Source organism: Lacinutrix chionoecetis (assembly GCF_053604665.1).
This window is the reverse complement of sequence record NZ_JBSHNQ010000087.1, coordinates 288,357-400,187: the sequence shown is the minus strand read 5'-3', so window position 1 is coordinate 400,187 and position 111,831 is coordinate 288,357. Positions and strand designations below refer to the sequence as shown.

General features: G+C 32.3%; 102 protein-coding genes (1 of these 102 cut by a window edge). 62 read left to right on the top strand and 40 right to left on the bottom strand.

Features of this window, described 5'->3' with window-relative positions; all coding sequences use genetic code 11:
* The 4 genes from ACVC43_RS16710 to ACVC43_RS16695 form a co-directional block, all read right to left on the bottom strand.
* Window positions 1–1,119 (bottom strand): fibronectin type III domain-containing protein (locus ACVC43_RS16710; protein ID WP_452225687.1); only part of this gene is annotated, 1,119 nt, incomplete at its 3' end.
* 175 nt (window positions 1,120–1,294) lie between these two features.
* Complete coding sequence (locus ACVC43_RS16705) at window positions 1,295–2,332, bottom strand: aldo/keto reductase (protein ID WP_452225686.1); 1,038 nt, start codon at window positions 2,330–2,332, stop codon at window positions 1,295–1,297.
* Window positions 2,333–2,415: 83 nt separating this feature from the next.
* Window positions 2,416–3,375, bottom strand: coding sequence for an OmpA family protein (locus tag ACVC43_RS16700; protein ID WP_452225685.1), 960 nt, complete (start codon window positions 3,373–3,375; stop codon window positions 2,416–2,418).
* Between the two features lie 55 nt (window positions 3,376–3,430).
* On the bottom strand, window positions 3,431–4,192 hold the full coding sequence (locus ACVC43_RS16695) for an exodeoxyribonuclease III (RefSeq protein WP_452225684.1): 762 nt from the start codon (window positions 4,190–4,192) through the stop codon (window positions 3,431–3,433).
* A 122-nt stretch (window positions 4,193–4,314) separates the two neighbouring features.
* On the opposite strand from ACVC43_RS16695, the gene ACVC43_RS16690 reads away from it, so the two are divergent.
* Both ACVC43_RS16690 and ACVC43_RS16685 read left to right on the top strand, forming a co-directional pair.
* Window positions 4,315–7,752, top strand: coding sequence for a hypothetical protein (locus ACVC43_RS16690; RefSeq protein ID WP_452225683.1), 3,438 nt, complete (start codon window positions 4,315–4,317; stop codon window positions 7,750–7,752).
* A gap of 159 nt (window positions 7,753–7,911) precedes the next feature.
* Window positions 7,912–8,475, top strand: coding sequence for a DUF3575 domain-containing protein (locus ACVC43_RS16685; protein WP_452225682.1), 564 nt, complete (start codon window positions 7,912–7,914; stop codon window positions 8,473–8,475).
* Window positions 8,476–8,560: 85 nt separating this feature from the next.
* Here the strand turns inward: ACVC43_RS16685 and ACVC43_RS16680 are convergent, their stop codons facing one another.
* The 4 genes from ACVC43_RS16680 to ACVC43_RS16665 form a co-directional block, all read right to left on the bottom strand.
* Window positions 8,561–10,105: a glycine--tRNA ligase gene (locus tag ACVC43_RS16680; RefSeq protein WP_452225693.1), complete on the bottom strand. Its 1,545-nt coding sequence runs from the start codon at window positions 10,103–10,105 to the stop codon at window positions 8,561–8,563.
* Between the two features lie 63 nt (window positions 10,106–10,168).
* Entirely contained in the window at window positions 10,169–11,077 is a 909-nt protein-coding gene (locus ACVC43_RS16675; RefSeq protein ID WP_452225681.1) for a hypothetical protein, read from the bottom strand.
* A gap of 142 nt (window positions 11,078–11,219) precedes the next feature.
* A complete protein-coding gene (locus ACVC43_RS16670) occupies window positions 11,220–12,125 on the bottom strand; it encodes a hypothetical protein (protein ID WP_452225680.1) in 906 nt (301 codons plus the stop codon).
* Between the two features lie 162 nt (window positions 12,126–12,287).
* Window positions 12,288–13,220, bottom strand: coding sequence for a hypothetical protein (locus ACVC43_RS16665; protein ID WP_452225679.1), 933 nt, complete (start codon window positions 13,218–13,220; stop codon window positions 12,288–12,290).
* Window positions 13,221–13,335: 115 nt separating this feature from the next.
* On the opposite strand from ACVC43_RS16665, the gene ACVC43_RS16660 reads away from it, so the two are divergent.
* Window positions 13,336–14,013 (top strand): ComF family protein, encoded by a 678-nt coding sequence (locus ACVC43_RS16660; RefSeq protein ID WP_452225678.1) that lies wholly within the window; start codon window positions 13,336–13,338, stop codon window positions 14,011–14,013.
* A 116-nt stretch (window positions 14,014–14,129) separates the two neighbouring features.
* Complete coding sequence (locus ACVC43_RS16655; RefSeq protein ID WP_452225677.1) at window positions 14,130–15,743, top strand: Ig-like domain-containing protein; 1,614 nt, start codon at window positions 14,130–14,132, stop codon at window positions 15,741–15,743.
* On the opposite strand, the gene ACVC43_RS16650 is transcribed toward ACVC43_RS16655, so the two are convergent.
* From ACVC43_RS16650 to ACVC43_RS16640, 3 genes are read right to left on the bottom strand one after another with little or no spacing between them, the layout of a single operon-like run.
* Entirely contained in the window at window positions 15,727–16,509 is a 783-nt protein-coding gene (locus tag ACVC43_RS16650) for an amidohydrolase (RefSeq protein ID WP_452225676.1), read from the bottom strand. The two genes, ACVC43_RS16655 and ACVC43_RS16650, sit on opposite strands and share 17 nt — an antisense overlap.
* 1 nt (window position 16,510) lies before the next feature.
* On the bottom strand, window positions 16,511–16,993 hold the full coding sequence (locus ACVC43_RS16645; RefSeq protein WP_452225675.1) for a hypothetical protein: 483 nt from the start codon (window positions 16,991–16,993) through the stop codon (window positions 16,511–16,513).
* A gap of 40 nt (window positions 16,994–17,033) precedes the next feature.
* Entirely contained in the window at window positions 17,034–18,188 is a 1,155-nt protein-coding gene (locus ACVC43_RS16640) for a methionine aminotransferase (RefSeq protein ID WP_452225674.1), read from the bottom strand.
* A gap of 86 nt (window positions 18,189–18,274) precedes the next feature.
* On the opposite strand from ACVC43_RS16640, the gene ACVC43_RS16635 reads away from it, so the two are divergent.
* Window positions 18,275–20,362: a S46 family peptidase gene (locus tag ACVC43_RS16635; protein ID WP_452225673.1), complete on the top strand. Its 2,088-nt coding sequence runs from the start codon at window positions 18,275–18,277 to the stop codon at window positions 20,360–20,362.
* Window positions 20,363–20,720: 358 nt separating this feature from the next.
* Here the strand turns inward: ACVC43_RS16635 and ACVC43_RS16630 are convergent, their stop codons facing one another.
* From ACVC43_RS16630 to ACVC43_RS16620, 3 genes are all read right to left on the bottom strand, one after another.
* Window positions 20,721–21,014 (bottom strand): GIY-YIG nuclease family protein, encoded by a 294-nt coding sequence (locus ACVC43_RS16630; RefSeq protein ID WP_452225672.1) that lies wholly within the window; start codon window positions 21,012–21,014, stop codon window positions 20,721–20,723.
* A 442-nt stretch (window positions 21,015–21,456) separates the two neighbouring features.
* On the bottom strand, window positions 21,457–22,152 hold the full coding sequence (locus tag ACVC43_RS16625) for a LytR/AlgR family response regulator transcription factor (RefSeq protein WP_452225671.1): 696 nt from the start codon (window positions 22,150–22,152) through the stop codon (window positions 21,457–21,459).
* Window positions 22,153–22,238: 86 nt separating this feature from the next.
* Window positions 22,239–23,216 (bottom strand): sensor histidine kinase, encoded by a 978-nt coding sequence (locus ACVC43_RS16620; RefSeq protein WP_452225670.1) that lies wholly within the window; start codon window positions 23,214–23,216, stop codon window positions 22,239–22,241.
* Between the two features lie 179 nt (window positions 23,217–23,395).
* Between ACVC43_RS16620 and ACVC43_RS16615 the strand changes: the two genes are divergently transcribed.
* Window positions 23,396–24,286, top strand: a complete 891-nt coding sequence (locus tag ACVC43_RS16615) for a hypothetical protein (RefSeq protein WP_452225669.1) — start codon at window positions 23,396–23,398, stop codon at window positions 24,284–24,286.
* Between the two features lie 167 nt (window positions 24,287–24,453).
* Here ACVC43_RS16615 and ACVC43_RS16610 read toward each other — a convergent pair whose 3' ends face one another.
* From ACVC43_RS16610 to ACVC43_RS16570, 9 genes are all read right to left on the bottom strand, one after another.
* Window positions 24,454–26,226, bottom strand: coding sequence for a MutS-related protein (locus ACVC43_RS16610; protein WP_452225668.1), 1,773 nt, complete (start codon window positions 26,224–26,226; stop codon window positions 24,454–24,456).
* A gap of 5 nt (window positions 26,227–26,231) precedes the next feature.
* On the bottom strand, window positions 26,232–27,155 hold the full coding sequence (locus ACVC43_RS16605; protein ID WP_452225667.1) for a M28 family peptidase: 924 nt from the start codon (window positions 27,153–27,155) through the stop codon (window positions 26,232–26,234).
* 85 nt (window positions 27,156–27,240) lie between these two features.
* Window positions 27,241–27,987, bottom strand: a complete 747-nt coding sequence (locus ACVC43_RS16600; protein ID WP_452225666.1) for a succinate dehydrogenase/fumarate reductase iron-sulfur subunit — start codon at window positions 27,985–27,987, stop codon at window positions 27,241–27,243.
* A 9-nt stretch (window positions 27,988–27,996) separates the two neighbouring features.
* Window positions 27,997–29,994, bottom strand: coding sequence for a fumarate reductase/succinate dehydrogenase flavoprotein subunit (locus ACVC43_RS16595; protein WP_452225665.1), 1,998 nt, complete (start codon window positions 29,992–29,994; stop codon window positions 27,997–27,999).
* A 16-nt stretch (window positions 29,995–30,010) separates the two neighbouring features.
* Window positions 30,011–30,697, bottom strand: a complete 687-nt coding sequence (locus tag ACVC43_RS16590) for a succinate dehydrogenase cytochrome b subunit (RefSeq protein ID WP_452225664.1) — start codon at window positions 30,695–30,697, stop codon at window positions 30,011–30,013.
* 298 nt (window positions 30,698–30,995) lie between these two features.
* Complete coding sequence (locus ACVC43_RS16585; RefSeq protein WP_452225663.1) at window positions 30,996–32,975, bottom strand: serine hydrolase; 1,980 nt, start codon at window positions 32,973–32,975, stop codon at window positions 30,996–30,998.
* An 84-nt stretch (window positions 32,976–33,059) separates the two neighbouring features.
* Complete coding sequence (locus ACVC43_RS16580; protein WP_452225662.1) at window positions 33,060–34,091, bottom strand: helix-turn-helix domain-containing protein; 1,032 nt, start codon at window positions 34,089–34,091, stop codon at window positions 33,060–33,062.
* Window positions 34,092–34,207: 116 nt separating this feature from the next.
* Entirely contained in the window at window positions 34,208–35,080 is an 873-nt protein-coding gene (locus ACVC43_RS16575; protein ID WP_452225661.1) for a hypothetical protein, read from the bottom strand.
* A 48-nt stretch (window positions 35,081–35,128) separates the two neighbouring features.
* Window positions 35,129–37,969 (bottom strand): WD40/YVTN/BNR-like repeat-containing protein, encoded by a 2,841-nt coding sequence (locus tag ACVC43_RS16570; RefSeq protein WP_452225660.1) that lies wholly within the window; start codon window positions 37,967–37,969, stop codon window positions 35,129–35,131.
* A gap of 177 nt (window positions 37,970–38,146) precedes the next feature.
* On the opposite strand from ACVC43_RS16570, the gene ACVC43_RS16565 reads away from it, so the two are divergent.
* Together ACVC43_RS16565 and ACVC43_RS16560 are read left to right on the top strand one after the other, a co-directional pair.
* Window positions 38,147–39,439 (top strand): aminopeptidase P family protein, encoded by a 1,293-nt coding sequence (locus ACVC43_RS16565; protein WP_452225659.1) that lies wholly within the window; start codon window positions 38,147–38,149, stop codon window positions 39,437–39,439.
* A gap of 137 nt (window positions 39,440–39,576) precedes the next feature.
* The gene (locus ACVC43_RS16560) at window positions 39,577–40,080 is read left to right on the top strand and encodes a hypothetical protein (RefSeq protein WP_452225658.1); all 504 of its coding nucleotides are present in this window, start codon (window positions 39,577–39,579) and stop codon (window positions 40,078–40,080) included.
* A 128-nt stretch (window positions 40,081–40,208) separates the two neighbouring features.
* Here the strand turns inward: ACVC43_RS16560 and brnQ are convergent, their stop codons facing one another.
* Window positions 40,209–41,507, bottom strand: a complete 1,299-nt coding sequence (brnQ, locus tag ACVC43_RS16555; protein WP_452225657.1) for a branched-chain amino acid transport system II carrier protein — start codon at window positions 41,505–41,507, stop codon at window positions 40,209–40,211.
* 36 nt (window positions 41,508–41,543) lie between these two features.
* Here brnQ and ACVC43_RS16550 point away from each other — a divergent pair, with 36 nt between their 5' ends.
* Complete coding sequence (locus ACVC43_RS16550) at window positions 41,544–42,323, top strand: alpha/beta fold hydrolase (protein WP_452225656.1); 780 nt, start codon at window positions 41,544–41,546, stop codon at window positions 42,321–42,323.
* Window positions 42,324–42,391: 68 nt separating this feature from the next.
* Window positions 42,392–42,667, top strand: coding sequence for a hypothetical protein (locus tag ACVC43_RS16545; protein ID WP_452225655.1), 276 nt, complete (start codon window positions 42,392–42,394; stop codon window positions 42,665–42,667).
* A 6-nt stretch (window positions 42,668–42,673) separates the two neighbouring features.
* Here ACVC43_RS16545 and thiL read toward each other — a convergent pair whose 3' ends face one another.
* The gene (gene thiL / locus ACVC43_RS16540) at window positions 42,674–43,720 is read right to left on the bottom strand and encodes a thiamine-phosphate kinase (protein WP_452225654.1); all 1,047 of its coding nucleotides are present in this window, start codon (window positions 43,718–43,720) and stop codon (window positions 42,674–42,676) included.
* Window positions 43,721–43,894: 174 nt separating this feature from the next.
* Here thiL and ACVC43_RS16535 point away from each other — a divergent pair, with 174 nt between their 5' ends.
* The 20 genes from ACVC43_RS16535 (at window position 43,895) to ACVC43_RS16440 (ending at window position 64,535) form a co-directional block, all read left to right on the top strand.
* Window positions 43,895–45,403: a choice-of-anchor B family protein gene (locus ACVC43_RS16535; RefSeq protein ID WP_452225653.1), complete on the top strand. Its 1,509-nt coding sequence runs from the start codon at window positions 43,895–43,897 to the stop codon at window positions 45,401–45,403.
* Between the two features lie 10 nt (window positions 45,404–45,413).
* Window positions 45,414–47,093: a choice-of-anchor B family protein gene (locus tag ACVC43_RS16530; RefSeq protein ID WP_452225652.1), complete on the top strand. Its 1,680-nt coding sequence runs from the start codon at window positions 45,414–45,416 to the stop codon at window positions 47,091–47,093.
* A gap of 1 nt (window position 47,094) precedes the next feature.
* Window positions 47,095–48,435 (top strand): hypothetical protein, encoded by a 1,341-nt coding sequence (locus ACVC43_RS16525; protein ID WP_452225651.1) that lies wholly within the window; start codon window positions 47,095–47,097, stop codon window positions 48,433–48,435.
* A gap of 7 nt (window positions 48,436–48,442) precedes the next feature.
* Window positions 48,443–49,195 (top strand): MbnP family protein, encoded by a 753-nt coding sequence (locus tag ACVC43_RS16520; protein WP_452225650.1) that lies wholly within the window; start codon window positions 48,443–48,445, stop codon window positions 49,193–49,195.
* A gap of 17 nt (window positions 49,196–49,212) precedes the next feature.
* Window positions 49,213–50,280 carry a cytochrome-c peroxidase gene (locus tag ACVC43_RS16515; protein WP_452225649.1) on the top strand — a complete coding sequence of 356 codons (1,068 nt, stop codon included), beginning with the start codon at window positions 49,213–49,215 and terminating at the stop codon, window positions 50,278–50,280.
* A 128-nt stretch (window positions 50,281–50,408) separates the two neighbouring features.
* Window positions 50,409–50,738: a HesB/IscA family protein gene (locus tag ACVC43_RS16510; protein WP_452225648.1), complete on the top strand. Its 330-nt coding sequence runs from the start codon at window positions 50,409–50,411 to the stop codon at window positions 50,736–50,738.
* A gap of 17 nt (window positions 50,739–50,755) precedes the next feature.
* Complete coding sequence (gene sufB, locus ACVC43_RS16505; protein WP_452225647.1) at window positions 50,756–52,204, top strand: Fe-S cluster assembly protein SufB; 1,449 nt, start codon at window positions 50,756–50,758, stop codon at window positions 52,202–52,204.
* 78 nt (window positions 52,205–52,282) lie between these two features.
* A complete protein-coding gene (locus ACVC43_RS16500) occupies window positions 52,283–52,702 on the top strand; it encodes a hypothetical protein (protein ID WP_452225646.1) in 420 nt (139 codons plus the stop codon).
* A gap of 4 nt (window positions 52,703–52,706) precedes the next feature.
* Entirely contained in the window at window positions 52,707–53,459 is a 753-nt protein-coding gene (gene sufC, locus ACVC43_RS16495) for a Fe-S cluster assembly ATPase SufC (RefSeq protein WP_452225645.1), read from the top strand.
* Window positions 53,460–53,612: 153 nt separating this feature from the next.
* Entirely contained in the window at window positions 53,613–54,926 is a 1,314-nt protein-coding gene (gene sufD / locus ACVC43_RS16490; protein WP_452225644.1) for a Fe-S cluster assembly protein SufD, read from the top strand.
* Between the two features lie 163 nt (window positions 54,927–55,089).
* Window positions 55,090–56,328 (top strand): hypothetical protein, encoded by a 1,239-nt coding sequence (locus ACVC43_RS16485; protein WP_452225643.1) that lies wholly within the window; start codon window positions 55,090–55,092, stop codon window positions 56,326–56,328.
* Between the two features lie 3 nt (window positions 56,329–56,331).
* A complete protein-coding gene (locus tag ACVC43_RS16480; protein ID WP_452225642.1) occupies window positions 56,332–57,546 on the top strand; it encodes an aminotransferase class V-fold PLP-dependent enzyme in 1,215 nt (404 codons plus the stop codon).
* Between the two features lie 150 nt (window positions 57,547–57,696).
* Window positions 57,697–58,758: a zinc metalloprotease gene (locus ACVC43_RS16475; RefSeq protein ID WP_452225641.1), complete on the top strand. Its 1,062-nt coding sequence runs from the start codon at window positions 57,697–57,699 to the stop codon at window positions 58,756–58,758.
* Between the two features lie 79 nt (window positions 58,759–58,837).
* The gene (locus tag ACVC43_RS16470) at window positions 58,838–59,650 is read left to right on the top strand and encodes an META domain-containing protein (RefSeq protein WP_452225640.1); all 813 of its coding nucleotides are present in this window, start codon (window positions 58,838–58,840) and stop codon (window positions 59,648–59,650) included.
* A 50-nt stretch (window positions 59,651–59,700) separates the two neighbouring features.
* Window positions 59,701–60,126, top strand: coding sequence for a SufE family protein (locus ACVC43_RS16465; protein ID WP_452225639.1), 426 nt, complete (start codon window positions 59,701–59,703; stop codon window positions 60,124–60,126).
* 40 nt (window positions 60,127–60,166) lie between these two features.
* Window positions 60,167–60,493 (top strand): DUF59 domain-containing protein, encoded by a 327-nt coding sequence (locus tag ACVC43_RS16460; RefSeq protein WP_452225638.1) that lies wholly within the window; start codon window positions 60,167–60,169, stop codon window positions 60,491–60,493.
* Window positions 60,494–60,503: 10 nt separating this feature from the next.
* On the top strand, window positions 60,504–62,342 hold the full coding sequence (locus tag ACVC43_RS16455) for an ABC transporter ATP-binding protein (RefSeq protein WP_452225637.1): 1,839 nt from the start codon (window positions 60,504–60,506) through the stop codon (window positions 62,340–62,342).
* 18 nt (window positions 62,343–62,360) lie between these two features.
* On the top strand, window positions 62,361–62,864 hold the full coding sequence (locus ACVC43_RS16450; RefSeq protein ID WP_452225636.1) for a DUF2480 family protein: 504 nt from the start codon (window positions 62,361–62,363) through the stop codon (window positions 62,862–62,864).
* 131 nt (window positions 62,865–62,995) lie between these two features.
* Window positions 62,996–63,940 (top strand): DUF3078 domain-containing protein, encoded by a 945-nt coding sequence (locus tag ACVC43_RS16445; RefSeq protein ID WP_452225635.1) that lies wholly within the window; start codon window positions 62,996–62,998, stop codon window positions 63,938–63,940.
* Between the two features lie 100 nt (window positions 63,941–64,040).
* Window positions 64,041–64,535, top strand: coding sequence for a DUF6265 family protein (locus ACVC43_RS16440; RefSeq protein WP_452225634.1), 495 nt, complete (start codon window positions 64,041–64,043; stop codon window positions 64,533–64,535).
* Window positions 64,536–64,556: 21 nt separating this feature from the next.
* On the opposite strand, the gene ACVC43_RS16435 is transcribed toward ACVC43_RS16440, so the two are convergent.
* Window positions 64,557–66,818, bottom strand: coding sequence for a transglycosylase domain-containing protein (locus ACVC43_RS16435; RefSeq protein WP_452225633.1), 2,262 nt, complete (start codon window positions 66,816–66,818; stop codon window positions 64,557–64,559).
* Between the two features lie 56 nt (window positions 66,819–66,874).
* A complete protein-coding gene (gene hflX, locus ACVC43_RS16430; RefSeq protein WP_452225632.1) occupies window positions 66,875–68,104 on the bottom strand; it encodes a GTPase HflX in 1,230 nt (409 codons plus the stop codon).
* A 78-nt stretch (window positions 68,105–68,182) separates the two neighbouring features.
* Here hflX and ACVC43_RS16425 point away from each other — a divergent pair, with 78 nt between their 5' ends.
* The 3 genes from ACVC43_RS16425 to ACVC43_RS16415 all read left to right on the top strand — a co-directional run bounded on the left by ACVC43_RS16425 (window position 68,183) and on the right by ACVC43_RS16415 (window position 73,227).
* Window positions 68,183–69,145: an endonuclease/exonuclease/phosphatase family protein gene (locus tag ACVC43_RS16425; RefSeq protein ID WP_452225631.1), complete on the top strand. Its 963-nt coding sequence runs from the start codon at window positions 68,183–68,185 to the stop codon at window positions 69,143–69,145.
* A 116-nt stretch (window positions 69,146–69,261) separates the two neighbouring features.
* Window positions 69,262–72,411 (top strand): histidine kinase, encoded by a 3,150-nt coding sequence (locus tag ACVC43_RS16420; RefSeq protein WP_452225630.1) that lies wholly within the window; start codon window positions 69,262–69,264, stop codon window positions 72,409–72,411.
* A 54-nt stretch (window positions 72,412–72,465) separates the two neighbouring features.
* Window positions 72,466–73,227: a LytR/AlgR family response regulator transcription factor gene (locus tag ACVC43_RS16415; RefSeq protein ID WP_452225629.1), complete on the top strand. Its 762-nt coding sequence runs from the start codon at window positions 72,466–72,468 to the stop codon at window positions 73,225–73,227.
* A gap of 338 nt (window positions 73,228–73,565) precedes the next feature.
* Here ACVC43_RS16415 and ACVC43_RS16410 read toward each other — a convergent pair whose 3' ends face one another.
* Complete coding sequence (locus ACVC43_RS16410) at window positions 73,566–73,901, bottom strand: single-stranded DNA-binding protein (RefSeq protein WP_452225628.1); 336 nt, start codon at window positions 73,899–73,901, stop codon at window positions 73,566–73,568.
* A 148-nt stretch (window positions 73,902–74,049) separates the two neighbouring features.
* Between ACVC43_RS16410 and ACVC43_RS16405 the strand changes: the two genes are divergently transcribed.
* The 3 genes from ACVC43_RS16405 to ACVC43_RS16395 are packed head-to-tail and all read left to right on the top strand — an operon-like array spanning window position 74,050 to window position 76,102.
* Window positions 74,050–75,210, top strand: coding sequence for a serine hydrolase domain-containing protein (locus ACVC43_RS16405; RefSeq protein ID WP_452225627.1), 1,161 nt, complete (start codon window positions 74,050–74,052; stop codon window positions 75,208–75,210).
* Window positions 75,211–75,221: 11 nt separating this feature from the next.
* Window positions 75,222–75,758 (top strand): GNAT family N-acetyltransferase, encoded by a 537-nt coding sequence (locus tag ACVC43_RS16400; protein ID WP_452225626.1) that lies wholly within the window; start codon window positions 75,222–75,224, stop codon window positions 75,756–75,758.
* Complete coding sequence (locus ACVC43_RS16395) at window positions 75,755–76,102, top strand: hypothetical protein (protein WP_452225625.1); 348 nt, start codon at window positions 75,755–75,757, stop codon at window positions 76,100–76,102. The genes ACVC43_RS16400 and ACVC43_RS16395 overlap by 4 nt, the downstream gene beginning before the upstream one ends.
* A gap of 5 nt (window positions 76,103–76,107) precedes the next feature.
* On the opposite strand, the gene ACVC43_RS16390 is transcribed toward ACVC43_RS16395, so the two are convergent.
* The 5 genes from ACVC43_RS16390 to ACVC43_RS16370 all read right to left on the bottom strand — a co-directional run bounded on the left by ACVC43_RS16390 (window position 76,108) and on the right by ACVC43_RS16370 (window position 83,536).
* Window positions 76,108–76,581 (bottom strand): CBS domain-containing protein, encoded by a 474-nt coding sequence (locus tag ACVC43_RS16390; RefSeq protein ID WP_452225624.1) that lies wholly within the window; start codon window positions 76,579–76,581, stop codon window positions 76,108–76,110.
* A 178-nt stretch (window positions 76,582–76,759) separates the two neighbouring features.
* The gene (locus ACVC43_RS16385) at window positions 76,760–78,853 is read right to left on the bottom strand and encodes a M13 family metallopeptidase (protein WP_452225623.1); all 2,094 of its coding nucleotides are present in this window, start codon (window positions 78,851–78,853) and stop codon (window positions 76,760–76,762) included.
* 127 nt (window positions 78,854–78,980) lie between these two features.
* The gene (locus ACVC43_RS16380) at window positions 78,981–82,397 is read right to left on the bottom strand and encodes a VPS10 domain-containing protein (RefSeq protein WP_452225622.1); all 3,417 of its coding nucleotides are present in this window, start codon (window positions 82,395–82,397) and stop codon (window positions 78,981–78,983) included.
* A gap of 78 nt (window positions 82,398–82,475) precedes the next feature.
* Entirely contained in the window at window positions 82,476–83,018 is a 543-nt protein-coding gene (locus ACVC43_RS16375; RefSeq protein WP_452225621.1) for a nuclear transport factor 2 family protein, read from the bottom strand.
* A complete protein-coding gene (locus ACVC43_RS16370; protein WP_452225620.1) occupies window positions 83,015–83,536 on the bottom strand; it encodes a hypothetical protein in 522 nt (173 codons plus the stop codon). Before ACVC43_RS16370 ends, ACVC43_RS16375 begins: the two co-directional genes overlap by 4 nt.
* Window positions 83,537–83,691: 155 nt before the next feature.
* On the opposite strand from ACVC43_RS16370, the gene ACVC43_RS16365 reads away from it, so the two are divergent.
* Both ACVC43_RS16365 and ACVC43_RS16360 read left to right on the top strand, forming a co-directional pair.
* On the top strand, window positions 83,692–84,636 hold the full coding sequence (locus ACVC43_RS16365) for an NAD-dependent epimerase/dehydratase family protein (protein WP_452225619.1): 945 nt from the start codon (window positions 83,692–83,694) through the stop codon (window positions 84,634–84,636).
* A gap of 445 nt (window positions 84,637–85,081) precedes the next feature.
* A complete protein-coding gene (locus ACVC43_RS16360; RefSeq protein ID WP_452225618.1) occupies window positions 85,082–85,366 on the top strand; it encodes a hypothetical protein in 285 nt (94 codons plus the stop codon).
* 100 nt (window positions 85,367–85,466) lie between these two features.
* Here ACVC43_RS16360 and ACVC43_RS16355 read toward each other — a convergent pair whose 3' ends face one another.
* From ACVC43_RS16355 to ACVC43_RS16345, 3 genes are all read right to left on the bottom strand, one after another.
* The gene (locus ACVC43_RS16355) at window positions 85,467–85,922 is read right to left on the bottom strand and encodes a hypothetical protein (RefSeq protein WP_452225617.1); all 456 of its coding nucleotides are present in this window, start codon (window positions 85,920–85,922) and stop codon (window positions 85,467–85,469) included.
* A gap of 496 nt (window positions 85,923–86,418) precedes the next feature.
* Window positions 86,419–87,000, bottom strand: coding sequence for a hypothetical protein (locus tag ACVC43_RS16350; RefSeq protein WP_452225616.1), 582 nt, complete (start codon window positions 86,998–87,000; stop codon window positions 86,419–86,421).
* 81 nt (window positions 87,001–87,081) lie between these two features.
* Entirely contained in the window at window positions 87,082–89,535 is a 2,454-nt protein-coding gene (locus tag ACVC43_RS16345) for an outer membrane beta-barrel protein (RefSeq protein ID WP_452225615.1), read from the bottom strand.
* A gap of 440 nt (window positions 89,536–89,975) precedes the next feature.
* Between ACVC43_RS16345 and ACVC43_RS16340 the strand changes: the two genes are divergently transcribed.
* The 10 genes from ACVC43_RS16340 (at window position 89,976) to ACVC43_RS16295 (ending at window position 96,687) form a co-directional block, all read left to right on the top strand.
* Window positions 89,976–90,185 carry a hypothetical protein gene (locus ACVC43_RS16340; RefSeq protein WP_452225614.1) on the top strand — a complete coding sequence of 70 codons (210 nt, stop codon included), beginning with the start codon at window positions 89,976–89,978 and terminating at the stop codon, window positions 90,183–90,185.
* A 100-nt stretch (window positions 90,186–90,285) separates the two neighbouring features.
* On the top strand, window positions 90,286–90,513 hold the full coding sequence (locus ACVC43_RS16335; protein ID WP_452225613.1) for a hypothetical protein: 228 nt from the start codon (window positions 90,286–90,288) through the stop codon (window positions 90,511–90,513).
* A gap of 71 nt (window positions 90,514–90,584) precedes the next feature.
* Entirely contained in the window at window positions 90,585–90,815 is a 231-nt protein-coding gene (locus ACVC43_RS16330) for a hypothetical protein (protein ID WP_452225612.1), read from the top strand.
* Window positions 90,816–90,873: 58 nt separating this feature from the next.
* Window positions 90,874–91,101, top strand: a complete 228-nt coding sequence (locus ACVC43_RS16325) for a hypothetical protein (RefSeq protein WP_452225611.1) — start codon at window positions 90,874–90,876, stop codon at window positions 91,099–91,101.
* Between the two features lie 44 nt (window positions 91,102–91,145).
* The gene (locus ACVC43_RS16320) at window positions 91,146–91,376 is read left to right on the top strand and encodes a hypothetical protein (RefSeq protein WP_452225610.1); all 231 of its coding nucleotides are present in this window, start codon (window positions 91,146–91,148) and stop codon (window positions 91,374–91,376) included.
* Window positions 91,377–91,404: 28 nt separating this feature from the next.
* Window positions 91,405–91,641: a hypothetical protein gene (locus tag ACVC43_RS16315; RefSeq protein WP_452225609.1), complete on the top strand. Its 237-nt coding sequence runs from the start codon at window positions 91,405–91,407 to the stop codon at window positions 91,639–91,641.
* A gap of 22 nt (window positions 91,642–91,663) precedes the next feature.
* Window positions 91,664–91,903, top strand: coding sequence for a hypothetical protein (locus tag ACVC43_RS16310; RefSeq protein ID WP_452225608.1), 240 nt, complete (start codon window positions 91,664–91,666; stop codon window positions 91,901–91,903).
* Window positions 91,904–92,406: 503 nt separating this feature from the next.
* Window positions 92,407–93,735 (top strand): radical SAM protein, encoded by a 1,329-nt coding sequence (locus ACVC43_RS16305; RefSeq protein ID WP_452225607.1) that lies wholly within the window; start codon window positions 92,407–92,409, stop codon window positions 93,733–93,735.
* Window positions 93,725–95,926, top strand: coding sequence for a peptidase domain-containing ABC transporter (locus ACVC43_RS16300; RefSeq protein WP_452225606.1), 2,202 nt, complete (start codon window positions 93,725–93,727; stop codon window positions 95,924–95,926). Before ACVC43_RS16305 ends, ACVC43_RS16300 begins: the two co-directional genes overlap by 11 nt.
* Before the next feature lie 56 nt (window positions 95,927–95,982).
* Window positions 95,983–96,687 (top strand): hypothetical protein, encoded by a 705-nt coding sequence (locus ACVC43_RS16295; protein ID WP_452225605.1) that lies wholly within the window; start codon window positions 95,983–95,985, stop codon window positions 96,685–96,687.
* Window positions 96,688–96,766: 79 nt separating this feature from the next.
* On the opposite strand, the gene ACVC43_RS16290 is transcribed toward ACVC43_RS16295, so the two are convergent.
* The 3 genes from ACVC43_RS16290 to ACVC43_RS16280 form a co-directional block, all read right to left on the bottom strand.
* Window positions 96,767–97,831 carry a ComEC/Rec2 family competence protein gene (locus ACVC43_RS16290; protein WP_452225604.1) on the bottom strand — a complete coding sequence of 355 codons (1,065 nt, stop codon included), beginning with the start codon at window positions 97,829–97,831 and terminating at the stop codon, window positions 96,767–96,769.
* Window positions 97,832–98,173: 342 nt separating this feature from the next.
* Window positions 98,174–98,605, bottom strand: coding sequence for a hypothetical protein (locus ACVC43_RS16285; protein ID WP_452225603.1), 432 nt, complete (start codon window positions 98,603–98,605; stop codon window positions 98,174–98,176).
* A gap of 3 nt (window positions 98,606–98,608) precedes the next feature.
* The gene (locus ACVC43_RS16280) at window positions 98,609–98,851 is read right to left on the bottom strand and encodes a hypothetical protein (RefSeq protein WP_452225602.1); all 243 of its coding nucleotides are present in this window, start codon (window positions 98,849–98,851) and stop codon (window positions 98,609–98,611) included.
* Window positions 98,852–99,168: 317 nt separating this feature from the next.
* Here ACVC43_RS16280 and ACVC43_RS16275 point away from each other — a divergent pair, with 317 nt between their 5' ends.
* The 11 genes from ACVC43_RS16275 (at window position 99,169) to ACVC43_RS16225 (ending at window position 107,229) form a co-directional block, all read left to right on the top strand.
* Window positions 99,169–99,696, top strand: a complete 528-nt coding sequence (locus ACVC43_RS16275) for a hypothetical protein (protein WP_452225601.1) — start codon at window positions 99,169–99,171, stop codon at window positions 99,694–99,696.
* 27 nt (window positions 99,697–99,723) lie between these two features.
* Complete coding sequence (locus ACVC43_RS16270; protein WP_452225600.1) at window positions 99,724–100,866, top strand: hypothetical protein; 1,143 nt, start codon at window positions 99,724–99,726, stop codon at window positions 100,864–100,866.
* Window positions 100,848–101,552 carry a hypothetical protein gene (locus tag ACVC43_RS16265; protein WP_452225599.1) on the top strand — a complete coding sequence of 235 codons (705 nt, stop codon included), beginning with the start codon at window positions 100,848–100,850 and terminating at the stop codon, window positions 101,550–101,552. The genes ACVC43_RS16270 and ACVC43_RS16265 overlap by 19 nt, the downstream gene beginning before the upstream one ends.
* The gene (locus ACVC43_RS16260; protein WP_452225598.1) at window positions 101,549–101,698 is read left to right on the top strand and encodes a hypothetical protein; all 150 of its coding nucleotides are present in this window, start codon (window positions 101,549–101,551) and stop codon (window positions 101,696–101,698) included. Before ACVC43_RS16265 ends, ACVC43_RS16260 begins: the two co-directional genes overlap by 4 nt.
* 19 nt (window positions 101,699–101,717) lie before the next feature.
* The gene (locus ACVC43_RS16255) at window positions 101,718–103,154 is read left to right on the top strand and encodes a type IV secretory system conjugative DNA transfer family protein (RefSeq protein ID WP_452225597.1); all 1,437 of its coding nucleotides are present in this window, start codon (window positions 101,718–101,720) and stop codon (window positions 103,152–103,154) included.
* A 10-nt stretch (window positions 103,155–103,164) separates the two neighbouring features.
* On the top strand, window positions 103,165–103,623 hold the full coding sequence (locus ACVC43_RS16250) for a hypothetical protein (protein WP_452225596.1): 459 nt from the start codon (window positions 103,165–103,167) through the stop codon (window positions 103,621–103,623).
* A 5-nt stretch (window positions 103,624–103,628) separates the two neighbouring features.
* A complete protein-coding gene (locus ACVC43_RS16245) occupies window positions 103,629–104,066 on the top strand; it encodes a hypothetical protein (RefSeq protein ID WP_452225595.1) in 438 nt (145 codons plus the stop codon).
* An 8-nt stretch (window positions 104,067–104,074) separates the two neighbouring features.
* Window positions 104,075–104,671, top strand: coding sequence for a relaxase/mobilization nuclease domain-containing protein (locus ACVC43_RS16240; RefSeq protein WP_452225594.1), 597 nt, complete (start codon window positions 104,075–104,077; stop codon window positions 104,669–104,671).
* 95 nt (window positions 104,672–104,766) lie between these two features.
* Window positions 104,767–104,955 (top strand): hypothetical protein, encoded by a 189-nt coding sequence (locus ACVC43_RS16235; RefSeq protein WP_452225593.1) that lies wholly within the window; start codon window positions 104,767–104,769, stop codon window positions 104,953–104,955.
* 355 nt (window positions 104,956–105,310) lie between these two features.
* Complete coding sequence (locus tag ACVC43_RS16230) at window positions 105,311–105,838, top strand: hypothetical protein (RefSeq protein ID WP_452225592.1); 528 nt, start codon at window positions 105,311–105,313, stop codon at window positions 105,836–105,838.
* 5 nt (window positions 105,839–105,843) lie between these two features.
* The gene (locus tag ACVC43_RS16225; RefSeq protein ID WP_452225591.1) at window positions 105,844–107,229 is read left to right on the top strand and encodes a hypothetical protein; all 1,386 of its coding nucleotides are present in this window, start codon (window positions 105,844–105,846) and stop codon (window positions 107,227–107,229) included.
* A gap of 66 nt (window positions 107,230–107,295) precedes the next feature.
* Here ACVC43_RS16225 and ACVC43_RS16220 read toward each other — a convergent pair whose 3' ends face one another.
* Entirely contained in the window at window positions 107,296–107,820 is a 525-nt protein-coding gene (locus tag ACVC43_RS16220) for a hypothetical protein (protein ID WP_452225590.1), read from the bottom strand.
* 125 nt (window positions 107,821–107,945) lie between these two features.
* On the opposite strand from ACVC43_RS16220, the gene ACVC43_RS16215 reads away from it, so the two are divergent.
* From ACVC43_RS16215 to ACVC43_RS16205, 3 genes are all read left to right on the top strand, one after another.
* Window positions 107,946–108,206, top strand: coding sequence for a hypothetical protein (locus ACVC43_RS16215; protein WP_452225589.1), 261 nt, complete (start codon window positions 107,946–107,948; stop codon window positions 108,204–108,206).
* A gap of 1,236 nt (window positions 108,207–109,442) precedes the next feature.
* Window positions 109,443–109,616: a hypothetical protein gene (locus ACVC43_RS16210; protein ID WP_452225588.1), complete on the top strand. Its 174-nt coding sequence runs from the start codon at window positions 109,443–109,445 to the stop codon at window positions 109,614–109,616.
* Window positions 109,617–109,629: 13 nt separating this feature from the next.
* On the top strand, window positions 109,630–111,831 hold the 5' portion of the coding sequence (locus tag ACVC43_RS16205; RefSeq protein ID WP_452225587.1) for a sensor histidine kinase. 135 nt of this gene lie beyond the right edge of the window; only the first 2,202 of its 2,337 coding nucleotides appear in the window; it begins with the start codon at window positions 109,630–109,632; the stop codon falls past the right edge of the window.

The following is a 111,831-nucleotide window of genomic DNA, read 5'->3' as shown; positions in this document are numbered from 1 at the left end:
AGAATTGGCTGGTCCTGTGCCTGTAGAATTGGCTGCTGGGTTTGTAATACGCCAGTTACCATTAGCACCTCCAAAACCTGTACCTGTCCATCCTGTTGGAGCAACACCTGGAGTGTCTCCAAAACCTTCTGTAAATATGGTAGTAGAATTTCCTGTAGCACATGTAACGCCTACTGGTGTTGGTGGTGGTGTATTAAATGTTGTAAAGTTTACAGGGCCTGTCCAGATGCTATTACCATCTGCTCCACCACAATTTGCTCTAATATAAACTTCGTAAGCTGTACTTGGTGTTAATCCTGTTGCTGGATAAGGCATATTACTCATTGTTGAAACGCCTGTATCTGTATCTGCTGGAGCTCCTGTTCCTGCTGTTTGTACTATAATTTCCCATGTGGTTTCTGCGCCACCTGCAGTCCAGTTTATATCGGCTGCAGATTCACTTAACGTCGTTGCTGTAATCCCTGTTGGACTCGGACAGCTTACATTAAAGATAGAGATATCATCGAAAGCAACGCCTTCGTCTGGTACTGATCCATCTGATCCAAATGCAAAACGAAATTGTACACTCGTTTCTCCTATTAACCCTGTCAATGGATGAATAGCTGTTACCCAACTACCAGAACCATTATTTGTGCTATTACGTCCAGACCACCCTTCTTGCTGGCCACCTGGATTACCATTTATTGAATTATCTGTATACCAGTTTCCATCGTCACCAAAAGCACCAACATTAACCCATGTGGCACCTCCATCTATTGAAGATTGTAAAACCATACCATCCCAGCTAAACTCTGAATTCCACCAAATACTTAGCGAAATAGATGGCGCTGCCAATGAAGACAAATCGAATACAGGACTTGTAACTGTAGACGATTCATTATTATTATAGTTACCTGTTAAATTGGTCACCCACGAGTTAGTCCCAGAAGCAGCACTGTTAATAACAGTTGCAGCTGGTGTTCCTAAAGTCCAAGTACCATTTGTTGCGTTATCTGCTGTCCAACCACCATCACCAGATTCGAAATCTTCGGTGTATGGATAGGTTGTAATTTGCGCGTGGACTATATGACCCAAAAATAGAACCATAACAGCCAATAGAAGTGTAATTTTTCTCATCATTGCTAATTCAATTAGTTTAAGTAATTGACTAAACTAAAAAAAAATACAATCTCAATTCAAATAACATTACTATTATAGATTAAATACTTTTATTAACGATTAAAAGAGAATCCTTTTAACATTATCCTACAGTGATTTTGTTAAACCAGGAAAGAATGTAAGAAATTAATTTTTATCAAGGAGCAGGATTAGGTATTTCACTATGAATCTCATTTATTTTATCCATAATTTCATTACTCAAAAAAAGATTTACACTATCAATATTTTCTTTAAGCTGTTCCAAATTTGTAGCTCCAATTATTGTGCTTGTAAGAAATTCTCTTTGATTTACAAACGCTAAAGACATTTTAGCAAAAGTCATGTTATTTTCTTCTGCTAAATCCATATATCGTGTAGCTGCTTTTGTAGCTTCCTCACTGCTATATCTCGCAAATCTGGGAAACAGTTTAAGTCTTGAGTTTTTAGAAGCTGATTTCTTAATATATTTCCCAGAAAGTACACCAAATGCCATTGGGGAATATGCTAACAAACCAATGTTTTCACGCATAGAAATTTCTGCCATATCACCTTCATAAACACGATTAATTAAAGAATACGCATTTTGAACTGTGATTGGTTTAGGTAGATTGTTCTTTCTTGATTCTTCAATGTAGCGCATTGTTCCCCAAGCTTTTTCGTTAGATAAACCAATATGGCGAATTTTACCAGATTTTATAACTTCATCTAAGCTTTGTAAAACTTCTCTAAAATTATCTTCCCACTTATCATTCGAGTTATGCTTGTAATCCCTTACTCCAAAAGTGTTCGTTTCCCGTTCTGGCCAATGGAGTTGAAATAAATCGATGTAATCTGTTTGCAACCTCTTAAGTTCATTATCTACGGCGTCATTAATTCCTTGTTTGTCGAAGCCCGATGTTCTAATGTGAGCAGTGTAGTCACCAGTTCCAGCAATTTTTGATGCTAAGACTATTTTATCCCTATTTCCTGATTTTTTTAACCAACTTCCAATAATCTTACTCGTTGCTCCTTGTGTTTTAGGTTCGGCAGGAACTGGGTATAATTCGGCTGTGTCAATAAAATTAACGCCTTGATCTAAAGCATAATCTAATTGCTTATGTCCTTCTGCTTCTGTGTTTTGGTTACCCCAAGTCATAGAACCTAAACAAATTTTGCTTACTTTAATGTTTGTATTTGGTAGTGTGGTATATTTCATAAATAGCTTTATTTTTCATAAATATAAAAAGACCTTTCTTTTAAAATGAAAAGGAAAGGTCTAAATGTTTGTTAAGTTTTAGGCTATATCTCGTTTAGCAATTTTGAGATCTCATCTAACTTAGGTGTTAAAATTACTTCTATCCTTCTGTTTTTGGCTTTACCTTCAGCCGAATTGTTATTGGCTATTGGCGCAAATTCTCCGCGTCCAGCAGCAGTTAAGTTTTCTGGATTAATTTTTTTGTTCTCTCTTAAAATTGTTACTATCGCTGTTGCTCTTTTGGTCGATAAATCCCAGTTTCCTGTAATTTGTCCTGAACCAGTATAAGGTGCATTATCTGTATGCCCTTCTATTAAAACTGCAATTTCCGGATTATCGCCTAAAACGCTACCTAATTGCTGTACTGCTTTTTTACCTTCTGTTCCAACTGCCCAACTTCCAGAATTAAAAAGGAGTTTATTCTCCATAGAAACATATACTTTTCCATTGCGTTGCTCTATGGTTAATCCTTTCCCTTCAAAATCTGTTAGCGCTCTTGTAATGGCGTCTTTTAAAGTTGTCATCTCTGCCTCTTTGGCTGCAATTACACTTTCAAGCTCTGCAACTCTATTTGATCTTGCTTCTAATTCTTTTTTAAGCGTTTCCAGTCTTAAATTTTCGGTTGCTAACGCTTGTTCTTTAGCTTCTAACTGCGCTAATAGTTCTCTGTTTTTTTTAGAATTTGCAGCAATGGCACTCGAACTGTTAGCGTCTAAAGCGTCGTAAGACGCTTTTAAATTATCTAAATTTAATTTAGCAGCATTGTAATCGTTTTGTAATTTATCTCTTTTAGCTACAGCTTCATTATAGTTTTGTTGAAGTTTAGCTAATTGATTTTCTGCTTTATTTTTTTCATTAAGAAGCGTACTGTTCTCGTCCTGCAAGTTTCGGTTTTCCTTTTTTAATGTGGCATATTTATCTTCTAAATCTTTATACACTTTTGGAGACACACATGACGTGATTGCAATTAAAACTATGACTAAGAGTGTTGCTTTGCTTTTCATTTGGGAAATTTTTAATTATTTTGTTTACTTAAATAAGTTTACTGTTTTTAATTTTTTAACTTTCTAACTCTAATAATATTGGACAATGGTCACTATGTTTTGCTTCTGTTAATATAACGGCTCTTTTTATTTTTTCTTGTAACGGTTTTGTAACCATAGCATAATCTAAACGCCAACCTTTATTATTTGCTCTGGCATTTGCCCTGTAACTCCACCAACTATATTCTACTCTTTCAGGGTTTAAATAACGAAAAGAATCTATTAAGCCACTGTTTATAAAATTACCAATCCACTCGCGTTCTACAGGTAAAAAACCTGAAACATTTTTCATTTTTGGGTTGTGAATATCTATCTCCTCATGGCAAATATTATAATCGCCACAGATTACCAGATTTGGTATGCTTACTTTTAAATCATTAATATAATCTTGGATTTCTGCCATGTAATTAAGTTTAAACTCTAACCTGTCCATATTAGTACCAGAAGGCAGATACATACTCATAACAGATAAACCATCGAAATCTGCACGCAGGTTTCTGCCTTCAAAATCCATAGTACCTATTCCTGTTCCATAAGCTACGTGCTTTGGTTCTATTTTACTTAAAATGGCAACACCGCTGTACCCTTTTTTTTGGGCACTGTACCAGTAATTGTATTTGTATCCTGCAGCTTCAAAAAGCGACACATCTAATTGCTCTTTCATAGCCTTAATTTCCTGTAAACAAACCACGTCTGCATTAGTACTTTTTAGCCATTCTATAAAACCTTTATTAATTGCAGCTCGTATACCATTAACGTTGTAGGAGATGATTTTCATAATGTTCTGTTTCTATTTCAGCTAAAATAAATAATGCGTTACTTTTACAACATCAATTTATTCTTAAATTAATCACAAACTATCAACAAAATATAATTCCAAGTTTTTAGTTTAAGTACTATATGAAATTAACAATTACTCTTTTTCTTTTTTGCATCTCACTGGTAGCACTCTCGCAAGAGCGTTATGAGAGTTTAAAGCAGAAAACCGTCGCTGTAAGCGATACTGTTGTAATTGATAGTGTGAGTATAAATCCCAAGAATTTTTCGGTTAAATTAAAAGACTCCACGAGTATAGATTCCTCCTTTTATACCATCGATTTCCCAAAAGCCATTTTAACGTTTAAAAAGAACATTGAAGCAGATTCTATAATTATTAATTATTTAAAATATCCAGAATTTTTAACCAAAATCTATAGACAATTTGACGAGGCCGTAATTGTAGAAAATAACAGTAATCTTAATAAACTGTATAAAATTCAACAATCTAATACAGAGAATAAATTCACTCCTTTTGATGGATTAACAACCAGCGGAAGTATTTCGCGTGGTGTCACTATAGGTAACAATCAAAATTCGGTTTTAAATAGCGAATTAGACTTACAAATTACTGGAAAATTAAATGATAATGTATCGCTAAGAGCTTCTATACAAGATGCAAATATACCCTTACAGGAAAGTGGATACTCTCAACGTTTAGATGAATTCGACCAAGTTTTTGTCGAGATTTTTAGCGACCGATGGAATATTCGCGCTGGAGACATAGATTTGGTAAACGAGAACTCTTATTTTGCTGAGTTTTCAAAACGTGTTCAAGGGCTTTCGGTTAAAACTAGATTAGGCGATGATGATGCCATAACTAATCTCTTTGCTTCTGGAGCATTAGTGCGTGGGCAATTTACAACAAGCCAATTTACAGCACAGGAAGGGAACCAAGGTCCCTACAAATTGCAAGGTAATAATGGCGAGTTATTTGTACTTATTGTTTCGGGTAGTGAAACGGTTTATGTAAACGGAATTGTAGTAAACAGAGGCGAAACCGAAGATTACATTATAGATTACAATGCAGGAGAGATTATATTTAATTCTACTTTTCCTATTACCAGCGAAATGAGGATTACCGTAGATTATCAATTTAGCGATAGAAATTATTCGCGGTTGGTGGCTTATGGAGGTGGAACATACCAAACTGAAAAATTTAAATTAGGTGCTTCGGTTTATTCTGAAAATGATGCCAAAAATAATCCATTACAGCAAAATTTATCGTCTGAGCAGGTTGCAATATTAGGAGAAGCAGGAGACGATAGATCTCAAATGGTGGCACCATCAAGTGTACAAGAAGCCTTTAATGAAAATAGAATTTTATATAAAAAAGAGATTGTAAACGGTGTTGAAGCTTTTGTTTTTTCTAATAATCCAGATGACACCTTGTTTAGTGTTCGCTTTACCAATGTGGGTGATAATCAAGGTAATTATATAATAAGCAGTATTAATGCAATAAATACTATTTACGAATACGTAGCACCTGTTCTGGGCGTGCCACAAGGAAATTTTGAACCAATAGTGCAATTGGTTGCGCCTGTTAAATTACAAGTTGCAGTGGTAAACGGTAGTTATACACCAACTGAAAAAACAAACATTAGTTTTGAAGTTGCTGGAAGCAAAAACGACTTAAACCTTTTTTCTGATATTGACGACGATAACAACAATGGTTATGCCGCTAAAATTAATATCAAGCAAACTTTAATTAAACAGGATAGTTTGTGGAATCTTGATGCTTTTGTAGATGGTGATTTTATTAAAAAAGAATTTAGAAATATTCAAGGCTTATACAATCCAGAATTTAATCGTGATTGGAATATTGATGCCACTACTACCAATGGGTTAAATACTAATTTTGGAGATCAAATTTTATTTTCGGCTGGCACGAGAGCCTTTCATACTAAAAAAGGTAAAACCAATTATTTATTTGAACATTTAGGCTTTTCTGATGGCTTTTCTGGCAACAGACATAGTGTAAATGCGAAATTGTTTTTAAATGAAAAATTATCATTCGCAACTAATACAAGCCTTTTAAATAGTAATGCATCGCAAACAACGTCCACATTTTTACGTACTTATAACGAGGCACGTTACAATTTTAAAAAGCAATGGGTAGGCGGAAGGTTTTCTGCAGAAAACAATGAACAAAAAGAAGTAGTAACAGATAGTTTTACAAACTTAAGTCAACGCTTTAAAGCTTACGAAGTTTATACAGGTGTTGGAGATAGCACAGGTGTTTTTGTAGAAATTGGATACAAATACAGGGTAAACGATAGTTTGAGAACCAACAACTTACAACGTGTAAACAACTCGAATACGTATTATTTAAACTCTCGATTAATAAAGAATGAGCGTACTAATTTGTCTTTGTTTGCAAATTACAGAACTTTAAAAAGTGAGGATGAAACTATTAAAGACGAACAGTCTCTAAATTCACGATTATTATACAGTCAGCAGTTTTTTAAAAATATCGTGAACTGGAATACTGTATTCGAGACTAATTCTGGAACACTACCACAACAGGATTTTACGTACGTTGAAGTAGAGTCTGGACAAGGTGCCTACACTTGGAATGATTATAATGGTAACGGAATTCAAGAATTAGAGGAATTTGAAATTGCCCAATTTCAAGATCAAGGACAATATATTAGGGTATTATTACCCAATCAGGTATTTATAAAAACACACCAAAACAGGCTAAGCCAAACGCTTACATTAAACCCAGCTAATTGGATTAATGAAGAGAGTAAAAGCAAAAAATTCTGGTCACACTTTTATAACCAAAGTAGCTATTTAATAGACCGCAAAATTAAGCGTGCAGGCAATACCTTTAATATAAACCCTTTTGAAAACGACGAAGACAACCAGCTTGGATTACAACTTAATTTCAGGAATGTACTATTTTACAATCGTGGTAAACAGCGCTATACTACTTCTTACACCTATTTAAGTAATCAATCTCGGAATGTACTTACCGTTGGCTTTATTGCAAATAATTTACGAAGTCATCAATTAAATTTTAACCATAAATTTGCAGCCAGCTGGCTTATAAACTTTCTTACTGGATTCGATAAAAATGAAAGTGAAAGCGAAAACTTTGTTTCTAAAAATTTTAAAATAGATGAAGAACGTTTTAACCCGAAACTTTCTTATTTATTAAATGATAATGTTAGGTTCGATGTGTTTTACCAGTATACCAATAAGAAAAATACTATTGGAAGTTTAGAAACACTTAACCAACAAAAATACGGCTTCTCTTTTGCGCTTAACAAAAACGTAAAATCTGCTATTTCTGGAGAGCTAAATATCTTCTCTAATACGTTTGAAGGCAATGCCAATTCTCCTGTTGGCTACCAGATGCTGGAAGGTTTACAACCAGGTAAGAATTTGACTTGGAGCATTTTGGCACAGCAAAAAATTACTAAATTTTTAGATTTGAATCTTACTTATTTTGGCAGAAAAACCGAAACAAGTAAAACCATACACACTGGAAATGTACAGTTGAAGGCTTATTTTTAATAACGTTTATACAGCAGAATGTATAGTTGAAAATGACGCCAAAAGCCTATGATTTCATGGCTTATTTTTGGTAATAATTTAACGCATAAATATGCAACTTTTTACATACATTCGTATTTATTTAAAAAAAGATTCTTATTAACTAAACTATAAATTATAATGAAAAAAATATTAGTATTTCCACTCCTGTTTTTTTGTCTATTTGCAGTTGCTCAAAATGACAATAAAGAAGCAAAAGCTACTTCGGATGAAAAAAACGAGATAAAAATTAATACGACCAATTTAATTATTTTCAGTTTTGCAGATGTTACGTACGAGCGCTTGTTAAATGAAGAATCTTCAGTTGGATTATCTGTTTTATTCAATTTAGGTAACAATGACGATTTTGATTTTGACTATTACAGAACATTCTCGGCAACAGGTTTTTACAGACATTTTTTTTCTAACAAATACGCTAAAGGATTTTTTGTAGAGGGCTTTGGTATGTTACACAAAGCAAAAGAAAGTGAATATATTCAGCCTGAAACTACTAACGGATTTGGACGTTATGATGATGTAGAATATACCGACTTTGCACTTGGTATCTCTGCAGGAGGGAAATTTGTAACTCCTCGAGGGTTTATTGCTGAGATATATTTAGGTATTGGTCGAAATGTCACTGGCTCAGACAGAGATACAGATTTTGTAGGACGCGGAGGGATTTCTCTTGGATATCGTTTTTAAAAAGGTTGATTTAAAAACAACAAAAACGCTCAAACAGTTATTGCTTGAGCGTTTTTTATTAAGATATTTTAGTCAAAGAGAATTATTATTTCATTTTTATAAGCCACGTTTTTACGTCAACTTCTTTTTTAATAATGTCTCTTAACTCTTCAATTTTTACACGGCTTTGTTCCATAGTGTCTCTGTGTCTAATGGTAACTGTATTATCTTCTAACGTATCATGATCTACAGTGATACAAAACGGTGTACCGTTGGCATCTTGTCTTCTGTAGCGTCTTCCAACAGCATCTTTTTCGTCGTAAGCAACATTAAAATCCCACTTTAAATCTTCTACAATTTGTTGTGCAATTTCTGGTAAGCCATCTTTTTTTACCAATGGTAAAACTGCTGCCTTAAAAGGCGCTAAAACTGCTGGTAATTTAAGCACTGTTCTGCTGGTGTTATTATCTAATTCCTCTTCTACAAGTGCGTTAGAGAATACTGCTAAAAACATACGGTCTAAACCTATAGAAGTTTCTAAAACATAAGGTGTGTAACTTGCGTTGTCCTCATGATCGAAGTATTGTAATTTTTTACCAGAAAATTCTTCGTGCTGTTTTAAATCGAAATCTGTACGCGAGTGGATACCTTCTAATTCTTTAAATCCAAATGGGAATTTAAATTCTATATCTGTGGCAGCATCTGCATAGTGTGCTAACTTTTCGTGGTCGTGAAAACGGTAATTTTCGGTTCCCATACCTAAAGATAAATGCCATTTCATTCTGGTTTCTTTCCAATGATCAAACCATTCTTTTTGTGTTCCTGGTTTAATAAAAAATTGCATTTCCATTTGCTCAAACTCACGCATTCTAAATATAAACTGCCTGGCAACAATTTCATTTCTAAAGGCCTTTCCTGTTTGTGCAATACCAAAAGGTATTTTCATGCGTCCGGTTTTTTGTACATTAAGAAAATTTACAAAAATACCCTGTGCCGTTTCGGGTCTTAAATATAAGTCCATAGCGCTATCTGCACTAGCACCTAATTTGGTACCAAACATTAAGTTAAATTGTTTAACTTCTGTCCAGTTTTTGCTACCGCTTAAAGGGCATCCTATTTCAAGTTCTTCAATAAGTGCTTTAACATCTGCCAAATCCTCTTTCTCAAGACTTTGCCCCATACGCTTTAAAATACTATCTATTTTTTCTTGATAGCCTAAAACACGAGGATTAGTGCTTATAAATTCTTCTTTATTAAATGCATCGCCAAAACGTTTCTCGGCTTTTTTAATCTCTTTTTCAATTTTAGTTTCAATTTTAGCACAATAGTCTTCTATTAAAACATCTGCACGGTAACGTTTTTTAGAATCCTTATTATCAATTAACGGATCGTTAAAAGCGTCTACGTGTCCAGAAGCTTTCCATGTGGTTGGATGCATAAAAATGGCTGCGTCTAAGCCTACAATATTATCATGCATTTGCACCATGGCTTTCCACCAATAGTCGCGAATATTCTTTTTTAACTCGACACCGTTTTGTGCGTAATCGTAAACAGCACTCAGGCCATCGTAAATTTCACTACTTTGAAATACGTAACCGTATTCTTTTGCGTGAGAGATTACTTTTTTAAATTTATCGTCTTGATTTGCCATAACTACAAAAATATAAAACCGCTCCATATTTGAAGCGGTTTTACAAAATATTTTCAGGTTTTTTTATTTTAATATTACAGACTTACTTGCAAGTATCTCACCATTATAAATAACGTTAACGAAGTAGGTACCTTTTTTAAGATTATCTGCTCCTTCATTTTCTATAATTGCGGAAACAACAGATTCTTCACCATTGTAATAAAAGCTTTTCTTTTTAGAATATATAAGTGATTTCTCTCCAAAACTTACTGTTCCTTGAGATGAGACAACAGTCATATTGGAATGTAGCACCTGAAAGTATAATGTTTTATTTCCTTTGGATAAATACTTGTTTTTAACAAAGGTAAATTCTACATGAAATTTTTTTGTTTTTCTGGCATATCTGGTATCTACTACTCTACCTTTTGAGGTTATTCTTTTTGTGCCTTTTACGTTTAAATTACTTATAAAAAGGGTGTTAAGGTGCTCTGTATCTGTATCTGAAACGTCCTCACTGTCATAGAATAGCTCATATTGGGAAGCCATTATATTTGTTAAAGAATCTCTGGTTTTCAAAATTTTTTTAAATTCATTTTTTTCTTTTCTCAGCTTATTGATTTCGTTTTCTTTTAAACCTGCATTAAAAAGTATTTGCGCGTTTTTTTTCTTTAGTTGTGCAATTCGAGATTTCAAATTATTGACTAACTGCTCATTAGGTTCCAATTTATTAATTGAGTCTATGGTACTAATTAGTTTTACTTTGGAGTGTTCAAGCTGTAATCTAAGAGTATCTTTTAGGAGTGATACAGTGTCATAAATATCTATCATCTCTGATAGTTCATAAAGCATGAGATTTTTTTCTTGCTCAAGCATGTAGTTTTCATCTTCAAGTTCCAAACGATTGGATATCATCGAGACAGACAATACAATAAATGTACATAGTGAAACTACTATTAAAAATCTGGAACTGCTAATTTGGGGAATTATTAACATGGAATTGAATTTATCTGGCTTAACGTAAGTAGGTTTTGAAAATTAGTAAAAAAAAAGATAATTTAGACCATAAATAATGAAAAAACACAAATGCGCCTTGATATAGCAAAGATTTGCATCAAGATTTAAAAGAATCTATGCGTTATTTTAGCTGGATGGTTGTTCTTCCTAATTTTTTGCCTTCATGAAATACACTAACAAAATATGCTCCTTTTGTTAAATTTTCTGACCCTTTATCTATTAAAGCACAAATTTTTAAATCTTCGTTATTATAGTCTACGGTTTCCTTAGCAGAATATATTAAAGACGTGTCGCCAAAGTTTAATGTGCCTTTGTCTGCAACTACATTCATTCTGGAATCTAAAACCTGAATATATAAATCCTTTGGTCCTTTCTCAAGCAGTTCGTTTCTAACAAGGGTAAAGCATACGTGAAATTGGTTTGTTCTATTAGCACTTTTGGTATCTACTATTCTTTTTGAGGACGTCACTCTTTTAACACCTTCTGCAACGATATTAGTAATAGATAACTGCTTTGCCTTTTCTAAATTTTTCTTTAGTTTTAAATTTGATTTAGCCAGCGCTTCATTTTTTACCTTTAGTCCGTTTGTTACTGTTTCGGTATTAACCAGACTACTTTCAATTTGTTTGGTTTGAATTTTAAGCGCCTTATTTTCTGCTTCTAAATCATCGACTATTTCAAGAATTTGTGCATTCTCTTTTCTTAGCACTTTTATTTGTGCTTTATACTTAGAAATTAAAGATACATTAGCTTTTAAGTGTTTAACAGAATCCAGAATTGTTGTTATCTTGGATTTCGTTTCTTCTAACTGCTTGGTAATAGATTCGTTTTTAATATCTATCGCTTCGTAACTCGAAATCATTTCAGATAATTCGTTCTCTACAAGACCTTTTTCTTGCTCAATAAACACCTGATTTTCTTTTATAGTATCGTAACTTATATAGCTGTAAGCGCCTAAAATTACAATGGCTACTACCAATGAACCAATAATTAATCTATAGTTAAATAATTGAGGGTTAACTATCATTTTAATTTAATTAATTCTCTAAGCTATAGAATTACATTCTTATTTAGAATATAAAGTCGATGAAATGAAAATTTAATTGTTGAACCTCATTGAAACAAAATAAAAAAAAGACAAGGAGCGATGTAGCTCTTTGTCTTTTTTACATAATAAAATTGAAATAAATTATTGCAGCGTAAATGTTGTGTTTTCTATTAACCCTTGATTATCGTATAACCCAACGTGGTAAACACCCTTTACAAATTCTTCATTTTCGTTCTGCTCTATAAAATAGTTAACTGCTAGCTCATCGTTTTGGTAATCGATAGTAATTTCTTTACTTTTAATTAAGGTTTCTCTGTTTCTAATGGTTACACTACCTCTGTCTCCAACAACATTGCTGTTTGGGTCAATAACCTGCATGTAATAAGATCTATTACCTTTTTCAGCCAGTTTGTTTTCTGGAATTTTAATTGAAACATTTAATTTTCTTGTTCTTCTTGCCCTATCTGTGGTAACGATACTATTATCAGACTTTATCCTTCTCACGGCTTCCACCAGTGTAATTTTAGGAAACACTAATGACGCTTCATCTATTTTATCGCTTAAGCCTTCGTTTTTCTGCTTTAATTTATTGTTAACATTATAAAGCTTACTTGCTGAAGCTTGATATTTAGATAATTTTATTTCAGATTGGTCTAATGCGTTTGCGTAATAATCGGCCTCTAATTTTAATATTTCATTTTCGTAATGGAGTTTTTCTACCAATTTAAGAATCTTTTTATTCTCGTTTTTAAGAACTTGTAGCTGTTTCTTATAATTAGTAACTAAAGCGATGTTAGGCTCTAAACTTTGAACAGAATCTAAAATACGTGTAATCTTTTCTCTGGATATATCCAATTGAATTTTGAGGCTGTCATTATCTACTTCAAGATTATGATATTCGACAATCATATCGAATAGTTCTGAAGCAACAGCATCATTTTCGTTGGTGAGATACGTGTCGAATTCCTCAAGAGAGGTGTAACTTTTGTAACTGTAAATTCCTAAAATAATAAGTATAGCGAATGCAGGTAATATTACTATTTTAAGACTATTGACTTGGGGGTAAATAATCATAGCGAAAAATTTGGTTATGTAAAAATACATATATTTATAAAACAATGTCAAAATGCTTATGTGTTTTCGATAAATTGTACAAAAAACTGTTAAAACATATAATTTTATCGACAAAATGCTAAAGTCATTATTAAATATTTTCTTTCCAGAGGTTTGCCAAGCATGTCATTACCAATTAATTGACAACGAGAAATGTGTGTGTACTTCTTGCAGACATAAATTGCCTTTAACCCATTTTCATCAAAATAATGATGACTTTGTGAATAAACTGTTTTATGGTAGAGCCAATATTGAAAATGGTACTGCTTTGCTCAGATTTGAAAAAAAAGGTATCGTGCAACAACTCATCCATCAATTAAAATACAGGGAACAACAAGAAATTGGAACTTTTCTGGGAGCATGGCTAGGCACCGAATTAAGCAATAATCCAAACTATAATACTATAGATATGGTAATTCCTGTGCCATTACACAAAAAAAAATTGCGAAGTCGTGGGTATAACCAAGTTACCAATTTTGGTCAAGAAATTGCAAAGGCTTTAAACGTTACTTACATTGATGATGTGTTAATAAAAATAACCAATACAACGTCTCAAGTATCTAAAAAGAGATTTGCCAGATGGAGTGAAAAAGACGATTTATTTGCCATTGTTAACTCAGGACAAATTGAAGGAAAACACATTCTTTTAGTAGATGACATCATTACTACAGGAGCGACCTTAGAGGCATGTATGCAAGAATTAAATAAAGCCAAGCACATAAAAATTAGCATTGCAACAATGGCTATTGCCTAAAATAAATAGTCGTTTTCAATACATAATGTTAAATTCTTAATAAATGAAAGGCTTAATACATCACTAAGTATGCTACTTTACAAATATGTTGTTATTTTGCAGACAAGTTTTAAAGTATGCAAAACAAATTTTATAATAGTCTTTTCTTTCTCACCATTGCTATAATTATTTTTAGTTGTGCAAACCGAGGCACACCAACTGGCGGTGAAAAAGATATCTTGCCTCCAATTATTGTTAAATCCGAGCCAGAAAATTATTCAACTAATTTTAAGGGCAAAGAGATTAGAATTTATTTTAATGAATACATTAAAACTAAAAACCTCACCAAGCAGCTGGTTATTTCACCACCAATGAATACGCAACCAAACATTACACCCTTAGGCACACCAAGTAAATACGTAACAATTAAAATTTTCGACACGCTACAACCTAACACTACGTATGCCTTTAATTTTGGCAATAGCATTGTAGATAATAATGAAGAAAACCCGTTTATTTATTACAGGTATGTTTTTTCTACTGGTGATTATATCGATTCATTATCGGTAAAAGGTGTTATTAAAGATGCTTTGACATTTGAAGTTGATGATTTTGTATCGGTTGGTTTGTATGAAAAAGACTCTACCTATTCAGATTCTTTAATTTATAAAAAAGAACCAAACTATATTACTAACACCTTGGACAGTACTACCAATTTTAAAATTGAAAATGTTAAAGCTGGTACTTATATGCTTCGTGCCTTAAGAGATGAAAATGGCGATAATAAATTTCAGCAAAAAAATGAAAAAATTGCTTTTTACGAAACACCAGTTGTTTTACCACGTGATACTGCCAAAATTTTTGAGCTTAAGTTGTTTGCCGAAAAAATTAATTACAGAGCATCTAAACCAAGTTTGGTTTCTGGAGAAAAAATAATTTTTGGCTTTGAAGGCGATTATAAAAACACCAAAATAGAACTGCTTTCTAAAGTAACTGATAGCTTTAAAGGACGTTATTATAAAAGTGAAAAGACCGATTCGCTTTACTACTATTATAACCCGAAGCTAAAAACCGATTCATTAATTTTTAAGGTTACTAATAATAAGGTCATAGATACGTTTACCGTTAGGCTTAGAGACAAAGCGCGTGATACCCTTACGGTAACCGGAAGCCCGAGAGGTACAATTGGGATTGAAAAAGATTTTTACGTTACTGCAAATATTCCTTTTCAAACTATAAATGAGAGTAAAATCTCAATTCGCGATAAAGACTCGTCGTTAGTAGATTTTAAAACTGCATACGACAGTTTAAAAAATAGCTATGCACTTAAATTTAATAAAACTGAAAATAACAGTTATAAAATACAATTGCTTCCAGATGCCTTAATCGATTTATTCGAAAACAGTAACGATACATTAAATTATTCGGTAAAGACACAGAACGTTTATAATTACTACAATTCCAGAATCATACTTGAAAATGCAACCTATCCGGTAATTGTTCAACTAACCACAAAAAACTACGAAGTAGTAGCCGAGCAGTATGTAGAAGAACCAAAACCTATAGATTTTAATTTTTTAGATCCTGGAAATTATTACATGCGTGTAATTTTTGATAGTAATAAAAATGGTAAGTACGATACTGGAGATTATTTAAATGGTATACAACCAGAACGCGTTAGTTATCATCCCGAAGAAATTGAAGGGCTTGCAGGTTTCGATGCTATTACAACATTTAAGTTGTTAGATTAAACGCATCTCTATCGTTTAAAAAACCTAAATATTTTCGATTTTTTTGAATGTGAGATTTGCTTAATGTCACAATATCTATAGACTCCTTATCGCTATTTTGCCCTGTAAGCTGTTCTCCTAAAACGTTATAAACAGCAGAATGTCCAGGATATTCATGGTTATTTCCATCCAAACCTACCCTATTAACACCAATGCTGTAACTCATGTTTTCTATGGCTCGCGCCTTTAATAAGGCATCCCATGCTGCAATTCGCTTTTTTGGCCAGTTGGCAACATAAAGCAGCACATCATAATTGGTTGTATTTCTAGCCCAAACAGGAAAACGAAGATCGTAACATATTTGCAAACAAATTTTCCAACCGTTAAACTCTACAACCGCTCTTTCGTTTCCAGCCGTATAAACTTTGTCTTCTCCAGCTAAAGAAAAGCTATGCCTTTTATCATACTTAAGAATCTCACCATCTGGTTTAACAAATAGCAAACGATTGTAATATTTTGAATCTTCAAAAATAACCACGCTACCCGTTATTGCTACTTGTTTTTCTTTTGCTAATTGTTGCATCCAAGAAATTGTTTCTCCTTTCATAGTTTCTGCAATAGCTTTTGCATTCATATTGAAACCAGTGGTAAACATTTCTGGCAAAATAATAACATCTACAGTTTGAGAAATAGCCTTAATTTCCGTCTCGAAATTAATACGGTTTTGTACTGCATTTTCCCAGACTAAGTTAGATTGAATTAACGCGACTTTAAGGTTTTCGGCCATGTTATAAACGCTTTAAACGTTTCTCTGCTTTAGCGATATTATCTCTAAGTTTTTCGAACTTTTTTTCCCACTTATCATGGTCATCTGGTGAGAGTTTTCCTTTTCTTTTTAAGCGTTCAAATTTCTTATTTTCTGAAGCATATCTGTCTTCAGCTTTCTCTAAATTACGCTCTGCTTTTTCTTTTGCCTTAATTGCTTTTTCTCTCTTTTTAAGCTCTTTTTCTGCTTGTTTTTGCTTTTTTTCGGCCTTTTCTTGTGCTTCTTCTGCTTTTTTTAATTCCTTTTCCTGTGCTTCAAGATATTCAAAACGGGTTTTTATTTCCTCTTGTGCTGTGGCTGTTAAAATTTCAGTTTGATCTTTGCCGTCCTTATACACTTTATTTCTTTTTACAGTATACGTTTCGTTATTGTAATTTATTTCCTGTGCATAGGCTAAGCTTGCACCAAACAGGAGCAATACTATTGTTAATTTTATTGTTTTCATCGTTATTCTATTTTAGAATTTATTAGTTTAATATACTAAATTATATGTTATTAATTATATCTGCGGCTTGTTTAATAGTCTCTTCGGTTTTTGCAAAACAAAAACGTAACACTTTATCGTCTCTATTATTATCGTTAAAAACCGATAATGGGATGGAAGCAATTCCATTTTCTACTGTCAATTTTTTAGCAAATGCAACATCATTTTCTTGAGTGATTTCAGAAAAATCTAACACCTGAAAGTACGTGCCTTTTGCAGGACTAAATTTAAAGCGCGAACCTTTAATTAAATTTAAGAATAAATCACGTTTTTCTTGATAAAATTGCGATAATTCCAGATAATTATTCGGCTCTTTTAAATAATCTGCCAAAGCTTTTTGTGTAGGATGATTTACACTAAACACGTTAAATTGATGTACTTTTCTAAACTCATCCATTAAAACTTTTGGAGCACAACAATACCCTACTTTCCAACCTGTATTATGAAAGGTTTTCCCAAACGATGCCGTGATAAAACTTCGTGCTTTTAAATATGGAAATTTACAGATGCTTTGATGTTGTAATCCATCAAAAATAATATGTTCGTAAACTTCGTCGCTCAATACAATACAGTTGCTATTTGTTGTTAGCTCTTCGAGGGCTAACATATCGGCTTTAGAAAACACAGAACCACTTGGATTTTGTGGTGTATTTATAATAATCATTTTTGTTTTAGCTGAAAATTTATTTTCAACCTCACGCCAATCTATTATATAATCTGGTGCATGTAATTGCATAGAAATGGTTTCTCCACCATTAATTTCTACAGCTGGCTCGTAACAATCGTACGCAGGACGAAAAATAATTACTTCATCATCTTGCCTTATAAAAGCTGAGATAATTGTATAAATAGCTTGTGTTGCACCTGCAGTTACTGTAATTTCGGTTTCTGGATTGTAGGAGGAATTATATAACAAATTCATTTTGTTTGCAATGGCTTCCCGCAATTGCATATTACCAGGCATTGGTGCGTATTGGTTATAATTAGCCTGCATGGCTTTAGTTACCAACTCTATAAGTTTGGGATCACTTTTAAAATTTGGAAAACCTTGAGACAAGTTAATTGCATTGTGCTTATTCGCCAAAGCACTCATTACAGAAAAAATGGTGGTGCCAACATTAGGCAGTTTTGAATGATGTTGTAATTCGTTTTTCATCTTCAAATAAATATAGTTAAATCCTGCTATTACACAGTTCTTTTAACTTATTTTTATATTTTAGTCACATCTATAAAATATACAATATGAAATTTTTAAAAATCTTAATTTTATTCATTACCATTAATGTTTCTGCTCAACAAGGTGGCATGTGGATTCCTTCGCTTTTAGAAGGAATGAACGAAGAAGAAATGACCAATCTTGGCAGTAAATTAACCGCAAAAGATATTTACGATGTTAATAATTCTAGTTTAAAAGATGCTATTGGGCATTTTAATGGTGGTTGCACCAGCGAAGTTATTAGCGATCAAGGTTTAATTTTAACCAACCATCACTGTGGTTTCGGACAAATACAATCGCATTCCTCTTTAGAAAACGATTACTTAAAAGATGGATTTTGGGCCATGAATCTGGAAGACGAATTACCAAACGAAAGTCTTTTTATAGAATTTATAGTTAGAATTGAAGATGTTACGGATCAAGTCTTAGCTGGCGTTAACGAGGCTATGAGCGAAAAAGAGAAGCAATCTCAAATAAGCAAAAATAGCAATGCAGTTGAAGCAGCCACAACAAAAGAGGCTTGGCAAGACACTAAAGTAAAATCGTTTTACAATGGCAATCAATACTTTTTATTTGTAACAGAACGTTTTGAAGATATTCGTCTGGTTGGTGCACCACCAAGTAGTATTGGAAAGTTTGGTAGTGATACAGACAATTGGGTTTTCCCAAGACATACTGGTGATTTTGCAATGTTTCGTATTTATGCCGATGAAAATAATAGACCAGCAAAATACAGTAAAGACAACAAGCCTTATAAACCAAAACACTTTTTGCCAATCTCTTTAGATGGTGTTGAAGAAGGCGATTTTACTTTAGTTTTTGGTTTTCCAGGAAGAACAAACGAGTATTTACCAGCAGTGGCAATAGAGCATATTACTAAAGAATTTAACCCAAGTAATATTGCTATTCGTGAAGCCGCTTTAAAGGTAATTGACGCTGCGATGAAATCGAGTGACGATGTAAGAATAAAATATGCTTCAAAACAAGCGAGAATTGCGAATGCCTGGAAAAAATGGATTGGTGAAAATTTAGGCATTGAAAAAAGTAATGCGGTTGCCGAAAGACAAAAATTTGAAGCAGAATTTACGCAAGCCTTAAAAGAAAAAGGGCTTGAAGACAAGTACGGAAACATTTTGCCAGAATTCGATAAACTATATAAAGATTTTGCTAATGTAAATATTAAACGCCGAAACTTTATTGAAGTGTTTATTGTTACTAACGAACTCATGCAAATGACTTATAGAGCTTACCAACTGGAAGAAGCAACGGAAGCCAATGAAGCTAACTTCGAGAAAGCTAGAGCTGCTTTAATTTCGCGATTAAAAAGCATACACAAAAATTACGATGTAAATGTAGATAAAGGCGTTTATCAAGCTGTTATGCCTAAGTATTCTTCGAATATAGATGTTTCAATTTATGATAAAACGGCATTTACTAATTTAGATTCTGCTTTAGAGTTGTTAAAAGGAAATGCTAAAGACGTTATTAAAAAGCTAAACAAAGATGCGGCTTACAAATATGCGAAACCAATTATAGAGGATTTTACGAAAAATATTGATACCGAGTTTCAAGAAAAAAATGAGGCAATTACTGCGTTACAAACCGAGTATATGACAGCTTTAATGCAAGCCTTACCAGAAGCACGTTATTTTCCAGATGCTAACAGTACATTACGTGTAACTTATGGTCAAGTACGTGGTTATTCGCCAAGAGATGCTGTGTATTACGAGCCTGTAAGTTACCTTGATGGTGTTATAGAAAAGTTTGTTCCTGGAGATTACGAGTTTGATGTGCCTAAAAAACTTCTTGATTTATACGAAACTAAGGATTATGGACAATACGCTGACAAAAACGGAAAAGTACCTGTGTGCTTTTTAGGAACCAACCACACCACTGGTGGAAACTCTGGAAGTCCTGCCATTGATGCCGAAGGTAATTTAGTCGGTTTAAATTTCGACCGTGTTTGGGAAGGCACCATGAGTGACATGAATTACGATCCGGAAATTTGTAGAAATATTATGGTAGATGCGCGTTATATACTTTTTATCGTCGATAAATTTGCTGGTGCAACACGATTAATTGATGAGATGAAATTGGTGCATCCAAAAAAGTAAACAGTAAACAGTTTCAGTTTACAATATTTTAGACCTCACAGGTTTTAAAAACCTGTGAGGTCTTATTAATTTTAAACATTTTGCAACTTCTCGATACAATTTTCTCATACTTCGAAAATCACTCGAAGTGACAGGCACACTAATTAAAAACTATACGTATTGTCAGTTCAAGTGACGTAACGTATGAGTGTTGTATTGAGAGCCTTTTAAAGGTGATTTCTTTAAATGACTTCGAAACTTCTCGATACAATTTTCTCGTGCCTCGAAAATCACTCGAAGTGACAAACATATTAATCAAAAAAAATACGTATTGTCAGTTCGAGTGACGCGACGCAGGAGCGTTGTATCGAGAACTTTTTTAATCTTTAAACTTCTTCTTTGAAAGGTTAGGTAACTTTTCAAACTCATTGTTTATTAATGCTTCTTTTTTCGCTCTTGACCATTTCTTTATCTTCTTCTCTGTATCTATTGCATGATTAGGATCAGTAAATTCAGCGTGGAATACTAACTTTACTGGTCTTTTTGAATAAGTATAACACTCTGGGTATTTTCCTGTTTTATGCTCTATAACTCTGGAGTGAAGTTTTGATGTAAAACCTGTGTAATAACTTTTGTCTGAGCACTCTAAAATATAAGTGTAATATATTTTCATATTTAAAGATAGTTATTAATACTTCTCGATACAATTTTCTCGTGCCTCGAAAATCACTCGAAGTGACAAACATATTAACTAAAAAGTGATGCTAATTGTCAGTTCGAGTGACGCGACGCAGGAGTGTTGTATTGAGAACCACTAGAATTATTCCTTTAAAATTATTTTGAAACTTCTCGATACAATTTTCTCGTGTCTCAAAAAACACTCGAAGTGACAAACATATTAACTATAAAGCAATGCGGATTGTCAGTTCGAGTGACGCGACGCAGGAGCGTTGTATCGAGAACCACTTAGAATTATTCCTTTAAAATTATTTTGAAACTTCTCGATACAATTTTCTCGTGCCTCGAAAATCACTCGAAGTAACAAACACATTAATCAAAAAAAAATACGTATTGTCAGTTCGAGTGACACGACGCAGGAGCGTTGTATCGAGAACCTATCCAATCCTCAACTTACCCAACAAATCTTGTTTAAAACTTCTCCCTATTGGTAATCTGTTTCCTGAAACGTATATTTCGTTTCCTGCAATTTTATCTACACAATTACTATTAATAATAAACGATTTATGAATTTGAATAAAATCGTTAACTGGTAATTTTTCTTTCCAATTTTTAAGCGAATCGATATACGATAGTTTCTGCGTTTTGGTAATTACAGTTATGTAGTTTCTATCGCTTTCAATGTATACAATATCGTTAATTACTATTTTATGATGGGTTTTGTCGACATTTAAAAACAAAGTTTCGCTTTTAGATTCTGCTGAAGAATTGCTGAGTTTCTGCGTAAAATGTTCGGCTTTATTGTAGGCTTTTAAAAAACGCTCGAATGAGAATGGTTTCACTAAATAATCGACTATAGTTTCCAGTTCGAAACTTTTTAAGGCATGTTCTGGATAAGCGGTCGTCATGATAATTGCTGGCGGATTTTTAATGGTTTTTATAAAATCTATGCCTGAGATATCTGGTAAATTAATATCTAAAAAAACCACATCCACGGTTTCGGTTTTTAAAAACGTATGAGCTTCAATTGCTGCTTTAAAAACACCTTTTAATTCCGCACTTGGTAACTTTCCTAAAAAATTTTTTAAGATGTTTTGTGCTGGTTTTTCGTCTTCTATTATGATGCAGGTCATTGTAATCGTTGTTAGACTGAACTTGTAGAAAAACTTAATTTTTTAATATTTAAACACACTTCGACAAGCTCAGTGTGACAAATAAGTTATTTCAAATTCAATTTTAAAGTAACTGTAAATTTATCAGATTTATCAATTGTAAAACTATAATTGTCTTTATAGATTAATTCTAATCGTTTTTCAAGGTTTTGTAAACCAATTTTAAAATCGGTTGAACTGACTTCACCTTTATTAAAATCGTTACTACAAATACACTGTAAAACACCTTGGTTTTCGGTTATTAAAATTGAAATATCACTATTTAGTGTGCTGTGTTTAAAGGCATTTTCTATAATGGTGATTAATAATAATGGTGCTACTTTTTGGGTAACGGATTGTATTTCGGTTTTATAAAAAATCTGCTTTACACCTTCGGTTCTAATGCGTTGAAATTTAATATAATTATCTAAAAACTGAAGCTCTTTTTCAAGCGAAATCGTTTCGGCATTACTTTCGTACAGCACATGTTTTAAATTATCGGAAAGCATTAAAATAAGTTCTGGTGTTTCGGTTGGTTTTTCTATAGCATAAGAATAAATTGTGTTTAAATTATTAAATAACACGTGCGGATTAATTTGCGATTTCAAGAATTTTAGTTCCATTTCTGTATGTTCTTTCTGGATTTTTTCAACTTCAATTTGCTTATCGATGTAGCGATACAGCATCCATATAAACGAGAAAAAAATAAGTGGCACTAAGGTTTGCCATAAGTAATCGCTAAGACATTTCATTATAGAACAGCCGCATTGTGCAAATTCATAGCAGTATAATTGTGTGGCAAAAAATGAAATGATTGCAAACACAAATACATAAGGTATGTACCATTTCTTTTTAACAAAAAAGGGCAACAATATTAAATTGTTTGCATAAACAATGACGACAAGTATTGATAAATACTGTAAAAAAGGATTCTCTTTCCAGTAATATTTTGAAAACACAAACAGCGAAACCAACACAAAAAGCATCCAAAACAAGATGTGTACTAAGGTTTGCGAACCGTGTTTTTTTATAAAAGATTGTTTCACAAATTGAAAATACAGAGAATTGTAATAACCATCAAAAAACAAAGTACAAAAACCGTGTTTGGCAATGCAAACAACCAAATAAACTTCAGTTTGCAACTTTAAGCTTGCCGTTTGTACATTTTTTTAGAGAACGACGGTTTCTAAAATTATTTTTGGGTTAATCATTTAAATTAAAAATCATGAAACGAACCGTTATTGTCATCGCATTATTATTTACCATTTTTAGTTTTTCGCAAACTTTAAATCAAGAAATACCTTACGGAGGAAATAAAGTTATGCTCGTAGGACAAATAAATAAAGAAGGCTTGAGCAAAGCGCCTTACAACGATTGGTTTAAAGAAAATTATGCCAATTATTTAACCAACGATAAATTAATTAATAAAATTAAAGATTCGCTAAACCAGTACACCATAAAAGCCTTTTTAGGCACTTGGTGTGGCGATAGTAAAAAAGAAGTGCCTCGTTTTTATTCTGTGTTGGAAGCTGCTAATTATCCTATTGAACAATTGGAAACATTTGCTTTAGACCGAAGCAATAAAGCCTACAAACAAGGCCCAAATGGTGAGGAAAAAGGCATGAAAATACACCGTGTACCAACCTTTATTTTTTACAAAGATGGAGCAGAAGTTAACCGTATTGTGGAGCATCCAGTAGAAACTTTTGAGCGTGATATTGAAAAAATTATTACTGGAAAACGTTATCATTCTAATTATTCGGGCGCCAATTTCATACAAGATTTATTAGAAGAAAAACCGATTGACGAATTGAAGAAAGATGAGAAAAACATCGTGCCACGTTTAGCAGAAATTGTTAAAGGTAGTCGCGAGTTAAACACGCTTGGTTATGTTTATTTATTTAGTGGTAGACTTGAAAAAGCACAATATATTTTTGAATTAAACACTAAAATTTTTCCTTACAAACATAATGTTTACGATAGTTTAGCCGAATATTATTTTGAAACTAAAAAATATACCGAAGCCTTAGCAAATTATTACAAAGTATTAAGTTTAAAACCTGATGATAAGCATGTATTGGAAATGGTTGAAAAGGTAAAACAAGCTATGAAATAGTGATTAAACTCCTCTTTAAATTTAGAGGAGAACTTTTTCAGATTTGTCAGTGAAATATACTTTAAAGGTATGCTTCAATTTAACTGAAGAATCATTTTTATTTTTGCTTGAATAAATAAGTAGAAAAACTTCCTGCCTCAATCTTCAGTTATGAGACTTCAGACATCTCAAACAATCTCCATCTTCTTCAACAAAAAACTGGCATTCATGTTCTGGCAAATGCCTTTTTTAAACGTGTAATCGAAATACAACTCATCATTAATTATCTGTGCATCGAAATAGTAATTTTTAACTTCTTCAAGTTCTTTTTCAATCTCACAAAGGCTTAAATCGTGTGTTGCAATAATACCTGTAGCATGACCAGACACTAACTTTTCTACAAATTTTCGTGAGCCAATGGCTTTATCTGTGCTGTTTGTGCCTTTTAAAATTTCATCTAAAATAATAAAGTAATTGTCCTCTTTTTCGATAGCATCAACAATGTATTTTAAACGTGTCAATTCACTAAAAAAATAAGAACTGTCATCGGTTAAAGAGTCGCTCGTGCGCATGCTTGTAATAAGTTTTACAGGAACATATTCGCTGGATTTTGCACAAACAGGCATGCCAATATTTGCCATAACAATGTGCAAAGAGACTGTTCTTAAAAAGGTGCTTTTTCCAGCCATATTTGCACCAGTTATAATATAAAACTGTTCGTTTTCAATTTTAAAATCGTTGTCAACACGTTTTTCGGGTTTTAATAAGGGATGTCCTAATTGCGTGACTACCGTTTGTTTACCTTGCTCTAATATTTTCGGGTAGACATAGTGTGTGTGATTAAAAGCATAATTCCCTAAACTGTTAAAGGCGTCAAAGAACGTTACCACCTCAAACCACTCTTCCACAGTATCATGGTAAGTTGCAATCCACTGCTCAATAGCATAGCTATTTCCAATGTCTGTAAGAAAATATCCGTTTCCAAAAACGGCAGAAATAATATTATTCCTGTTGTCTAAGGCATCCATGGCTTTAGATAATTCTGTTAAAATTGCTGAAGCTTTTTTACTCTCAAGCCTGATTTTATTTTGCTTTTGCAAAAGTAATGCTGAAGTAAATTCTTCGGTTTCAATAGCTTTTAAAAGCTCTGCGTATTGCCTGAAGGTATCACGAATTTTATCGGTATGTGATGCTAAATCGTTTATTTTTTTTAAATATCTTCCTGTAACAGCCAACCCGATTAAAAGCCAATAACCAATAAATGCTATTGGTATTAATTCTAAAATAGCGATAACAAAAATTATGATTGAAGCTACTGAAAAAACTAACGGCAAGTACTTTACCACCTTTGGCAAAAAAGAAGTATGCTTATGTAACCATTTAACAATGTCCTCAGGTTTGGTTTCAACCTTAATTAAATAAGCAATGGCCTGAAAGTGTTGGCGCCATTCTGTTTTATTTGCAAGTTCTTTAATGGCTTCCTGTCTGTTATCTATATTATTTGTGTTATTTGCTTTTAAAATATTAGATAAAGCCAGACTACCACTTTTTGTTGCTGTTCTATTTGTAAATTGAAAAAAAGAGCCACGTCCAAACAAATCGATATCTAAAGCGTAATTATGTTGTGGATCTTGATATTTAACTCCTTCATTTCTATGAAAAAAATCACCAGAACCTATTTTTAGTTCTTCTTCGTTTATAGAAACCAATGCTTTTTTTAAATTGTATTGCGTTTTTAAATTTGTGTATTTCAGTAATAAAAACAGAAATAAAACAACACCTATTAACCCACAACCCACTGCTATTTGCCAATTACCAAAAGTTAAATATATACTAATAGCAGTTGCGAGAAACACTAACAACCTTGCCGTACTTAAGCCTGTAAGTTGCTTGTATATTTTAGAAACCTCAGCCTTATAAATGGCTAACTGTTCTTGATAATATAGTGTTGAATTTTGCATATTCTCTATAATGGTAATGCATCAAATTTTGTAAAAATTTGAATAATAGTCTCTACAGCATCTTGATAAAACTGGTTATCAATACGCTCGAAATCATCGGTTGGTTTATGGTAATCTTCATGATCTGCTACTCCAAAATATATAAACGGAATATTGGCTTTATGAAACGCTGCATGGTCACTTGAATTTGTCCAGTTATCACCAGAGTCTAAGCCTTCGTGGCCAATAAGCAAATCTACTTTTCCTAAATCTTCGAAATTTTCAATAATTGGTTTTAACTGCCCATAGTATCTTGTACCAACAGCGAAGAGCTCGTTGTTATCGCTTCGGCTAATCATATCCATATTTAAATTCAATACAATATTTTTTTGTTGAATGGTATTGTCCTTTACAAAGTGATAAGCACCTTTTAACCCCAATTCTTCTGCATCGAATGCTGCTAAAATAACGTTATGCTTTGGTGGGTATTTTTTAAAAAATTCAGCAAAAGCAATGAGTGCACTTACACCAGAAGCGTCGTCATCTGCACCATTATATATTTCGCCACCTTTAATACCTTCATGATCGTAATGTGCAGATAATACTATGTATTTATTGGTGTGTTCCGTACCTTTAATTTCTCCTAATACGTTAACTGCATTGTATTTTCCAAATTGAAATGGTTGCTCTGTTACGGACACACCGTGATTTTTAAACGCATCCACAATATATTGTTTTGCCTTTAATGCACCCTCTGTTCCTGTTCTTCTACCCTCAAAAGCATCAGAAGATAATGTTTTTATGTTTTTAAGTAAAGCTTGTGTTGAATAGGAATACGTGGTTATTGGCGAACTGTTTTCAGCTTTCTTAGGTGATTCAGCTGTTCGTGTTTTACAACTCATCGATAACAAAGTAATGCATAATATATAAACTAAATTGCGTTTTTTCATTTTGAATAGAATTATAGGTAAAGCTAATTAAAAAAACCCAAGCTCATAGACTTGGGTTTTATATAAATACTTTGTATCTAATTTGTTATCCTTTTAAAGAAGCGGCTAAATACTCACGATTCATACGTGCAATATTTTCTAAGGAAATACCTTTTGGGCATTCCACTTCGCAGGCTCCTGTATTGGTACAGTTACCAAAACCTTCTTCGTCCATTTGCTTAACCATATTTAAAACACGTTCTGTAGCTTCCACACGACCTTGAGGTAATAAAGCGAATTGTGAGACTTTTGCACCTACAAATAACATAGCCGAAGCATTTTTACAACTTGCTACACAGGCACCACAACCTATACAGGTTGCTGCTGAAAAAGCATCGTCTGCATTTTCTTTTTCAATAGGAATTGTATTGGCATCGATAGTATTTCCAGAAGTATTTACAGATATAAATCCTCCTGCATGTTGAATACGGTCGAAAGACGTTCTATCGACTACTAAATCTTTGATTACCGGAAAAGCTTTAGCTCTAAATGGTTCAATAAAAATGGTATCACCATCTTTAAACATACGCATATGTAATTGACAAGTGGTTACGCCTCTGTCTGGACCATGTGCTTCTCCATTTATGTATAATGAGCATGAGCCGCAAATACCCTCACGACAATCATGGTCGAAAGCTACTGGCTCTTCTCCTTTTTCTATTAGTTCGTTATTTAAAACATCTAACATTTCGAGAAAAGACATATCTGGTGATACATCGCTGATTTTGTAATCAACCATTTTTCCCTTATCGTTAGCGTTTGCTTGACGCCATATTTTTAACGTTAAATTCATAGCTTCTTTTTATTTATAACTTCTTTCTTTAACTTCAATATTCTCGTATGCTAATTCTTCTTTGTGAAGCACTGCATCTTTAGGTTCACCTTTATATTCCCAAGCCGATACATATTGAAATTCTTTACGACGCATCGCTTCACCTTCTGGTGTTTGATATTCTTCTCTAAAGTGACCTCCAGCAGATTCTTCACGCTGTAAAGCATCTTTGGCAAACAGCTCTCCTAATTCAAGAAAATCTGCGACACGACCAGCTTTCGCTAACTCCTCGTTGAACTCGTTGGCTGTTCCTGGTACTTTAACGTCTTTCCAGAATTCTGCTCTTAATTGAGAAATTTCTGTAATTGCCGATTTTAAATCTTCAGCATTTCTTGCCATTCCACATTTATTCCACATAATTTTTCCTAATTGTTTATGGAAATGGTCGACAGAATGGGTGCCGTTATTATTTATTAAATGGTCTATATTTTTTCTAACTTCGGCTTCAACCTCATCAAACTCTTTAGTATCTGTAGAAATTGGACCTGTTCTAATATCATTAGATAAATAATCTCCAATGGTGTAAGGTAGAACAAAATAACCATCGGCTAAACCTTGCATTAAGGCAGAGGCTCCAAGCCTGTTTGCACCATGGTCTGAGAAATTGGCTTCACCAATACAGTATAAACCAGGAATGTTGGTCATTAAATTATAATCTACCCATAATCCACCCATTGTGTAATGAACAGCTGGGTAAATCATCATAGGTGTATTGTATGGATCTTGATCTACAATTTTCTCATACATTTGGAATAAGTTTCCGTATTTATTTTTAACAACTTCTTGACCTAGTTTCTTTACTAACGCTGCATCATCTTCATTTAAACCTTTTACATGTGCTTGTTCTTTACCATAACGTGTAATTGCCGAAGCGAAATCTAAAAATACAGCTTCACCTGTTGCATTAACTCCATAACCAGCATCGCAACGCTCTTTGGCTGCACGAGAAGCAACATCACGAGGTACTAAGTTACCAAATGCAGGATAACGACGCTCTAAATAGTAATCGCGATCTTCTTCGGCTATGTCTTTTGGATTGAGTTTTTTATTTCTAATAGCTTCTACATCTTCCATCTTTTTTGGCACCCAAATACGTCCATCGTTACGTAAAGACTCAGACATTAATGTAAGTTTAGACTGATGATCGCCCGAAACAGGAATACATGTTGGATGAATTTGTGTGTAACAAGGGTTAGCGAAAAATGCACCACGTTTATGTGCTTTCCAGGCTGCTGTTACATTACTTCCCATGGCATTTGTAGACAGGAAGAAAACGTTACCATAACCACCAGTTCCTAAAACCACAGCATGCGCAGAATGTCTTTCTATCTCTCCAGTAATAAGGTTGCGTGTTATAATTCCTCTTGCTTTACCATCGACTTTAACAACGTCAAGCATTTCATGACGATTATACATTTTAATTTTCCCACGACCAATCTGACGATTCATCGCCGAATATGCACCTAATAATAATTGTTGCCCAGTTTGTCCGGCTGCATAGAAAGTACGTGATACTAATACACCACCAAACGAACGGTTATCTAAAAGCCCACCATATTCTCTTGCAAAAGGAACACCTTGTGCAACACATTGGTCGATAATATTTGCTGAAACCTCAGCTAAACGATAGACATTAGCTTCACGCGAACGGTAATCACCTCCTTTTACGGTATCGTAAAATAAACGGTAGGTAGAATCGCCATCGCCTTGGTAGTTTTTTGCTGCGTTAATACCTCCTTGAGCTGCAATAGAGTGTGCACGTCTTGGAGAATCCTGAAAACAAAAAGCTTTTACATTATATCCCAACTCTGCTAAAGTTGCTGCAGCAGACCCACCAGCTAATCCGGTTCCTACAACAATAACATCTATGTTACGTTTGTTAGCAGGATTAACTAAATCGATATGATTTTTGTAATTCGTCCATTTATCTGCAATTGGACCTTGAGGTATTTTAGAATCTAAAGCCATTTTTAGATGTGTTTAATTAGTGAGTAAAGTGATGAAATAATGCTATGAAAACAAACCCTAATGGGATGATAATTGCATAAGCCTTTCCAAAACCCTGTAATCCTTTTGTGTATTTATTGTTCATTCCTGTTGATTGGAATGCAGAGCTAAACCCGTGTAACAGGTGTAATGCTAAAAAGATAAAAGCAATGCAGTATAAAACTACGCGCCATACATCTGCAAATTTATGATGAAGTTCTTCCCAATACCTAAATCCGCTATCAATATTATCTGGATCTATGAGTCCGCTCATATCACCTTTAAAGTATTTTACATTTATTTCTGGTGCCCAAAAATCGTAAAAGTGAAGCCCAATAAATGCTAAAATAGCCAAACCGCTCCATATCATGTTTCTACTCATCCATGTTGAGTTTGCCGAACCATTATTTTTAGAGTAGTTAATTGCTCTTGCGTTTCGGTTTCTTATTTCTAAAACAAAACCCATGATAAAGTGAAAAATCACTCCGAAAATTAAAACAGGCTGTAACACATACTGGATTAACCAAAAAGTACCCATAAAATGCGAAACATTATTAAATGTGTCTTCGCTAAATACCGATAATAAATTGATTGTAAAGTGTTGTAATAAGAAAATCATTAGAAAGAGTGCCGAAAGTGCCATGGCAAACTTTCTTCCTATTGAAGAATTTAAAATTCCGCTCATTATTTTTGTAGTTAAAGTGTAGTTCTTACAAAGATAATGCTCGCGAGCTGGTATAACAAATTTTAAATGCTGTTTTATGTTCTATTTAGAATGGGTTTAAGTTAGCTAAAAACCTTCAGTTCTTTTTTGTACTAACTTTATGTTATTAGACTAAGTGTTATTGCAAAAATTAAAGCATCAATTTTATAACAAATTGATGCTTTATAAACAATCACATTTCATTTTTTGTCTTACTATAAACAATAAACATGTTTTAATTTAGCCAAACTTCTATCATATTTTATATGATGATTTTTGTTTAAAATAATTCTAAATCTGGCCATGTTGCAATTGTATTAATACCTTCTTCAATTGCCTTTTTAAATGCAGTACTGTGTGATGTTTCTCCATCATTATACCTTTTAGAGTAATTGGTTAATACTGCATAACTAATACTATTATTCATTTTGTTTAATATAGTACTGGTTCCAGACATTCCTCCTCCATGAGACATGATTGATGCATTACTATTGACTCCCCAACCTTTAGCATAACCGTTACCTAAAGAGGAAGTAGTCATTGCTACAAAAGAAGAATCTTTTATAATGTCTTTTTTAGAAGATTGCCCATCTACACGCACCATAAAGCGCATTAAGTCTATAGCAGAACCTATCCATCCGCCATGAGCATCCATTTTTTGCATTTGTAGTTTATAAGGGTCGCCATATGTTGTGTAATAAGCTACTTCTTTATATTCTAAATCTTTCTTTTCAATAGCTCCTATTTTCATGGTTTTAATACCACAAGGTTTTAAAACATTTTCTTTTACATACTTTTCGTAAGATTGCCCTGATTTTTTTTCAATAATCCTACCCAATACACAATACCCAAAATTAGAATATTCCCAAAAATCGCCTGGTGTGTGGCTTGGATTTCTTTCGTCTAAAATTCTCTTAAATAATTGTGCATAACTTTCTTTTTTATACAAATCCATAGCTGCAGGCCATTTATCTATGGTTTCATTTGGATCTCTATTATTATCCCACGCGTGCCCTCCTGCTGTATGTTCTAACAAGTGTTTTACCTTTATTGCTTTTTCTCTGTTTCCGTAGGCTTTAGTGCCATAGGTTGTACCAAGAATTTTACCTGAACCAAATACCTTGTCCGAAAGTTTTAATTTGTTTTGTTCTACTAATTTCATAATAGCAACACTAGTGAAAGGTTTAGATATACTGGCTTGACGATATAAACTTGATGCCGAAGCTATTATTTTTTTATCCTTATCTCCATAACCGTAACCCTTTGCATATACTAACTTTCCATCTTTTACTATAGCGATAGTAACTCCTGGAACGTTATATTTTTTTTGAACTGCTTTTATCTTATCGTCAAGTTGTTTAACATCTACATACTTCCAACCACCAACCGATTTGAAAGAGGCTGCATATCCTGCTTTATTTCCTGCATCATGGCCACTTATACTTACTGGAACAAATCCCTGATAATAATGATTATCGTATTGTAATTGGTAATTTTTACTATTCATACCATGACGCGCACTGTAAAGTCCATTTACTTTTTCCATAATAAAAGCATAGTACACTTTACCACTAACATTATAGCTATCTACATGCGTTAGTTTATACCCTTTTTTTGAATATTCTGTATAGGCATCCTGATATTGTTTACCAGTTAAACCATGCTTGGTAACATAATCGTTATTTTTTGCTTTTTTCCAAATAGCAGCATAGTATAATTTGCCTTTTACACCATAACCACTAACATGAATTAATCGATAACCATCCTCATGGTTTTTATTAAATTCTTCTTGATATTTTTTACCTGTTAGTCCATGTTTTGCTCTTACGTTTCCTTGGCCACCTTTTTGCCAAATGGCAGCATATATAGCTTTATTGCCATCTGAACAGCCATCAATATGAATTAATTGGTATCCTTTTTCTCTCCATTTATTAAACTCTTCTTGATACTGCTGTCCTGTTAGTCCATGTCTTGCAACTAAACCAGAAGTATTGCCTTTTTTCCATAAAGCGGCATAATAAATTTTGCCGTTTACCAAGTAACCATCTATGGATATTAACTGGAAACCTTTATCACTAAATTTTGTAAAATTCTCTTGGTATTTATTTGAAGACATACCGTGCATAGCCACCCAATTGTTAAGAGATTTTGTTGCTGTGGTTTTTTCGGTTTTAGTAATTTTTTTGTTGTTTGTTTCGCTTGCATATGAGAAACTAAAGATTAATAGTACCCAAAATGCTAATTTTAAATTTGTTTTCATCGTTTTTAATATTTTGAATTAATAGCGATGTAAACTTAATATATTCAATATATCTTGTATCCTAAATTATTGATAGTAAAAGAATTAGGACTTAAAAGTGTGTATTTTTTTGAATTTGGTAGGTGAAATACCTGTGTGTCTTTTAAAAGCATTGTAAAAAGCCGACTTAGAATTAAATCCAGATTCTAAACCTATGGATAACATTGGGTACAAATAAAATGTAGGATCGGTTAATTTTAATTTCACCTCTTCTATGCGGTAAATATTTATAAAATCTGAAAAATTATGTCCGCTAAGCGTATTAATTAATTGTGAAAGGTAATTTGTGCTGATTTTTATTTTTTCTGAAACCGTAATAAGTTTAATATCTGGATCACGATATAATTTTTCTTCTTCCATTAAATAACATACTTTTTTATAGTATGCGTTATCATCAGTAATATTTAAACCTTTTTTTTGGTCTAATTGTAATAATTTTTTTTCTGCAAGTTTTGCTATAAGAAGAAACAAATAAAGATGTTTTTCTGTAAAAAACGATTGTTTTGAGTGTTCTGCATCTAAAACACCTATTAGTTTTTCTTCTAAAAAAATAGGAACTGCAAGCTCCGACGCTCTCTTTTTATCATCAACAATATAGCGATTGTCTTTAGTGGTATCCTTAACTAATTCGTGTTTTCCAGTTTTAGCAACACTTCCTACTATGCCTTTGCCTACTGGGATTTGTTTAGGTAAATAAATTTCTTTTTCTCCTTTTCTTTTATTGCCAAATGCTGCTACTTGACATAGTTCTTGTTGTTTTTCATCTAAAAGATATAAAACACAATCTTCCAAGTCTAACTTAGAAATACAGTTTTCAATAATATCCCAAAGAACTTCTTTTGTTTTGTTTTTATTGAATAGCGACGTTGCAAAATAGCCTAATATTAATGTGACCTCATATTGGTTTTTATGCAAAACAGAAAGCGCATGAGCATCGAATAATTTATCTAAACTTGATAAATTAATTGCTTGTTGCTTAACCTTATTTTTAGACGTTATTATTTTATATAAAAACAGAATTAAAAATAATGTAACAGCAATAAGTATTAAGATTTCATAGGATAACAAGCGTAACATTTCTATAGTCTATTATTTAAAAATACGATTAAATCAAGGGTTTAGACTTTTATTTATCATATTTCTACTACATATAAATTATAGAGCTTGTGTAACTAATTCTCCAACAATATAGATTAATTAGACTTAAACGGAATTAATCCGCGCAGTCCCATATCTACAACTTGTTCTCCTGCATTTGGCTCGTATTTCCCATCATTATTGACTTCGGTCCATTCAAAACTATTATTAACCGAGAATGATAAAGTTACCTCTACATCTTCAGTTTCATTACCTGTAATGCTAAATGGTGTTTCAAAAGCTCCAGTTACAACACAAGACCCTTGTGGTACTGGTGAGGTATCAAATAATGGGTTTGGCACTGTAGTCGCTCCTTCTGGTGCTTGACCTTGTGTAGTAAACCCTGATGCTTCGAATGCCCAAAATCCTTGAAGTTTATTTTCGTTAATGTTAAAAGTGCTACCATTAATACTAAAAGATGAAATGTAGCTATTGTAACCTACAAAACTTCCGAGAGTACCTTGTACTTCTGTTCCGTTAACAAGAACATTAATTTTTCCTTCTTGGTAAGCCAAAGACACGCGAACCCACTCATAACTGCCTACACTCACATCGCTTAAAGGGATGGCTACAAAGGTTTGATTATTTCCTGCAAATACAGCATTTTGAAAATCTATTGCTATACTTCCTCCTTGATTGGTTTCTGCTCCCTCAAAAACAACTTCTCCTTGACCTAAAGGAGTTATTGCTGTAGGCGCAAATTCTATGTAATTTGCACTCATTCTTGCAACTTCTGGTGATTGTGCTGCATTTCCAGCAGGTATTGTGGATGGCTCCCCAAAATTATTTAAACGCTCTTGAGTGGGATCGAACTTTAATTTTATAATTAAGTTAGCTCCATTATTGTTTTCAGTTGAATCGTTATCGTCACTACTACAAGACATAATAGAAACAATGGCTATTAAGGTAATTACTTTTAAGAGTTTCATTTTGCTTTTTGTTTTAATTATTTAACTCAAAAATTATTAAAATAGTATTTATTCTATTTCAAACCCTTTAGTTACACCATCTACGTAAACTAAATAGTTTCCTTTAGGCAAGTAATATTTATCGTTTTTAGCCTTATTTATATCTATGGAAGTGTTTTCTTTTAAAAGTTTTTTTCTTCCTTTTTCTGTAAGGGTTAAATCGTACTCCACGTAATTAAAACCTTTGTCTGCATCTATGTCTATAGTTTGTAATACTGAATTTTTATCACTTCTTATTTCAATCGTTTTTTTAGATGCAGCATTGGCATAAAATTTAATGGTCGTAGTGGGCTCATAAGGTTGCATCCATTTACTCCAGCTGTTTCCCCATCGACCATTGGCTTTTATTTTTTCGGTATCAAAAATAGTTATAGATTCATTCATTAATGCCGTATTCATTTTTTGAATAGGCTCAACATTAGTTTTATAAATACTTCTTCCATGTGTACCAATTAACAAATCGTTTGCTTCTTCATGCAACACCATATCATGCACTGCAACTGCTGGTAAATTTTTTGAGAATGCTTCCCATTTTTCACCTTGATTTAAAGACACATAAGCACCATTATCGGTTCCTAAATAAAGGATATCTTCGTTTACAAAATCTTCACGAATAACATTTATTGGCGCATGTGGAATGTTTGATGCAATGGAAGTCCATGTTTGCCCGAAATCTTCCGAAACATAAACATAACTTGTAAAATCGTCCCAACGATACCCATTCAAGGTTACATAAACGCGTTCTTTTTTATGTTTTGAGGCAATAACTCTGCTCACCCACAAATCCTTTGGAAACGACGTTGAAATATTAGTCCAATCACCACCACCATTATTAGTAATATGTACCAGACCATCGTCGCTACCAACGTAAATTAAACCAAATTCAAATGGCGACTCGCTAATTGTTGTTAACGTGCCGTAGGCTACATTTCCTTTTTTTCCTCCGTTAGTTAAATCTTTAGAAATGGCTTTCCAAGTGTCTCCTTTATCTAAAGAACGCATTAACTTGTTACCACCTAAATATAATATGTCCTGATTGTGACGAGATAAGTGAATTGGTGTTTGCCAATTAAATCGGTAAGGATTTTCACCTAAATCATGTTTTGGCTGAATGTAAGTTTGCTCGCCAGTGTCTCTATTTAACCTGAAGTAGTTTCCAAATTGGTAGCCTGTGTACACAATATCTGGATTTCTATTATCTATTTCAATTTGCATACCATCACCACCCATTATGGATTGCCAAGGATATTGACCATTTTGATGCCAGCCTTTATCTTCTGGAGCATTGTGAGCACCAACCCAAACACCATTATCCTGTAAACCACCATAAACTCTGTACGGTTTTTGGTTGTCTACATTAATGGCATAAAACTGCCCAACGCTGTTTACATTAAGTTTTTCCCAGTTTTCGCCATCATCGTAAGACATGTTTAAACCACCATCGTTACCATCTATTAAATGCCCAGGCACTTTTGGGTTTACCCATAGTGCCTGATGGTCTGCATGTACATTTTCTTTACTTATTGACGTGAATGTTTTACCACCATCTTTAGATTTTAAAATAGGCACTCCCATAATGTAAATACCATTCTCATCTTGTGGACTTACTCTAATCTCTCCAAAATAGTAACCATAACTGTAATAGACATCGTCTAAATAATCATCGTGAGTTTTATTCCATGTTTTTCCGCCATCATTGCTTTTGTAAACCTCAGCTCCAATTACTGGTGTATCAAACAACATAGAGTTAGCATCTTCAAGGTAATTTGCTAAATCCATTGGTTCTACATTACCGCTACGCACCATTTGTTTCACGTTTTCGGCTCTGTATTTTTCCTGAAAGCCATTCATTTTTAAAAAGCCATTTAATTTTTTATCGTCCAGATTTAAAAACGTTTCAACACTCATGGTTTTAAATTCTTCTTTTTTTAGTCCGCGAGTATCGTCTTTTTTAACCTCTTCTTTTCTTCGGAATTGATTGTCATGAAACGCATAAATTACATTATCGCTAAAAACTGCTAAACCAATACGACCTACGCCACTTCCTGTTGGAAATCCGCTATTTTCGGTGGAAATGCGCGTCCATGTTTCGCCAGCATCCGTACTTTTAAAAATAACCGAATTGTTTCCACTACCAGCAAAGTTCCAAGCTTTTCTATCACGAGTCCATGACGAAGCAAATAAAATATTAAAATTATCTGGTGATGCTTGTACGTCTATAATGCCGCTATTTTCATCAATAAATAATGTCTGTTGCCAGGTTTTACCACCATCTTTAGTTTTGTAAATACCACGCTCTTGATTTGGAGAATACAAATGCCCAGTAACACCAATAATTACTTCCTCGGGATTATTTGGGTTAATTAAAATGCGGCCAATATGGTGTGAATCTGGCAAACCTGCATGCTCCCATGTTTTACCATTGTCGTTAGATTTTAAAATACCAATTCCTGCATAAGAGGAACGCGAACTGTTGTTTTCTCCGGTTCCAACCCAAATGGTCCTGTTTTTCCAGTCTACAGCAATATCACCAACATTTTGTGTTTGTGCTGTATCTAAAATTGGTGTAAAAGAAGAGCCGTTATTTTTAGTGTGCCATAAACCACCAGAAGCATAACCAACATAAAACTCTGCAGTATTATTTGGGTTTACATCAATATCTGTAACACGTCCACTCATCACTGTTGGACCAATGTTTTCGAAAGCCATATTTTTAACTAACGATTTTGCTGCCATTTCTTGTTTTTGCACAAGTGCTTGTTTAACAGATTGCGCATTAGTGGCAGGTTGTTGTGCTTCAATATTTAAAATTGATAAAAAAGTAAGTACAAAAAGTATCTTGAATTTCATATGGAAGTGTTTAAGAGTTTGAAGGTAATCATTCTGTTAAAATTGAACAAAACCGAAGGGCTTTTAGTCAAGAAAATGCTATTTTTGGTTTATTAGTCTTTCCGATAGACGGAAAAAATATATTAGAAACCCATTAATAAGATTCCCTTTGTCAAGGGAACTAAATATCCTTTTTCAATGAAATACCATAAAATAGACAATAAACTCTTTATTAAAAACCGTAAAAATTTCGCAAAACAAATGGAGTCCAATAGTCTTGCTGTTTTTAATTCTAACGATATTTATCCTGTAAGCGCAGATAGCACATTACCGTTTCAACAACATAGAGATATTTTTTATTTAAGTGGCGTGGATCAAGAAGAAAGTATTTTAGTACTCTATCCAGATTGTCCTAATCCGAAAAATCGTGAAATACTGTTTCTAAAGGAGACGAACGAACATATTGCCGTTTGGGAAGGCGAAAAACTAACTAAAGAAGCTGCTTACGCTACTAGCGGAATTAAAACAGTATACTGGTTACAAGATTTAGAAAAAGTAATGGCAGAAGTGATGTCGCAATGCGATACGGTTTACATTAACACCAACGAGCATTATCGCGCTAATGTGGAGACCGAAACGCGTGAAGCACGTTTTACAAAGTGGTTAAAAAATAAATATCCTGCACATCGCGTAGCAAAAAGTAACCCAATTTTACAACGTTTACGCTCTGTAAAAGATCCTATTGAAATAGATTTAATACAAAATGCTTGTAACATTACAGAGCAAGGTTTTCGTCGTATTTTAGATTTTGTAAAACCTGGCGTTTGGGAATTTAACATTGAAGCAGAATTTATGCATGAGTTTTTAAATAATCGTTCTAAGGGTTTCGCCTATACACCAATTGTAGCCTCAGGAAATAACGCTAATGTTTTGCACTATATAGAAAATAACCAAGAGTGTAAAGCTGGCGACTTAATTTTACTGGATGTAGGTGCAGAATATGCTAATTACTCAAGCGATATGTCGCGTACCATACCTGTTTCTGGAAAATTTACTAAACGACAAAAGGAAGTTTACAATGCGGTAAACAGAGTTAAAAATGATGCAACAAAACTGCTGGTTCCTGGCACCATATGGGCAGATTATCATGTTGAAGTTGGTAAATTAATGACGAGTGAATTAATAGGTTTAGGCTTATTAGATAAAGCTGATGTTAAAAATGAAAACCCAGATTGGCCAGCATATAAAAAATATTTTATGCATGGTACATCGCACCACATGGGATTAGACACACATGATTATGGTATTTTAACCGAGCCCATGCAAGAAAATATGGTGTTTACTGTAGAGCCTGGTATTTATATTCCAGATGAAGGATTTGGTATTCGTTTGGAAGACGATGTAGTGATACAAAAAAGTGGAGAGCCATTTAATTTGATGCGTAATATCCCAATTGAAGCTGATGAGATTGAAGAGATTATGAATGGATAATTATTATTTTTTTAAATAACATAGATTAGAAAGCAGGCTTTAAAAGCTTGCTTTTTTTAAATTCTACAACTCATTATTTTTTTTTAAATTTATAATGAAGTAAACTAACCAATTATTAATTTTTTTTAGCCGAAGACATGCAGAAACCTATAAAACAAAACATTTCTGAATTAGAAAAAAGTAAACTCGATATTCTGGTAAAAGAATATGAATTGACAAATACTAAAATTGAAAAATTTGTGGGTAATCAGTTTCTGTATACACAAGGCGCATTGGCATTAGCTGGCGGATATATTTTCTTTTTAGTAGAAGGCATTGCAATAATTGACAAGACAGTAAACAGCGAAACAGACACTAAACTATATTTGCAATTTTTACCCTTTTTTGTCTTGATGATTTTAACAGGTATTTTATATCAGTATCAAAGAACAATAGGACTACAAGGCTATAAGCAATATCTTGAAATGAAGATTAATGATCTTTTAGGAGAGAATCTTATCTCTTACGGCCATTTAGGAATGAAATACATGCTAAAGAAAAATTTAATTGCATTATTAAATACAATTTTATATGCATTAGTTTATGTTGCAGCCTGTGTTCTTGCATACATTAAACCTTCGGAACCGAAAGAGCCAGCGTAGTGGCTTGCTCATCTTTTAGCATTTGTATTATTTATTATTGTAGCAATAATACAGACAACTAATTACTCGAAAAAAGTTAAAATTTTAGCTGTAGAAATTAATAATAGTGAAGATTCTTTGAACGATTTTTAGATTGAAGATTTTCTTTTCTTAAAAATGAAATTCGCTAAAAAGAAACTTAACAATGCAGGCAAAACCCAACCCAAACTATATTTAGCCAAAGGAATAAGGTTAATTAAACCTGTTAATCCTTCCGAAGGCATTAAAAAATTAAGAACATCAGGAATACTAAACAGAAAGGTTACCAAAACCACCCATCTAAAGACTGTTTTTGATGCTAATTTTTGATTTATAGCATTTAAAATAATCAAAACAATTGTTATAGGATAGATAAATAATAAAATGGGTAAGGCAATAACTATAATAGAATTAAAATCTAATTGTCCAACCACTACGCCAATTACGCAGGATATAATGGCTGTTATTATATAAACGAGTTGTGAGTTTTTTAGTAATCCCTTAAAAAAGTCGGCAGCACCTGTTACAATACCTACGGCAGTTGTAAAGCAAGCTAACGAAATAAGGACGCTTAAAACCGTGTTTCCAAAGCCACCTAAAGCCTTTATACTTATTCCTCGTAATAAATTAGCACGTTGCATATCGCTACTTAAATTACTGTTTAAATCTATTTCAGATCCATAATAAGCACCTACAGCAATTAGTCCTGCATAAATTACAAATAGCCCTAAACCTGCTATAAACCCAGATTTTTTTATAAGTTGTTTTTTTGCTTCAAATGGTGCATCACTCTTTATGTTGATTGAAATAATTATTACAGCACCAACAACTACTGCTCCAATAGCATCAAAGGTTTGATAGCCTTCTAAAACACCACTAACAATTGGTGTTTCAAATTGTGAAGGATTCGTAATCATTTCAGTAGAAAATAATCCAATAGCTATTACCACTAAAAGCATGATTACAATTAATGGCGTTAAGTATTTTCCTATAATATTTAAAATTTTAGAACGGTTTAAAGCAAAAATTAAAACCAGAAAAAAATAAATACTACTGGTTAATAATGGTGTGGTACCAAAAGCAGGGTGTATGGCAATTTCGTGGGTTGCTGCTGCTGTTCGAGGCGAAGGGATTGCTACTGCCACCAGGTAAATGAGAATACAATAAATTAAACTAAAAACTGGCGATACTTTTTTACCAAAATCAAACAAAGTCCCTTGTAGCTTTGAGTGCGCATAAATTCCAACAATAGGTATTACTACGGCTGTTATAACAAACCCAATGGTTACTAAAATCCATTCGTTACCAGAATTATAACCCAAAAGAGGCGGTAACAATAAGTTTCCTGCTCCAAAAAAGAGAGAAAACAAAGCGAAACTAGTAATTAGTAAGTCTTTAGTTTTAATCAAAACAATCATTTTATATTTGTCGAATATAGTTTAAATATGAATTTAGAGTACAAACACATCAATATTTTTTATACAGACACTGGTAAAGGTTCTGCTATTGTTCTGCTACATGGTTTTTTAGAAGATAGCCAAATGTGGACAGATTTAATACCAGAATTATCCAGAAATCACAGAGTAATTACTATCGATTTATTAGGGCATGGCAAAACCGAATCTCTTGGCTATGTCCACACTATGGAAGATATGGCACATGCTGTTTTTTACGTGTTGAAACATTTAAAATTAAGAAAATATACTTTTGTAGGGCATTCTATGGGTGGCTATGTGGCTTTAGCTTTTGCAAAATTATTTCCTGAAACAGTAAAAGGAATAAGCTTACTAAACTCTACTTACGAGGCAGATGATGAGGAAAGAAAAAAACTAAGGGCTCGTGCCAACAAAATGGTACAAACCAATTACGAAAACATGGTGCGCATGAGTTTTGCAAACCTGTTTAGTGCAACGAGCAAATTAAAACATGCTGAAGCCTATGATAATGCTCTTCAAATTGCTTTAAAAACACCGCTTCAAGGATATATGGCTGCTAACGAAGGCATGCGACAACGTGAGGACTCTTCGGTATTTTTTGCTCAAGCTACATTTAAAAAAGTAATTTTATTAGGTGAGAAAGATAGTATTCTTAACGTTGAAAAAATGGTAGAATTTTCTGAAATACATGCTATTGAAACGCATGTTTTTTCTGAAGGACATATGAGCCACATCGAAAATAAAATAAATTTTATTAAACAAATAATGCATTTCGTCGAAAAAAAATAGCTTTTTATCGGTTAATTTGATTTGTTTCATTAAGTTTGAGCGCCTTAACAATCGTAATAATGAAAATTATGAAAAAATCAACCAACAAAATAGCAACGGTACCTCATTTTTTCTGTAATGTTTTTGGACATAAATACGAGGTGTCCAAAAAAATTACTTATCATGTAAAAGAGTACAAATGTTGTAAGTGCAACAAACAGTTAACTACTAACGGTAGAGGAAACCTTGTCGAACTTACACCCAAATACCAAGAAATTAATTCTATTTTATCTAAAATTCATAATAAAAGGCAGGCCAGATTGCGTCGGGAAGAATTACTTACGGCGTATAAAATGTCCTCTTAGATTTTTTTAACTATTAAAAGTCTTCCAGCCTTGAGCTTCAATAGGAATTTTGGTTTCTGCTCTGGTCACTAAATGTGCTCCAGCGTTTTCTTCAGTTATATAACCAATAACTGTTAAATTAGGATTTGCCTTAATTTTTGGGAAATCTTCCTGAGAAATCGTCATTAATAATTCGTAATCCTCTCCTCCATTTAACGCTACCGTTGTACTATCGATATTAAACTCCTCGCAGGTTGAAATAACTTGTGGATCTAAAGGAATTTTTTCTTCATACAAATCACAGCCTACACGACTTGCCTTACAGATGTGTAAAATTTCTGAAGATAGCCCATCGCTAACATCTATCATTGCAGTAGGCTTAACATTTAAATCTTTTAACAGCTTAACAATATCTTTTCGTGCTTCCGGTTTTAATTGACGCTCCATAATGTAAGTATAAGCTTCTAAATCTGGTTGGTTATTTGGGTTAACCTTGAAAACTTCTTTTTCACGTTCTAGAATTTGAAGTCCCATATAAGCACCTCCCAAGTCTCCTGTAACTACTAATAAATCGTTTGGTTTCGCGCCACTTCGGTAAACCACATCTTTTTTATTTACTTCACCTATGGCAGTAACCGAAATTAACAAACCAGATGTAGAAGACGTAGTATCTCCACCTACAACATCAACATTATATATTTTTGAAGCTAAAGCGATACCTTCGTACAAAGCTTCTAAAGCTTCCAAAGGAAAACGATTAGAGACAGCAATAGAGACTGTAATTTGTGTAGCTTCGGCGTTCATTGCGTAGACATCAGAGAGGTTTACAACTACAGCTTTATAACCCAAGTGTTTTAAAGGCGCATAGCTTAAATCGAAGTGTACACCTTCAACCAACATATCTGTGGTGACCACAATTTGTTTTGCTTTTAAATCTAAAACAGCAGCATCATCTCCAATACTTTTTATTGTAGACTTTTGTTTAATTTCAAACTGTTTGGTAAGATGCTCAATTAAACCAAATTCTCCTAATGTACTTAACGGTGTTCGTTGTTGATTTTTATCTTCTATCATGGTGCAAAAATAAGAAGGATAATTATAATGCTTGTGTAAATTTTACATTCTTCAATAAACTTGTATAATTTTCTGATAAAAAACGCAAGAATGCTACACTTTATCTTTTAAAATCAACGTTTTATCGTTTATTATTATTAATTTCGTGCAACTTATTTTTTAAATTTAGCCCAAATGCTTAAAAATTACTTTTTAGTCCTACTTATTTCTTTTTCATTTTACAATGTTATAATTGCTCAAACACCATGCGTATCTGGTATGGCTGGCATATACCCATGTAATGATTATGATTTAATGTCTATAATACCTGTTTCTACTTTAGCTACAACATCTGGAACTCCCGAGGGAAGCGATATTTGGGGCTGGACAGATCCATTAAACGGAAACGAGTATGCCATAGTAGCTACAACAAATAGCACGGCATTTGTAGATGTTACTAATCCTTTAAATCCAATTTTTTTAGGTCGTATTAATTCTGCTAATGGTAATACCTCTACATGGAGAGATGTAAAAGTATATAATAATCATGCGTTTATTGTAGCAGATATTATTGGAAATCATGGCATGCAAATATTCGATTTAACTATTTTAAGAAATGGAATCGATGCAGATTTAACTTTTGATGGCGCGCAAGTTTTAAATTATACTGGAGATGGTGGAACTGATGACTTAGTTATTGGCAGCTGCCATAACATTGTAATAAATGAATCTGAAGGCATCGCTTATTTAGTGGGTTGCGGTTCTGCCAATGGTGGTGGTCCAATTTTTATAGATATAAGTGATCCTTCAAACCCAACTACATTGGGAGATTATACGGCTGGAGGCTACACTCATGATGCCCAAGTGATTACATATAACGGCCCAGACACAGAACATACTGGAAAGCAAATTTATATTGGAAGTAATGGAAATTCAGACAAAGTTGTTATTCTTGATGTTACCGACAAGAGTAATGTAATTGCAATAAATGAGTTCTCCTACCCGCAAACAGCTTATGCGCACCAAGGTTGGTTTACTACAGACCAGCGATATTTTATTTTAGGAGATGAAATAGACGAGCAGGCTTTTGGAGGCAATACACGCACAATAATTTTCGATTTTTTAGATTTAGATGCCGATTTTTCTAATACTTCCTTAAATTTAATAAATGATTATTTTGGCCCAACTTCGGCAATAGACCATAATGGATATGTAAACGGTGATTCTTTTTATATGGCAAGTTATACAGCTGGACTACGCGTATTAGATGTACCAACTTTAGTCTCCAGCAACAATACAAATGCAGAAATTGGGTTTTTCGATACTTATCCTGCTCATAACAATACCAGTTTTAACGGAGCATGGAGCATTTATCCATACTTTGCAAGTGGAAACATTGTTATAAATGACATTGAAAGTGGTTTGTTTATTGTTAGAAGAAGTGGCACCCTAAGCGTACCTTCATTTACGACTTCAAACAATTTTACTTTGTCTCCTAACCCTACAACATCAACCTCAACTTTAAAAGGGAATAATAATGCTATAATAAATAGCATTGCTATCTATAATGTACTTGGTCAAAAAGTATTTGAGAGAGACAATATAAATGCTTCGACCTTCGTTTTACCAACAAAAGATTACGCTTCAGGAATATTCTTAATTAAAATCAATAATTCTGTAACTAAAAAATTGATATTAAAATAAATTGCAAAAAATGAAAAACATAAAAAAAACTATTACCATCGCACTCATCTTTATTGCTTTTGGTGTAACACTACATAGTTGTCAAGACGAAAATGTAGATAGTACTCCTATGGCAGATTCAGATGGTGATGGCATTCCAAACACTCAGGATAATTGCTTAGAAACAGCAAACCCTGATCAAATTGATTTAGATGGAAATGGCGTTGGTGATGCTTGCGATCCAGATGGTGATGGCGATGGTGTTATAGATGGTTTAGACAATTGTCCGTTTTTTGCGAATCCAGATCAGGCAGATGCAGATAATAATGGAATAGGTGATGCCTGTGAACAAGATGAAGATAATGATGGTATTCCAGATGATTTTGATAATTGCGTGAGTATTAGTAACACCGATCAAATAGATACAGATGGAGATGGAATTGGAGATGTTTGTGATTCAGATATTGATGGTGATGGCATTCCAAATGATGTAGATAATTGTCCACTTTTAGAAAATCCGGACCAGGCAGATTCTAATAACAATGGCATTGGAGATGTGTGTGATAACCAACCGCTATTTCCTTGTGAAAATGGTATGGCTGGTATTTATCCTTGTAACGGCATAGATTTAATGTCAATTATAGATGCCGCAACGCTTGGTGGTAGCTCTAATACCGAAGGTAGTGATATTTGGGGATGGACAGACACGTTAAATGGAAATGAATATGCTTTAATAGCATTAACTAATAGCACCGCTTTTGTTGACGTTACAGACCCATTAAATCCACTATTTTTAGGAAGATTAGACTCTAATGCAGGATCAAATTTTTGGAGAGACGTTAAGGTTTATAATAATTATGCTTTTATTGTCGCAGATGGTGTTGGTCCTCATGGTATGCAGGTATTCGATTTAACACGATTACGAAATGTAACCAATGCTCCAGAAACATTTACAGCAGATGCTATCTACTCTGGTGTTGGAAGTTGCCATAATATAGTTATTAACGAAAGTGAAGCAGTCGCTTATTTAGTGGGTTGCTCTGGGACTAATGGTGGAGGTCCAATTTTTGTTGATATTTCTAATCCATTAAATCCAATATTCTTAGGCGATTATACAGCTGGAGGCTATTCTCACGATGCACAGGTAGTAACTTATAATGGGCCAGATTCAGATTATACCGGAAGACAAATTTATGTAGGCAGTAATGGCAATTCAGATAAAGTGGTTGTTTTAGATGTTACCAACAAAACAAATGTAGTACCAATAAGCGAATTTACTTACCCACAAACAGCTTATGCGCATCAAGGCTGGTTTACAGATGATCATGCTTATTTTATTCTTGGCGATGAGGTAGATGAGCAAAGTTTTGGTTTTAATACAAAAACATTGGTTTTTAATTTCACAGATTTAGATAATCCAACTTTATCATCAACTTACACAGGCCCAACTGCTGCAATAGATCATAATGGGTACGTAAAAGATAATGAATATTACCTTGCTAATTATAGAGCAGGACTAAGAATATTAGATATTACAAACATTGCTGCATCTTCTAACTCAATGACAGAAACAGCATATTTCGATACCTACCCATCAAGCAACAGTGCCAGCTTTAATGGCGTATGGAGTGTGTATCCATATTTTGCCAGTGGTAATATTATAATAAGTGACATCGAAGGAGGTCTCTTTGTAGTAAAAAAAAGTAATTAGTATGTTTTTTAAACAACCATTTATAATATTTTCTTTTCTCCTGCTCACAATATCAGGATGTAAAAAAGATGATGATGTAATACCAATAAATCAAAATATTGCAGGTGTTATAGAAAGTATTAAAACATATGGAGGTTCTAAAAATGAAACAGGAGAAAAAGTTGTAGCAACAAACGATGGAGGTTACGCTGTTTTAGGATTTTCACAAAGTATGGATGGAGACATAACCGATAAACAAGACGAAAGCTACGATTTCTGGGTATTAAAATTCAATTCTGAAAACGAGATTCAATGGAATAAAACCTATGGTGGAACAGCAGACGATAAAGGGAAGGACATCATTCAAACTACAGATGGTGGCTACGCTATATTAGGTTCTACTTATAGTAACGATGGCGATGTTTCTAGCAATAACGGTCAGCAAGATTATTGGTTGGCAAAATTGGATGCTTCTGGAAATATTATTTGGCAAAAATCTTTTGGTTATCAAGGCGCAGACTATGGCATTTCGGTAATACAAACTAACGATACTGGCTATTTAATAACTGGGGTTTTAGATGTAACAGCCTCTGGTGGAGATGGTAACACCTCTAAAAGCAGTAACAAACATGCTGGTGGAGATTATTGGGCTTTAAAACTAGACGCTTCAGGAACTATAGAATGGAGTAAGTATTACGGTGGATTATTTACAGATACTCCAGAAAGTGTTGTACAAACAGAAGATAATGGTTTCATTATTGTTGGTGGATCAGATAGTATGGATACAGATATTTCTAACAATATTGGATCTTACGACTTTTGGGTTGTTAAAATTTCTGCAAGCGGAGCTATTGAATGGGAAAAATCTTTTGGAGGTAGCCAAATCGATGAGGCTTGGGCTATTGTAAAATCTGGTGATGGGAATTTTTTAATCGCTGGAGATACCAGAAGTAACGATGCCAACGTATCTAATAATATTGGGGCAGCCGATTTGTGGCTTATTAAAATTTCGCCTTCAGGTGAATTACTTTGGGAAAAAACGTATGGAGGTACCAGTTTCGATGTAGCGAGAGCTATAAAAGCAACACAAGATGGTGGCTTTGTTTTGGCTGGAAGTTCAAGAAGCAGTGATGTTGACGTAAGTGAAAACAAAGGGCAAAACGATGCTTGGGCTCTAAAAATTAATAGTAGTGGTACTTTAATGTGGCAACAAACTATTGGTGGTACAAATATAGATTTCGCGTATGGAATTGCAGAACTTAACGACCAAACTGTTGTTGTTGTGGGAGATTCCTACAGCAACGATGAGGATATTATCGAAAACAAAGGGTTTTCAGATTTATTACTGATAACAATAAAATAAAAAAATTATGAAAAAGATTTTTGCCTTGTTACTATTTACAACTTTGGCATTTACTGCCTGTGGTGAAGATAACGATGATAACGCGACTGCTAATGCAGATGTGAGTTTTGAATTTTCTCACACATGGAACGATGTTACTCTAAACAGCAGTAATCTAACAACCGAGACTGTTGTTAATGCTAACGGAGAAAGCATAAATATAGCAAGGATTAGATATCTGGTTTCAAGATTTCAGTTAGTAGATACTAATGGAACGACTTATAGCTTTGATGGTTACAAATTTACAGACTTAGAAGACGAGTCTACCTACGATTTTACACCAGTAAATAATACTATTCCTACTGGAACTTATACTTTAAAATTTGTTTGGGGATTTAACGAAGAAGATAATATAGATGGTGTTTATACAGATTTAAACAGCGTATCGTGGAATTGGCCAACAATGTTGGGTGGTGGCTATCACTTTCTGCAATTTGATGGCATGTATAATGTAGACACCACACCAAGTCCGTTTAATTTTCACAATGGAACTGCTCGCGTAAGCACAGATATTTTTGAACAAAATTTTGCTACAATAGAATTAAACACACCAATAGTTATAGATAATAATACAACCATTGAAGTGAATATGAATATTGCAGAATTTTTTGTAAATCCGCATACATGGGATTTAAACGTGCTTGACACACCATTAATGCCCAACTATGATGCACAAAAAATGATGCAGGATAACGTGATGAGTGTATTTAACATAAATTAAATAGTTAATAACATTTAATGAAACACTGGTTTATATACCTATTACTAATTCTATCTGTTTCGGCGTGCTCTAAAGACGATACACCTGAAACGGAAGCATATGAACCTACACCTCAACCATTAAATATTCCACAGATTTTTCAGCAAACTATTATTGCACCTGTTATACCAGTTAACAACCCACAAACAGTTGAAGGTGTTGCTTTGGGCAAAAAATTATTTTTCGACACTAAACTTTCTGGAGACCAATCTATGGCTTGTGCAAGTTGCCATATGCCACAAAACGCATTTACAGACAATACACCAACAAGCGAAGGTATAGATGGCGTATTTGGCGCACGAAATTCGATGCCGTTATTCAATTTAGCATGGAATTACGGAGAGCGCTTTACTTGGGATGGCAAAGAATTAAGTTTAGAGCGCCAAGCTCTAGAGCCTGTTCAAAATCCAGTAGAAATGCATAGCAATTGGGATGAGGTTGTCGACAGATTACAATCTGATGCAGACTATCCAGAATTATTCCGTTTAGCCTTTAAAACATCTACCATTACAAAAGAATTGGCAACAAATGCTATTGCTCAATTTGAGCGTACACTTATTTCTGCAAATTCTAAATTCGACAAGTTTACTTTAGGTCAGACAACGCTTACACCACAAGAACAAAATGGATTGGATGTATTTATGGATGAAACCAGAGGTGATTGTTTTCATTGCCATGGAAACCCAAATAATCCATTATGGACCGATAATATTTTTCATAACAATGGATTAGATTCCACGTTTACAGATTTAGGCTTAGGCGCTGTAACAGGCGATGTAAACGATAATGGAAAATTTAAAAGTCCATCGCTTAGAAACTTAGCTTACACAGCACCATATATGCACGATGGTAGGTTTGCTATTTTAGAGGAAGTTATAGAGTTTTACAGCACAGGACTTCAAGACTCAGAAACCATTGATCCGCTTATGAAAAAAGTGCAACAAGGAGGTGTAAATCTTTCTGCTCAAGATAAAGCCGATTTAAAAGCCTTTTTGTTAACACTGTCGGATCCATCATTTCTTAACAACCCAGATTTTCAGAATTAAGTCTTACCACAAAGTTTTTCATAAGAAATACCTATTAGCGCATATGCTAATATAATGTTAGGACACCTTGCTAAAAGCGACTAATATTGTATCTTTGCACTCTATTTAGATAAATTCTATATAAGAATATGATAAAAGTTTCAGATACAGCTAAAAAAAAGGTCATAGAGTTAATGGCAGATGATGGCTACAATGCCGGCACAGACTACGTTCGTGTTGGTGTTAAAAGTGGTGGCTGCTCTGGTTTATCTTACGATTTAAAGTTCGATAAAACGCAGCAGGAAGAAGATAAAGTATTTGAAGATAATGGTGTAAAAATTATTATCGATAAAAAAAGCTTTTTATACCTTATTGGTACCACTTTAGAATATTCGGGAGGATTAAACGGAACAGGTTTCGTGTTTAACAATCCCAACGCTAACCGAACTTGCGGTTGTGGAGAAAGTTTCTCATTATAAAATTGAAAGAAAGAACTATGTCGAAATACACAGAAGACGATTTAAGAGAAGAACTTAAAACCAAAGAATACGAATATGGTTTTTATACAGACATTGAGTCTGAAACATTTCCTATTGGTTTAAACGAAGACATTGTTCGCGCAATATCTAAGAAAAAAGAAGAACCAGAGTGGATGACACAATGGAGACTGGAAGCGTTTAAAGTCTGGCAAGAGATGGAAGAACCAGATTGGGCAAATGTTAATTATACTAAGCCCGATTTTCAAGCCATTTCTTACTATTCTGCTCCTAATAGCAAACCTAAGTACGATAGCTTAGACGAAGTAGATCCAGAGCTTTTAGCAACTTTTAAAAAATTAGGAATTTCTATAGACGAGCAAAAAAAATTAGCCAATGTAGCAATGGATGTGGTTATAGATTCTGTTTCTGTAGCAACTACTTTTAAAAAGACATTAGGGGAAAAAGGAATTATTTTTATGAGTATTTCTGAAGCCATAAAAGAACATCCAGAACTTGTAAAAAAATACTTAGGAACTGTTGTTCCCCAAAAAGACAACTTCTATGCTGCATTAAATTCTGCAGTTTTTAGTGACGGGTCTTTTTGTTATATTCCAAAAGGCGTGCGTTGCCCAATGGAATTATCAACATATTTTAGAATCAATCAAGCTGGTACAGGGCAATTTGAACGTACATTAGTTGTTGCAGACGAAGGTAGTTATGTTTCTTACCTCGAAGGTTGCACAGCTCCAAGTCGTGATGAAAACCAATTGCATGCAGCAGTTGTAGAACTTATTGCGCTGGATGATGCCGAAATAAAATACAGCACAGTACAAAACTGGTATCCGGGAAATGCCGAAGGAAAAGGTGGTGTTTATAATTTTGTAACCAAAAGAGGAATTTGCGAGAAAAACGCAAAAATCTCATGGACACAAGTGGAAACAGGAAGTGCAGTAACCTGGAAATATCCTTCATGTATTTTAAAAGGTGATAACTCTGTGGGCGAATTTTATTCTATTGCGGTAACAAACAATTACCAACAGGCAGATACTGGAACAAAAATGATTCATTTGGGTAAAAACACCAAATCAACCATTATTTCTAAAGGTATTTCGGCAGGAAAATCTCAAAATTCTTATCGTGGTTTAGTACAAATAAGTTCACGTGCAGACAATGCACGTAACTTCTCGCAATGCGATAGTTTATTAATGGGAAATGATTGTGGTGCTCACACGTTTCCTTACATAGAAGCTAAAAACAAAAGCGCAATGATAGAGCACGAGGCTACAACAAGTAAAATTGGTGAAGATCAAATTTTCTATTGTAACCAACGTGGTATAGATACAGAAAAAGCAATTGCACTAATTGTAAATGGTTTTAGTAAAGAGGTATTAAATAAATTACCAATGGAGTTTGCTGTAGAGGCACAAAAATTATTAGAAATAAGCCTTGAAGGTTCTGTAGGTTAAAACCTCATTTTCAATAAAAATAAAATCTTGTAAACAAAAGTTTAATTAAAAAAGCAGCCGTTTTCACGGAAAACAAAAATGAAAAAAGTAAGTGTTCTTTTAATTTTATGTCTCTCCATTTTTACCGCTTGTAAAAATGATTCTAAACAAACAGAGACCTCAACTATTAATACAAATAGTTCAGAAAAAACAGCCAAACAAAATGACGGTTTAACCTTACTTTCTGGTGAGTTTATTTACTATGCAGATGCCGCGGTTTTACAAGTAGGAAACAATGTTTATGGTGTGGTTTTAAATGAAAAAACAAAAGAACTAAATAAAAAAGCACAAGCTTACAGAAAAGAAGCTACAGATGGTGTCCATGTACAGGTTCGGGGCAAAATAATTCCAAAAACAGAAAACGAGGAAGGCTGGCCTTTTAAAGTTGATATTAAAGAAATAGAAAGCGTTAAAGCATTAGATGCTAAACAAAACGAAGTGATTAAAATAGGAAAATAAGACTATGTTACAAATAAAAAATTTACACGCAAGTGTTGAAGATAAATTAATTTTAAAAGGCATTAACCTTGAGGTTAAAGCCGGAGAAGTACATGCTATTATGGGACCTAATGGTTCTGGTAAAAGTACGTTAGCTTCTGTAATTGCTGGAAAAGAAGAATACGAAGTAGAAAAAGGTAGTATAACTTTTGAAGGAGAAGAGTTAGAAGATTTAGCTACTGAAGAACGTGCGCACAAAGGTATTTTCTTATCGTTTCAATATCCTGTAGAAATTCCGGGAGTTTCTGTTACTAACTTCATGAAAACAGCAATTAATGAAACACGCAAAGCAAAAGGTCTTGAAGACATGCCCGCAAAAGATATGCTTAAACTTATACGTGAAAAGTCTGAACTTTTAGAAATTGATCGTAAATTTTTATCTCGTTCTTTAAACGAAGGGTTTTCTGGAGGAGAGAAAAAACGTAATGAAATTTTTCAAATGGCAATGTTAGAACCAAAATTAGCTATTTTAGATGAAACCGATTCTGGATTAGATATCGATGCCCTACGTATTGTTGCTAATGGTGTAAATAAATTAAAATCTAAGGACAATGCTGTTGTAGTTATCACGCATTACCAACGTCTTTTAGAGCATATTGTTCCAGATTTTGTACATGTATTGTACAATGGTAAAATTGTAAAAACTGGAGACGCTTCTTTAGCACACGAATTAGAAGAAAAAGGTTACGACTGGATTAAAGAAGAAGTGAACGCTTAGTGAGTTGGTAGTTTCAGTAGCAGTTTGCAATTGCTTACTCAATCCTGAATACTCAAATACTAATGCGAATAAAAAAGATTAAATAGTATCCAGATTTCTATCGTTTTTCATTTTACTGAAAACGACGTTTGAAAACTGAAAACTGAAAAAAACATGAGTTTAAAAGATAAATTAGTATCATCATTTTTAGCATTCGAAAACGACATCGATGTAGATTCACCTGTTCATGACATTAGAACCGATGCTATTAAAACGTTCGAAACTGTAGGTTTTCCTTCTAAAAAAGATGAGGCATGGAAATACACATCGCTTAAAAGCATCTTAAAAGAAGATTATAGTGTGTTCCCAAAACAAGAAAACGCTTTAGATTACAAAGACATTAAAAAGTATTTTCTTCATGATATCGACACCTATAAGATTGTATTTATAGATGGAAAATATTCATCGCATTTATCTCAAGTTACACACGATGGTATAGATGTTTGTTTAATGTCTTCGGCTTTAAATAAGCCTAAATACAGATTAATTATTGAAAATTATTTCAATAAAATAGCGACTAAAGAGAGCTTAGTATCACTAAACACAGCATTTTCTAATGAAGGTGCTTACATACATATTCCAAAAAACAAATTGGTTGAAAAACCAATTCAAATTTTACATTTTTCTACAGGAAATGAAGCAGCATTAATGCTTCAGCCACGAAATTTAATTGTGGTCGACGAGAATTCTCATGTTCAAATTATAGAACGCCACCAAAGTTTAACAGATAACCCTGTATTAACTAATTGTGTTACCGAAATTTTTGCAAACAAACGTGCCATTGTAGATTATTATAAGTTACAAAACGATAATAAAAATGCTTCTTTAATAGATAGCACTTACGTGGACCAGAAAGATCAGAGTCATTGTTTAGTACATACTTTTTCTTTTGGAGGAAAATTAACACGTAACAATCTTAACTTTTACCAAAATGGTGAGCACATGGACTCTACCATGAAAGGCATTACCATTATTGGCGAAAAACAACATGTAGACCACAACACGTTAGTACACCATATAGAGCCTAATTGCGAGAGTCACCAAGATTACAAAGGTATTTTTGCAGATAGTTCTACAGGCGTATTTAATGGCAAGGTTGTAGTCGATAAATTAGCTCAAAAAACAAACGCGTTCCAGGCTAACAATAATATTTTACTAAGTGATAAAGCTTCGATTAACACAAAACCGCAACTTGAAATTTTTGCAGACGATGTAAAATGCTCACACGGTTGTACCATTGGTCAATTGGACGAAAACGCTTTGTTTTATATGAAACAACGTGGTATTCCAGAAAAAGAAGCAAGAGCTTTATTAATGTTTGCTTTTAGTAATAACGTTTTAGATTCTGTAAAAATTCCAGAATTAAAACAACGTATTACAAAGTTAATAGCTAAAAAACTGGGTGTTAATATTGGGTTTGACCTTTAGTTATCACGACAGTAAAAGCCTTATAAATTATATAAAAACTGTTTCTAAATATAGAAGCAGTTTTTTTATTCATTTCACGCAGCCAAAGGGCATGTTTACTCATTAGTAATTTTAAAATTAATTGATAGTTTATAGTTTTAAATTTCATTTAAAACTAACCATTATGAAAAAAATACAATTACTTTATTTTATAATAATTCCATACTTCTTATTTTCTCAAGATAGTATTCCATCTAAAAAATTCGAATCTTTAAAAACAAATTATAAGGATTTTATAACTGTTAAAAATGAGATTTATGCTATTACAGAAGGTGATAGTTTAGTTATTTGGGATATTACTTCTAACTTTATTAATGAAACAAAGCCCGGAATTAATAATATTGCTAAATCCAAAGAGAACAAGTTATTTGCAACTACTGTAAACAAAGAAATACTTTCATTAAATGGTAAAGGCATTTGGCTAAAAAAAGATAGCTTCCATGGAGAAGCAATAGCCTTATTCGTTTCTAAAAATAATAAACCAGTGGTTTTAACTACAAGAGGTGGATATTATAGAAACAACTATTATTATCCTAAAGGAAAAAATAGAATTTTTAATCCAAGAAATAGCAGCCCTGATACAATTACGAGATATTTAAGTAAGCCTAGCTTATGCTATTTAGATGAAGAAAATAGAATTTGGCTAACTTATGACAGAGGAGAATTTGGACAATATACTTGGTTCTTTGATCTTGATAAAAGAATATTTTTTGAGGAGGAATATTTAGATATTAATCGACATTTAACCTATAAAGAAGAACAAAAATGGAACAGGGAGCATAACTATAAAAAAGCAATTATTGACACTTTCCCAACAAAAATAAAACTAATAGATAATAAGTTAATTTATAAATTCCCTGCACAAATACCTATATATAATGGCGTTAAAGGGATAGCTGAAGACAAAAGTGGAAATATTTTTATTTCTCAAAGTACGCATCATTTCTTTATTAGCGGAAATATCTCAATTTATTCTAAAACAGATTTTAAGAATTTTTACGACAGTGCGTCTCTGGATTCCATTTTGGATTATAATGAGCATGAGATAATCAGAAACAAAAAAAAGCAAAAAGTAAAAAACCTAGTAGAGTATTTAGGACCAATTACTTTCAACTCCTATAATAATTCAATTTATTACTATTCGAACAGAGGTTTTTTTAAATTATCTGAAAAAGATAATGGGTTTTCAAAAGAATTAATTCTCAAACCTACTCTATTATGGAAAGGAGGTTTGTCTCATTCGGTTGGATCTCAAATGGCTGTCAAGAAATTTGAATTTTTAGATGAAAAACGTTTCGTATTTTTGACAAATCTAAATGGCATTGGTTATTTCGATGGCAAGCAAATAAAATATTACAAATAATTGATGGTTGATATACAAAAAATAAGAGCAGACTTCCCAATACTTCAGCGCAAAGTAAATGGTAAACCTTTGGTTTATTTCGATAATGCTGCAACCTCGCAAACACCACAGCAAGTTATAGACGTTATTGTAGATTATTACAGTAATTACAATGCTAATATTCACAGAGGTGTACACACGTTAAGCCAAGAAGCAACAGACAAATACGAAGCCGCGAGAAATACGATTCAAAAGCATTTTAATGCAGAACATCCCTACGAGATTATACTCACTTCTGGCACAACAGAAAGTATCAATCTTGTTGCCCATGGTTTTTCGGCAATGCTAAAAAAAAGCGATGAAATTATTGTTTCTGCTCTAGAGCACCACAGTAATATTGTGCCTTGGCAAATGTTATGCGAAAAAACAGGTGCTGTTTTAAAAGTAATTCCAATGAACCAAAATGGCGAACTGGATATGGATGCTTACTTTAAATTACTTTCAGATAAAACAAAACTGGTCTTCGTCAATCATATTTCTAATGCTTTAGGCACTATAAATCCAATTGAAACCATTATTGAAAAAGCACACAATGTTGGTGCTGCAGTTTTAATAGATGGCGCACAGGCTTGTCCGCATGTAAAACCAGACGTACAAAAGCTGGATGTCGATTTTTATGTTACTTCTGCCCATAAAATGTGTGGACCAACAGGTGTTGGTATGCTTTATGGAAAACAGGAATGGCTGGAAAAATTACCACCTTACCAAGGAGGTGGCGAAATGATAGATCAAGTCTCATTCGAAAAAACAACCTACGCAGGGTTGCCACATAAATTTGAAGCCGGAACCCCTAACATTTGTGGCGGGATTGCTTTTGGCGCTGCCATAGATTATATGAATACTATAGGCTTTAAAAACATTGCCGAATACGAAAGTGAGCTGTTAGATTATGGCACCAAAAAGCTTTTAGAGATTGAAGGCTTAAAAATTTATGGAACATCTAAAAATAAAACTTCAGTAATTTCATTTAATATTAAAGGCATTCATCCTTACGATGTTGGTACGCTTTTAGATAAAATGGGAATTGCTGTAAGAACAGGTCACCATTGCGCGCAACCCATTATGGATTACTACAAAATTCCAGGAACGGTTAGAGCATCGTTTGCATTTTACAATACAAAAGAAGAAATAGATGTATTGGTAGAAGGCGTTAAAAAAGCAAAAATGATGCTATCTTAATTCAACTCTGCTAAGAGTAAAAAAGTTCGTGCAATCTATAATTGAACGATTTTTTTTTGTTAGTACTTCAACGAATAAATAATAATTTCTCAACAACTTAACGTTAAAAATGTATATTCATAAAAATTTAACTTAAACCCTTATTAAATTATGAAAAAAATATTTTTAAGCCTTGCAGTAGTTGGCCTGCTATTCTCTTCATGTAGTGATGATAAAAATGATATTATCGATGATGAGCAATCAAAAGTAGATATGTCTGATTTTTATCTTTATACCGATGCAGATATTGACGAATCTTCTAGATTGGCTGAAGGTAAAAATGTTTGCCATTCGATGGTAAATTTAAATAGACTACTTAATGAGAATAAAGACCTTGGAAAAAAAATGTACGATGTTGAGTACCATTCAAGAGCATTTATTGCTGCTAAGGGAAAACCAGGTGGTGGAAATGGGAATGGAAACGGAAATGGGAATGGTAATAATGGAGGCGATCCAGTAGATGATAATCTTGGCGTTTTAAACATACCTGTATATGTGCATATTGTATACAGCAATTCCCAACAAAACGTTAGCGATCAACAGGTCAATTCTCAAATTTCTGTTTTAAATAATGGTTTTAGAGCAACCAATAATGATATTAATCAAGTGCCGACTGAATTTGCTGGATTAGTAGCAGATTCTGAAATAAATTTTACTTTAGCTGGAACATTTAGACACTCAAACTCAAACCCATCATGGAGTACAAATGATGCAGTTAAAAATGCATATCCTCCAATTACACCATCTACACATTTAAATATATGGGTATGCAATATTAGCGGTGGTATATTAGGATATGCGCAATTTCCAGGAGGCCCATCAGCAACAGATGGAGTTGTTGTATTATATAGTAGTTTACCTGGTGGCTCTGCAGCACCTTACAATCAAGGCAGAACCTTGACTCACGAAGTTGGTCACTACCTTAACTTACGCCATATTTGGGGAGACGGTAGATGTAAGCAAGATGATTTTGTTGCAGATACACCTTCTTCAGATGCACCTAACTACGGCTGTCCATCGTACCCAACAGTAAACTGTCGCTCTAATGACATGACTATGAATTATATGGATTATGTAGATGATGCATGTATGAATATGTTTTCTGAAGGACAAAAAACTAGAATGCGTTCTATATTTTCACCTGGTGGAGCAAGAGCATCTATGTTAAATTAAAATTTAAAAACATAAAAATTTATAAGACGTCATTTTTGGCGTCTTTTTTGTATATTATATAAAACAAAATTTAATAAAAATGAAATTCTTTATCATCCTTTTAGCTACTATATTGGCCGAATCTTGCGGTAATACAAAAGAAATTAACGCCACAACATTAACCGACACTATGGATCAAACTGAGCAACTTTCGGGAGATTATACGATAACGGTTGTAAAAGACTCTAAAAATATAAGCGAGCCACTTACTATTTCCTTCGATGACAAAACAAATAAAGTCTCTGGCTATTCTGGTTGTAATCGTTTTTTTGGAACTTTTAAAATTACAGATAATACCATTTCTTTAAGCGAATTAGCGTCAACAAAAAAAATGTGTAGAGGAGAAAGTAATACCTTAGAGCAAAACATGCTTAAAGCATTAAATAGTACTACGCATTTTACGCTTGAAGCTGGTGAATTACTTTTAAAACAAGGCGACAACGTTATGGTAAGTGCTAACAAAATTATGGAGACAACAACTAATAATAAAATGGCACAGGACTACTCAACGATTGAATATACAGCAGTATCCAGAGGGTTTTACTATGCTTGTAAAATAGAAAACAACACGTTTTCTGTTAAAAAAAACAGAAATGAAGAAGCAACTATAAAAACGCTTAACGATAATACTCAAACAGAGATTAACAATCTTGTTAACGCTGTAGATCTTGCTTCTATTAGTGAATTAGAAGCACCAACTAAAGCGCATCAATACGATGGTGCTGCCATTGCCTCCTTAACCATAACTAAAGATGGCAAAACATATACTTCTACATCTTTTGATGCAGGAAATCCACCTGAAGAAATTGCAGAATTAGTTAATACTTTACTAAAAACTGCTGAAAAACAGTAATTAATTGACTATCCTCTTTACTTATTGTATTTTTGTATAAAACAATTTTAATGCAAACCATACAGGACATACAGGATGAAATTGTAGACGAATTTTCAATGTTTGAAGATTGGGAAGAACGCTACCAATACATGATAGATTTAGGTAAGGAATTACCATTAATTAACGACCAATATAAAACCGAAAATAATATTATTAAAGGTTGCCAAAGTAAAGTTTGGGTTCATGCCGAAATGAATGACGATAAGGTAGCATTTACAGCAGATAGTGATGCTATTATTACTAAAGGTATTATTGCCATTTTAATTCGTGCTTTCTCAAATCAGCATCCAAAAGATATTATTGAGGCTAATACCGATTTTATAGATAAAATAGGTTTAAAAGAACACTTATCGCCAACCAGAGCTAATGGTTTGGTAAGTATGATAAAGCAATTAAAAATGTATGCCATCGCATACCAAACACAATTACAATAAAAAAATTCCGTTTAACGGCAATTAAAAAATAAATTTTTCGATGAGCGATACAACCATAGACACAACAGCATTAGGGGAAAAAATTGTAGCAGTTATAAAAACTATTTACGATCCGGAAATTCCTGTAGACATATACGAATTAGGGTTAATTTACGACGTTTTTGTAAACGAAGATTACGATGTAAAAATATTAATGACGTTAACTACGCCTAATTGCCCAGTAGCCGAAACGTTACCTCTTGAAGTTGAAGAAAAAGTAAAATCTCTTAAAGAGGTTAAAGATGCAGAAGTTGAAATAACTTTCGATCCGCCTTGGTCTCAAGACTTAATGAGTGAAGAAGCGAAGCTGGAATTAGGTATGTTATAACACCAATACATTGCCAAGACGCCCAACACCAAAATCTTTAAAGGAGAACAAGAAAACAAACTTAAAGTCTTCTTTTAATGCATTAGTTTACATTCCACGTTTTTTTAAAGAAATCTGGAATGTAAATAAAAAACTTTTTTTACTCTCGGCGTTTTGCAGGTTAATAGGAGCATTGCTTCCAGTAATTATTTTATGGATTGGAAAATTAATAATCGATGAAATTATATTACAAACCAAACTGGAAGTTTCAGATTATACACAAATCTGGACCTATGTCGCGATAGAATTTGCCTTAATTGTCCTTTCCGATTTAATTAGCAGAGCCATCTCACTAACCGATGGGTTACTTGGAGATGAATATAATATTGCGACCTCTGTAACCATTATAAAAAAAACCAATCAAATAAACATTAGTCTTTTAGAAGACTCAGAGTTTTACGATAAGCTGGAAAGGGCTAGAACACAAACATCTGGACGTGTGGGTTTAATGTCTAATGTTTTAGGGCAAGTACAAAGCACCATATCTATTGCAACACTTGTAGCCGGACTAATATATTTTGAACCCTATCTTATTATACTGTTAGTATTAAGTATTATCCCATCGTTTATAAACGAAGTTCGCTTTAGCCAACAGCAATATTCTTTGGCAAGAAGTTGGACGTCTGAAAGGCGAGAGCTGGACTATTTAAGATTTATTGGAGCCAACGATAAAACAGCCAAAGAAATCAAACTTTTTGGATTAACCGATTTTATCGTCGATCGCTTTAAAAACCTATCTAACGAATATTACCAGCTTAACAAAACGCTGGCTATTAAGCGTTCTGCATTAGGTTTTGTTTTTAATGTTTTAGGCTCGTTAAGTTATTATGGCGCTTATATTTTTATTATTTACAGAGTACTATCAGGTGTAATTACTTTAGGAGAACTTACTTTTTTATCTGGAGCATTTAATAGATTAATGCGAAATCTTCAGGATTTCTTTTCAAAATTCACACGTATTTCGGAAAGCGCATTATATCTTAAAGATTATTTCGATTTTATCGATATTTCAATCTTATCCAAAATAAAAGAAGATATGCCGCTTCCAAAACATATAAAGCAAGGCTTCGAATTTAAAGACGTTTATTTTGCTTATCCTGGTTCAGATATTGAAATACTGAAAGGTATTTCATTCTCTATAAAAGCAGGTGAGAAATTAGCATTTGTTGGCCAGAATGGTGCTGGAAAAACCACATTAACCAAATTAATATTACGCTTTTACGAACCCACTTCGGGAGAAATATTGTTGGACGGCATAAACATAAACCGATTTAATAAAGCCGAATACCAGGAGTTTTTTGGTGTTATTTTCCAGGATTTCTTTAAATATGAATTTACTGTAAAAGAAAACATTGCTATTGGAAATATTGATGAAGTTGATAATTTGCCAAAAATTGAAAAAGCTGCAGAATTAAGCTTGGCAAATGATGTGGTTTCTGAGTTAAAACATGGTTACAACCAACAATTAGGAAAACGTTTTTTTAACGGCCAAGAGCTATCTGGTGGACAATGGCAAAAGGTGGCACTGGCAAGAGCTTATATGAAAGATGCCGAAGTTATGATTCTTGATGAACCTACATCTGCTCTGGATGCCAAAGCAGAAAGTGACGTTTTTTCCAGATTTATAGGACTTACTGAAGGCAAAACAAGCATAATAATCTCGCATAGATTTAGTACCGTTAGGCAAGCTAACAGAATTTTAGTTTTAGAGGATGGAAAAGTTCTTGAAATTGGAACTCATGAAGAACTCATAAAAAACGGAGCTTTATATGCCAAGCTATTTAAACTTCAGGCAGAAGGCTACCAGTAAAATATTTATCTTTGTATTATGGCAGACCAAATAATAAATCGCGTTGCAAACAGCAAATTAGTTACATTTAATCTTGAGGATTTTTATCCTGAAGGAAAACGAGTAGTGTTTGATATTAAAGATTGGCTTTATGAAGGCTTGGTATTACGCGAAAAAGATTTTAGAGAACATGTCAAGAATCATAACTGGGAACAATACCAAAACAACTATGTTGCCCTTACCTGCTCTGCAGATGCGATAATTCCAGCTTGGGCCTTTATGTTATTAGTCGTTAATTTAGAACCTTTTGTCGAAAAAGCTATAATCGGAACGTTAGAGGATTTAGAAACTTCAATTTATCAAGATATAATAGCCACTATAGACGTTGAAAGCTTTAGAGATAAGCCAATAATCATTAAGGGTTGCGCGCATAAGCCAGTGCCTGTAAATGCTTACACGATGTTAATAAAAAAACTAAAACCAGTTGCTAAATCTTTAATGTATGGCGAAGCCTGCTCTTCTGTGCCGCTTTACAAACGTTAATAAGTTTGTTGATTATTTATTTGTCTGAATATCAAATAATTAACTTCATCCTTTATTTTTGGTAAAATTCCTACATATTATATATTTGCAAGCGTTTTACAAATCAACTTATATTAATTAATTCAATACTCATGAAAAAAATTTTATTACTTGCTGTATTCTTTGCTGGAGCATTAGTAATGCAGGCACAAACTAAAGAAGAGTTAAAAGCTCAAAAAGCAGAGAAACAAGCTGCTGCAGATGCTGCTCAAAGTGAAGCAAATGCTATTCAGGCGCAAATAGACGCCCTTCCAGGTTGGAGAAAAGGAGCTTTTGGAACTATTGGTGGAACAATTTCAAACTTTAATAACTGGTATTCTCAAGGCGCTCCAAATAATTCATCAGGAAACATTGGCATTTCAATTAATGCTTTTGCCAATTTAATTGAGGATAAATTTTTCTGGAGAAACTCATTAAATTCCAACCTAAACTGGGTTAAATTAGATAATAAAGATACAGAGTTAGATGATGATGGTTTTAACCCAACTACAGATGTCTTTAATATTTCTTCTTTATATGGAAGAAAATTAAGCGAAAAATTTGCTGTTTCTGGTTTGGCCGAATACAGAACAACATTATTAGATAATTTTAATGATCCTGGTTATTTAGATGTTGGTGTTGGTGGTACTTGGACACCTATTGAGAATTTAATAGTGGTAGTACACCCTTTAAACTATAACTTTGTATTTGCAGATAATGATGCTGTTTTCGAGTCTTCTTTAGGTGCTAAAATTGTTGCAGATTATACTAGACAAATTGGAAAAGTGAGTTTTAAATCTAACTTATCAACATTTCAAAGTTATAAAAGTGGCGATTTATCTAACGTAACCTGGACTAACTCATTTAGCTATACTTTATGGAAAATGATTGGTGTTGGTTTCGATTTTGGTTTAAGAAGCAACAAACAGGAAGCGCTTAATTATGCTTTAGGACAGTACGACCCTCTTGCTGTACCACTACAGCCTGTTCCAACTTTCGATAATGTAGATAACGATTTACAATCTTATTGGTTATTAGGATTAAGCTACGCTTTCTAATAATACTTTAAAATACCATTTTTTGTCCCAAAAAAGTGCTTCAAATTATTGAAGCACTTTTTTATTTATAGTAACTTGTAGATTACAAATTATCTTATTTATGAAACCACTTTTTCTTCTTCCACTGCTTCTATTGGTAATAGCTTGTAAAAAAGATACCAAGCAGGTTACAACCGACATCAAAACATATAATAACATAGAACAATTGCAATGGCTTGTTGGTAACTGGACAAATATTACTGAAACTGAAGCATCCTACGAAAACTGGACGAAAGTAAACGATAGCACATTAAAAGCGCACAGTTTTACAATAATTGAAAACGATACCGTTTTTGCCGAACGTGTAACGCTTCAACAACAAGAAAAGCAAGTGCTGTTTACCGTGAGTGCTTACCAGCAAAATGATGAGAAGCCAGTAACTTTTAAATTAAATTCTACCAAAGACGGCGTTTTTACTTTTGTAAATCCTGAGCATGATTTTCCCACACAAATTTCTTATTCTCATCCAGCCAAAGATTCTATTCATGCCTGGATTAAAGGAACTGTTAATGAAGAGCCAAAAACTGTAGATTTCTATTTTAGAAGAGCGGAGTGATTTAAATAAAGAAAACTATAATTAATTTTTCTTTTTAAATTTACGTTTGTTTTTCTTTTTGCCAAAAAGTCTTTTTAAGAAGTTATCACGTTTTTTGTCATCGCAATCTAAGTCATCAATCACTTCGTTTAAAGGCGTCTCGAACTTACTTTTAGTAATGGAATTATAGGTAGCATCTGCATTTAATTGCTGGTAAAATTTAGCAAAAATTGGTAGTGCAGAATTTGCACCTTGCCCTAATCCTGTTGTTTTAAAGCCAATATTATAATTATCGTTTCCTACCCAATTTACGGTTACCAAATTTGGTGTTACACCAACAAACCAGCCATCTTTATTATCTTGTGTGGTTCCTGTTTTTCCTGCAATGTCATTTTTTAAATTATACGTTGTTCTTAATCTTGAAGCTGTTCCGCTATTTACAGTCGCTTTCATAATTTCAAGCAACACCTGTCTGGTGTATTTACTATACGCTACAGGTTGAGCAGTTTCAGGTATAAAAGAGACTATTTCATTACCATTTTTATCTTCAATTTTAGTAATATAATAGGGCTTAACCGGCTTGCTATTATTAACGTAACTTGCGTAAGCACCAGCGAGTTCTTGCATGTTGATTTCTGCTACACCTAATGCAATGGAGGGCGCTTTTGGTAATTGTTTGGTAATACCAAGCGACTTTGCTTGTGCAAGTACCTTCTCTATACCTACACTATTCAACACTTTTACAGCTATAGTGTTAACCGATTGGCTTAACGCAGTTTCTAAATTATAATTAATATGTGGGTCTTCTACTTTACTACCGGAATTAGTTGGTGTCCAATTGTTATAGTCTGTATAAGTTATGGCTTTGGGCGAAAAATATGTGCATGGCTTCATTCCGTTATCAATAGCAGCGGTGTACACAAATGGTTTAAATGTTGAGCCCACTTGCCTTTCGCTTTGCGAAACATGATCGTATTTAAAATAGCGGTAATCTATACCTCCAATGTAGGTTTTTACTGCACCATTGTTGGGATCGATGGCAATCATGCCAGTGTTTAAAAATTTTAAATAGTGTTGTAAACTATCTATTGTAGAAGCTTGTTGTATGGTGTTTTCTTTCCAATTAAATAATTCAATATCTCGTTTTAAAGAAAGCGAATCCATTATCTGAGCTTCTTTCAATCCGGCTTTTTTGTAGTTTTTGTAAGTAGGAAGATTTTTTATTGCTTTTTCAATTAAATTTTTATTTGTTATCCATGGTGCTTTTTCTCCGTAAGATGCTTCAAAACTGTTTTGTAACTGTGTAAGGTGCAATTTCATAGCTTCCTCGGCATAGGTTTGCATATTATAGTCTAAAGTAGTATGTATTTTTAAACCATCTTTATACAAATCGTAAGATTCTCCGTTTGGTTTTTTGTACGCACTTAGAATGGTGGTTACATCTTTTTTTAGTTGGGCTCTAAAATAAGGCGCTATACCTAAATCGTGATTATAAGATTTATAATCTAAAATAATAGAATCTTGTTTTTTGGTATTGTAAACGGCTTCAGTTATATAATTATATTTCAGCATTTGGTAGAGAACAATATCTCTTCTTTGTTGGCTCTTTTCAATATTTCGCCTTGGGTTATAAAAACTATTCGCCTTTAAAGTGCCTATTAGGGTTGCTGCTTGCGACAGTGTTAAATTAGGAGTAGACACATTAAAAAATTTACGCGATGCGCTCTCAATACCGTAGGTGTTGTCTGGAAAGGGAACTGTGTTGAGATACATGGTTAAAATTTCCTTTTTAGAGTATATAGTTTCTATGCGTTTTGCAACTATCGATTCTTTTACTTTATTTATTATCGTGCTAAAAAAGAAATGCTTTTTTCTTCCATATAAATTCTTAGCCAATTGTAGTGTAATGGTACTGCCTCCTCCAGAAGATTGATCTTGAAAAAGAATTGTTTTAAAAAAGACACGCAACAAACTCATATTGTCTACACCGTCATGCTCATAAAAACGAACATCTTCTGTAGCTATTAAAGCATCTAAGAGATGCTTAGGGAAATCCTCGTAAGCCAACGGTTGCCTGTCGTAAATATAATATTTTCCAATTAGTTTACCGTTTGTATCTAAAACCTGAGTGGCTTCAGCTTGTTTTAAATTACTTAACTCCTTTTCAGTTGGTAATTTACCAAATGCTCCAAAGTAAATGCTTATATAGAATACAAGAGATAAAAAAACTAAACCTGCCAATGTTAACAGTATCCATTTTATCCATTTGTTTTTTAGTAATTCTAAAATTTTTTCCTTCGTCATAAGTAAGAGTAACGCAAAAACTTAGAAATTATTAGTATGAAAATAATTTATTAAAACTATTCTTCTTCCCCCATATTTGCATAATCGTAATCTGGATAAAGAAAATGATTATAAGGGAAACGGGTTATATGAATGTCTCTAACCTCATTATAAACTCGTTTTTTAAACTCTTCTAAATTCTTTTTGTTTAATGCCGAAATAAAAAGCGCATTATCCTCACCAACACGGTTCATCCAAGTTTTTTTCCACTCTGCAAGTGTGTAATGTTCTTCGGTACGCTCGGTAATTAAATCGGTATCGTCAAAAGGTTTGGCTTTGTAAGCATCAATTTTATTGAATACCATAATAGTTGGCTTATTGCTGCTATCAATTTCTCCTAACACTTTGTTTACAGATTCTATGTGGTCTTCAAAATTGGGATGAGAGATATCAACAACATGTAAAAGTAAATCGGCTTCACGTACCTCGTCTAAAGTACTTTTAAAGCTATCTACCAACTGTGTTGGAAGTTTTCTAATAAATCCAACAGTATCGCTTAACAGAAATGGAAGATTCTTAATAACCACCTTTCTTACTGTAGTATCCAAAGTTGCAAAGAGTTTGTTTTCGGCAAACACTTCACTTTTACTAATGGTATTCATTAATGTAGATTTACCAACGTTTGTGTAACCTACTAATGCCACACGCACCATTTTACCACGATTACCACGTTGCACAGACATTTGTTTGTCTATTACCTTAATTTTATCTTTTAATAACGAAATTCTGTCTCTTACAATACGTCTATCTGTTTCAATCTCTGTTTCACCAGGTCCACGCATACCAATACCACCTTTTTGTCTTTCAAGGTGTGTCCACATACCCTTTAAACGTGGTAACAAATATTCGCATTGTGCCAATTCTACTTGTGTTCTTGCATAACTTGTTTGTGCACGTTGTGCAAAAATATCGAGAATTAAATTAGTTCTATCCAGCACTTTACATTCTAAGATTTTACTAATATTTCGCTCTTGCGACGCTGACAGCTCGTCATCAAATATAGCAGTACCAATATCGTTATCCTGAATAAACTGTCTTACTTCCTCCATTTTGCCAGTCCCAATGTACGTTTTGGGATTTGGCATTTCCATTTTCTGGGTAAACCGTTTTTTAACCTCACCTCCTGCTGTGTAGGTTAAAAACTCTAACTCGTCTAAGTATTCTTTAGACTTGTCCTCGTCTTGATTCTTGGTAACGACACCAATTAGTACCGCACTTTCTAAGTCTATATCTTTCTTTTCTAACATATATAATTTTAAAGTACAAAGTTAAACAATTGAAAGCAGATAAAATTTGCTATTTTTAACTCAATCAAAACCAAAAAATTGAAATTAAACCTCTTTAAACCAAAAGTTAAAAGATATGCCATTGCTTTTTATAATATTGAAAACCTTTTCGATATTTATAACGACGAACTCACTCGCGATGACGACCTTATACCTACCGCTGAAAAACGCTGGACCGTAAAACGCTATAAAAATAAGCTTAGAAAAATAGGCTATGTTATTGCTAATATTGGTAAAAAAGATGTAAGTAGACATCCCGCTATTGTGGGTTTGGCTGAAGTAGAAAACGAAGCGGTTTTAGAAGATTTAGTAAGTTCTAAACATCTTAAAGATTTTAATTACAAATTTGTGCACTATAATTCCCCAGACGAGCGAGGTATTGATGTTGCGCTTTTATATGATGACTCTATTTTTAAAGTTGCTTATTCAAAATCTTATAATTTGGAGCTTATAGACGATTTAGGAATAGTAGATTTAACAAGAGATATTTTATTAGTAAGTGGTTTATTTGAAGGATTAGAACTGCACCTAATTGTAAACCATTGGCCTTCCAGGCGTACAGGAGACATTGAAACAGCTTACAAGCGTATGAAAGCCTCGCAAAAAGTAACCGAGATAATACACGAACTAAAAGAAAAAAATCCTGTAGCCAAAGTTATTGTAATGGGTGATTTTAACGACGATCCAGCCAGCGAAAGCATTAAAGCATTAGAACGAAGTCATGGTTTGTTTAATCCAATGAAAACCTTATTATCTCAAGTTCGAGGCACAACAAGCCACAACCTAAACTGGAATTTGTTCGACCAATTTTTAATTACACATAATTTTTTCGAACGTAAAAAAAACGCGTTGCGCTATGAAGATGCCGATATTTTTGATGAAGATTTTTTAAAAGAAAATGACGGCAAATATAAAGGTAGTCCCTACAGAACTTATGTTGGAAAACGTTACAAGGGTGGATACAGCGATCATTTTCCTGTTTACATGATACTAAAAAAATAGCGTGAATAAATAACATTTTACCGTCTATTCCCTATATCTACCACTTATTACATGAACTACTTTTCGTAATTTTAATTGTTTTAGTTTTAATAACCACTAACCATTAATTTTAAACCTTGCCAAAAAAAACTACATATAAAGCTGCAAAGGCATTTTTAAAGTTTGTTATTGTTTTGCAGGGTATCTTCTTTTTTATTTTTGCGCATGCCCAAGATTACGATGTTAGCATGATTAAGGTTAACAACAATAACTTTAGCGTTTACCTGCAAAAAAAATTATATCTCGACGATGATGGTTTTTTATGGTACTCTACTCGTAATGGCATTGTAAAGGAAATGGGAAATGGCAAGAATTTTTTCTTTGAATATGCCTTCGACAAAAACAAATACGATCAAGTTTTAAATGGTTTTAGTATTTTAAAAAGTAGTAAAAACAAATTGTGGACAGCTACAGAAAAAGGTATTAACATTTTAGATTTAAAAACCACTACTTCCCGGTGGATTGAAACCAACTATCCTAATACAGAAAACCGAGTACTTTTTACAGATATTGCCGAAGACAGTTTGGGTAATATCTGGCTGGCCACAGACAAAGAGTACATTTTTTGTTACACTACCTATAACCAGCTTATTCCCTATAAATTAGAGGATAGTGATTTTAGTGTTCTTGATACTTCGATTCTTCAAAAATCCCGAGCAAAAATTAAACGCGTTTTTAATGATAATTCAATATTAATACACCAACATAATAAATGGATATTGTTTAAAAACGGACAAGGACGCGTAATACATAAAGATAAGATTAAAGCACAAACTTTTGCTTCAATTATTGTCCCAAACGGATCTGTTTTTACAACAAATACTTCAGGAACTTACAAATATAAAAACACGTTTTTTAACTATAAATATGTAGATGAGATAGATAGCCACATCGTTGAGAATCCGTTTCCTAATATTCAATTTATTCCTAATCAATTTAGTAATAATTTTAATAACGCTATTAATATTATAGCCACAAACGAAAAAGACTTTTTGTTACTTAAAATAAAAAGTACAGACAGTTCTTTTGAGCTTGTAGAAAAAGATGTAATAAATTTTAAACACAATATAACCAATGTAACGTACGATGTTAATGGTTACTTTTGGTTACACACAGAAGACGGTTTACATAAAATAAGATATAACGATGTTGGTTTTAAAAAACATTTAAATGACAAAAATATAAGCTGTCGTGGTATAACCGAAACCAAAAATGGTGATTTTTATGTTTTTACTTATCAAGGGATATTTAAAAAATCTCATAACGATGAATCTTTTGCAGAGGTTACTAATATCAAAAACAAAAAAATCTACCAGCAAGTAAAAAATTTATCTTACAATTTTTACAATCAAGATGATAAAACCTTTTGGTTTTATGGCTATCATAATTCTTTAATTGCCTTTAATCCTATAAACGGTACGTTTACAACTCATAAAATACCCAATGTATCCATTAATATAATCGATGCAAAATTAGTGACCAACAACAGCTTATTACTAGCTACCAATAAGGGTCTTTATTCTTTTAATTTTGATACAAAATTATTTAAAAATGAAAGTGTTTTAAGTTCTAATATTGATTTAACGAACGAAACAATACATTGTGTTACACTTACTCAAGATAAAAAAACTCTTTGGATTTCAAACTCTGGAAAACACAACTTAATTAAACAGAATATTGACACAAAAGCGATAAAAACTTATAATACTTCCAGTAAAGATTTGCCTTTAATTGATAATATTATTAAAGTTATTTACGAAGACACCAAAAATTCAATATGGCTTGGCACAAGAAATGGGTTGCAAAATTTTAATCCCAAAACACTTGAATATAAAAATTATAATGCTATCAATGGCTTTACCAATGCCAATATTGCAGGTGTGTTAGAGGATAAGGATAATTTCTGGATAAGTACTTTTAACGGTCTTATTAAGCTTAATAAAGCCACGCAAAATGTACAAACCTATTATAATACTGATGGTTTAACGCACAACGAATTCAACATTACATCTGCCTGCAAAGCTTCTAACGGATTGTTATATTTTGGCGGTTTAAATGGTATAACCAGTTTTAATCCTGAAGAGATTTCCAATAAAAACAAAGTTTATAAAATTAAGCTAACCGACTATCAAATTTACGATAAGGAGAAACAAAAAAATGTGAATGTTATAACATTGTTAGACAACCCAGAGAATGTTTGCAGCTTCAATATACCTTATCTACAAAACTATTTAACTTTAAGCTTTAGCATTAACGACATTTTTAATGCCGAAAATAATGTTTATCAATATCGTATTAATGAACTTTCAGAAGAATGGATTGATTTAGGCAATTTTTCTAAAATTGAGCTTAGAGGTGTAAATCCTGGAGACTACACTTTAGATGTCCGTGGTTTTTCATCAAACGGAAACCAAACAAACATGCTACGATACGATATAAAAATTAATCAGATATTTTATAAAAAGGGATGGTTTATAGCCTTAAATATCATTGTGGTTTTTATGTTTATCATTTTAAGAAATAAAAATCGTCGAGAATATCTAAAAAAAACCTACGAGCAAAAAAATAAAATCCAGCAATTAGAAGCAAAAGCTTTACGCGCACAAATGAATCCTCATTTTATCTTCAATACCCTAAATGGTATGCAAAGTGTCATGATTTTAAAAGGAGAGCGAGAGGCTAACAAATACTTTAGTGCTTTTTCAAAACTATTACGTATTACCTTAGATATGAGTAATGCCGAGTACATTATCTTAAAAAAAGAAATTAGTTATTTAAAATCTTATTTAGAATTAGAAAACCTGAGGTTAAATAACAGAATAAAAATAAACTTTACGGTAGACCCTGATTTAGATATCGATAATTATTGTATTCCATGTATGCTTTTTCAACCTGTAATAGAAAATGCTATTTTACATGGTTTAACACCAAAAAAAGAAAATCTTTGCTTAGATATAGAGTTCAAACTCGAAGGCACTTATCTTATAGGAATTGTTATAGATAGCGGAATAGGACGAAAAAATTCGCAAAAGGAAAAAGTTGAAAAAGCAAGTACACACAAATCCTGGTCCACGCATATTATGAATGAACGTATTGCTATTTCTAATGCAACAATGCATGAAAAAATTACTTGGAAAATTACAGACCTTGAAGACTCTAAAAACAATGCGCTTGGTACTAAAGTTGTGCTAAGAATTCCGCTTAAAGAACATTTAGATTCTAAATAATAAAATACTTTTCAATTAATTTTGCTTAACTTAGAGTACTATGTAGCATTTTCTATGAAAAAAGTTAACGCAATAATAATTGACGACGAGATAAATAATGTCGATCTTCTTGTCCATTTTTTAAATCAATATTGTCCGGAAGTTAATATAATAGGAAAGGCAGTTACTCGCACAGAGGGTGTTAAATTAATTAATAAACTTGAGCCACAACTACTTTTTCTGGATATCATGCTTGATCAAGGTACTGGTTTCGATTTATTGGAAGAGGTCTCCTTCACACAAACTAAAATAATATTTGTAACTGCATTTGACGAGTACGCCATTAAGGCGTTTAAATACAATGCGGTAGATTATATTTTAAAACCCATTGAAATAGATAACCTTATTCAGGCCGTAAAAAGAGCGACTAAAGATATTGAGAACGACAATTTTACCGAAAGACACAAAGTGCAAAACCTCTACAAATCGGTTACCAATAACAATACTCCTCTTAATGTAATTGCAATTCCATCTACAGAAAAGATAGATTTTGTTAAAGTAGATGATATTATTTATATCAAGTCCGAAGGTCGTTACTCCATTTTTAATCTAAAAGACAAAAAGCAAATTGTGGCTACAAAAAATCTTGGAGAATATGAAACCATGTTAGATGCCAATACGTTTTTTAGAATTCATAATAGTTACCTTGTAAATCTCACAAAAGTAACAAGTATTAACAAAGCCGGAGGTAATTACTGTGTTATGGAAAACGAAGAAGAATTACCCATAGCCAAGAGAAGACAAGACCAGTTGCATCGCTTTCTTAAAATAAAATAATTTTAAGTTTTAGTGTTTTAATTGCTATAACGGTTGGTTTAACTCCTAACTAACTCGTTTAAAGATTATTATAGCGCTATTTCTAAAGTCTAAAACCACACGTCTCTTTAACTACATCGATATAGTAAACCATTCGTTACACAAAAGCAACCACCTATTACATAAACTTTAAAACAACCCTATAACTCTTATATCTTTGTATTGGAAATGAGGTGGTTTCTCATTTCCTGGTTACGTTAGAGCGTAGATTCTTCCCTGAGAACTTGTTCTAACAATTGATTAATAGCGGAAAAAGGCTCACGAATGTGAGCCTTTTCAATACTTGTTCTGTAAGTGCCTTATTTAGCGCCCAACATTAACAACTCGTTACAAACAACCTCTGTCATGTAACGTTTCATGCCATCTTTATCTTCCCAGGTTCTGGTAGTAAGTTTGCCTTCTATGGCAACTTCTTTTCCTTTAGTTATATACTTTTCTACAATTTCTGCGGTTTTTCCCCAAGCCACAACATTATGCCATTGCGTATCTGTGATTTTTTCTCCTTGTGCATTTTTGTAGCTTTCGTTTGTAGCGATAGAGAATTTAGCAAGCATCTTACCCGATTCTAAATTAACGATTTCTGGATCGTTTCCTAAGTTTCCAATTAACTGTACTTTGTTTCTTAACGTATTCATAAGATAAGTTTTTTATTACATCGAATTTCATTAGTTCCATTCAACACTGCAAAGATGAGACAGCGCCCAAATGTTATTCGGTATTTACACATTTAATGTCGATTGTAAACATTTGTAGTCGTTTGTAAACGAATAAATTGTATCTTTAATGGCATCTTTATACACACTTTTAATGAAATACGTAACCCTCCTTTTATTATTACTTATAGTTGGCTGTAAAACCCATACTGTAGCTAATGAGACGGCAAACCAAGTAGTTAATAGCACTATAGATAGTGTTTTAAAAAACAAAAACATTCCTGGTTTAAGCTATTCAATTATTTATAAAAATGGAAAAACAGAAAGTTACACAAGAGGTTTTTCAGACGTTGAAAACAAGATAAAATTAAATAATAATCACACTTTTTTTTCCGGCAGTATTGGTAAAACTTATGCTGTAGCCGTATTAATGCCATTAATTGAGTCTGGAAAAATTGATTTAAATAAAACTTTTATTTCCTATTTTCCAGAGATAGATTGGTTATCTCAATTACCCAACATAGACGCTATTACAATTAAGATGTTGCTACAACACACCTCTGGATTGCCTCGCTACGTTTTAAGACCAGAGATATGGAAAGCCTTGCATAATAATCCAGATAAAGTTTGGAACTATAAAGAGCGCTTATCTGTTATATTTAATACCGAACCTTTGCACAAAGCTGGTAAAGCGTATGCCTATTCGGATACCAATTATATATTAATAGGTATGCTTATTGAAAAAATTACAGCTAAAGATTATTATGTTTTGGTACAAAACCAATTAATTGTACCCTATAACCTAAAACAAACCTACCCTTCTGTACAACGCGAAATACCTAATTTAGCTGTTGGCTATTCGAAAATGCCACCTGTATTTCAAGTATCTAATAAAACTGTTACAGATGGTAAATATTGTTTTAATCCGCAGTTAGAATGGACTGGAGGAGGCATGGCATCTACTACATCCAACTTAGCAAAATGGGCGAAAATATATTACGAAGGCCGTTTATTTTTAGATAGCACATTGCAACAAATCACTACAGTAAATGCGCATGGTGAGCATGCAGAAGGCAAAAATAATTATGGTATGGGAACTTTTATTTATGATACAAAATATGGGACTGCTTATGGTCATTCTGGTTTTATGCCAGGATTTAATTCTCTATTTATTTATTATCCTAAAATAGAAGTAGCTGCAGCTATACAAATTAATTGTGATTATGCTGCTTCTGTTTTAAATATGAATACTTTAATAGACGATTTAGTTTCTCAATCCATTAAGGAATAACTCAATAAACAATGACCTTTAATATAGAAACCGAAAGATTATTACTTCGCGACATGCGAGACACCGATTTAGAAGGCATGTTCGAATTAGATTCCAACCCGAACGTGCACAGGTATTTGGGCAACAAACCTATTAAAACAAAAGATGAAGCTAAAAAAACTATTGAAAGCGTTTTACAACAATATAATGAACGAGGTATTGGAAGATTTGCAGTTATAGAAAAAGAAAGTGGAACCTTTATAGGTTGGTCTGGAATACGCTTAAATACAGAATATAATATGAATGGTTTTACCAAATATTACGATGTAGGTTACCGTTTAATAGAACGTTTTTGGAATAAAGGCTACGCAACAGAATCGGGAAAAGCAGCGGTAGCATATGCTTTTAATACCATGAGGTTACCAGAATTATATGGCACAACAGAAATAGGAAATCAAGCATCGCATAATGCATTATTAAAAATAGGTTTACATTATGTTGAAGACTTTTTTTTCGAGCAAGAACAAGTGAACTTACGTTGGTACACCATTAAAAACAAGTTATTATGAATAAAAAATGTCCAGAATGTGGAGATAAAATAGTTGGTAGAATAGATAAAAAATTCTGTAGCGATGGTTGCCGTAATGCTCACAACAACAAAGTCAACAAAGACGGCAAAAACTTAATTAGAAATATTAATAACCGCTTGCGTAAAAACTGGCGGATTTTAGAAAGTTTAAATCCAGACCAAAAAACCAAAACCACCAAAACGAAATTAGTAACAAAGGGTTTTGATTTTAATTATTTTACAAGTATTTACACCACAAAAGCCGGAACCATATATTATTTTGTATACGACCAAGGTTATTTACCTTTAGAAAATGATTTTTATGCTTTAGTAAAACGAAAGTAATAGACCTATCTCCAGTTTTGTCCTTTTAAATCCAGTGCTGCTTTTAAGATATCTTTCTGGCTTATTTGTCCTACTAATTTTCCATTTTCCACGATTGGAAACCTTCTTATTTTTGTATCTAAAAACTTATTGGCAGCGTCAAAAACATTCATATTGCCATCAATAGTTTCCACATTTTTTACCATTCTTTGCTCCACTTTGTGTTGCTCCATGGGTAAATTGTGGTAACGACTTTCGCTAATATCCTTTAAACAATCGCCTTCGGAAATTATTCCAACCAATTCATTATTACTGTTAACTACTGGACCACCAGAAATTTTATTTTTTATAAGGGATTGTATCACCTCATCCACCGTCTGCTCAGGTGTAAAAGTAATAAGATCACGAGTCATAAAATCACTTACCCTAAAATCTCCCTGATTATTGCTGTTATTTTGTTGCGTCACCTTTCGTGCGCCTTGAAAACTTTTAATTCCCATAGTTTTTTTGTTTTATTTTTTACCCAACTAAAGTTACTCATTTTTAGTCATTTAACCTAAAGCATTAACACAGCTCAAATTTTCTTACTTTTAAATCAAGGGTTTAACCTTACAATGGTGTTAAAAAAAAAGCCTCGTTCTAAAAAAACGAGGCTTGTTACTATTTTCTATTTAAATATTACCAGATTCTTACACGGTCTTCTGGTGCAATGTACATTTTATCGCCTTCCTTTATATCGAACGCTTCGTAAAACGCATCGATATTTAGAAGAGGTTGTACCGCTCTATTCATTCCTGGAGAATGCGGATCGGTTTTAATTCTTGTCTTTAATGCATCGTCACGCATTTTAGTTCTCCAAACGGTTGCCCAGCTCATAAAGAAACGTTGTTCTGGTGTAAAGCCATCTATATTTTCTGGTCTTCCGTTTTCTTTAAAGCTTAATTGTAACGCATCGTAAGCGGCTAAAACACCACCTAAATCACCAATGTTCTCGCCTAAAGTAAATTTTCCATTAATTTTTACGTCTGGTAGTACTTCAATAGCATCATATTGTGCTGCTAAAGCCGCGCCCAAACTTTCAAATTCTTTTAAGTCTTCTGCAGTCCACCAATCGTTTAAGTTACCATCTTTGTCATAACGTGCTCCAGAATCATCAAAACTATGTGAAATTTCATGACCAATTACTGCACCAATACCTCCATAATTTACAGCATCGTCTGCTGTATAGTTATAAAATGGTGGTTGTAAAATGGCTGCTGGAAATACAATTTCGTTGTAAGCAGGATTAAAGTAAGCATTAACAACTTGTGGTGCCATATACCATTCGCTTTTGTCTACTGGTTTTCCTAATTTATCGATATCCTTTTTAAAATTCCAAGCACTTGCATTTAAAGAATTTTGAAGATAAGAACCGCCTTCTTCTGTACTTTTAATTTCTAAGGCAGAATAATCTTTCCATTGGTCTGGATACGCTATTTTTATTTGTGTGGCTTTAAGTTTTTCTATGGCTTTTTGCTTCGTTTCTGGGCTCATCCACTCTAGGTCATTGATTCTGTTTTCAAAAGCCAAAATTACATTCTGAATCATTTTTTCTGCTTTCGCCTTAGCTTCTGGTGGAAACATTTTATCTACATATAGTTTTCCTAAGGCCTCACCAATTGTACCGTTTAAGCTTCCTAAAGCACGCTCGTCTAAAGGACGTTGTTTTTTATCTCCATTTAACGTTTTACCATAAAACTCCCAGTTTGCTTTATCTAATTCTGTAGATAAACGACCTGCGGCTCCATTAAGTGCATCCCATCTTAAATAGGCTTTCCAATCTTCAACATTCCCCTCTTTTAAAATTTCCTGTAGGCGATTAAAGTATCCTAAATCCCCAACAATTACAGTGTCTAACTTTTTAACACCAATACCGTTTAAGAAATTTCTCCAGTCAACTGTTGGCACCATTTTCTGCAGATCTTCAATAGATCTTGGATTATATCTTTTACGTGCATCACGTCTATCTACTTTATCCATTTTACTTTCAGCAATACGTGTTTCGAAAGCTAAAATTCTATCGGCTTGCGCTATAGCTTCGGTTTCTGTATCACCTAAGTATTGTAACATTCTTGCAATGTGTTCTTTGTATTTAGCTCTTTTTTCTTTAGAATCTTCGTCATCTTTAATATAGTAGTCTCTATCTGGTAACCCTGTGCTACCACCACCAACATAAGCTACATTTCTGTTACTATCTTTTGGATCTGCACCAACACCAATACCGTAAAGTCCACCTCCACCTTTTGGCTCCATTTCTATCATGTATGCCTGTAAATCTTCTATAGAATTTATAGCCGCTATTTTTGCTAAATAAGGCTCTAAAGGTTTTAAACCTTGCTCGTTTCTTCCAACCGTATCCATTATTGTTTGAAAGTAATGCACAGCTTTTTCCTGATCCGATCCTGGAAGAACCTGGATTTTCTCCATGTCCTTATTATCGGATGTTGCCGCTTCAAGTATGCTTAATGCATCAGCATCGGTTTTTTTTCTTAATTCCTGGAAACTTCCCCAAGTCGATCTATCGTCTGGAATGTCGTTAGTTTCCAGCCATTTACCATTAACGTATTTAAAGAAATCGTCGTTTGGTTTGACATTAGTATCCATAAAATCTAAATTGATTCCTGGTGTTTCCTCAAGTTTAACAATATCTTCTTTTGGTTCTTCTTTACAAGCAACACTACTTAGTAATGCAAAAACACCCAATAAAGGCCATGTTTTAAAATTAGTTTTCATTTTTTGGTTCTATTAATTGATTTTAAGCATGTAATTTACATAGATATTTTTATGTAACCATTTCATTTAACAAAAAAAGCGTATTCAGGTTTTGAACACGCTTTTTAAGAAGTAGAAAATATTTCACCTATCTAAGCATCAGCTTTTTAGTCAATTTACTGTTTTTGTTATAGATGTTTAAAAAATAAACACCCGAAGCATATTCGCTAATATTTATTTTATGTTGATTGTTAGTGGTTTTTATATTTTTTTGCTGAAGAATTAATTTCCCAGTAACATCGTAAATATCGAAATTAAATGTTTGTGGTGTTTTGGTTTTAATATTAAATAGTCCATTTGAAGGATTAGGATAAACCGCAAATCCATCAATATTAAATTCTTCTACACTTAATGCATTTTGAGTAACCACTAAGTTATCAATTATTGCACCTTCTTCGGTTACCGATTGATCGCTTTGAAAAACAAATCTAAACATCATTGCAGTTTCTGCAGTAAATGCCGAAAGATCGTAACTGTAAGTGGATAAGTTTAAATTCTGGCCAGTCCATTGCGCACCTGGGCAATTGTAACAATTATTTCCTGGTACAGTATCGCTATTGTACCAATTAGGATCTTGAGCTGTCCCTAAAACAGTCCAGTTTAAACCTTGATCTGTAGAATATTCCATGTAAACTACATCCCAATTTGTTTCTAATTGATAAGCCATATCAAACTCTATGATAGGACTTGTAAGCGATGTTAAATCGTAACACTCGGTAACCAAATAGCTTTTAATATTATTACCATATTCGCCCACTAAATTTGTACCATATACTTGGTTCGAAGGGTTTGTAGTGTCATTTAACACAGCTCCACTTGGTATGCCTCTTTGCCAATATTGGGTTGTACCACCTTCGTCTGAAACTAATAATGCGTCGTCAACAGTTTCAAAAGTATTTACAACCTCAACAGTTGCTAAAGCGTTGGCAAGTATGGTTTTGGTTTCTGAAGTATTATTAATACTATAAGCATCGTTTGTAGTATTAACCGAAGCTTTAAACGTATGCGTTCCTTTAGCTAAATTAATTTGCGGAAGGGTAACCGTTGTACTTGCTTCTGATGCTAAAGTTCCTGTCCAGTTAAAAACGGTGTCTACACCATCTACTGTATAGGTTATATCTGCGGATGTAATTGTACTCAAACCATTATTACTAATTTCTACCTGTGGCGTAATACTCGCATTACATTCTATGGCAGTACCAATTCCTGAAAGGGTAACCAACTTTAAATCTGTTGGTGCTAATTCTGTTGGAATTACAGATTGCCAAACGCCTCGTCCATAAGTAGCTGCTGTAATTTTGTTATCGAAGATATTAATTTCTATATCTGTAACGGTTACATTAGGTAAGTCGTTATTAAACAACTCCCACACTAATGTATCGTCATCGTAACGATAAACACCCAAACTGGTTCCTAAAAACAATGGATTTTTAGAATGCAAATTTTGATGCTTAATAATATTCTTAGTAACATTTGGTAAGCCATTAGAAATAGATGTGAAGTTTAAACCTCCATCTGTAGATTTAAAAACCTGACCGTTTGTTCCCGAAGTGGTAACGTAAACGATGTTACTATCTGCTGTGTTTACTTCAATTGATGTAATATTACCTGCAAAATTTTCGGCTAAAGAAAATGTAATCCCTCTATCGGTACTTTTTCTTAACGCTCCATTAATACCAACATACATATTATCTGGGTTGAAATCGTCTATTTCTAAAACATCTATTCGCGAACCAAAGTTTTGTGACACTTGTACCCAAGCACTATTTTCTAATCTGTATACCGAGTTGTATCCAGCGTATAATTCGCTATCACTATTCATAAACAATGGTGTAATCCAATTTCCAGATTCCGGACTTCCCACGCTGCTACTAATACCATTTCCTGCAGTACTAGAAATATATAAGTTGCCTCCACTTTGAATAAAACCGTAATAAATATTAGAATTTGCCGGATCTATTGCTGTGTCCATACCATCGGCTCCGTAATAATTTTGCCATGTATTATTATTAAATGCATGACCACCATTATCTTGTAAACCGCCAACCATTTTATTAGAAGACTGTTTTGAAACCGAAATACGATAAAACTGGCTAATTTGCATTCCAGCAGTAAGATCTGTAAAACTTACAGCTGCATTATTAGATTTGTAAAAACCACCATCTGAACCCACAAGCATTTCACCATCAAAAAATCTGATAAAATGAATATCTGCGTGAGTGTATGTTGAGCTAAATGGAGCACTCCAGTTATTAATTTTTGTAAATGAGGCTTGGCCAGTGCCATCCACGTTGCCTTTCCAAACATTTAAAACTCCAGTATAAATTTCGTCTGCATTGGTGTCTGACACGGCAAAAGCCATATCGAACCAACTTTGTGTAGATTCAAAAATATCGCCAACCGATGCTGGTGTTGCTACTGTAGAAAAGGTGTTACCTGAATCTGTAGATCTATAAATACCTAAAAAACCATAACCATTATCTGAAGCTAACACATAAACCATATCTGGATTTGCTGGTGACACATCTATTGCTAATCTTGAAATTTGCGAGGCAGATGGTAATCCAGAAGAAATAATACTAAAAGTATCACCATGGTCTGTTGATTTATAAAATCGATTTGAAGAGGCAGCATAAACAATAGCGTTGTCCTGAGGATTAACTTTAATATCTCTAATGTTTTGTCCTTGTGTACCATTTGTATTATTCCAGCTCACTCCTGCGTCGGTTGACTTATACACGCCACTATTTGTGGCCACCCAAACGATATTCGCATTGGTTGGGCTTACATAAATATCGTTTAAACTCGTTGGCGTATTTCCTGCATTTAAACCTGTGGTATTCCATGTTATTCCTCCATCGGTAGATTTGAGGACTCCAATAGCTTGGGCATCTCCACCATCGTCATCACCCGTTGCTATATAAATTGTTCCAGGATTAACATAATCTACGGCAATACCAGAAACGCCTATTTGTGGTAAATTGTCTGTATGCGTATTCCAGGTCAATCCATTATCTGTAGAAATCCAAAATCCACCTGCTGGTGCTCCAGCATAATACGTTCCTGCTACTGCTTCATTTTTAACAATGACGTTTACTCGACCTTGACCAGAAGACCATGAGCCTGTGTTGGTGTGAGTAAAAGGTCCGACAGGAACCCAGTTGCTTTCGTCCGTCATAAAATTTTTAGACGCAGCACTATTTTTTGTTGATAGATAAGTATTCCAAAGTTCTTGAGCATTTGGTAACGTACCGTCTGCTTTTACAAAATTCTTCCAGTAGTTTTCCCAACGTTTAAAAGGTTTGTATCCACTTCCTTTTACATTTGGGTTTCTGGTTTCCCAATAAGTATTAAAGGCGTTTACTACTTCTTTAAACTTTACCGGATTATCTGTTTTAGACCTCGCTTCAACATTTATACTCTCCATCCAAGGTGCGTTTTCAACGTATTGCGCATGAACATAAGAGAAAAGCAGAAAGCAGATTATTGGAGCTAAATTTTTCATGTTAGTTTTTTTAGGACTGTAAAAGTAAGTGTTTTAAACCAAATTGGAGAAATTTTAACACTTTTAATCGGTAAAAATCTACCTTTCGTCCTTGATTTTAAGCTTATTAGTAAGCAAACTATCAAAATCTGATTTCATCTTTACAACCTCAGATACATTTTCATTGGGTATAGCAATAGACAAAACGTAGTGTGCTACTTTCCATTGGTTATTTTCAAGTTTTAAAACGCCTGAGCCTCTGCAAAGTTTCATTTGGGTATCTAATAACTCGTCAAACCATGCTAATTTGTTATCGTCATAAACATAAATATGCCTTTCTACCGCTGTAAAACTCCAGGCTTTGCCTTTGTCGAAATAAGGTTTTGAAAAGGTTCTAAACGCTTCATTTTGCCAATTTTCGGTGGCATCGGTTCCTATAAAAACACCATCATTGGTCATTAAATTAAAATAGTTGTCGAAATTTGCTTCGGCAGCAGCTTTATGCCATTGATTTAAAGTGGTATTAGCAGCTTTCTTAATATCTTCTTTAGAAACAGTTGTAGTGTTTTCAGTTTCTACTTTAACTTCAGTTTTACAACTTATTAAAAAACAACTTACTAATAATGCTAATAGAATTCTCATAACGAATCTGGTTTTATTATGTTTTGTGCTTCTTTTTCAAATTTCTTATTTATCTGGAGCGTAACATAAGAAAAGGATTGCAAAAGCTCTTTAATAGCAATGAGTCTTTCTCTTTTACTAATGGTGTTTAAACTTACCGCTTCTCTAAATTTTAAGAGTTTTGTTTTTAAAATAAGAAGTCTGGCTTTAATTGGCTCGCTATTTATAGTGAAGGGTATTGTTGTTTCTAAATCCTTAAGGGTGGTGTTAAAAACCTCATCGTCTGCTTTAAAATAATTAAAGTCACCCTCTTTAACAGCCTCAATAGCTCTAAATACTGTATTGTAAGCTTCCCAAGAATCTAAGGTCTTTTTTGCCTTACTATCTATACCGTAATCTATATAGTTAATTTTTGAGATATCTTCCTTGGTGATTCTGGTAGAGTCTACTGCATTGTTATTGATTTCATCTGTACTATTTCCTTCATTTTTACAATTAAAAAGAACTAATAAAACAATAAGGATGTTTAAGTATTTCATAGAATATTTCATCTTTAATAATACAAATATATTGTATTCAAGTATTTATATTCTTAGGAATATCATAAAAAAGACCATGGTATATTAAATTCGCTTTTTAACAATAAGTTCTTTTTAATCTTACTATTTTTGAAACTCTATTATATTTTAATTCTATGTCATCAAAAATTTTAATTATTGGAGCTTGTGGACAAATTGGCTCTGAACTTACTTATAAATTAAGAGAAATTCATGGTCATGACAATGTTATTGCCAGCGATATAAGCTATAATAATGTTGAACTTGTAAATTCGGGAATTTTTGAAATTGTTGATGCTATGGATTACAAATCTGTTAAAGTATGTGTAGACAAGCATAAAATTGATACTGTTTATTTAATGGCTGCCATGCTAAGTGCGACAGGTGAAAAATACCCAATGAAAGCCTGGGAACTTAATATGAATTCTCTATTTCATGTGTTAGATTTAGCAAAGGCTAAGTTTATTAAAAAGGTATTCTGGCCAAGTAGTATTGCGGTTTTTGGGCCTTCCACACCAAAAGAGAATACACCACAATATACTACTATGGAACCCACAACCGTTTACGGTATTACGAAACAAGTTGGTGAGCGTTGGTGTGAGTATTATAATCAAAAATATGGCGTAGATGTACGTTCTATACGCTATCCTGGAATTATTAGCTGGAAAACATTACCTGGTGGAGGCACCACAGATTATGCTGTTGAAATATACCATGAAGCACTAAAACATAATAATTACGACTGTTTTTTATCTAAAAACACCGCACTACCCATGTTGTATATGGACGATGCCATTAAAGCCACTATAGATATTATGAGTGCAGATACCGATGCTATTAAAATAAGGTCATCGTACAACTTGGCAGGTATTTCTTTTACTCCAGAAGATATTGCGGCTTCAATTAGAAAATACTTACCTGATTTTAAAATAACCTATTCTCCAGATTTTAGACAACAAATTGCAGATTCCTGGCCAAAAAGTATAGACGATACTGAAGCTCGCGAGCAATGGAACTGGAAACATAGTTACGATCTAGAAGCAATTACTAAAGAAATGTTGATGCAGTTGAAAAAACAGTAATGATTAAAAATCTTACTGTAATACTTTAATAACCTGATACCACAACTCTCATCCGCTCCAAAACTAAGAATAATCGAAGTGTCCGTAAACTTGGAGATAGGAGACGAATTCTTATATTAAATTTTATGACTTTTATCTAAATGCTGTATTTTCATGTAGTAAATTGCCATTAAAATTAAAAAAGCTCATTTTTTAGATGATGATTAATTACAGATTTAACGTGCTCGAATGTTCTATACAACGAAAATTAAAGCCAATACAAATTATTTCGTTAATTGTTTTTCTATTCTCTAGCGTGTTATTATGGTTAACGACTGTGTTTAATATTCAGCTGAACATAATTTTCTATTTACTTCTAACTTTAATTTTAATAACATTTTCTTCAACAATAATTATTTCTCTGTTTTTTATTAAAAAGAAAAAAATAGGAATAATTTCCATTAACATGGAAACAATTATTTTAAATGGAAAAGAAATATATCAGACCAATGATATGTACTTAGATTTAAATACTAACTCTATCGATAAAAATATAAATCTCAAAAAAATACCTTTTTGGGGTAACTATATTAGACATAAAAGTCAAAAAATAATAATTGAGTTTGAACCTAATTCAAACCTCATTAATGCTATAGATCTGCTAGAGGTCAGAAATAGTAAAAGATCAGTTCTTCAATTTAAAACATCTGAAATTATTAAAGAATTTCTTGAGTTTATATGGGTGTCATAAAAAAGGTCTAAAATTTGAAAAATAGCTGTTTTATTTAAGCCCTTTATTTATGAAACTTCACAACTATCTCTAATTTTATTATTTTAGTAAATAAGGAAATTTATTCAGAAGGTATAGTCTCCAAAGCCTTAGAATTAATTACATAATTATTTATATAAATTTTTTCTCCTTCTTTAACCAAATCAAATTTCTCGAAAGATTTACTTTTGGTATAAGTAACAAAATATATTAAAGTTACATTCCATTCATTTTCTAAAGCTGATCTTTCTGTCGACCATTTATACAATTCTTTAGACTCATAGTTTCCTAATCTCTCATTATAGAAATCAAATGCTTTATTGAAAGCATTAATATCTACATTTTTTTTAAAACCTGTACTCAATAGATTTTCATTTTTATCGTAGTCAAAATCACTTATGTTCTTGTAAAAAACATTTACGATTAATTCAGCCTTTTTTCTTTCAGATTCTTCATTGTTTTTAGCAATGTCAAGATTGCAACTAAAAAATAATAAAAGGATAGAAACTATGTGGTATTTATTGATATTGGATTTCATATTGTTAATCTAAGTCGTATGATGTTTCTGTAATTAGAATTTGTATATATTCATTTTTACTACGTGAAAAGTAACTATTTTTCTCATAACCTGTATTCGAAAATTTGAAAGAACTGATTAAGAATTACTTATTTTATTTTTTAGTAAATAATTTAATAATGATTAGAACGCTCTATCATACTTTTTTGTGTTAGAAATTTTCTCTAAAAAATCCACACATCATTAAACAAAAAAAATCCGATACAAAATTGTACCGGATTTATAACTTGCTCCCCATCGTATGACACTATCGAACGAATTGTATTTGATTATCAAAGAGTTAGCTTGATCCGCTTAAATATTATAATTAAATAATTGGCATTAAAATATAGTATATTAACTATTAATTTAAAAAAAATATTTTTCTATTGTTTATTGAATCTATTCAACATATACATCACAATTTTGTGTAGGACTTAAAGTGAAACTTATTCATATCAATCTTTTATTAAATTTATTAAAAATTTTCACTAGTAATCGGTCTTAACTTTCTTGATAGTTTTAGTTCTATAATCGAAACTAAATCCTCCATATCTATATCAAATAAATAAGCATGAAGTCGAAGTTTTAAATTTAATGGTTTAGCCCAATGAAATAATTGCAATCCTTGTGCATCAATTTTTGAATTATATCCTAAATGTTGGACTATACATTTAGAAAATTTCGATTTAGTCATTCCAAGATAAAGAGCTTTAGACTCTTTAAATAGACTTTTTCGAATTGAAGGCATAGATCTTGAATTTTTCATTCTTTTATATTCAGATATGGCATTTAAACAAGTGTCATTAGTAGTGTCAGAGACAATCTCAAACCAATACAATATTGGTCCTATTAAGTCGCTTATTTCTTCAAAATCTTTTGCAAATTCTTTAGAATTTTTAATGTCTATTTCGTTCCAATTTTTAAGTTGTGAACAATCAATATCTAATGAATAATTTTTTCTTGCTCCAAATTTCTCTACATTACCTAAAGCTTGAATTAGTTTAGTAGAAATTACTTTAAAATCATCATTAAGATTTAGAGATTTATCGTTATTCATTTAATTATTTAGATTTAAAGTTAATAGACTCTCAGATTAGAGGATATGAGTAAAACTTGAGCAGTAGATTATGCAAAAAAATTAAAGCCTACTCTTTAGTTCATCATTGGCAATTTTCTTGTTTTTAATTTTTCTCAGTTTAGAATTTCCAAAACTGTAATTTAAACTTAATGAAATAGATTGAGTAAACTCATTTCTTATTTGTTGATTAGACAACTGTACTAAATTACTTCTGTATCGTATTCTGGATTCTCCATAAGTATTAAATATATCGCTGATATAAAGAGTTGCAGAAAAATTATCATATGTCTTTTTTAATCCTATGTCAGTTTTGAAAAGGGCATTTTCTCTCTCAAATGCAACATTTTCAATAGGACTGTTATATCTAAAAATTGTAAATGCCAATAAGCCTTTATTTTTTGATAAATAAAACACGTTGTTAACATTAAAATTGTAATTAATATTATTAATTTTCGATTGCGACAAATTATTTGTTTCATCTTTAAAACTTAAAAAATTAAGGTTGCTTGAAAAATTCATTTCCCAGAATTCCTTGAACCAATTTTGTCTCGTGTAAAATTGCAAATAAGTTTTTGTTGAATTTCCGTAATTTATATTCGTATTTTTTTGAAGTACCTCACCATTTTCGATTACTGGAATTATAAATTTATCAGATTGATTATCCATATAGCTAAACCCAGCAGAAATATAATACTTATAATTTATTGCATACATAGCATCAGCATTATAATAAATTATGGGTTGTAAAAAAGGATTGTTTTCCAAAAAATAATTTGGATTGATATATGTTCTTCCTGGCAATAATGATTCTATGGAAGGTCGTTTTATCTTTTTAGAAAGAGCTAATGAAATTATTTTTTTTTCTTTTATGGTGTACGCTAGTGAAATATTAGGAAACAAGTTCACATAACTAGAGTCAATTTTTTGACCAATAGTCTTATTTTCACTTAAATAATTAGTTCCTTCAACTCTCATTCCAAAAGTTGCATTAAGTTTTTTACTAAATGTTTTATAATAACTTACATATCCAGCTAAATAATTCTCTTTATAAATATAGGTGTTTGATAAATTTGAGTCTAATTCAAATCCTGAATCAGTTGAAGTAAAATAAAACAAATCATTTTCAAAATTGGTTGTACTTGCTTGCGTCCCAAAACTTATTGAAGTTGTATCGTTTATTTTAGATGCATAATCTACACTTCCAGAAATATTAAAAAAGTCTTGAGGGAAAATATTTTTATATGAACGATCGTTTGGGTTTGACTCAACAGGAAGCACACGATTAAAAGATCCAATATCGGTATTATCTTTTCTAAATTGATTATAATCAATATTAATCGTGAGTTTTCTTTTTCCTATAGTATCATATTTGTGTTCATAGAAAGCATTTCCAAAATTATATATATAATAATCCTCTCCATCAATTGGCGAGGAATATGAAGAGTCAACTACTGCGTTATTTACAGGTCTATAATTAGTAAGATTACTTTGATTACTATCACCATCAACTTGGGATATAAAACCATTAAAACTAAGTAAATTTTGATCATCAATATCATAATCCACACCTAAGCCTCCACCTAAAACAAAATATTTTCTCTCATATTCACCATTTGTTGTTTCGCTTTGAGTATTTGAATTTATTATCGCATTTTCGGTTGAATTGTAATTAAAACTTTTATTAATAAAGGGTGAAACACGTATACCTATCTTTCCTTTTCTGTAGTTAAGTGAGCCATTTAATATTGTAGTATTGTATATATCAGCTTGTTCTCTTGTTAATCTTAAATTTGCAAGAAAACCTTCATCTAAATTTCTTTTTAGGTTAATATTTAAAACCCCCCCTGTAGTATTTGCAGCATATTCGCTACCAGGATTTGTTATAATCTCAATATTTTTAATATTTTTAGCAGGAGTAGCTCTTAAAAGAGAAGCAATCATTTCTTTTGGTAAATTAGACTTTCGACCGTTAATTATTATTAAAGTGTTTTCTTTATTTATTATCGATAGTGTCTCGCTTTTAGAATCAAAATTGATTAAAGGGGTTATTTTTAACAATTCTATAACTGAAAGCCCTTCTTTTAAGGCTTCATTTGGAGTATAAATAAATCTATCTGATTTCGAAATAAGTGTTGGTTTTTCCGCATTAATAGTTACTTCGGAAAGACTAATTGCACCGCTATTTTTTATAATTAGCTTAATAGGTTTATTCATAACAACATTCAAAGTATCCGATATTTCACCTAAATACCTTGCGAATATGAACATATTTTCATCTGAAGATATAGTATCAAGTGATATTTTAAATGCCCCAAGACTATCAGAGGAATCTGATTTAAGTATAGTTGTTTTATCGGTATTTAGAACATGAACAGTACTGAAGGGAAGAGGTTTTTCATTAGAATTCAGTACTAAACCTTCTATAACATTCTGAGAAAACAGTGAGGTAATTGAAAGGATTAATAAAATGGGCAGAATAATTTGTCGCTTAGAAAGCTTATAATTTAAATCCATTTGTAGGTATTAGTTTTATTTTTAATAAATATAAAAACATCATTTTAGAATTAAGTATATAAAATTAATTATTTTCTTATAAATATTTAAAACGTTATCAACTAAATGTTTTAACACATGAATAATAATTAATTTTGTTTAAAGTCTAAAAAAACTTCAATTACTTAATAAAAGTATTAAAATGATTAGTGTCTAAGAAATAATTGTATCAAATAGCTACTGTCTTATTTGCAGAATTGATATACATCTTGTAACAAAAACAACTATTGTTTTAGTGGAAAATAAAGCGCATCCTTATTTAAATTAAAAATAAATAAGCTATTAGATTAGTAATTATATTAAAAATTTATTGTTAATTACTTTTTATTTTTTTAGCTTTATGTTGTGATTTAACATAATCAATAACAAAATTTTAGAATATTATGGAAAATAAAATAAAAATGACATTCGACATTTCAAATTTTGAATCTATATCAGAGAATTCAGAAAACAAGTTGATTGGTGGGTTTTCTGTTAGTTTCACAGGCGGAGTAAATAGTTTAGAAACAATTAGTAATAACTGCGAGGGTGGAAATTGTGCTACACGTTGTGGATCTGGACAAAATATTGGCTGTAATGATGTAGCAGGGTGTGGCGTTATCAGCGAATAGTTGAAGTTTAATTTTTCACTCAATACGTTAGAAGTGATATCAAAAAAATATTAATAGCATCCGTTAGAAAACAAAAGAACAAACAAAATTTTAGAATATTATGAAAAATAAAGCAAAAATAGTGTTTAATATTTCGAATTTTGAACCTATATCAGAAAATTCAGAAAATAAACTAATTGGTGGATTTTCTGCTAGTATGACTGGGGGAGCAGATAGTTTGGATACAATTAGCAATAATTGCATGGGAGGAAACTGCGATACCAACTGTGGTGGAGGTCAAAATATAAAGTGTAATTCCGTAAATGGTTGCGGTGTAATTCAAGAATAAAATATTTATAATTTTCTAGTTTGCGCTATTTTATTTGGCGAGAATATTAATTTTTTAAATACCTAAATAGTATGAAAAATCAAATCAATTTAACATTCAAAATATCAAATTTTGAACCTATATCAGAAAATTCCGAAAACATGTTGGTTGGTGGGTTTTCATTAAGTCTATCAGGTGCTGGAGAGGTTAGTTTAGATACCATTAGCAATAATTGTTTTGGGGGTAATTGTACTTGGGGTTGTGGAGATGGTAAAAACATAGGCTGTAATACCGTTACAGGTTGTGGTGTGGTAAGTGAATAAATTTTCAACTTTCCGCAATTTAAAATACTAATTATATTAATAAAAATCTTAAAACATCATGGGAAATAAAATTAAACTATCATTCAACATTTCAAATTTCGAGCCAATATCTGAAGACTCAGAGAACAAATTAATTGGTGGATTTTCTACAAGTTTATCTGGGTCAGGAGATAGCTTGGAAACACTTAGTAACAACTGCAGTGGAGGTAATTGTGTAGAGGGTTGTGGAAGCGGGCAAAACATAAATTGCAACGCAGTAAAGGGTTGTGGTGTTATAAAAGAGTAATCATATTTGTATTTATATTTTTTTACTTAAAACCAAAATTTATTATGAAAAATAGTGCGAAAATATCATTTAATCTTTTAGGTTTTGAACCTATAACTGAAACTTCTGAGAATAAAATGATTGGCGGTTTTTCTGATAGTGTAAATGGTAAAATAGATAGTTTGAATACACTCAGTAACAATTGTATGGGAGGTAATTGCACAAAAGGTTGTGGAGATTGGCCAACGAATGATAGCTGCAACTCAGTGGCAGGTTGCGGTGTTATACAACAGTAAATTATTAAACATTTAAAATCAGTAAAAAATGAAAAATAAAACAAAAATATTTCGAATTTCTACTTTTGAATCTGTTTCTGAAAACTCAGAAAATAAACTAGTTGGTGGGTTTTCTTTAAGTCAATCATCATCTATGAATTTCGATTTTTCTACAACCAACAACTGTATGGGGGGTAATTGTTCAACTGACTGTGGAAGCGGACCAATTGGACAAAATGTTCAATGTAATGTGGCGCAAGGATGCGGTACTATTATTAAAAATTAAAAAACATTAACATAATATTATTATGAAGAATAAAATAAAATTATCGTTTGGAATTTCTAATTTTGAGCCTATTTCTGAAACTTCAGAAAGTAAATTAATTGGGGGGTTTTCTAAAAGCCAATCATCATCTATGGGCTTTGATTATGAAATTAATGGTAACAATTGTATGGGGAGCAACTGTGCTTCAAACTGCGATGGGTCAGGCGTACAAAACACCAAATGCAATACAGTTACTAATTGTGGAGTTATAATTAGTAACTAAAATAATTGCTTTTTATTGGATTTAGTTAAAACAATAATTTAAACCTTATATTAAATGAAACTATTCAAACATTATAAGGTTTTTTTATTAGCCTATTTTCAAGATTTAAATAATATAAGTTAAGGTTTTTACATGGAGTTAATTTTAACTGTAATACATGTTGTTGTAGATATAAATTAATCTTAGAAATAATCTAATAAAGTGATTAAAAACTTTGAACCAATTCTTTGAATATCTGTCAAACAGGTCAGATTGGAGGTTTTCCTGTCATCTTTTATGGCAAGGGTGAGGTATTTGGGAATTACTAGTAACAGTTGTAACGCAGATAATTGTAAGCCTAGTTGTAATACTAATAATTTTCATTTATAACGTAATTGAAATAGTATAATAATAAAATAACTCTCTTTTAAAAAACTTGAAATTTTATTTGAGAATTCAAATTTATTTCAGAGATTTAGTAAAATAAATTTGTAAAAAATTCAATATAATTAAAAAGAAATTCAATGAAATACAGTCAATTTAATTCAATAGTTTCAATAGACAATGTAATTTACCTGTATAATTCTTTTGTTCAAAAATTTATACTTATAGATCCTTTGTTAAAAGATTTACTTGAATCTGCTATTGCTGAAGGAATAGATGGACTTCAAGAAATCCATCCTGATTTTTATGCATATTTAAAATCTGAAGGCTTTCTCGTGCCTAAAGATACAGACGAAGTAAATAAAGTAAGAGAAATAGTAAAACATGTTGATGAAAATATTGATAGTTTTTTATTAACTATCAATCCAACAATGAATTGCAATTTTAAATGTTGGTATTGTTATGAAACACATATAAAAAAATCGAGCTTTTCAAATGAAATGATAGATACTGTTAGCAGGTTTATTGAAAAAACCGCTAAAAAACCTGAGATGAATTTTTTCAATTTAGCTTTTTTTGGAGGTGAGCCACTTTTATACTTTAAGAGAGATGTAACTCCTGTAATAAAAAAACTTCAAAAAGAGTGTCAAAAAAACATGGTTGATTATTCTGTTAGTTTTACAACAAATGGTTATTTAATAAACGACTATTTTATTGACTTCTTTAAATCGCACAAAATAACTCCAGCCTTACAGATTACTTTAGACGGTTATGGAAAAAAACATGACGAAGTTAGATACGTTACAAAGACTAAAGGATCTTATGTTGAGATAGTAAACAACATGAAACTTCTACTAAAAAATGAGTTTCCTGTTCGTTTGAGAATTAACTATACTAAAGATAATATCGAAGATGCTTATAAAATAGCTGATGAGTTTGATGAAATAGACGCAAAAACAAAAAAAGAATTTCTTTTGGTTGATTTACATAGAGTTTGGCAAGACACAGGCGATGAGGATGTACCATCAATCGTGAATAAAAATGTTGAATATATATTATCAAAAGGAATCCCAGTAAAGCATAATTCTCCAAATAACGTTGCGGAATCGTGTTATGCAGATAAAAGAAATAGTGCCGTGATAAATTACAATGGTGATATTTACAAATGTACAGCAAGGGATTTTACAAGAGAAAATAGAGCAGGCTATATAAGTGATGAAGGTGATTTAGTATGGGAAAACAACTATCTAGAAAGAAGGATGGATATTAAGTTTAAAAACAAGCCTTGTTTAACTTGTCGACTAATGCCTATATGCAATGGAGGTTGTTCACAACATGCTATGGAAGCCTTAGAGGAGGGTGGTCGCGGTGAATATTGTGTTTATCATGGAGATGATAAGCTGAAAGATGATGTTGTTATATCTAAAATAGAAGAAATTACTGGATCTTTAGAACTTAATGAAGTTTAAATTTGTTAATCAGCTAGAAAGCAATGATTGTGGTCCTGCCTGTTTAGCAATGATTGCTAATAGCTATGGGAATCATATAGATTTAAAAGAAACCAAGAGATTATGTTCAGTAACTCGAATGGGTGTTTCTGTAAAAGATATTCTCGAAGGAGGTAAAAAATTAGGATTTGAAAGTAATGGGTTAAAACTTACCACAAAAAATTTAAATCAAATCCCTTTACCTGCAATATTATTTTGGAAACAAGATCACTTTGTTGTTCTCCATAAAATAATACAAAAAAAAGATAAAGTACTTTATCATATAGCTGATCCTGGTTATGGCATTACTACTATTGAAGAAGACCTCTTAGAAAAAGAATGGATAGGAAATAATGTTAAAGGGGTGTGTCTAGTATTTCAACCTTCTGAGAAATTTCAAGTATCTAAAAGAAAAAGAAAAAAACCTTTTAAAAATATTGGTTTATATGACGAATTAAAGGTTTTTGCTAAAAAATACAAGTATAGATATTTTCTTTCTTTTTTTCTATTATTAATTGGTCTTGGAGCAAATTGGCTGATACCTTTAATATTTAGAAGAATTATAGATGATGGTATAATTGCAAAATCAATTAACTTAGTTTTAGCATTATTATTAGCTCAATTAGCTCTATTTTTAGGTAATTTTTGTTCTAGATTTTATAGTGATTACTTACTGACGAAGTTTAATTTTAATTTATCAATTAATCTTAAAGAAAATTTTTTAAAGAAACTAATCAAACTCCCTATAAGCTATTTTGATACACGCTTAAATACTGACACCCTTTTAAGACTAACTGACTTATCTAAAATACAGCAGTTCTTAACTTGGAAAGGAATATCTTTTTTAATAAATATTTTAAATCTCGTAGTTTTTAGTTTAATCCTACTTTATTTAAATGAAGTTGTATTTTTAGTTTTCTTAATCTTAAGTATTATTTCAATAATTTGGGTGGCTTTCTTTTTAAAAAAGAGAGCCACTATAGAATATTCAATGTTTATTCGACAGTCAGATAATAGTAATTATCTTTATGAGTTTATAATGAATATGCCTGAAATTAAAGTAAATCAAGCTCAAAACTCAATAATTTCAAGAATAACTAAACTTCAATTAAAATTAAATGATTTAGAATTAAAATCTTTATTTCTGAATATGTACCAATTATCAGGAGCAAATTTCATTCTTAAATTAAAGGAGTTAAGCGTTATAGCCTATTGTGCATATCTGATTATTGAATCACAAATGACTGTTGGGACTTTACTAAGTATTTCTTACATAATCGGTCAATTAAGTGGCCCAATTATAAACTTAATCAACAATCTAAAAGATGTCCAAGATGCTCAAATTTCTAACAGAAGAGTTCAAGATGTGTATAGTGTTTCTAATGAAGATGAATTAATCAAATCAGATTATGAAAATGAAACCTATGAGGTCAAAGATATTACTTTAGATAATGTAACCTTTAAGTATCCTGGAAGTTTTAATCCATTTGTAATAAACAATTTGTCTCTGTTGGTTCCAAAGAATAAAATAACAGCAATTGTAGGAACTAGTGGCAGTGGAAAAACAACATTAATGAAGTTGTTAATGAAATATTATAGCCCTAACTCTGGAAATATTTATTTAGGAAATAAAAATTTTGAACAATTACATGCAGATAGTTGGAGGGAAAAATGTGGTGTTGTTCTGCAAGATGGAAATATTTTCTCTGGTTCTATTAAATATAACATAACGCTTTCTGAAAATGAATATATAAATCAAGAAGCTTTGAGTAATGCTATCAAAATCTCTTGTTTAGGTGAATTTATAAACTCTCTTCCTTTGGGTGTCGAGACGAAAATTGGTAATGTTGGGATTCAGCTAAGTGGAGGACAAAATCAAAGAGTTTTAATAGCAAGAGCTATATATAAAAGTCCTGAGTTTTTGTTTTTTGATGAAGCCACTAGTTCTCTTGATGCAAATACAGAGAAAAGTATATTAAATAATCTTAATACCTTTTTTAAAGGTAGAACAGTTATTGTAGTCGCACACAGATTAAGTACTGTTAAGAATGCTGATCAAATAATTGTTATGGAAAACGGAGAGCTAATTGAAAAAGGAACACATAATGAATTAATTAAGACACAAAATAAATATTATTCTTTAGTAAAAAATCAATTAGAATTGGGGAATTAAATAATAAAAAAGGGTAGTTATTCGTTTTATACAAGTGTAATTTAAAATAATTTAAAATGAGATTAATTAAACCAATTGTATTTTGTCTTCTGATATATTTTTTTCAAATAGGCTGTGCACAAAAAAAATCAAATATGAGAACAATTTATATTACTGGACTTGTAGTAGATTCTGAAAATTTAACCCCTATATCTGGAGTTAATATATATAATAATAAAACAGAAAAAATTTTGACAACTACTAATGAAAATGGATATTTTAATTCTAAATTGGAGACAAACAAAGAAGGAGAAATTGAATTTTCCTTAAAGATTGATGCAGCGAAATATGACCCACTGATACAAAGAGAACGCTGGGGTGATTTATCAGGAAACCATCGAACAGTTTATTATTTTGGTTTAAAAGATAAAAAAAGTGAGAGCCAATCATTTTCTGAGTTGTCATCTTCTGGGAATGGAACTTCTTATGAGGGAGTTTTGGCAGGGTTTGAAAATATAAAAGAGAAAGTAAGTTTTAGAAAAAAGATGCAACAAGCCTCAGAAGGAAATCAAGAAGTTCTTTTAGAAGTTGAAGGTAGTTTTTATATTGTTAGTGAAACTGGATGGATAGAACTAAATACAGTAGAGGAATTAATATCTATTAATGGTAATAAAGCTGTAACTGCTAAAGAGCTAAACGCTTTAGTCAAAAGAAATAATATTACTGGAATGTCTCCTTCTAATTCTGAAAAAACTGATTACATTATATATACAAAAGAATAATATTTGGTTGTATAAAGTTTTTATTAAAAAAAATTATTTTTTGAATTATTGAAACTAAAGACAGTTATTCTTCTCATAATTAAGGCATTTCAACACGTTCTGTTTTACCACTATTATCAAATTTTAAGTACCAAGTTTTTTTATTTTGGTTAGTGATAATTACATTGTTCTTAGCTCGTTTCTTAGCTAAACATTTTAAAATGTTTTTTGATGGTCTGTTTGATGAATATTTAGCTGAAACAAACACTGTTTGAGGATCAAAATGCTCTAACATTGATAATGAAGTGTTATTCTTACTACCATGATGTGGTAGGTCTAACCAATCAATACTCCTTAGATCACCGTTTAACAAATTTTGTTTTTCAAATGTTTCTATTCCGGCATCTCCAGTAAATAGTAATTTTTTGTTTTCAGTTTTTAACAAAGTTACGATGCTTACCATATTAGTTGCTGTTACATGATTTGTAATACTACTTTTTTCTAATTGCTCGCATGGAGGTATTAAACTATTTTCAATTTCAATCATGTTGTTTTCATAAAAAATAAAAGGTATTTCTCTGATGAATTTCTCATCTTTCAGCTCGTCTAAATATGAATTGTAATATTCTGCAGTTGGACTGATAACTTGGAATTCTTTAAAACCTCTCAGATAATCACCTTTAGTAACTTCCTTAGTTTTATCTTCAAGTCCATAGTCTACAATCTTTTGAGTAGTCCTTATTAGGTCTTTATATCCCTCTAAAATTAAATTAGAATTGTGAACTTCATTTTTATTTAGTTTTTCTTCCATACTCTTTTGGCTGTTCATTACTTCCAAATTAAATAAAGATTGTCTCATCATTTCATTTTGGATAGTTAAACTATCGGCTATTTTATGTATCCAAATCTCTTGAATAATGTTATGGTAATCATCCAGTATTTTCTCAACCCCGCCTATATGGTCATTATCATAATGCGTGCAAATTAGAAGGTCAATTCTATTATTAAATTCAGGTAAAATCTCCATCAATCTTTTTTTGATTTTTGGATAATGTTTTTTATAACCACCATCAATAAGTATTAAAGCTTTTTTATCATTTTTCTTTAACATTATAATAATAGCATCACCATCTTTTACATTAATCATATTAATTTCAAATTCCATTCTTCAAATAATATTTTAATTACAATCCAAAAGATATGCTTAAATTTTAACACAAAAAAATAATTGGATTCAATAGTCAGAAAACAAATAAAAATATTTTTTAAAGACTAAATTGTATTTCTGAAGTCAGGTCTAATTTTATTAAGGTAAAAGTTTTGGTTTAATTGAATTATAACAAGATTCAAAACTATTAATAAAGTTTAATTGTTGGTATTATGATAAATTTATTTTGGTAAAATAGAGGATAAATATCTTATTTAGTCCTCAACATTTCTATTTAAAATAACTGCCTTCGACATTAAAAAACACCAATCTAAAAAGAAGGGTGTTTAAAGTATTCAATTATTCATTAAGCCAAATATCTTGTGCTTTATCAAAACCGCACCAACGATGATTTTCATCGTAACCACGAGAAGCTAATTCATGTCGAATTAATTTATCAAGCGGTAATTTGGTTTGAATAATAAAACGTAAGAGTTCACCATCAACTGATGAAAACAGTCCAAGAATAGTCTCTAAATGAGGTAACGGATCTGTATCCATTTTTATATGACGTATATGATCGTAACTTAACTTAGAATATTCATTAGATAATACATCCAAGAATGCTATTCCCATGTCTTTTGCAGTCGCTTCTTCCAGTACCGCCCAATTATTATCTGGACCGTGTATCACTCCAAATGTAATTTTAGCAATACGGTATTTAAAATTAAGCCATATCGCATGATGAATCGCTTTCTCTTGTGAGTCAAAAAAATCTAAAAACTCTTCCATAATCTACTTTTTTAGATTTGGCTTTGGAGTTTCTTTTTTCACTTCGGCTTTTTTATTTTCACCTTTAACTGAAGGCTTAGATGTTGGTCTAAGACCTTGTTTACTCCATTTCTCAGTTACAAAAGAGATAATAAATAATTCATCTTCAATAAGTGTAAGTAGTTCTTCATTTTCAAATTCCAACAAATTATACTCTTTTGGAATAGAGCCTTCGAACTTCTTTTTTATAATCTCAATTCTTTTCAAAATGGATAAAGCAATGGATAAATGGATGTCTAAATGGATATTTTAATGAGTTTTAAATAGGTGATTAACAATATGTTATAAATAAATTACCATCAGTAATTGACGTTCATTATTGTAATGAAAAACCCATCAAATTAATGATGGGGTCGATTATCTTAAAGCCAAATTTTAAGATAAATCGACTAAACTTAAAAGTTGGTGACACAACTTTTAAGGCTAGATACTATTATACTTATTTATATAATCATGTCTAGCTAGTCGGAGCATCGCAAAAGTGGCTTTAGAACTAATTATCATTAATTTCTAAAGACTACAAAATGAAACACTTAAACACCAGAGAGCAATCTGCTCCCCAGTTCAAAGAAAACAAAAGATGTTTAACTGCCATCGAATCGCTTATTAAATCCGAAAGCTACAGAGAGCTAGGCTTTAAAAAACTTAAAGAATTAGATGCGGATATATTGTGTAACAAACACTATATCTGGGATCTATATTTAAACGGACGTTGTCACATATACCAATATAAAACAACTCAAGATATAGAAGACCTAGAGACTGCAAACGATTTTTTCGATGACATGGCTACTTCAGCGTTTGAACGTTCAGTTAAAAAACTAGAGCTTCGTTTTTTATTCACTAGAGCTAATACCAAATATAAACTAGCAAATCTGGTATGGGAAGAAGAACGTAAAACTTGGCTATTAAAAAAAGCAGAGCACATCTGTGATGTTGTTTTAAAACACAACCCAAACAACGACAGCTTTTCTTACTTGAAAACTCAGTTTGCTTCCTATATTTATATCATAAAGCTACTTCCTCTAATAGGAAGTAGCTTTTCGTTTTAATAATTCATTCACTTAAAATTTATTCCTATGAAACTATTTAAAAAAAAGAAACAAGATCTAACCCATACAAGAATCATCCATAAGGAACTCATGGATGAGATTGAAGCTAAAGACGTCTCATTAATTATCAAACATCAGAAGACAGCTCAGAAAATAGCGTCTATAGATTTTAAAAACCTATTAAAAAATGCAAAAATTCGAGATTTCTTGGGGGCAATGAAATCTGATTATCAGCGATTAATTGATAAGATAGATCAATCTTTAGCTGGAGCTCTTAGTGTTTTTCAATCTGAGCAAGATATCAGCAATGCAAAAGCGGTAATTGAAGACCATAATCGAAAAATAAAAGAGACAGACGATAAACTAGCTCTTCGCAAAGGAAAAATTAATGAAGCCTCTGATAAACTTGTTGCTAAAGTAAGGACTTGGACTCATAAAATAGTATGGGTATTGTACTTTTTGGCAGGCTTTGAACTTGTTGCTAATTTTAGTGTCTACCAGTTATTAGGTGGTGGAGCTTTAAGTGCTGTTGCGATTTCACTTATTTCTGCTTTAGTCATTTTCTGGTGGGGACATATCACCCCAAAATACGTTACTCAATTTGGTCAAGGTAAACCTAAAAGGCAACTCCTGATTTTTTTACTTTTTGCTACACCTATTTTCACCATTTTCCTCTTGTTTTCAAAGATGCGTATTCAGTCGCTTATACTTGCAAATCCTAAAATGGCTGAGATTTTTATTTCCTCACCTATGGTGCCAACACTCATTGCCTTTTTCGGTTATCTCATTTCTTGCTATTTAGTCTTTGTTTATCGTCCCACTAAAGATGAAATGAATGCTTATAAGAAATATCGTAGTGATTTAAGCGAAATAAAAAAGCTAAGTCAAAAGCGAGAGGCACTTATTGCTGAAAGAAACAGTCAAGTGCCAGAGCTTCATAAAAAGCTTCGTGACCATTATAATTTCCTACTACTGGCTCAGCAACTAGAGAATGATGTCACTACACGATATGTTGGTTGTTTTGAGGAGTTTCGAAGTGAATTGTATTTGCGCACCAACTCAAAATGCGATGTTCTCTTTCAGGGTCGTGAGAAAGACTTGCCTGCCTTAGATGTAAAATACCAAACCATTGATAAAACCCAATTTGAATTATGCGAAGACTTATTATAATTACCAGCCTTTTACTATTTATCTCATGTGAGATAAGTAGCCCTAAATCAGTTGCAATATCTGTATTAGCAGATCGTACTGAAGATATAATACCATCGCCATCGATTAAAGATATTCAGTCTTTAATGGATTTAAAAGCCGAGCCAAATTCTGGTGTCACCATTACATTTCAAAACATTGGTAATGTAGATTACAGTACATCCTATAAATTAGAATTAGAAGCTTCCTCTATTTTAGGTAACACTATCGAGCGTGGTGGTGCTATAGAACTGTTTTATTCAAGATTAGACAGTCTAATCATTAGAGAGAATAAACAAAAATACGCCTTTCAAAGCTCAAATATTTTATATCCTCTCATGATGGAATTTAATACATTGTCTAAGACAACACATTCAGAAAAAGAAGTCTTACTCTACAGCGATCTTAATGAGTTCTCTGATGTATTTAATGTCTATGACTATGAGAGTCTAATACGTTTACAAAATCATCCTAGTGAGGTTGCTATGCTATTGAAGTCCCAACTTGATATTCCAGATTTAAAAGGTATAACACTGTATATCATTTACTACCCTAAAACGAGTGAAGCTAACAGGCTTTTTAGAAATATGGTTCAAGTATATAGAGAATTATTTAAAGACTCAGGACTTACTATTGAAATAGGTCTAGTTAAACAATTAAAGCTATGAGTAAAGTAAAAACTGCCTTTTCAATGTTTGGCAATATCCTTTTAGCCTTTTGGAAACTATTCTTGCTAGGCGTGTACTGCACCTCCAAAATTATAGAAGGACTAGCCAAGCTAGTAGGTAAAATAACAGAAAAATATATTGATTAACCTCTAAAAAACAATCGCTATGAAAATTATAATAGACCTATTACTAGATGGCTTAAACAGCATTTTTGATGGTATCGGAAACCTGTTTGATACGCATCAAAATACAGGAGCTTCTTTTGGTAATGCATCAAAACTCATTTCTAAATCTAATAAAGGGTGGTCTGTGGACGGAAAACGCTTTTTGAATTTAGACACCTCCAGACGAAACTTTTGTGTGGTGGCTGGAAGTGGAAAAGGGAAGACACAAACGCACATTTTTCCTACGCTTTTAAATGCACAGTCCTCAATGCTAGTGAATGATAATTCTGGTGAACTTACTAGCGCTGTACCATATCTTAAAAGTATTGGAGCAACATCGCATATTATGAGTCTTAATGAAAAAACCGATGTGTATATAAACCCTTTAGATGGTTGTAAAGGAGATATGAATGCCATTCGTAAAATTAGTAAATCTCTTATGGGTTTTAGTAATAAAAAAGCAGATTTCTTCTCTTTGGCAGCAGAGGATTGTCTCTCACTTTTTATACAGCACGTTGTAGAATCTGAACCTAAAAATTATGCCAACTTAGGGAATGTTTATAGGCTTATTTTAGAATATCAAGGGTCTCCAGAAGTTGTTGAACGCTACATGGCTGAAAAAGCATCTGAAGCTGTTTGGGTAAAATTTAAGGCACTTGCAGGTAATTCCGAACGTACCCTTAAATCAATAACAGCCACAGCACTCAGTAGTCTTTCATGGCTTGGTGATAACCCTGTGTTATGTGATATAACTTCAATAACTAATATTTCATTTGAAGACTTTCGCAAATCACAGCATGTGCTTTTTATACAATCACCAGTGAGTGATAGTGCATTTTATGCACCAATGATTTCTTTAATACTAGGTAGTTTTTATCGCTATGCGTTTTCAAAGCTTCCAAGCGAAAATGATCTAGATATTATGATGCTTTTGGATGAGTTTTCGAGTCTGATACCTGGACTTTCTGATTACAGTAATATCATCAGTAATAGTAGGAAATTTCGTATACCACAATGTTTGATACTACAGGACGAGTCACTTTTAAGTCCTTACAACGAACTAAAAGATAATATCCTTCAGAACTGTTTTGTGAAAGTCTATTACGGTGGACAGGATAAGAAAGCCTTTGAGCTTGAAAAATTATTAGGGACAAAGACCATTGAGGATTCTAAAACAGGAAACAAAAAGACTGTACCCTTAATGTCGGCTAATGCTATTCGTGAGATGGATCATGAGATACTCGTTATTCCCAATGGTCAAAAGCCTCTTAAAATGAAAGTGACGCCAGCCTACAAGCAAATTCGATTGAAAAAGAAGCTAGCGTTAGAAATTGAGGAAAATTTAGAAGAGTTTGTTCCTCAATATACTATTCAGTATATCGATTTAGAGGCTTATCGCATAAATAATGAGAATTCAAACAACAGTATTAACAATTAAAAACAATATTATGAAACCTAAAATTAGTTATAAAAATATCAATACACACTTAAAACAGAACTATGGTTGTGATTCATTAGAGATGTTATTTATATCAACACTTAAAAACCAAAACCAGAAAGAAATTGCACTGACCAAGATTATAGAGGTATTTACTGGTTATGAATTTAGAGATGGAAAGTTAAGCCTTTACAATCCCTATACTAGTAATTATGAAAGTCTCAATATTACAGGAATTCATCATTTAGAAACGAAAGAAGATGTCCTTAGTGAATTGCAATTCTTAAGACAAATGCGACTGTCAATATTTAAGAAAAGTAAAAGCAAACTTCTTGAGACTTCAAAAAGAATGGAAAACTTAAGAGATAATAGTCAGAGTAATAATAAAGAGCATATAGTTCATCAGCGCATGAAAACACTGAATAATCTTAAAGATAAAGATTTTGGAACATTAGATTTAGATTATTAAATGCAATGGCTAGCGAATTCCCATACACGTCTATTTATGACTATCTGGATAACGTATTATCAGCTGTAGATCTACCTACTGCACTACAGATAAAAAATGCAAAAAGAGAGTATTGGAAATTATGGTATAAAGCATATAGAAAAACAAAGCGTCGAGAACTAAAAGAATTTACTTTAAGATTAGATCAAAAAAAGCTTAAGCGTATTGATATTAAAAGAGGGAAGTACTCAAGATCTCAATATTTATACTATGCAGTTGATTTGGCTCTTGATAATAATCAACTAGAAGCTTTTGACAGAGCACTCTTTGGGCGTGTTTACCAAACCAATATGAGGCTCATTAATCTTTTAGAAGATATTGAAAGTGGAGATAATCCTCATGCTCTACAGGACGCCTATAATGCAGTCATGGAATTAGAAAAAGAACTATCAAAATTTAAATAGACAACCTTATGATAATCAAAGAAAAAAGTATCAAAAGCTATATTGGTATGGAAAAAGCACTACGATACGTTTTAACTAAAGGAATTAACGGAACTGGAGAAGTTTTCCGTCGTTTTGTACTTGGAGATAGACCATTTGAGAATGCTTTAGCTTCTATTGAAAATGACATGGAAGAAATATCCATGATTATGGAGAAGCGTATTGCCAATATGATGACTCAATTTAAAACCAATGATAAGAATAGACTTTTTAAACGTAAAGGAGAAACGAAATTTTACCACTCGATTTTATCTTTTTCAAAAGAAGATACATTGACTCAAAAACAGCTTAAATCCGTTGCCAGACAATATGCTAAAGAACGTTATCCAAATTCTATGGTGGTTTCCATTCCACACTATGATAAGGAGCATTTACATCTGCACAGTCTTGCCAGTTCTGTGGAGGTTGGTACTGGTAAAACCTGCTACTTATCTCGCAAAGAATTTGCAGGAGTAAAAAATAGAATGGAAGCTTGGCAGGACAAAACATTAGGGCTTAAACATAGTCGTATTAATCACTCAAAAAAAAAGTCCAGGTCGTACTTAAAGATGCAGAATACCAAATAAATCTAAAAGGGAAGTTCTCTGAAAAACAACGCCTTAGTATACGACTTGCAGAACTCTATAATCGCTCAAATTCAGAGCAGAGTTTTCTCAAAGCTTTGGAAAATGAAAACGCCTATATTCGTAATGGGAAAATCGCTGGTCTACAAGGTAACAAAAGACGGTATCGTCTCAAAATACTTGGTTTTTCTAAAGAGCGGTTACAAGCTCTTAATAAAGTAAAATCACGACTTTCAGAACTCAATAAAAATTATCCAAAATCTAAAGATTTAGGTTTAGAACGTTAATTTCTGATTAAATATGACTAAAGAACAAGACAGGACGAATTTATTCTCCTGTCTTCTTTTTTTGTCTTAAGGGTAATGCAAAAGGGAATCCCTTTGCCAAGAATGTGTTTGTTTAAGTTCAACTGAACTGTGCAAACACAATCTTGCTCAAGATGTCGCTAAAAGGAAACACAAGCTGTCTCTGATTTATGATCATCGAGACCAAAATGTTCTCAAATTGCTAATGGTTAGGAGATGAGGACATTTTTAAGGACATTGAAGATGTGAATAAAAAAATACGTAATTCTACGCATTGTTTAGTATAAAATATTTAATTAAGTTTATTGCATTCTAAACTAAATAAAACTAACCAATAATGAAACATTTAAAAAACTTTAGACTCATATTTGGGTTTATCATGGTGTTAATCTTTTTTAACTGCAAAGAAACATCTGAATCAGCAACTGAAGCTAATACATCAGAAAAGATGGAAGCAGTCTCTGGTAGTGAAGCTGTAGATGCAACAGGAAAAGTCTCTGATAATGAAAAATTAAATTCTTCTGGTAGTAATCAAACTAGTGTGGCTATTTTAGATCCTAATGCTACTGTTAAATACAAGTTTACCCACGATGATGCATTAGATGTTGAACATATAAAAGTCACTATAGGTGGTAAAGTTTCAGATCCTGACGAGAACAAAATTAAAGGAGTTGAAATTAATTCGTCTGGAGATATTTTTGTCGAAGTAATAGCTAGTAAAGGTTCTGGTAGTTGGAAATTAGAAATTACAGATGTAATAATGAGTAATGGTTCTTCTAAAAAAGTAGAGCCAAAAGCTTCAGAGGATATCCATGTTACAAACGGTACAAACAGATTAAAATTTTTAGTATTTAGATTAAAGTAAAAATTATGAAATCAAAATTTATTCTAACGCTATTTGGTGCAATACTTTCACTCTCTGTTTATTCTCAAACCATAAGCCAAGATACAGAAGGCTATAGTAATATAATTCTACCATCTGCTCAACTCAATTTGGATATTGCCAATAATATTGCAACCATAGATTATATTAATTACTTCTCGTCAAGTTCAGATAATAACAAGTTTTTATATGGTACGAGATTAAGTGGAAAAGCTGTTAATGGCACCTCTGTTTTATTTTCAAAAGAAAAAATTGCATCTAGTGCATCGATCAATGGTCTTTTAGCTTTTTCCTCTAAGAAGACCTTTGACACAAATGAAAATATTCAAGAAAGAGATAATTTGGTGGCTTTATCTAGAAAATTAGATAGAGATAAAGAAGCTCTTTCAGATGCTTATAATAGCTTTTTAAATCAAAAATTTTCAGATGAGATAATACTTAACCCTTTATTAAAAATATTAAAATCAAAAAGTAAAATAGATGTCAAGGATAAACAACCTACTGATAAACTTAAAGGGCAATTAAAAACGCTAAAAAGTGAATATAAAGCCAAAGAGATAGTCCTTAGAGAAACTTTAATAAGTGGAACTATTTCAGAGGATGAGCAATTGAAAATTGAACAACAATTAGCTGAAGGGCAATTAGCACACGATGAAATTGTATTTAAATTTATTCCAATAATAGAGAAAGGAGAATCATATGATGCAGTAGTAAAAGAGTTGAAAAATTATGAGTCGACAGTAACATACAGACATCATTTAGTCTATGTAAGAGGAGGTTTTAATGGCTCAAGTTTTGATTATGATCTTAATAATGGAGCAAATACTGTAGGTGAAAGATTTCAAGGTGTAAATTTTAATGGATGGCAAGCTGAAATTGGTTATAATTATAATTACGAAAATCACTACGCAGGAATTAGTTTTACGTCTGCTTATTTAAATAATATTGAAGCATTGAAAGAAGTTGAGTTCTCATTAACTTCTGTAGATGAAACCATCTCTTCAGGAACCTTTACTAGCACGGAAACCGTAAAAGCATTCAAAGGTGAGTTCGATAGATATTTAAGACATTCTATAAACATTGAGTACGCTAAATTAATACCATTAGAAAAGAGAGATGGTGGATTATACTTGTCAGCAAGTGCATATATGCGACATCGCTTTTATGAAAGAAGTGAGACTATAAATAATAATACAGTTTTAGGTGGTGGATTATTTGCTTTTAACACAAGAAAGAATCAAATTTTAGGAGGGATTTTCTTGCAGACTAACGACCTCTTTAAAACACAAAAAAATGCTGAAAATACTTTAGGCAAGAGAATTACATTTGGATTGGTTGCTAAGTATGCCTTTTCTGGAACTAATATTAAATAAACAAATAATTTCTTAATGATTTTTTAAAAAGTGTCCTCAAAATGCTAAAAGCAAATGAGGACATTTTTATTTCTTGATTTTCCAGCCTGTATCGTATTGAATAAACTCTAGTTCATATTCTCCAGTAGCACTTTTACAATTAGTGTAAGATCTATTCTGTACCTTTTTAAACGGTGTGTATATCAGTTCATAAGAAAAACGCACCATTGCCGTTTTGTTTTCTTGATTAACGGAAATCCCTATAATCTCTTTTATATTGAGCTCGGTCAGTTTATACTGATTACTTTTTTTACTCTTATACTTTAATCCTTCAGTGGTTGGTTGCCATGAAATTATATCACCAGTTGGTCTTCCATTAATGTAAGTAGGCTTCTTTGTAAGTGTTACAAGCTTTAGAGCTTCTAATTCTCGATAAGCATTGATATAGTTTCTGTTCTCTTTCCAGTCATTCATTCGGTCATAAATAAAGCTATAACAATCGCCTTTATAATCTTGTTTCAGAATGGTGAGTGCTTCGGATTCAGTTAATGTGATTTTTGGTTTGCAGGAGAAGATTGTCACTAAAACTGCTAAAAGAAGAAATTTTTTCATAAGGTTTAATTTTAATTAATATGGAGACAAACATAATAAAAATGTTTATATATGTGGTAATTTATATGGTGTAATTTTATTTGAGTAAATTAGCCATTTTTACCAGATACGGAACACCTAGTATCATGGTAAAAAGGAACAAAAAATCAGAGGACAAAACTGAAAAGAAATTAGATCCTAGAATAATGAAAATAGCCAAGAAGTTAGAAGCTATCCGAATTGAAAAGGGTTATACTTCTTATGAGAATTTTGCTATTGAAAATGACATATCAAGGATGCAGTACTGGAGAATGGAAAAGGGTACGAATTTTACTTTTGAGAGTTTGCTTAAAATAATAGATGCTCACCAAATGGATCTAAGTAAGTTTTTTGAAGATTTAAATTAAATATTTACACACTAAAATTTTAATAAACATCGTTAGTTGTTATGATTTAAAACCATTGATTATTTATAACATAAGAATTTAACTTTTTTATTGGATAATAAACAAAAAATTATTAAATTTATTTATAATAATTTAAATATTTGCTTATTAAATAATAATAATGTAAATTTGCACTCGCAAAAGTATGGATTATTTATTTTATTTTGTTATACTTTTGCTAAAGAAAATAAAAAAGAAAAGAGGCCAGTTAGAGCTGACCTCTCTTAGTTCTATTTTCTACCTTTATTTTTAGGTTTGATAGAACTGATATTAATGCTGTCGCAATTTATCAACTTTACGTAACCTTTATCATGTTGTTCGTAAAGTTTTAGAGTTATCAATGCTATAAGCATTGTTGCGACGTAAACTCTGGTTTTCTGTAAATTTCTCATATCGAAAGGTTTTACAGTTAACCGCTAATCCGAATTTTAGTTATTAATAATTAAGATTCGGATTTTTGTTTTCAAAATATTATCATAATATTCTTGTTTTTGTCAGGCTTTGGTTTTCGACTCCGATATCCTGACCGTTACTATTTCCGAGACATATTATTTTAATTTTCAACCACTCTCGGTTTTATAATTGAAAAATTAAGCATAAAAAAACGCCCTGTTATTTTACAGGACGTATAAGTCAGGCTACTAACTTATAGGCTACATCCTATATATTTTATTTAATAAACTATTATTGTTACCTCTTATATTCATTATTCTACTTAAGCTTAAATGCCAATTACTATTGTACGGGTCTACTAAGCGAAATTATTTGGTTAGTTAATTTTAGAGTAAAAGCTCTCATTTGTAAATTAATATTTATTTAACACTTGTACAATCTTATTTTTAACAAATAGACGAAATGTTAATTTTATCGTTATAACGCAGATAATCTTAACGTAATGTAATTACTATAATCAAGGCTTAAACAAACTTTTATTCAATTTATATAAGATTATCGTTGTGTCTCATTTTTAAAAACCTAATTAAAGAATAAATGAGATTATCGAAATTTTTTATCCGATTAGCTAATTTTTGTGCCATTTCACTTCAATTTTTAAGCTATCTTAATATTTAAAAACTAGTGCTTTAAACCTTGATTATAATAATAACTTTAAAAATCATATGTGAATAATTATCAACTATAAATAATGCTTATTTGAATTAGATGTGTAAATTTGTTAAAATCCAAAAAGCATTGATTATGACTGTTGAATTAACTAATTCTGATTTAGAATTTATACTTGAATCACTTAAATATACTAGGATGGCTTTTGAAGATTATCAACAATATCCAAGTTATGATTATAAACTGAAGAGAATTAACGATGCTAATGAGGTAATCTTAAAGGTTGAAAAACTAAAGAAAACCTCTTAAAATTTATATCTAAATGACTGAAATTGATATCAGGCAACAATTAACCAAAGTTATTGCAGAGGATCCAAATAATTACAACAAAATTTTGGAACTATCAACTATGCTCTCAAATTTTGATAAAGATAATGTTCGCTTTTCAGTTGATGCTGGTGTTATAAATAGATTAGGTACAGAATTAGTTGGTAAAAAAGAAACTGCTGTGTCGGAGCTTGTTAAGAATTCTTATGATGCGGATGCAGTAACAGTTAAATTGATATTTGAAGATTCTGATAACGAGGGTGGTGTGTTAAGAATTGAGGATAATGGCAGCGGTATGTCTCGGGAAGAGCTTGTAAATGGCTTTATGAAAATATCTTCAACAGATAAGGTGCATAACCCAACATCTCCAAAGTATAAAAGAAATAGAGCAGGTCGTAAAGGAATTGGTCGTTTTGCTGTTCAAAGATTGGGTGAGAAACTTACAATTATAACTAAAAAAGAAAATACTAATAATGCCATTAAATTAACAATTGATTGGGATAAGTATCAAGGAGATAAAGATTTATTAACTATCTCTAACAAGATAGAGGAGATAAATTTAAATGAGTTTGAAGGAACAACATTAGTAATTGAAGGCTTAAAGGATAGCTGGACTAAAGCGAGTATCGAAAGAATATTTAGATATGTATCTGCTTTGATACAACCATTTCCACTATCAAAAGAAAGAGTTGCTCAAGAGGAAAATCGAAATGAGGAAACTTTAGATCCAGGATTTAAAGCAGAATTATACAAAAAAGAAGGAAAAAAACTTATTACCATTGCTGATGAGCAAACTATGATACTTAATTACGCAGCAGCAGTTTTTGAGGGTTATGTTGATAATGAAGGTAATAGTTTTGTTTCTATTGAGAGTAAAAAATTAGGAATTTCAGAGCTCATTCAGTTAGGTGCAGTTAAAGATAAGTCAAAGTCAAAATATAAGAAGTTACGTAATGTTAATTTCAAAGCGCATTACTTTTTATATACTACCGAGTTTATTCCATCTCAACAAAGAAAAAAAATTATCGATTTAGCTCAACATTCTGGTGGTATAAGATTATATAGAAATGGGTTTAGAGTTTTACCTTATGGAGAATTTGGAGATGATTGGTTAGAGCTAGATGAATCAGTAAAGAAGAGAACTTTTTTACCAGTGCATAGTAATTCTAACTTTTTTGGTTTTATTGAAGTTGTCGATAGAGCCGGAGATGATTTTGAGGAAACATCAAGTAGAGAAGGACTTTTAGAAACTTCAAGTTTGGAAGAATTAAGAGATTTTGTATATCGTGGTTTAACGACTGGTGTTGTTAAAATTGCACATAAAAGAAAAGTAAAAGTCACTACAAATCAAAAAAATTGGGAACGTAAGTATGAGCGCCCACTCCAAAAATTAAAAAACTTAAAAGATGATTTAGAAAAAGAATCTGAAAACGTACAAATTGAAAATTATAGTGGTAAAACTAAAGATGAAATTAAATCAGAATTAGATGAAAAATCTACTAAAATAAAAGATTTTGTAAAGTCAATTGATGAAGTAATTACGCTCCAAGAGGAAGAAGATGAAAATCAACTTGAGGAAATTAGTGTATTGCGTGTTTTAGCAAGTTTAGGGCTATCTATAGGTATTTTTACACATGAAGTGAGGCAGTATATAGCTACTTTAACAGCTTCAGTAAAATTACTTTCAAAAAAATTCCCTAATGATAAAGATTACCAAAGTAAAATTGACCGTTTGATAAATAATGTTAAAGTATTACACACTTATACATCTTATTTTGATAAAACCGTTTCAGAAAATGTTACACGTGAGTTAATCTCGCAAGAGGTTCCGTTAGTTGTGTCAAAGTTTTTTAAAGTAGTATCACTTGATATAAATATTAATAAAACAGCAATATTGCCAATGGTTGTTAAAGGAAGCGAACTTTTCACTGTCCCAATGCATTCTTCTGAATGGGCAACTATTCTTTATAATTTATATACAAATTCTTTGAAAGCGATAAAAAGAGCTGGGCAAAAACAAGGTCAGATTTTAATAGAAATCGGGAAAGATAATGGTGTGATTTATTTAGAGTTTAATGATAATGGTGATGGTATCCCGGAAGATAAACAAGAAGAAATTTTTGAAGCATTTTATACAACATCATCCTCTTCTGGTCATTTTACTGATGAAGACGAAGAATTATTAGGTACTGGATTA

What these genes read in the sequence shown, in the direction of transcription:
- ACVC43_RS16470 (WP_452225640.1), top strand. Translation starts at nt 58,838, where the DNA reads ATGAAATTCTTTATCATCCTTTTAGCTACTATATTGGCCGAATCTTGC.
- ACVC43_RS16260 (WP_452225598.1), top strand. Translation starts at nt 101,549, where the DNA reads ATGAGTAAAGTAAAAACTGCCTTTTCAATGTTTGGCAATATCCTTTTA.
- ACVC43_RS16315 (WP_452225609.1), top strand. Translation starts at nt 91,405, where the DNA reads ATGAAAAATAAAACAAAAATATTTCGAATTTCTACTTTTGAATCTGTT.
- ACVC43_RS16325 (WP_452225611.1), top strand. Translation starts at nt 90,874, where the DNA reads ATGGGAAATAAAATTAAACTATCATTCAACATTTCAAATTTCGAGCCA.
- ACVC43_RS16415 (WP_452225629.1), top strand. Translation starts at nt 72,466, where the DNA reads ATGAAAAAAGTTAACGCAATAATAATTGACGACGAGATAAATAATGTC.
- sufB (WP_452225647.1), top strand. Translation starts at nt 50,756, where the DNA reads ATGTCGAAATACACAGAAGACGATTTAAGAGAAGAACTTAAAACCAAA.
- ACVC43_RS16570 (WP_452225660.1), bottom strand. Translation starts at nt 37,969, where the DNA reads ATGAAATTCAAGATACTTTTTGTACTTACTTTTTTATCAATTTTAAAT.
- ACVC43_RS16410 (WP_452225628.1), bottom strand. Translation starts at nt 73,901, where the DNA reads ATGAATACGTTAAGAAACAAAGTACAGTTAATTGGAAACTTAGGAAAC.
- ACVC43_RS16270 (WP_452225600.1), top strand. Translation starts at nt 99,724, where the DNA reads ATGAAACTATTTAAAAAAAAGAAACAAGATCTAACCCATACAAGAATC.
- ACVC43_RS16685 (WP_452225682.1), top strand. Translation starts at nt 7,912, where the DNA reads ATGAAAAAAATATTAGTATTTCCACTCCTGTTTTTTTGTCTATTTGCA.
- ACVC43_RS16335 (WP_452225613.1), top strand. Translation starts at nt 90,286, where the DNA reads ATGAAAAATAAAGCAAAAATAGTGTTTAATATTTCGAATTTTGAACCT.
- ACVC43_RS16400 (WP_452225626.1), top strand. Translation starts at nt 75,222, where the DNA reads ATGACCTTTAATATAGAAACCGAAAGATTATTACTTCGCGACATGCGA.
- ACVC43_RS16690 (WP_452225683.1), top strand. Translation starts at nt 4,315, where the DNA reads ATGAAATTAACAATTACTCTTTTTCTTTTTTGCATCTCACTGGTAGCA.
- ACVC43_RS16590 (WP_452225664.1), bottom strand. Translation starts at nt 30,697, where the DNA reads ATGAGCGGAATTTTAAATTCTTCAATAGGAAGAAAGTTTGCCATGGCA.
- ACVC43_RS16680 (WP_452225693.1), bottom strand. Translation starts at nt 10,105, where the DNA reads ATGGCAAATCAAGACGATAAATTTAAAAAAGTAATCTCTCACGCAAAA.
- ACVC43_RS16530 (WP_452225652.1), top strand. Translation starts at nt 45,414, where the DNA reads ATGAAAAACATAAAAAAAACTATTACCATCGCACTCATCTTTATTGCT.
- ACVC43_RS16340 (WP_452225614.1), top strand. Translation starts at nt 89,976, where the DNA reads ATGACATTCGACATTTCAAATTTTGAATCTATATCAGAGAATTCAGAA.
- ACVC43_RS16600 (WP_452225666.1), bottom strand. Translation starts at nt 27,987, where the DNA reads ATGAATTTAACGTTAAAAATATGGCGTCAAGCAAACGCTAACGATAAG.
- ACVC43_RS16215 (WP_452225589.1), top strand. Translation starts at nt 107,946, where the DNA reads ATGGTAAAAAGGAACAAAAAATCAGAGGACAAAACTGAAAAGAAATTA.
- ACVC43_RS16265 (WP_452225599.1), top strand. Translation starts at nt 100,848, where the DNA reads ATGCGAAGACTTATTATAATTACCAGCCTTTTACTATTTATCTCATGT.
- ACVC43_RS16230 (WP_452225592.1), top strand. Translation starts at nt 105,311, where the DNA reads ATGAAACATTTAAAAAACTTTAGACTCATATTTGGGTTTATCATGGTG.
- ACVC43_RS16345 (WP_452225615.1), bottom strand. Translation starts at nt 89,535, where the DNA reads ATGGATTTAAATTATAAGCTTTCTAAGCGACAAATTATTCTGCCCATT.
- hflX (WP_452225632.1), bottom strand. Translation starts at nt 68,104, where the DNA reads ATGTTAGAAAAGAAAGATATAGACTTAGAAAGTGCGGTACTAATTGGT.
- sufD (WP_452225644.1), top strand. Translation starts at nt 53,613, where the DNA reads ATGAGTTTAAAAGATAAATTAGTATCATCATTTTTAGCATTCGAAAAC.
- ACVC43_RS16450 (WP_452225636.1), top strand. Translation starts at nt 62,361, where the DNA reads ATGGCAGACCAAATAATAAATCGCGTTGCAAACAGCAAATTAGTTACA.
- sufC (WP_452225645.1), top strand. Translation starts at nt 52,707, where the DNA reads ATGTTACAAATAAAAAATTTACACGCAAGTGTTGAAGATAAATTAATT.
- ACVC43_RS16675 (WP_452225681.1), bottom strand. Translation starts at nt 11,077, where the DNA reads ATGTTAATAATTCCCCAAATTAGCAGTTCCAGATTTTTAATAGTAGTT.
- ACVC43_RS16560 (WP_452225658.1), top strand. Translation starts at nt 39,577, where the DNA reads ATGCAGAAACCTATAAAACAAAACATTTCTGAATTAGAAAAAAGTAAA.
- ACVC43_RS16485 (WP_452225643.1), top strand. Translation starts at nt 55,090, where the DNA reads ATGAAAAAAATACAATTACTTTATTTTATAATAATTCCATACTTCTTA.
- ACVC43_RS16575 (WP_452225661.1), bottom strand. Translation starts at nt 35,080, where the DNA reads ATGAAACTCTTAAAAGTAATTACCTTAATAGCCATTGTTTCTATTATG.
- ACVC43_RS16700 (WP_452225685.1), bottom strand. Translation starts at nt 3,375, where the DNA reads ATGAAAAGCAAAGCAACACTCTTAGTCATAGTTTTAATTGCAATCACG.
- ACVC43_RS16650 (WP_452225676.1), bottom strand. Translation starts at nt 16,509, where the DNA reads ATGGCCGAAAACCTTAAAGTCGCGTTAATTCAATCTAACTTAGTCTGG.
- ACVC43_RS16500 (WP_452225646.1), top strand. Translation starts at nt 52,283, where the DNA reads ATGAAAAAAGTAAGTGTTCTTTTAATTTTATGTCTCTCCATTTTTACC.
- ACVC43_RS16645 (WP_452225675.1), bottom strand. Translation starts at nt 16,993, where the DNA reads ATGAAAACAATAAAATTAACAATAGTATTGCTCCTGTTTGGTGCAAGC.
- ACVC43_RS16670 (WP_452225680.1), bottom strand. Translation starts at nt 12,125, where the DNA reads ATGATAGTTAACCCTCAATTATTTAACTATAGATTAATTATTGGTTCA.
- ACVC43_RS16635 (WP_452225673.1), top strand. Translation starts at nt 18,275, where the DNA reads ATGAAATTTTTAAAAATCTTAATTTTATTCATTACCATTAATGTTTCT.
- ACVC43_RS16245 (WP_452225595.1), top strand. Translation starts at nt 103,629, where the DNA reads ATGGCTAGCGAATTCCCATACACGTCTATTTATGACTATCTGGATAAC.
- thiL (WP_452225654.1), bottom strand. Translation starts at nt 43,720, where the DNA reads ATGATAGAAGATAAAAATCAACAACGAACACCGTTAAGTACATTAGGA.
- ACVC43_RS16515 (WP_452225649.1), top strand. Translation starts at nt 49,213, where the DNA reads ATGAAACACTGGTTTATATACCTATTACTAATTCTATCTGTTTCGGCG.
- ACVC43_RS16480 (WP_452225642.1), top strand. Translation starts at nt 56,332, where the DNA reads ATGGTTGATATACAAAAAATAAGAGCAGACTTCCCAATACTTCAGCGC.
- ACVC43_RS16605 (WP_452225667.1), bottom strand. Translation starts at nt 27,155, where the DNA reads ATGAAAAAACGCAATTTAGTTTATATATTATGCATTACTTTGTTATCG.
- ACVC43_RS16250 (WP_452225596.1), top strand. Translation starts at nt 103,165, where the DNA reads ATGAAACCTAAAATTAGTTATAAAAATATCAATACACACTTAAAACAG.
- ACVC43_RS16240 (WP_452225594.1), top strand. Translation starts at nt 104,075, where the DNA reads ATGATAATCAAAGAAAAAAGTATCAAAAGCTATATTGGTATGGAAAAA.
- ACVC43_RS16460 (WP_452225638.1), top strand. Translation starts at nt 60,167, where the DNA reads ATGAGCGATACAACCATAGACACAACAGCATTAGGGGAAAAAATTGTA.
- ACVC43_RS16655 (WP_452225677.1), top strand. Translation starts at nt 14,130, where the DNA reads ATGCAAAACAAATTTTATAATAGTCTTTTCTTTCTCACCATTGCTATA.
- ACVC43_RS16295 (WP_452225605.1), top strand. Translation starts at nt 95,983, where the DNA reads ATGAGATTAATTAAACCAATTGTATTTTGTCTTCTGATATATTTTTTT.
- ACVC43_RS16610 (WP_452225668.1), bottom strand. Translation starts at nt 26,226, where the DNA reads ATGCAAAATTCAACACTATATTATCAAGAACAGTTAGCCATTTATAAG.
- ACVC43_RS16285 (WP_452225603.1), bottom strand. Translation starts at nt 98,605, where the DNA reads ATGGAAGAGTTTTTAGATTTTTTTGACTCACAAGAGAAAGCGATTCAT.
- ACVC43_RS16255 (WP_452225597.1), top strand. Translation starts at nt 101,718, where the DNA reads ATGAAAATTATAATAGACCTATTACTAGATGGCTTAAACAGCATTTTT.
- ACVC43_RS16520 (WP_452225650.1), top strand. Translation starts at nt 48,443, where the DNA reads ATGAAAAAGATTTTTGCCTTGTTACTATTTACAACTTTGGCATTTACT.
- ACVC43_RS16545 (WP_452225655.1), top strand. Translation starts at nt 42,392, where the DNA reads ATGAAAAAATCAACCAACAAAATAGCAACGGTACCTCATTTTTTCTGT.
- ACVC43_RS16585 (WP_452225663.1), bottom strand. Translation starts at nt 32,975, where the DNA reads ATGAAAACAAATTTAAAATTAGCATTTTGGGTACTATTAATCTTTAGT.
- ACVC43_RS16300 (WP_452225606.1), top strand. Translation starts at nt 93,725, where the DNA reads ATGAAGTTTAAATTTGTTAATCAGCTAGAAAGCAATGATTGTGGTCCT.
- ACVC43_RS16225 (WP_452225591.1), top strand. Translation starts at nt 105,844, where the DNA reads ATGAAATCAAAATTTATTCTAACGCTATTTGGTGCAATACTTTCACTC.
- ACVC43_RS16565 (WP_452225659.1), top strand. Translation starts at nt 38,147, where the DNA reads ATGAAATACCATAAAATAGACAATAAACTCTTTATTAAAAACCGTAAA.
- ACVC43_RS16550 (WP_452225656.1), top strand. Translation starts at nt 41,544, where the DNA reads ATGAATTTAGAGTACAAACACATCAATATTTTTTATACAGACACTGGT.
- ACVC43_RS16210 (WP_452225588.1), top strand. Translation starts at nt 109,443, where the DNA reads ATGACTGTTGAATTAACTAATTCTGATTTAGAATTTATACTTGAATCA.
- ACVC43_RS16375 (WP_452225621.1), bottom strand. Translation starts at nt 83,018, where the DNA reads ATGAGAATTCTATTAGCATTATTAGTAAGTTGTTTTTTAATAAGTTGT.
- ACVC43_RS16695 (WP_452225684.1), bottom strand. Translation starts at nt 4,192, where the DNA reads ATGAAAATCATCTCCTACAACGTTAATGGTATACGAGCTGCAATTAAT.
- ACVC43_RS16290 (WP_452225604.1), bottom strand. Translation starts at nt 97,831, where the DNA reads ATGGAATTTGAAATTAATATGATTAATGTAAAAGATGGTGATGCTATT.
- ACVC43_RS16395 (WP_452225625.1), top strand. Translation starts at nt 75,755, where the DNA reads ATGAATAAAAAATGTCCAGAATGTGGAGATAAAATAGTTGGTAGAATA.
- ACVC43_RS16380 (WP_452225622.1), bottom strand. Translation starts at nt 82,397, where the DNA reads ATGAAAAATTTAGCTCCAATAATCTGCTTTCTGCTTTTCTCTTATGTT.
- ACVC43_RS16350 (WP_452225616.1), bottom strand. Translation starts at nt 87,000, where the DNA reads ATGAATAACGATAAATCTCTAAATCTTAATGATGATTTTAAAGTAATT.
- ACVC43_RS16440 (WP_452225634.1), top strand. Translation starts at nt 64,041, where the DNA reads ATGAAACCACTTTTTCTTCTTCCACTGCTTCTATTGGTAATAGCTTGT.
- ACVC43_RS16370 (WP_452225620.1), bottom strand. Translation starts at nt 83,536, where the DNA reads ATGAAATACTTAAACATCCTTATTGTTTTATTAGTTCTTTTTAATTGT.
- ACVC43_RS16405 (WP_452225627.1), top strand. Translation starts at nt 74,050, where the DNA reads ATGGCATCTTTATACACACTTTTAATGAAATACGTAACCCTCCTTTTA.
- ACVC43_RS16615 (WP_452225669.1), top strand. Translation starts at nt 23,396, where the DNA reads ATGAAACGAACCGTTATTGTCATCGCATTATTATTTACCATTTTTAGT.
- ACVC43_RS16665 (WP_452225679.1), bottom strand. Translation starts at nt 13,220, where the DNA reads ATGATTATTTACCCCCAAGTCAATAGTCTTAAAATAGTAATATTACCT.
- ACVC43_RS16390 (WP_452225624.1), bottom strand. Translation starts at nt 76,581, where the DNA reads ATGGGAATTAAAAGTTTTCAAGGCGCACGAAAGGTGACGCAACAAAAT.
- ACVC43_RS16435 (WP_452225633.1), bottom strand. Translation starts at nt 66,818, where the DNA reads ATGACGAAGGAAAAAATTTTAGAATTACTAAAAAACAAATGGATAAAA.
- ACVC43_RS16660 (WP_452225678.1), top strand. Translation starts at nt 13,336, where the DNA reads ATGCTAAAGTCATTATTAAATATTTTCTTTCCAGAGGTTTGCCAAGCA.
- ACVC43_RS16220 (WP_452225590.1), bottom strand. Translation starts at nt 107,820, where the DNA reads ATGAAAAAATTTCTTCTTTTAGCAGTTTTAGTGACAATCTTCTCCTGC.
- ACVC43_RS16275 (WP_452225601.1), top strand. Translation starts at nt 99,169, where the DNA reads ATGAAACACTTAAACACCAGAGAGCAATCTGCTCCCCAGTTCAAAGAA.
- ACVC43_RS16640 (WP_452225674.1), bottom strand. Translation starts at nt 18,188, where the DNA reads ATGAAAAACGAATTACAACATCATTCAAAACTGCCTAATGTTGGCACC.
- ACVC43_RS16630 (WP_452225672.1), bottom strand. Translation starts at nt 21,014, where the DNA reads ATGAAAATATATTACACTTATATTTTAGAGTGCTCAGACAAAAGTTAT.
- ACVC43_RS16330 (WP_452225612.1), top strand. Translation starts at nt 90,585, where the DNA reads ATGAAAAATCAAATCAATTTAACATTCAAAATATCAAATTTTGAACCT.
- ACVC43_RS16320 (WP_452225610.1), top strand. Translation starts at nt 91,146, where the DNA reads ATGAAAAATAGTGCGAAAATATCATTTAATCTTTTAGGTTTTGAACCT.
- ACVC43_RS16305 (WP_452225607.1), top strand. Translation starts at nt 92,407, where the DNA reads ATGAAATACAGTCAATTTAATTCAATAGTTTCAATAGACAATGTAATT.
- ACVC43_RS16310 (WP_452225608.1), top strand. Translation starts at nt 91,664, where the DNA reads ATGAAGAATAAAATAAAATTATCGTTTGGAATTTCTAATTTTGAGCCT.
- ACVC43_RS16445 (WP_452225635.1), top strand. Translation starts at nt 62,996, where the DNA reads ATGAAAAAAATTTTATTACTTGCTGTATTCTTTGCTGGAGCATTAGTA.
- ACVC43_RS16535 (WP_452225653.1), top strand. Translation starts at nt 43,895, where the DNA reads ATGCTTAAAAATTACTTTTTAGTCCTACTTATTTCTTTTTCATTTTAC.
- ACVC43_RS16625 (WP_452225671.1), bottom strand. Translation starts at nt 22,152, where the DNA reads ATGACCTGCATCATAATAGAAGACGAAAAACCAGCACAAAACATCTTA.
- ACVC43_RS16475 (WP_452225641.1), top strand. Translation starts at nt 57,697, where the DNA reads ATGAAAAAAATATTTTTAAGCCTTGCAGTAGTTGGCCTGCTATTCTCT.
- ACVC43_RS16510 (WP_452225648.1), top strand. Translation starts at nt 50,409, where the DNA reads ATGATAAAAGTTTCAGATACAGCTAAAAAAAAGGTCATAGAGTTAATG.
- ACVC43_RS16525 (WP_452225651.1), top strand. Translation starts at nt 47,095, where the DNA reads ATGTTTTTTAAACAACCATTTATAATATTTTCTTTTCTCCTGCTCACA.
- ACVC43_RS16385 (WP_452225623.1), bottom strand. Translation starts at nt 78,853, where the DNA reads ATGAAAACTAATTTTAAAACATGGCCTTTATTGGGTGTTTTTGCATTA.
- ACVC43_RS16705 (WP_452225686.1), bottom strand. Translation starts at nt 2,332, where the DNA reads ATGAAATATACCACACTACCAAATACAAACATTAAAGTAAGCAAAATT.
- ACVC43_RS16595 (WP_452225665.1), bottom strand. Translation starts at nt 29,994, where the DNA reads ATGGCTTTAGATTCTAAAATACCTCAAGGTCCAATTGCAGATAAATGG.
- ACVC43_RS16465 (WP_452225639.1), top strand. Translation starts at nt 59,701, where the DNA reads ATGCAAACCATACAGGACATACAGGATGAAATTGTAGACGAATTTTCA.
- ACVC43_RS16365 (WP_452225619.1), top strand. Translation starts at nt 83,692, where the DNA reads ATGTCATCAAAAATTTTAATTATTGGAGCTTGTGGACAAATTGGCTCT.
- ACVC43_RS16355 (WP_452225617.1), bottom strand. Translation starts at nt 85,922, where the DNA reads ATGAAATCCAATATCAATAAATACCACATAGTTTCTATCCTTTTATTA.
- ACVC43_RS16360 (WP_452225618.1), top strand. Translation starts at nt 85,082, where the DNA reads ATGGAAACAATTATTTTAAATGGAAAAGAAATATATCAGACCAATGAT.
- ACVC43_RS16580 (WP_452225662.1), bottom strand. Translation starts at nt 34,091, where the DNA reads ATGTTACGCTTGTTATCCTATGAAATCTTAATACTTATTGCTGTTACA.